Annotated in this window: 89 protein-coding genes, 1 pseudogene and 1 riboswitch (1 of these 91 running past the window's edge); of the genes and pseudogenes, 42 read left to right on the top strand and 48 right to left on the bottom strand. The window is 61.6% G+C overall.

Features of this window, described 5'->3' with window-relative positions:
• From purU to C9E81_RS19740, 7 genes and pseudogenes are all read right to left on the bottom strand, one after another.
• A pseudogene (purU, locus tag C9E81_RS19770) lies at positions 1–389 on the bottom strand (formyltetrahydrofolate deformylase); the annotation flags it as partial.
• Between the two features lie 78 nt (positions 390–467).
• Positions 468–1355: a bifunctional methylenetetrahydrofolate dehydrogenase/methenyltetrahydrofolate cyclohydrolase FolD gene (folD, locus tag C9E81_RS19765; protein WP_122114084.1), complete on the bottom strand. Its 888-nt coding sequence runs from the start codon at positions 1353–1355 to the stop codon at positions 468–470.
• The gene (locus C9E81_RS19760; protein ID WP_208021227.1) at positions 1352–1918 is read right to left on the bottom strand and encodes a sarcosine oxidase subunit gamma; all 567 of its coding nucleotides are present in this window, start codon (positions 1916–1918) and stop codon (positions 1352–1354) included. Before C9E81_RS19760 ends, folD begins: the two co-directional genes overlap by 4 nt.
• Positions 1911–4847, bottom strand: a complete 2937-nt coding sequence (locus tag C9E81_RS19755) for a sarcosine oxidase subunit alpha family protein (RefSeq protein ID WP_122114083.1) — start codon at positions 4845–4847, stop codon at positions 1911–1913. The genes C9E81_RS19760 and C9E81_RS19755 overlap by 8 nt, the downstream gene beginning before the upstream one ends.
• Positions 4844–5134, bottom strand: coding sequence for a sarcosine oxidase subunit delta (locus C9E81_RS19750; protein ID WP_122114082.1), 291 nt, complete (start codon positions 5132–5134; stop codon positions 4844–4846). Before C9E81_RS19750 ends, C9E81_RS19755 begins: the two co-directional genes overlap by 4 nt.
• A complete protein-coding gene (locus tag C9E81_RS19745; protein ID WP_243698732.1) occupies positions 5128–5613 on the bottom strand; it encodes a pyridoxamine 5'-phosphate oxidase family protein in 486 nt (161 codons plus the stop codon). The genes C9E81_RS19750 and C9E81_RS19745 overlap by 7 nt, the downstream gene beginning before the upstream one ends.
• A 9-nt stretch (positions 5614–5622) precedes the next feature.
• On the bottom strand, positions 5623–6873 hold the full coding sequence (locus C9E81_RS19740) for a sarcosine oxidase subunit beta family protein (RefSeq protein WP_122114080.1): 1251 nt from the start codon (positions 6871–6873) through the stop codon (positions 5623–5625).
• Between the two features lie 125 nt (positions 6874–6998).
• Here C9E81_RS19740 and C9E81_RS19735 point away from each other — a divergent pair, with 125 nt between their 5' ends.
• A complete protein-coding gene (locus tag C9E81_RS19735) occupies positions 6999–7979 on the top strand; it encodes a GlxA family transcriptional regulator (RefSeq protein ID WP_122114079.1) in 981 nt (326 codons plus the stop codon).
• Between the two features lie 169 nt (positions 7980–8148).
• Here the strand turns inward: C9E81_RS19735 and glnT are convergent, their stop codons facing one another.
• The 5 genes from glnT to C9E81_RS19710 all read right to left on the bottom strand — a co-directional run bounded on the left by glnT (position 8149) and on the right by C9E81_RS19710 (position 13232).
• Complete coding sequence (glnT, locus tag C9E81_RS19730; RefSeq protein ID WP_122114078.1) at positions 8149–9453, bottom strand: type III glutamate--ammonia ligase; 1305 nt, start codon at positions 9451–9453, stop codon at positions 8149–8151.
• 69 nt (positions 9454–9522) lie between these two features.
• Positions 9523–10848 (bottom strand): FMN-binding glutamate synthase family protein, encoded by a 1326-nt coding sequence (locus C9E81_RS19725; protein WP_122114077.1) that lies wholly within the window; start codon positions 10846–10848, stop codon positions 9523–9525.
• A 12-nt stretch (positions 10849–10860) separates the two neighbouring features.
• Positions 10861–11544: a GltB/FmdC/FwdC-like GXGXG domain-containing protein gene (locus C9E81_RS19720; protein WP_122114076.1), complete on the bottom strand. Its 684-nt coding sequence runs from the start codon at positions 11542–11544 to the stop codon at positions 10861–10863.
• Between the two features lies 1 nt (position 11545).
• Complete coding sequence (locus C9E81_RS19715) at positions 11546–12433, bottom strand: class II glutamine amidotransferase (protein ID WP_122114075.1); 888 nt, start codon at positions 12431–12433, stop codon at positions 11546–11548.
• Positions 12434–12587: 154 nt separating this feature from the next.
• Positions 12588–13232, bottom strand: coding sequence for a helix-turn-helix domain-containing protein (locus C9E81_RS19710; protein WP_122114074.1), 645 nt, complete (start codon positions 13230–13232; stop codon positions 12588–12590).
• Between the two features lie 312 nt (positions 13233–13544).
• Between C9E81_RS19710 and C9E81_RS19705 the strand changes: the two genes are divergently transcribed.
• Genes C9E81_RS19705 through C9E81_RS19680 form a run of 7 tightly spaced genes read left to right on the top strand, consistent with a single transcriptional unit; the run spans position 13545 to position 17898 of the window.
• Positions 13545–13838, top strand: coding sequence for a hypothetical protein (locus C9E81_RS19705; RefSeq protein ID WP_243698731.1), 294 nt, complete (start codon positions 13545–13547; stop codon positions 13836–13838).
• Position 13839: 1 nt separating this feature from the next.
• On the top strand, positions 13840–14220 hold the full coding sequence (locus C9E81_RS19700) for a hypothetical protein (protein ID WP_122114072.1): 381 nt from the start codon (positions 13840–13842) through the stop codon (positions 14218–14220).
• Between the two features lie 10 nt (positions 14221–14230).
• On the top strand, positions 14231–14398 hold the full coding sequence (locus C9E81_RS23010) for a hypothetical protein (protein ID WP_166461981.1): 168 nt from the start codon (positions 14231–14233) through the stop codon (positions 14396–14398).
• Between the two features lie 11 nt (positions 14399–14409).
• Entirely contained in the window at positions 14410–15831 is a 1422-nt protein-coding gene (locus C9E81_RS19695; RefSeq protein WP_122114071.1) for an APC family permease, read from the top strand.
• 58 nt (positions 15832–15889) lie between these two features.
• Positions 15890–16585: a hypothetical protein gene (locus C9E81_RS19690; RefSeq protein WP_147457637.1), complete on the top strand. Its 696-nt coding sequence runs from the start codon at positions 15890–15892 to the stop codon at positions 16583–16585.
• Positions 16582–16863 carry a hypothetical protein gene (locus C9E81_RS19685; RefSeq protein ID WP_122114069.1) on the top strand — a complete coding sequence of 94 codons (282 nt, stop codon included), beginning with the start codon at positions 16582–16584 and terminating at the stop codon, positions 16861–16863. Before C9E81_RS19690 ends, C9E81_RS19685 begins: the two co-directional genes overlap by 4 nt.
• 18 nt (positions 16864–16881) lie before the next feature.
• Positions 16882–17898 carry an NAD(P)H-dependent flavin oxidoreductase gene (locus C9E81_RS19680; RefSeq protein WP_122114068.1) on the top strand — a complete coding sequence of 339 codons (1017 nt, stop codon included), beginning with the start codon at positions 16882–16884 and terminating at the stop codon, positions 17896–17898.
• On the opposite strand, the gene glyA is transcribed toward C9E81_RS19680, so the two are convergent.
• From glyA to C9E81_RS19650, 6 genes are read right to left on the bottom strand one after another with little or no spacing between them, the layout of a single operon-like run.
• Entirely contained in the window at positions 17883–19178 is a 1296-nt protein-coding gene (gene glyA / locus C9E81_RS19675) for a serine hydroxymethyltransferase (protein WP_122114067.1), read from the bottom strand. The two genes, C9E81_RS19680 and glyA, sit on opposite strands and share 16 nt — an antisense overlap.
• A gap of 19 nt (positions 19179–19197) precedes the next feature.
• The gene (locus tag C9E81_RS19670) at positions 19198–21864 is read right to left on the bottom strand and encodes a phosphoenolpyruvate carboxylase (RefSeq protein WP_122114066.1); all 2667 of its coding nucleotides are present in this window, start codon (positions 21862–21864) and stop codon (positions 19198–19200) included.
• Entirely contained in the window at positions 21864–22835 is a 972-nt protein-coding gene (locus C9E81_RS19665; RefSeq protein WP_122114065.1) for a 2-hydroxyacid dehydrogenase, read from the bottom strand. Before C9E81_RS19665 ends, C9E81_RS19670 begins: the two co-directional genes overlap by 1 nt.
• Before the next feature lie 9 nt (positions 22836–22844).
• On the bottom strand, positions 22845–23726 hold the full coding sequence (gene sucD, locus C9E81_RS19660; RefSeq protein ID WP_122114064.1) for a succinate--CoA ligase subunit alpha: 882 nt from the start codon (positions 23724–23726) through the stop codon (positions 22845–22847).
• The gene (locus C9E81_RS19655) at positions 23723–24922 is read right to left on the bottom strand and encodes a malate--CoA ligase subunit beta (RefSeq protein ID WP_122114063.1); all 1200 of its coding nucleotides are present in this window, start codon (positions 24920–24922) and stop codon (positions 23723–23725) included. The genes sucD and C9E81_RS19655 overlap by 4 nt, the downstream gene beginning before the upstream one ends.
• 23 nt (positions 24923–24945) lie before the next feature.
• Positions 24946–26193, bottom strand: coding sequence for a pyridoxal-phosphate-dependent aminotransferase family protein (locus tag C9E81_RS19650; protein WP_122114062.1), 1248 nt, complete (start codon positions 26191–26193; stop codon positions 24946–24948).
• 229 nt (positions 26194–26422) lie between these two features.
• On the opposite strand from C9E81_RS19650, the gene C9E81_RS19645 reads away from it, so the two are divergent.
• The 3 genes from C9E81_RS19645 to C9E81_RS19635 all read left to right on the top strand — a co-directional run bounded on the left by C9E81_RS19645 (position 26423) and on the right by C9E81_RS19635 (position 29409).
• Positions 26423–27040, top strand: coding sequence for a response regulator transcription factor (locus C9E81_RS19645; protein ID WP_122114091.1), 618 nt, complete (start codon positions 26423–26425; stop codon positions 27038–27040).
• Between the two features lie 116 nt (positions 27041–27156).
• On the top strand, positions 27157–28131 hold the full coding sequence (locus C9E81_RS19640) for an HpcH/HpaI aldolase/citrate lyase family protein (protein ID WP_122114061.1): 975 nt from the start codon (positions 27157–27159) through the stop codon (positions 28129–28131).
• On the top strand, positions 28132–29409 hold the full coding sequence (locus C9E81_RS19635; RefSeq protein ID WP_208021226.1) for a glycerate kinase type-2 family protein: 1278 nt from the start codon (positions 28132–28134) through the stop codon (positions 29407–29409). It begins immediately after the preceding gene.
• Positions 29410–29554: 145 nt separating this feature from the next.
• Here the strand turns inward: C9E81_RS19635 and C9E81_RS19630 are convergent, their stop codons facing one another.
• The 5 genes from C9E81_RS19630 to C9E81_RS19610 all read right to left on the bottom strand — a co-directional run bounded on the left by C9E81_RS19630 (position 29555) and on the right by C9E81_RS19610 (position 35164).
• Positions 29555–31150, bottom strand: a complete 1596-nt coding sequence (locus C9E81_RS19630) for a trimethylamine N-oxide permease (RefSeq protein WP_122114060.1) — start codon at positions 31148–31150, stop codon at positions 29555–29557.
• Positions 31151–31230: 80 nt separating this feature from the next.
• Positions 31231–32274 (bottom strand): heme-dependent oxidative N-demethylase family protein, encoded by a 1044-nt coding sequence (locus C9E81_RS19625; protein WP_122114059.1) that lies wholly within the window; start codon positions 32272–32274, stop codon positions 31231–31233.
• 144 nt (positions 32275–32418) lie between these two features.
• Positions 32419–33366, bottom strand: a complete 948-nt coding sequence (locus C9E81_RS19620; protein ID WP_122114058.1) for a PDR/VanB family oxidoreductase — start codon at positions 33364–33366, stop codon at positions 32419–32421.
• On the bottom strand, positions 33363–33965 hold the full coding sequence (locus tag C9E81_RS19615; protein WP_122114057.1) for a dimethylamine monooxygenase subunit DmmA family protein: 603 nt from the start codon (positions 33963–33965) through the stop codon (positions 33363–33365). The genes C9E81_RS19620 and C9E81_RS19615 overlap by 4 nt, the downstream gene beginning before the upstream one ends.
• 65 nt (positions 33966–34030) lie before the next feature.
• Positions 34031–35164 (bottom strand): aminomethyl transferase family protein, encoded by a 1134-nt coding sequence (locus tag C9E81_RS19610; RefSeq protein ID WP_122114056.1) that lies wholly within the window; start codon positions 35162–35164, stop codon positions 34031–34033.
• 548 nt (positions 35165–35712) lie between these two features.
• Between C9E81_RS19610 and C9E81_RS19605 the strand changes: the two genes are divergently transcribed.
• A complete protein-coding gene (locus C9E81_RS19605; RefSeq protein ID WP_122114055.1) occupies positions 35713–36117 on the top strand; it encodes a group II truncated hemoglobin in 405 nt (134 codons plus the stop codon).
• Positions 36118–36216: 99 nt separating this feature from the next.
• Here C9E81_RS19605 and C9E81_RS19600 read toward each other — a convergent pair whose 3' ends face one another.
• Genes C9E81_RS19600 through C9E81_RS19590 form a run of 3 tightly spaced genes read right to left on the bottom strand, consistent with a single transcriptional unit; the run spans position 36217 to position 39676 of the window.
• A complete protein-coding gene (locus C9E81_RS19600) occupies positions 36217–36927 on the bottom strand; it encodes a sulfite exporter TauE/SafE family protein (RefSeq protein WP_122114054.1) in 711 nt (236 codons plus the stop codon).
• Positions 36924–38333 carry an amidohydrolase family protein gene (locus C9E81_RS19595; protein ID WP_122114053.1) on the bottom strand — a complete coding sequence of 470 codons (1410 nt, stop codon included), beginning with the start codon at positions 38331–38333 and terminating at the stop codon, positions 36924–36926. The genes C9E81_RS19600 and C9E81_RS19595 overlap by 4 nt, the downstream gene beginning before the upstream one ends.
• Positions 38333–39676 carry a uracil-xanthine permease family protein gene (locus tag C9E81_RS19590; protein ID WP_243698730.1) on the bottom strand — a complete coding sequence of 448 codons (1344 nt, stop codon included), beginning with the start codon at positions 39674–39676 and terminating at the stop codon, positions 38333–38335. Before C9E81_RS19590 ends, C9E81_RS19595 begins: the two co-directional genes overlap by 1 nt.
• A 197-nt stretch (positions 39677–39873) precedes the next feature.
• Between C9E81_RS19590 and C9E81_RS19585 the strand changes: the two genes are divergently transcribed.
• The 3 genes from C9E81_RS19585 (at position 39874) to C9E81_RS19575 (ending at position 44004) form a co-directional block, all read left to right on the top strand.
• Positions 39874–40869 (top strand): substrate-binding domain-containing protein, encoded by a 996-nt coding sequence (locus tag C9E81_RS19585; protein ID WP_122114052.1) that lies wholly within the window; start codon positions 39874–39876, stop codon positions 40867–40869.
• Between the two features lie 260 nt (positions 40870–41129).
• Positions 41130–41417, top strand: a complete 288-nt coding sequence (locus tag C9E81_RS19580) for a hypothetical protein (protein ID WP_122114051.1) — start codon at positions 41130–41132, stop codon at positions 41415–41417.
• 34 nt (positions 41418–41451) lie between these two features.
• Positions 41452–44004, top strand: coding sequence for a M10 family metallopeptidase C-terminal domain-containing protein (locus C9E81_RS19575; protein WP_122114050.1), 2553 nt, complete (start codon positions 41452–41454; stop codon positions 44002–44004).
• 350 nt (positions 44005–44354) lie between these two features.
• On the opposite strand, the gene mmsB is transcribed toward C9E81_RS19575, so the two are convergent.
• The 4 genes from mmsB to pdxR all read right to left on the bottom strand — a co-directional run bounded on the left by mmsB (position 44355) and on the right by pdxR (position 49007).
• Positions 44355–45224 carry a 3-hydroxyisobutyrate dehydrogenase gene (mmsB, locus tag C9E81_RS19570; RefSeq protein ID WP_122114049.1) on the bottom strand — a complete coding sequence of 290 codons (870 nt, stop codon included), beginning with the start codon at positions 45222–45224 and terminating at the stop codon, positions 44355–44357.
• The gene (locus C9E81_RS19565) at positions 45221–46228 is read right to left on the bottom strand and encodes an enoyl-CoA hydratase/isomerase family protein (RefSeq protein WP_122114048.1); all 1008 of its coding nucleotides are present in this window, start codon (positions 46226–46228) and stop codon (positions 45221–45223) included. Before C9E81_RS19565 ends, mmsB begins: the two co-directional genes overlap by 4 nt.
• Positions 46229–46231: 3 nt before the next feature.
• Positions 46232–47377, bottom strand: coding sequence for an acyl-CoA dehydrogenase family protein (locus C9E81_RS19560; RefSeq protein WP_122114047.1), 1146 nt, complete (start codon positions 47375–47377; stop codon positions 46232–46234).
• 154 nt (positions 47378–47531) lie between these two features.
• Complete coding sequence (gene pdxR / locus C9E81_RS19555) at positions 47532–49007, bottom strand: MocR-like pyridoxine biosynthesis transcription factor PdxR (RefSeq protein WP_122114046.1); 1476 nt, start codon at positions 49005–49007, stop codon at positions 47532–47534.
• 114 nt (positions 49008–49121) lie between these two features.
• Here pdxR and C9E81_RS19550 point away from each other — a divergent pair, with 114 nt between their 5' ends.
• The 8 genes from C9E81_RS19550 (at position 49122) to pta (ending at position 57778) form a co-directional block, all read left to right on the top strand.
• Positions 49122–50123, top strand: a complete 1002-nt coding sequence (locus tag C9E81_RS19550; protein ID WP_122114045.1) for a TRAP transporter substrate-binding protein — start codon at positions 49122–49124, stop codon at positions 50121–50123.
• A 78-nt stretch (positions 50124–50201) separates the two neighbouring features.
• A complete protein-coding gene (locus tag C9E81_RS19545; protein WP_122114044.1) occupies positions 50202–50759 on the top strand; it encodes a TRAP transporter small permease in 558 nt (185 codons plus the stop codon).
• Positions 50759–52099 (top strand): TRAP transporter large permease, encoded by a 1341-nt coding sequence (locus tag C9E81_RS19540; protein ID WP_122114043.1) that lies wholly within the window; start codon positions 50759–50761, stop codon positions 52097–52099. The genes C9E81_RS19545 and C9E81_RS19540 overlap by 1 nt, the downstream gene beginning before the upstream one ends.
• A 14-nt stretch (positions 52100–52113) precedes the next feature.
• A complete protein-coding gene (locus C9E81_RS19535; RefSeq protein WP_122114042.1) occupies positions 52114–52509 on the top strand; it encodes a nuclear transport factor 2 family protein in 396 nt (131 codons plus the stop codon).
• Positions 52510–52516: 7 nt separating this feature from the next.
• Positions 52517–53908, top strand: coding sequence for an NAD(P)/FAD-dependent oxidoreductase (locus C9E81_RS19530; protein ID WP_122114041.1), 1392 nt, complete (start codon positions 52517–52519; stop codon positions 53906–53908).
• A 12-nt stretch (positions 53909–53920) separates the two neighbouring features.
• On the top strand, positions 53921–55702 hold the full coding sequence (gene xsc / locus C9E81_RS19525) for a sulfoacetaldehyde acetyltransferase (protein WP_122114040.1): 1782 nt from the start codon (positions 53921–53923) through the stop codon (positions 55700–55702).
• 69 nt (positions 55703–55771) lie between these two features.
• Complete coding sequence (locus C9E81_RS19520) at positions 55772–56797, top strand: YeiH family protein (protein WP_122114039.1); 1026 nt, start codon at positions 55772–55774, stop codon at positions 56795–56797.
• Between the two features lie 3 nt (positions 56798–56800).
• Positions 56801–57778, top strand: a complete 978-nt coding sequence (gene pta / locus C9E81_RS19515) for a phosphate acetyltransferase (protein ID WP_122114038.1) — start codon at positions 56801–56803, stop codon at positions 57776–57778.
• Between the two features lie 71 nt (positions 57779–57849).
• Here the strand turns inward: pta and C9E81_RS19510 are convergent, their stop codons facing one another.
• The 6 genes from C9E81_RS19510 to C9E81_RS19485 form a co-directional block, all read right to left on the bottom strand.
• Entirely contained in the window at positions 57850–58683 is an 834-nt protein-coding gene (locus tag C9E81_RS19510; protein WP_122114037.1) for a shikimate dehydrogenase family protein, read from the bottom strand.
• A gap of 17 nt (positions 58684–58700) precedes the next feature.
• Positions 58701–60587, bottom strand: a complete 1887-nt coding sequence (locus C9E81_RS19505) for a bifunctional sugar phosphate isomerase/epimerase/4-hydroxyphenylpyruvate dioxygenase family protein (protein ID WP_122114036.1) — start codon at positions 60585–60587, stop codon at positions 58701–58703.
• Positions 60584–62092 carry a tripartite tricarboxylate transporter permease gene (locus C9E81_RS19500; RefSeq protein WP_122114035.1) on the bottom strand — a complete coding sequence of 503 codons (1509 nt, stop codon included), beginning with the start codon at positions 62090–62092 and terminating at the stop codon, positions 60584–60586. Before C9E81_RS19500 ends, C9E81_RS19505 begins: the two co-directional genes overlap by 4 nt.
• Positions 62092–62604, bottom strand: coding sequence for a tripartite tricarboxylate transporter TctB family protein (locus tag C9E81_RS19495; RefSeq protein ID WP_122114034.1), 513 nt, complete (start codon positions 62602–62604; stop codon positions 62092–62094). Before C9E81_RS19495 ends, C9E81_RS19500 begins: the two co-directional genes overlap by 1 nt.
• Before the next feature lie 63 nt (positions 62605–62667).
• Positions 62668–63672, bottom strand: a complete 1005-nt coding sequence (locus tag C9E81_RS19490; protein WP_122114033.1) for a Bug family tripartite tricarboxylate transporter substrate binding protein — start codon at positions 63670–63672, stop codon at positions 62668–62670.
• 120 nt (positions 63673–63792) lie between these two features.
• On the bottom strand, positions 63793–64722 hold the full coding sequence (locus C9E81_RS19485) for a LysR family transcriptional regulator (RefSeq protein ID WP_122114032.1): 930 nt from the start codon (positions 64720–64722) through the stop codon (positions 63793–63795).
• A gap of 241 nt (positions 64723–64963) precedes the next feature.
• Here C9E81_RS19485 and C9E81_RS19480 point away from each other — a divergent pair, with 241 nt between their 5' ends.
• The 13 genes from C9E81_RS19480 (at position 64964) to C9E81_RS19420 (ending at position 76008) form a co-directional block, all read left to right on the top strand.
• Entirely contained in the window at positions 64964–65341 is a 378-nt protein-coding gene (locus C9E81_RS19480) for a YciI family protein (RefSeq protein WP_122114031.1), read from the top strand.
• Complete coding sequence (locus C9E81_RS19475) at positions 65325–66563, top strand: RNA polymerase sigma factor (protein ID WP_122114030.1); 1239 nt, start codon at positions 65325–65327, stop codon at positions 66561–66563. Before C9E81_RS19480 ends, C9E81_RS19475 begins: the two co-directional genes overlap by 17 nt.
• Before the next feature lie 175 nt (positions 66564–66738).
• Positions 66739–67158 carry a VOC family protein gene (locus C9E81_RS19470; RefSeq protein ID WP_122114029.1) on the top strand — a complete coding sequence of 140 codons (420 nt, stop codon included), beginning with the start codon at positions 66739–66741 and terminating at the stop codon, positions 67156–67158.
• 30 nt (positions 67159–67188) lie between these two features.
• Positions 67189–68046, top strand: a complete 858-nt coding sequence (locus tag C9E81_RS19465) for an alpha/beta fold hydrolase (RefSeq protein WP_122114028.1) — start codon at positions 67189–67191, stop codon at positions 68044–68046.
• Between the two features lie 170 nt (positions 68047–68216).
• The gene (locus C9E81_RS19460) at positions 68217–68696 is read left to right on the top strand and encodes a VOC family protein (protein WP_122114027.1); all 480 of its coding nucleotides are present in this window, start codon (positions 68217–68219) and stop codon (positions 68694–68696) included.
• A 161-nt stretch (positions 68697–68857) separates the two neighbouring features.
• Positions 68858–69478: a YdeI/OmpD-associated family protein gene (locus C9E81_RS19455; protein ID WP_122114026.1), complete on the top strand. Its 621-nt coding sequence runs from the start codon at positions 68858–68860 to the stop codon at positions 69476–69478.
• A 136-nt stretch (positions 69479–69614) separates the two neighbouring features.
• Positions 69615–70055 (top strand): MerR family transcriptional regulator, encoded by a 441-nt coding sequence (locus C9E81_RS19450; protein WP_122114025.1) that lies wholly within the window; start codon positions 69615–69617, stop codon positions 70053–70055.
• A 250-nt stretch (positions 70056–70305) separates the two neighbouring features.
• Complete coding sequence (locus tag C9E81_RS19445) at positions 70306–71739, top strand: NAD-dependent succinate-semialdehyde dehydrogenase (RefSeq protein WP_122114024.1); 1434 nt, start codon at positions 70306–70308, stop codon at positions 71737–71739.
• A 256-nt stretch (positions 71740–71995) separates the two neighbouring features.
• A complete protein-coding gene (locus C9E81_RS19440) occupies positions 71996–73009 on the top strand; it encodes a LacI family DNA-binding transcriptional regulator (protein ID WP_122114023.1) in 1014 nt (337 codons plus the stop codon).
• A gap of 67 nt (positions 73010–73076) precedes the next feature.
• Positions 73077–73745, top strand: a complete 669-nt coding sequence (locus C9E81_RS19435) for an amino acid ABC transporter permease (protein ID WP_122114022.1) — start codon at positions 73077–73079, stop codon at positions 73743–73745.
• A gap of 1 nt (position 73746) precedes the next feature.
• Entirely contained in the window at positions 73747–74403 is a 657-nt protein-coding gene (locus C9E81_RS19430; RefSeq protein ID WP_122114021.1) for an amino acid ABC transporter permease, read from the top strand.
• Between the two features lie 21 nt (positions 74404–74424).
• On the top strand, positions 74425–75222 hold the full coding sequence (locus C9E81_RS19425; RefSeq protein ID WP_122114020.1) for a transporter substrate-binding domain-containing protein: 798 nt from the start codon (positions 74425–74427) through the stop codon (positions 75220–75222).
• A 51-nt stretch (positions 75223–75273) separates the two neighbouring features.
• Positions 75274–76008 (top strand): amino acid ABC transporter ATP-binding protein, encoded by a 735-nt coding sequence (locus tag C9E81_RS19420; protein ID WP_122114019.1) that lies wholly within the window; start codon positions 75274–75276, stop codon positions 76006–76008.
• A 272-nt stretch (positions 76009–76280) separates the two neighbouring features.
• Here C9E81_RS19420 and C9E81_RS19415 read toward each other — a convergent pair whose 3' ends face one another.
• Positions 76281–78437 (bottom strand): malate synthase G, encoded by a 2157-nt coding sequence (locus C9E81_RS19415; protein ID WP_122114018.1) that lies wholly within the window; start codon positions 78435–78437, stop codon positions 76281–76283.
• Between the two features lie 289 nt (positions 78438–78726).
• Here C9E81_RS19415 and yghU point away from each other — a divergent pair, with 289 nt between their 5' ends.
• From yghU to cobF, 4 genes are all read left to right on the top strand, one after another.
• Complete coding sequence (yghU, locus tag C9E81_RS19410) at positions 78727–79584, top strand: glutathione-dependent disulfide-bond oxidoreductase (RefSeq protein ID WP_122114017.1); 858 nt, start codon at positions 78727–78729, stop codon at positions 79582–79584.
• A gap of 157 nt (positions 79585–79741) precedes the next feature.
• Positions 79742–81088, top strand: a complete 1347-nt coding sequence (locus C9E81_RS19405) for a cobyrinic acid a,c-diamide synthase CobB (protein WP_122114016.1) — start codon at positions 79742–79744, stop codon at positions 81086–81088.
• Between the two features lie 19 nt (positions 81089–81107).
• Positions 81108–81336: riboswitch (cobalamin riboswitch) on the top strand.
• Positions 81337–81369: 33 nt separating this feature from the next.
• Positions 81370–82038: an energy-coupling factor ABC transporter permease gene (locus C9E81_RS19400; RefSeq protein ID WP_122114015.1), complete on the top strand. Its 669-nt coding sequence runs from the start codon at positions 81370–81372 to the stop codon at positions 82036–82038.
• Between the two features lie 49 nt (positions 82039–82087).
• Positions 82088–82846 carry a precorrin-6A synthase (deacetylating) gene (cobF, locus tag C9E81_RS19395; RefSeq protein ID WP_122114014.1) on the top strand — a complete coding sequence of 253 codons (759 nt, stop codon included), beginning with the start codon at positions 82088–82090 and terminating at the stop codon, positions 82844–82846.
• 81 nt (positions 82847–82927) lie between these two features.
• Here cobF and queE read toward each other — a convergent pair whose 3' ends face one another.
• From queE to C9E81_RS19345, 10 genes are all read right to left on the bottom strand, one after another.
• Positions 82928–83635, bottom strand: a complete 708-nt coding sequence (queE, locus tag C9E81_RS19390; RefSeq protein ID WP_122114013.1) for a 7-carboxy-7-deazaguanine synthase QueE — start codon at positions 83633–83635, stop codon at positions 82928–82930.
• Complete coding sequence (queD, locus tag C9E81_RS19385; protein ID WP_122114012.1) at positions 83632–83985, bottom strand: 6-carboxytetrahydropterin synthase QueD; 354 nt, start codon at positions 83983–83985, stop codon at positions 83632–83634. Before queD ends, queE begins: the two co-directional genes overlap by 4 nt.
• On the bottom strand, positions 83985–84686 hold the full coding sequence (gene queC, locus C9E81_RS19380) for a 7-cyano-7-deazaguanine synthase QueC (RefSeq protein WP_122114011.1): 702 nt from the start codon (positions 84684–84686) through the stop codon (positions 83985–83987). Before queC ends, queD begins: the two co-directional genes overlap by 1 nt.
• Positions 84687–84847: 161 nt before the next feature.
• On the bottom strand, positions 84848–85843 hold the full coding sequence (locus tag C9E81_RS19375) for an alcohol dehydrogenase catalytic domain-containing protein (protein ID WP_122114010.1): 996 nt from the start codon (positions 85841–85843) through the stop codon (positions 84848–84850).
• Positions 85840–86577 carry an SDR family NAD(P)-dependent oxidoreductase gene (locus C9E81_RS19370; RefSeq protein ID WP_122114009.1) on the bottom strand — a complete coding sequence of 246 codons (738 nt, stop codon included), beginning with the start codon at positions 86575–86577 and terminating at the stop codon, positions 85840–85842. The genes C9E81_RS19375 and C9E81_RS19370 overlap by 4 nt, the downstream gene beginning before the upstream one ends.
• Positions 86574–87887, bottom strand: a complete 1314-nt coding sequence (hisD, locus tag C9E81_RS19365) for a histidinol dehydrogenase (protein ID WP_122114008.1) — start codon at positions 87885–87887, stop codon at positions 86574–86576. Before hisD ends, C9E81_RS19370 begins: the two co-directional genes overlap by 4 nt.
• Before the next feature lie 22 nt (positions 87888–87909).
• On the bottom strand, positions 87910–89229 hold the full coding sequence (locus C9E81_RS19360; RefSeq protein WP_122114007.1) for a TRAP transporter large permease: 1320 nt from the start codon (positions 89227–89229) through the stop codon (positions 87910–87912).
• A 9-nt stretch (positions 89230–89238) separates the two neighbouring features.
• The gene (locus tag C9E81_RS19355; protein ID WP_122114006.1) at positions 89239–89745 is read right to left on the bottom strand and encodes a TRAP transporter small permease; all 507 of its coding nucleotides are present in this window, start codon (positions 89743–89745) and stop codon (positions 89239–89241) included.
• An 88-nt stretch (positions 89746–89833) separates the two neighbouring features.
• Positions 89834–90988, bottom strand: coding sequence for a TRAP transporter substrate-binding protein (locus C9E81_RS19350; RefSeq protein WP_122114005.1), 1155 nt, complete (start codon positions 90986–90988; stop codon positions 89834–89836).
• Positions 90989–91021: 33 nt separating this feature from the next.
• Entirely contained in the window at positions 91022–91210 is a 189-nt protein-coding gene (locus C9E81_RS19345; protein WP_122114004.1) for a hypothetical protein, read from the bottom strand.
• 113 nt (positions 91211–91323) lie between these two features.
• Between C9E81_RS19345 and C9E81_RS19340 the strand changes: the two genes are divergently transcribed.
• Positions 91324–92370, top strand: a complete 1047-nt coding sequence (locus tag C9E81_RS19340; protein WP_122114003.1) for a LacI family DNA-binding transcriptional regulator — start codon at positions 91324–91326, stop codon at positions 92368–92370.
• 30 nt (positions 92371–92400) lie between these two features.
• Here C9E81_RS19340 and C9E81_RS19335 read toward each other — a convergent pair whose 3' ends face one another.
• Positions 92401–93375 carry a glutathione S-transferase family protein gene (locus C9E81_RS19335; protein ID WP_122114002.1) on the bottom strand — a complete coding sequence of 325 codons (975 nt, stop codon included), beginning with the start codon at positions 93373–93375 and terminating at the stop codon, positions 92401–92403.
• Positions 93376–93807: 432 nt separating this feature from the next.
• Between C9E81_RS19335 and C9E81_RS19330 the strand changes: the two genes are divergently transcribed.
• Positions 93808–94279 carry the beginning of a 3-deoxy-D-manno-octulosonic acid transferase gene (locus C9E81_RS19330; RefSeq protein WP_122114001.1) on the top strand. 734 nt of this gene lie beyond the right edge of the window, so the window shows 472 of its 1206 coding nt (coding positions 1–472); it begins with the start codon at positions 93808–93810; the stop codon falls past the right edge of the window.

The raw sequence follows: 94279 nt of genomic DNA, 5'->3' as shown, positions 1-94279 counted from the left end.
ACCACCACCTTCTGGTAATCCATGTGGTTCGAGATCACCGCCACGATATCGATCGGCAGCGCCCCGATCCGCCAGCGATACAGCAGGTCGTTCAGGCAATGCCCGAAACGCGAGACCATCACGATCACCTTCATCTTCAGCCCCTCGTCGTGAAACTGATAGGTCATGCCCGATGTCTTGGCGGTCTCGGCGAAACCCTTGCTCAGCTTGTCCAGCGTGACGCCCTTTTCCGAGGCAAAGCTGACGCGCATGAAAAACTTGCCGGTCTCCGGGTCGTCATATTGCGAACTGGCGGTGATGTTGCAGCCCTGCTCGGCGAGATAACCGGAAATGGCGGCGACGATACCCCGAGTGGATTCGCAGGCAACGGTCAGGCAGAATTTGGTCATTTGCAACTCCTGTCGTAAACGGGGAGGCTGTCGGCAGCCCCGCGATTTGTTTTGGTGTCTTTGTCCGGGCTTGCCGCCTCAGGCGGTCAGTCCATCGGGTTCGGGCAGGCCCACCGCACGGCAGCAGGCGGTCAGCGTATTGGCCAGCAGGCAGGCAATGGTCATCGGGCCGACGCCGCCGGGCACCGGGGTGATCGCACCGGCGACTTCGCGCGCACTGTCGAAATCGACATCCCCGACTAGCCGGGTCTTGCCATCCTCTTCGATCCGGTTGATGCCGACATCGATCACCGTGGCGCCGGGCTTGATCCAGTCACCGGGGATTATCCGCGGCCGCCCCACGGCAGCGACAAGAATATCCGCGCGGCGGCAGACCTCGCCCAGATCACGAGTCCTGCTATGGGCGATGGTGACGGTGCAGCTGTCGCGCAGCAAGAGCTGCGCCATCGGTTTGCCGACGATATTGCTGCGCCCCACGATCACCGCGTTCAGCCCCGACAAGTCGCCCAAGCGGTCGCGCAGCATCATCAGGCAACCAAGCGGCGTGCAGGCGACCATGGATTTCTGCCCGGTCGCCAGCAACCCGACATTCAGGATATGAAAGCCATCGACATCCTTGGCGGGTTCGATGGCATTCAGCACCGCCTCGGAATCCAGATGATCCGGCAACGGCAGTTGCACGAGGATGCCATGCACGGCCGGATCGGCATTGAGCTGCGCGACCAGCGCCATAAGCGCGTCCTGCGTGGTGTCGGCAGGCAGCTTGTGCTCATAGGAGTTCATTCCCGCCTCGCGAGTCTGGATGCCCTTGTTGCGGACATAGACCTCGCTGGCCGGATCTTCGCCCACCAGCACAACGGCCAGCCCCGGAGTGATCCCCTGTTCTTTCAGCTTGACGACATGATCGGCGACGCGCGCCCGCACATCGGCCGAAAACGCCTTGCCGTCGATCAGCGCTCCGCTCATTGCAATTCTCCCTTCAAGCGTTCCGCAGTCTCGTCGAGCGCATGCCACAGCGCCACGGCCATGCTGCGCATTCCGATGATCGCCAACCGGTCATCGGCGCGGCGGATCACATAGGCGCTCATGTGGTGCAGCCCGGTTCGGGTGGCGCTGCCGGGGCCGAACGCGCCCGCATCCAGGTTGACCAGCTTTTCCATCAATGCCCGGATCGGGGCACCGCCATTGCCCGAAACAATTTCGAACACGGTCCAGGCATCGGTCTGCTCGGTGATCGAGCAGCCGGACGCCTCGACAGCCAATGCGGCGGCGAAATCCTCTGTGGCGCGGCCCTCTGCCTCGATCATCCATTGACCGGGGCCGGTCCAGAACGCGGCCACGCCGTTTCCGGCAACCCATTGTCCCGGACCCGGCAATTCCAGCCCCATTGGTGCAGGCTGAGTTGCTCCGCGACGCAGCGCCAATGAGACAAGCGCCACATCGGGATTCTCGGAAATCCGCAACGGACCAAATTGATGAGCTGCGGGGGCAGAGCCACCCAAGGCGGTGATCGGTGTCAGGTCAGTCACGCAGGCGTCCTCCATCAGGATCGACAAAATGGGCCGAGACGACGCGCAGCGCCACCTGCTGACCATCCAGCGGGTTGGCGCCGGTAATCACCTCGCCCATACGCTCGGAGCCGTTGGCCAGGAAACCCAGCCCGATATGGCAGCCGACATGCGGGGAGTAGCAGGCGGAACTGATCCAGCCCTGATCGGTCGCGGTGCTTTGCGCCGCCCCGTCGGTGAACAGATGCATCCCGGCCAGCACCGGCCGAGCGGCATCGACCGGCTGCAGCCCGACCAGTCGCCTCGTGTCGGCGGCCAGTCCTTCGCGCCGGGACATCACGGCACCGATGCTGTCCTTCTTGGTCGAGACCATCCGGCCCATACCCAGCATCTGCGGACTGGTCTGGCCGTTCAGCTCGTTGCCGGCGGCATGACCCTTTTCAATCCGCATGACGCCGAGCGCCTCGGTTCCGTAGGGGGTCGCGCCAAGATCCTCACCCGTCTCTACCAGCCGCTGCATCAGCGCATGGCCAAATCGCGCGGGCACCGCGACCTCATAGGCCAATTCGCCCGAAAACGAGATCCGGAACAATCGAGCCCTGAGCCCGCCGCAGATGGTCAGGCTGGTGCAGGCCATGAAAGGGAACGCCTCGTTCGAGATATCGAACCCCTCGTCCACGATCCGCTCCAGCAGCCGCCGTGCATTCGGACCGGCGACCGCGATCTGCGCCCAGGCATCGGTGGTCGAGATCAGCTGCACATCCATCTCGGGCCACAGACACTGCCGTGCGAACTCCATCTGACGATAGACGGGTCCGGCCTGTGCCGTTGTAGTGGTGACAACATAGTGATCCTCGGCCAGACGCGCGCAGGTGCCGTCATCCCAAGCGATACCATCCTCGCGCAGCATCAGGCCATAACGGACCATCCCGACCTTCAGCGTCTTCATGCCGTTGCAGTAAAGCCGGTTCAGGAACTCCCCGGCATCCGCGCCCTGCACATCGACCTTGCCAAGCGTGGTCACATCGCAGATGCCGACCCCTTTGCGGGTGGCCAGGACCTCGCGATCGACCGTTTCGCGCCAATGCGCCTCGCCGGGGCGGGGAAAATACTGCGCCCGCATCCATGGCCCGACCTCGACGAATACCGCGCCCTGCGCCTCGGCCCAGTGATGGGTCGGTGTCAGGCGGCGGGGGCGGAAATGCTCGGCCGTGTTGCCGCCGCCCAGAACCGACAGCGATACGCCGGTATAGGGCGGGCGGAAAATCGTGGTGCCGGTTTCGGGGATCGATTTACCGGTCAGTTCCGACATGATCGCGAGCGCGGTGACATTCGCCGTCTTGCCCTGATCGGTCGCCATGCCAAGCGTGGTCCAGCGTTTCAGATGCTCAACCGGGCGCATGTTTTCCTGATGGGCCAGCTTGATGTCCTTGACCGTGACATCGTTCTGGAAATCCACCCAGGCCCGCCCCTTGCCGGGCACATGCCAGAGCGCTTGCGGCTTCGATACCGCATCCTCGGCCTGCGGCAATTCGGGCATCGCGGCCTTGAGGTCCAGTTCGGCAAGCGCTCGGCCGGCGGCTTCCGCGCCCGAGCGCAAGGCGGCGGCTGTGCTGCCCTGACCATCAGCGGCCCCGGCAACGATCAGGCCCGGCGGTCCGTCCCCGGCCGGAACAAAGCTTTGCAAAGCCTCGTCCCAGACCGGACGGCCGCGATGATGCGAGGCCAGATGCAGGTTCGGGTTCCACCCCCCCGAAATCCCGAGCGCGCTGCATTCGATCCACCGGCTACGCCCGTTTTGCCTGACCTCTATCCTTGTCAGGCCGAGGCGGCCCTTGGCATTGCTGACCAGGCCGCCCGCAAAGATCGGGTAATCACCCATCGCCGTTGCATCCACGCGGCTATCGATGACCCCCGTGACCTCGACCCCCTTGGCGGCAAGGTCGAGGGCAGTACGATGACCGTCGTCGTTATTGGTGAAGATGGCCACGCGATCGGCGGGGCAGACCGCCCAACGATTGGCAAAGGCGCGCATGGCGCCCGCCAGCATGATGCCCGGGCGGTCGTTATTGGCGAAGGGGATATGCCGTTCGATGGCGCCTGCCGCCAGAACCGCACGTTTCGCCGTGATCCGCCACAATGTCTGACGCGGCTTGCCGCCCGGCTCGGGCAGGTGATCCGCGACCCGCTCGACCGCGCCATAGATGCCGTGATCGAAAGCCCCGAAGACGGTGGTGCGGCGCATGATGCGCAGGTTGGGCAGGCTGGCCAGTTCCTCTTCAACCCCGGCCACCCATTCGGTGGCGGGCGCATCGTCCAACAGATGCGTCTCCGCCAGCAACCGGCCTCCGAGGCGGAAATCCTCGTCGGCAAGGATTACCCGCGCACCGGAACGCGCCGCCGTCAGCGCCGCCGTCAGCCCCGCCGCACCACCGCCAATCACCAGCAGATCGCAATGCAGGAAGCCCTTGTCATAGGCATCCGGATCGGCCTGCATGGACAGGCTGCCCAGCCCCGCCGCCCGGCGGATGGCGGGCTCATACAGTTTTTCCCAGAAGGCCCGAGGCCACATGAAGGTCTTGTAATAGAACCCCGCCGCGAAGAAGGGCGACAGCAGATCGTTCATCGCCAGCAGATCAAAGTTCAGCGAGCCGATGCGGTTCTGGCTCCGGGCGGTCAGGCCGTCATACAGCTCGGCCACGGTGGCGCGGGTATTCGGCTCTTGCCGCGCGCCACTGCGCAATTCGACCAGTGCATTGGGTTCCTCGGACCCCGCCGCGATCAGTCCCCTCGGGCGGTGATACTTGAAGCTGCGCCCCATCAGCCGCACGTCATTGGCGAGCAGGGCCGAAGCTAGCGTATCGCCCGAATAGCCGGTGAACCTCCGCCCGTCGAAGGTAAAGGACAGGCTACGCGAACGATCGATCAATCCGCCTGAAAGCCGGGTCATGTCGCACCTCCCTTCCCGCGCATGGCGACATCGCGGGCAAGTTCCGCGCCGATGATCTCATGCGTGACGGTATCGCGCGTCACGACCAGCCAGGACCGGTCGCCCTGTTCGTGAAACCACAGCTCGCGATGCACGCCCGCCGGGTTGTCGCGCAGATAGACGTAATCGGCGAATGCCGCCTCGGCGCCCTCGGCCATGCCGTCGGGGCGCTCGATCAGCCTTGCATCGCCCAGATAGGTGAATTCCTGTGCGTCGCGAAGGCCAAGTAGAGGATGGGGAATCAGCATGGCGTGACCTCCGATTGCTCATGGCGGCTATTGATATCCTGTACCCGCTGCATCCAGTTTCGACGCAGATCGCTCGCTGTCGCCCCATTATCGTAGGCGGGAGAGCAGGTAGGACGGCAGGCGGTTACATCGACCAGAACAATGCTGCCAAAACTGCTGGCCAGATCGGGCCAAAGTTCTTCATATGTCGGGAATAGTCTGGCAAACTCATCGCTGTCCCGCGCCACGCTCCGGGCGGTTCCGCCTATCAGCACTGCGCGGCGGGTCAGAATATCGACAAAACTGATCTCGACCTGCGGGCACAGAGCGATATTCTTCAATGTATCAGGAGAACGGATCTCCGCAAAGCCGATTGTCTTGCTGTCATGCACGACGAAGGTACCTTTCGGGGAAAGGTTGGGCGCCCCATAGGCGTCAGCCGTAGCAACGAATCCAAGCCGCCAATCTTCAATCATCCGATGTGCAGAACTCGTGATCATTTCATCCACTCAATGCAGGTTCGGCGCAGCGCCCACGCCTTTTTCGTCGATAACGTGACCGCGCGCGAAACGGTCCAGGCGATAACCGCGGGCGGTCTCGTGCGGAGCATCCCTGGCCAGCAGATGGGCGAAGGCATAACCGCTGGCAGGCGTCGCCTTGAAGCCGCCATAGCACCAGCCCGCGTTCAGATAGAGCCCCTCGACATGGGTGCGGTCGATGATCGGAGAGCCGTCCATGGACATATCCATGATCCCGCCCCATGACCGCAGCAAACGCGCTCTGCCGATCATCGGCATCAGCGCCATGCCACCCTCGGCCACGTCCTCGATCACCGGCAGATTGCCGCGTTGGGCATAGGAATTGTAACCGTCGATATCACCACCAAAGACCAGCCCGCCCTTGTCCGACTGGCTGACATAGAAATGTCCCGCGCCGAATGTGATCACGCCTGGAATGACCGGCTTCAGCCCCTCGGTCACGAAAGCCTGCAGTACATGGCTTTCAATCGGCAGGCGCATCCCCGCCATCTGCATGACGCGCCCCGTGGATCCGGCCACGGCCACTCCGACCTTCCTGGCACCAATATAACCGCGAGTGGTCTCGACACCCAGAATGCGCCCTTCCTCGATCCGGAAACCGGTTACTTCGCAATTCTGGATCAGATCTACCCCACGCATATCGGCGCCCCGGGCATAACCCCAGGCCACCCCGTCATGCCGTGCCGTGCCGCCCCGGCGTTGCAGCAGGCCGCCCTTGATCGGGAAGCGGGCATTGTCGAAATTCAGGAAAGGCGCCATCGCCCGGACCCCGGCCGCATCCAGCAATTCCGCATCCGCACCTGCCAGCAGCATCGCATTGCCCCGGCGGCGGAAGGCATCCCGCTGCGCATCCGTATGGTACAGGTTCAACACGCCGCGCTGGCTGATCATGGCGTTGAAGTTGAACTCCTGCTCCAGCCCTTCCCACAGCTTCATCGAGAATTCATAAAAAGGCTCGTTCCCCGGCAGCAGGTAGTTCGAACGGATAATCGTCGTGTTCCGCCCGATATTCCCCTGCCCGAGCCAACCCTTTTCCAGCACCGCGATACGCGCCTGTCCAAAGGTCCGGGCCAGGTAATAGGCCGTCGCCAGCCCATGCCCGCCGCCGCCGACAATGACATAATCATAGGATGGTTGCGGATCGGGATTGCGCCAGAGCGGTTTCCATCCCTTGTGCCCGGTCAGGGCTTCCTTGATGACGCGAAAGCCGGAAAAATGCATCGCATGGACTCCTTGTTCCGGACCAATCTGGCACAGCACGCGGCAAGGAATGTGACTGAAATGGACATTATATTGCCCAAACGGGTCATTCGTGGCAGTCTTTCCGAATAGCCCCGAAGGATGTCATGCCAGTCCTCACCGATTCCCGCCCCCCGGCGCGCTATGGCTTCCTGCTGTTGCCGGATTACGCGCTGATGTCCACCGCTTCGGCCATCGAGCCGCTACGGGCCGCGAATCTGCTCAGCGGGCAAATGCTGTATGATCTGCGGTTTCTTTCGCTCCGTGGCGGCTGGATGCAAAGCTCGGGCGCGGGAGCGTTCCACACCGTCCCGATCACCGGTGCCGAAGAGGGCTTCGATATCCTTTTCGTCGTCGCCGGCGGCGACCCTCTGGCACAGCGGGACGAGCGGGTGCTTGCCTTTCTGCGGCGGCTGGCACGGCATGGAATTTCACTCGGCGGCATCTCGGGCGGAGCGGCGATCCTCGCGGCGGCGGGGGTGATGACTGCACGCCGCTTTACCATACACTGGCAGCATATCGATGCGATGCGCGAAACCTATCCCGACGCGCTGATCGAGCGGCGTCTCTTCGTCATCGACCGCGACCGTTTTACCTGCGCGGGGGGTATGGCGCCGCTGGACATGATGCATGCGCTGATCGCGGCGGATCACGGCTCTGCCCTGGCTCGGTCGGTCAGCGACTGGTTCATTCATACCGGCATCCGCGAGGCCGAGGCCCCGCAACAGCTCGATCCGGCACGCAAATACGACCTGCACCACCCCGCGCTCGTGGCGATGATCGAGCTGATGACCAGTCATCTGGCCGATCCCCTGCGACTGGAGGATCTGGGGCATCTATGCGGCATCGGCCCCCGGCAGTTGGAGCGGTTGACACAGACGCATATCGGCCAAAGCGTCATGCAGTTCTACCGCCGCCTGCGGCTGGACAAGGCTGATGAACTGCTGACCCAATCCAGCCTGCCATTGACCGAAATCGCGCTGGCCACGGGCTTTGCATCCCGCAGTCATTTTTCGCGCGCGTTCCGGGCCCGGTTCGGCGATACACCCTCGGCCCGGCGTGGCCGCTTCCGCCGGCGAACGAGTTGAACGCCCCTTCTTCTTCACGCAAATATCCCGGGGGTGAGGAGCGCAAGCGACAAGGGGGCAGAGTCCCCATTCACCAAGCAAGCGGAAAAAGCCAAACCCGCCGACCACAGGGGGGATCGGCGGGCAGGAGGGACGAGCCAGGCCAAGAGGAGAGCAGCCTGATCGCCGTTCAGATATCTAGGGTGTTGTCGCGCTCCCAATCCGACAGATGCGAGCAATAGCTGTTCCATTCCTTGGTTTTCAGCTTGATATAGGCGGCAGAGAAATCCTCGCCCATCGCGACCTTCAGCTCTTCATCCGCGTCGTAGTTGCGGATCGCGTCCAGCAGGTTCAGCGGCAGCTTCGGCGCATCTTTGACCTTGTAGCCCTCGGCATACATATCGATATCGTGGCGCGGGCCGGGATCGGCCTCGGATTTCAGCCCCGACAGTCCGGCGGCGATGATGACCGCCTGCAGCAGGTAGGGATTCGCCGCACCGTCCGGCAGGCGCAGCTCGAACCGGCCCGGGCCTGGAACACGAACCATGTGGGTGCGGTTGTTGCCGGTCCATGTCACGCTGTTGGGCGCCCATGTCGCCCCCGAGGTGGTGCGTGGCGCGTTGATCCGCTTGTAGCTGTTCACCGTCGGGTTGGTGATCAGCGCCAGCGCCTCGGCGTGTTTCATGATCCCGCCTAGGAAATACCGCCCGCGATCCGACAGGCCCAGTTCCTTGCTGTCATCGGCAAAGGCATTCTCGCCGGTCTTGCTGTCCCAGACCGAGATATGAGCATGGCAGCCATTGCCGGTCAGGCCCATGATCGGTTTGGGCATGAAGGTCGCGCGCAACCCGTGCTTTTCCGCGATCGCCCGGACCATGAACTTGAAGAAGCTGTGCTTGTCGGCGGTTGCCATCGCCTCGTCGTATTTCCAGTTCATCTCGAACTGGCCGTTCGCGTCCTCATGGTCATTCTGGTAAGGCTCCCAGCCCATCTCCAGCATGTAATCGCAGATCTCGGCGATCATGTCGTAGCGGCGCAGGATGGCGAGCTGGTCATAGCAGGGTTTCGTCGCCGTGTCGGCAGGATCGGCTACTTCGGTACCCTCGGGGTTCAGCAGGTGGAACTCCGCCTCGATCCCGGTCTTGACGGTCAGCCCCATCTCGGCGGCCTCCTCGACCAGCCGTCCCAGCACGTTACGCGGAGCCTGGGCCAGCCCCTTGTCCTCCATCACGCAGTTCGACGGAACCCAGGCCACCTCTTTCTTCCACGGCAACTGGATTACCGAAGAGGCGTCCGGCATGGCCAGCATGTCAGGATGCGCCGGCGTCAGATCCAGCCAGGTCGCGAAACCCGCGAACCCCGCGCCATCCTCCTGCATGTCCGAAATTGCGGCCGTCGGCACCAGCTTGGTTCGCTGGCTGCCGAAGAGGTCGGTATAGGAAATCATGAAATACTTGATCCCGTTTTCACGGGCGAAGGCGGCAAGACTTGTCATTAACGGTTCCCCTGTTGCGAATATGTGAGTCCCGGGGCGGGGTTCAGGCCCCGCCCTTCTAAGTGACGATCAGAACCCGGATTGGCCGGGAATCCAGCTGCTCCCCGCCAGCGGCACTCCGGCCATGGCCGCAGCCTCGATGGTCAGCGCGCAAAGATCCTCGGGCTCGAGGTTGTGGACATGGCTCTTGCCGCAGGCACGGGCGAGCGTCTGGCACTCCAATGTCATGACGCTCAGATAATTGCGGAGGCGGCGCCCGGCCATAACCGGATCCAGCCGCTGCATCAATTCCGGATCCTGGGTGGTGATCCCCGCCGGATCGCGTCCTTCGTGCCAGTCGTCATAGGCGCCGGTGGTGGAGCCCAGCTTCTGGTATTCTTCCTCCCAACGCGGATCGTTGTCGCCCAGCGCGATCAACGCCGCCGTGCCGATGGCCACCGCATCAGCGCCAAGCGCCAGCGCCTTGGCGACATCGGCACCGCTGCGGATCCCGCCCGAAACGACAAGCTGCACCTCGCGATGCATACCCAGATCCTGCAGTGCCTTCACAGCCGGACGAATGCAGGCAAGCGTTGGCTGGCCGACATGCTCGATGAACACGTCCTGTGTCGCCGCCGTGCCGCCCTGCATTCCGTCCAGCACGACCACATCGGCTCCGGCCTTCACCGCAAGAGCGGTATCGTAATACGGCCGTGCACCACCGATCTTGATATAGATCGGCTTTTCCCAGTTCGTGATCTCGCGGATCTCGAGGATCTTGATCTCCAGATCGTCAGGGCCGGTCCAGTCCGGATGACGACAGGCCGAACGCTGATCGATGCCCTTGGGCAGGTTGCGCATCCTGGCAACGCGATCGGTGATCTTCTGGCCCAGAAGCATTCCGCCGCCGCCGGGCTTGGCGCCCTGCCCGACCACGACCTCGATGGCATCAGCGCGGCGAAGATCGTCGGGATTCATGCCATAGCGCGAAGGCAGATACTGATAGACCAGCTTTTCGGAATGGCCGCGCTCTTCGTCGGTCATGCCGCCGTCGCCGGTCGTGGTCGAGGTTCCGGCAGCCGTTGCCCCGCGCCCCAATGCCTCCTTGGCATTCGCGGACAGCGCGCCAAAGGACATCCCGGCAATGGTGATCGGGATCTTGAGTTCGATGGGTTTCTTGGCAAAGCGGGTGCCAAGAGTTACCGAGGTATCGCATTTCTCGCGATAGCCCTCCAGGGGATAACGGCTGATCGACGCGCCCAGGAACAGCAGGTCGTCGAAATGCGGCACGCGGCGCTTCGCTCCGCCTCCGCGGATGTCGTAGATGCCGGTGGCGGCGGCGCGGCGGATTTCCGAATTGATCTCGTTCGAGAAGGTCCAGCTCTGCCGCGGCAGGGTTTGCGGTGTCTTGTCCATCGCCTTCTCTCCTCAGTATTCGTCTGCGTGATCGACGTTGAAATTGTAAAGCTTTCGGGCCGAGCCGTAACGGCGGAACTCCGCCGGCCTCGCGTCGGCTCCGGCACGCTTCAGAATATCGGCCAGGAATTCCATGTGCTCAGGGCGCATTTCCTTTTCGATGCAGTCGGCGCCAAGCGATTTGACCTCGCCGCGCACGAACAGGCGCGCCTCGTAGAGGCTGTCGCCCAAAGCGTCCCCGGCATTGCCCAGAACGACCAGATTGCCCGATTGCGCCATGAAAGCCGACATATGGCCGATATTGCCATGCACGACGATATCGATCCCTTTCATCGAGATACCGCAGCGCGAGCTGGCGTTGCCCTTGATGTTCAGCAAACCGCCATGCCCGGTCGCGCCGGCATATTGGCTGGCGTCGCCCTCGACGGTTACGGAACCCGAGATCATGTTCTCGGCCACACCCGGGCCGACCGAACCGGTCACATGCACATTGGCCTGCTTGTTCATTCCGGCGCAGTAATAGCCGGTCGAGCCCTTGATGGTCACGTTGATCGGTGCATCCAGCCCGACGGCCAGGGCATGTGCGCCGCGCGTGTTCTCGATGACCCAATCGGATTCCACGATTTCTTTCGACTGCGCTTGCAAGGTCGAGTTCAGTTGGCGCAATTCGGTCGAGGCCATGTCAATGGTCTGCATCTCAGCGCTCCCAGAAGTAAACGGTGGCGGGTTCGGGTTCCCAGACACGGGCGTTCTCGATCCCGGGCAGATTCGCAAAGGCGCGGTATTCGGAGCCGAAGGCGACGTAATCGTCAGTCTCGGCCATCACCGCAGGCTTGCAGGCAATCGGGTCGCGCACCACGCCAAAACCGTTCTTGGTGCCAACGACAAAGGTGAAGAAACCGTCCAAATCCTGTAGCGTGCCCTCCAGTGCCTCGCCGAGATTGGCGCCTTCCGCCAGTCGCGAAGAGATGTAGCAGGCAGCGACTTCTGTGTCGTTCTCGCTTTGCGGCGCAAAGCCCTTGCGGGCCAGGACCCGGCGCATCCGGTTGTGGTTCGACAAAGAGCCGTTATGCACGAGGCACTGGTCCGAATCGGTTGAGAAAGGATGTGCGCCGAGCGTGGTAACAGCGCTTTCCGTCGCCATCCGGGTATGACCGATACCGTGGCTGCCCGCCATCTGGCGAACACCGAACCGGGCGGCGACATCCCTGGGCAGGCCGACCTCCTTGAACACTTCCATCGAGTTGCCGACGCCCATGACCCGGATGCCCTTCTCGGCCATGAAGGCCCGCACCTCGGCCTCGCTGCCCTCGGGCAGGGTCAGGACCGCATGGGTGTCGATCACCCGCATCCGGACCGGAGCACGCAAAAGCTCCGTCAGGGTTTCTTCCAACCCGTTGAAATCCTCGTCCGGCGTTGCCGATTGAATGGTCATCTTCTGACCACCGGCATCGTCACCATAAATCGCGATTCCGGCACTGTCCGGACCACGGTCGGTCATGGTGATCAGCATATCGGTCAGAAGGTCCCCAAGACGTGGGCGCAAATCGTCCTTCTTCAGGAACAGGCCAACAATGCCACACATAGTCACCTCCGTTCAGCTTGGCTTGAAGCTCTCGAAGATTAACTAATAGGAAAATTTATTGCCTGACAAGATATTTTTTGCAATTAGGTCTTTTCGCCCATTTTTCCTGCACCTGACAGCCTGCAACGATCGGGCCGACGACCCTTCCCATTGCTCACCTGGCCTGCGGATAGCTGATGATCGAGAGATAGCGAATCGGCAATTGCCGCATATCTTCGGGGCCGTGCGGCGCATCGGCATCGAACAGCAGGCTGTCGCCGGGTTCCAGATCATAGATCCGGTCGCCATGCCTGTATCCCAGATGCCCTTCCAGCATGTAGATCAACTCGATCCCTTCATGCTGAAACGTGGGGAAGCGATCACTTTCCGTGCTTAGAACGATCAGATAGGGCTCCACCACCACGCCGGAATTGTTTGATCCGATATGTCCCAGCAGATGATATTGATGTCCTGACCGGGTTCCCGCCCTCTCCACCTCGACGGCTGTGCCAGACTTCACATGCATAGCGCCGCGCGGTTCCTCATAGCCCGAGAAAAGCTGCACCAGCGGCACCCGCAAGGCATTGGCAAGTGTCTGCAAGGTCGTCAGCGACGGCGAAATCACCCCGTTCTCTATCTTCGACAGCATCCCGACGGACAAACCGGCCTGATTGGCCAGTTCAGAGCCAGTCATGCGCTGACGCTTGCGCAATTCACGGACCTGACGGCCGATGGCCACCTCGAGATTTTTCTCACGGCTTTCACGCAGGGCATGGGGATCCTGAGTGAGCTTGATCTCGGGAGGCGCAATCTTGGTCATGATATTTTCCTGCAGGTTATCGGTTCTCTAAATGCCAGATCGGCATAAAATAGCCAAATGCCACCTCCATATAGAAATGTTCCCCGGCATTTAGAAAGCGATGATCGGGTTTAAGCCAATATCCGCCGCCCGCTAAAGTTGCCGTTCAGGAAGTATTTTTTCTCCTTTGTAAATTTTTTTCTTGATCCGAAGCGTCGCACCGGTGTTTTATGTGCAGAATCGAAACCCTGCTCCGGGACAAGAATTCCGCGGAACGACAGGGGTCGCCCATTCGGCGGTCTTCCGTGGAGAAACAACATAGGGAGGAACGCTATGTCTGATCTCACCAGACGGATAACGGCCATGCATCGCCGCGACATCATCGTGGCATGGGCCTTCGTCGTCGGATTATGGTTCGCAATCATTTTCGTCGCCATCGCCACCTGGTCACTGGCCCCCAGCAGCACCGCGCGCATCGTGCTATTGATCGGAGGCTCCGTCGTGCTGCTGTTCAACACCGCGGCGATCCTGGCGATGCTGCGCCATTATCGCGAGGACCGGGATTTCATGTACGGGCTGGATATCAAGTTTCTCGATGCTGCCCGCGCCAAGCAGAGGGGGGTGTGAGATGGAGCGATATACACCTCCGCCACAAAGCAAGCTGGGACAGATCTTCGATGTTCTGGTGCTTCTGGTGCTTACCGTGGGTGCGCTTTACGTCCCTCTCTGGCTGGGGCTGGCAGGCAGCGCGCAGGTGCATCAGACTGTCGACGCCCCCACATGGGAAAGCCTTAACCAGAACGCCGCGATGGTCGAGCAATGGGGCAAGCTGGGCTTTGCCGACGCCGAAGCCGCGGCGCCGCTGATCACCGCCAGATTCGACTATTCCTTCAGCATCTTCGCGCTGGTCGCCGTGATCATCACGGTGGTCGGTTACTACGCCATGATGCTGAAACTGTCGGAAAAGGAATATCGCGACGTCATCGCCGAAAAATTCGGCAAGGAATAGGGAGACGACAATGCTTATCTGGAATCTCGCCGAATATGTCGCATGGGCACTCGCCGCCGTGCTTGGCGCCTATATCATAATCGACTGGCTTCGGACCGACAGCCGCTACAGCGAGGAAGAGCTGACCTCCTCGCGTGAGGGGCAACTCGAAGCGATGACCGAACAGCACGAGCTATAAGGAACACGCATATGTCGGATACAGCCACCAATACTCCCGGTATTGCCGGCGAGGCCGAAAGAGCGGCTGCGCAAAACGGGGGACTGCTCAGGGTTCTGGGACCGGCGCATATCTGGGCGCTCGGCGTCGGAATCGTGCTTGTCGGCGAATACATGGGATGGAACTTCGCGGTCGGCAAGGGCGGAGCTTATGCGGCCCTGATCGCTTGCTGGTTCGCGGGCATCCTGTATAGCTGCGTCGCGATGATCGATAGTGAGGTCACCTCGACCGTCGCCGCCGCGGGCGGGCAATACACGCAGGCGAAACATATCGTCGGGCCGCTGATGGCCTTCAATGTCGGCCTTTACCTGGTTTTCGCCTATACCATGCTGGAGGCCGCCAACGCGATCACCGTCGGCTTTCTGGTCGAAACGGTGGCGGGCATGACCGGCCATGAAGGGCTTGATCCGCAGCCATTCATCGTTCTGGCGATCATGTTCCTGGCGTGGCTGAATTATCGCGGCGTGCTTGCCACGCTGACATTCAGCCTGGTGATCACCGCCTTCGCCTTCTCGTCGATCCTGATCCTGTTCCTGGCCACATCGCCCGTCTTTGGCGACAGCCCACTGAGGCATGCCGAACTGATGACCGACCTGCCCTATGGCTGGCTGGGTGTCCTGGCGGCAATGCATTTCGGGCTGTGGTATTATCTCGGAATCGAGGGCACATGCCAGGCCGCCGAAGAGGTCCGTTCCCCCGCACGGTCACTGCCCTTCGGGACACTTGCGGGAATCATGACGCTACTGATCGCGGCGACACTGACATGGTATGTCAGTGTCGGGCTGATGCCATGGGAGTATCTTGGCCAGTCCGGAGTGCCGTTGTTCGACGCGGCAAGGATGTCGGGTTCGACCGCCCTGACGGTGCTGCTGGGTATCGGGACGTTGTTCGCCACGCTGGCCTCGGCCAATGGCTGCATCAACGATGCCTCGCGCGCATGGTTCGCGATGGGCCGCGACCACTACCTGCCCTCGTGGTTCGGAGCGGTGCACCCGGTCTACCGGACACCCTATCGCGCGATCATCTTCCTTGTGCCCATCGCACTGATTTTCGCGCTTGGCGCACCGCTGGACCAGGTGATCACCTTCTCGATCCTGTCGGGGCTGCTGGAATATACCTTCATGCCGCTGAACGTGATCCTGTTCCGCCGCAAATGGCCGCTGGAGACCATCAAGCGTGGATATGAGCATCCGTTCCACCCGCTTCCGGCAATCACCCTGCTGTGCCTGTGCGGGATCACCTTCTTCGCGGTGTTCCTGGGCTACGGAACCCAACTGGTCGCGATGATCGCCTTCTATATCGTCGTGTCCCTGTGGTTCCATTTCTGGCGTTACCGCTTCGTAAGACGAGCGGCGCAATTCACCATGCCCTGGCCAAAGCCGCAGGGTTACTGAAACCCGTCCGGCCGCCTGTCTTTCGACCGGCGGCCGGTTCCGATCAAGGGTCACGGCCATGCAAGACTACGGATTAACAATTTTGCTGATCGCTGCGGGTGCGGGCGTCGCCATGCTGGCTTATCGGCTCATCCGCGCGGCAGATACGCGACGCCCGTCGCGACTTGCCTATTTCGATCGTTGCCGGTCCTTGCTGACCGGAGTCCGGCTAGGCAAAAGCACAACAGGCTTTCCGCGCCTCTCCGGTCTCTACAAGGGCCACATATGCGATCTGCAGGCGGTCCCCGACACGCTGACCTTCCGCAAGCTGCCAGCATTATGGGCGCTGGTATCGCTGCCCTGCCCCTTGCCGCTGCGGGCAAGTTTCAACCTGATGATCCGGCCGACCGGGATCGAACCCTTCTCGGGGTTTCATCGCCTGCCTGAACAGGTCGCCATTCCCGACGGCTTCCCCGAGGATTGCGCCATCCGGACGGACGAGCTTCGGCATCTGCTTCCCGAGCATCTCCTCCATGCGCATCTGCCATTATTCGATGATCCCCGGATCAAGGAATTGCTGATCTCGCCAAAGGGCCTGCGGATCGTCTTCCTTGCCGAAGAGGCTGACCGGACACGCTACCTGCTTTTCCGTGATGCCGAAATGGGCCGGATACCGCTTTCACCGGAACGGATCGAGCCATTGCTGGATCGTCTGCTGATGATCAAATCCGAAATCGAGCGCCATTACCCGGACAACGCACGGGATGCCGCATGAAACCCGTTTCCGCCCGCCCCCTGAATCCCTACCTGGTCCTTGCGGCGGCCATCATCCTGCCCGGCGTCGGGCAGGTGCTGAACAGGCAGCCTTTCCGCGGATTGCTGTTTCTGTTCTTCATGTTCCTGTTGGGAGGTTATACGCTCAAGACCGCCGCGCCGGATGTTTCGCTTTTGGGAAAATTCGCCGGGGGAATCTTTGTCTATGCGATGGCGATATTCGATGCCTATCGCCATGCCCGTATCCGCCACGTGGTCTGGCAGCACAGAAACGGTTGAGCCTCCGGAGTTCATGACATGACGGACGATCCACTCCATACACCGCTTTGCGATCTGCTCGGCTGCGACGTTCCGATCCTGCTAGCGGGGATGGGTGGGGTCGCGCGATGGGAGCTCGCCGCAGCGGTTGCCGAAGCCGGGGGCTATCCTACGCTCGGCATGGTCCGCGAAGACCCGGCGCTGATCGCTTCGGAGGTCACGGCTCTTCGCGCAGCCACCGACCGCCCCTTTGCGGTCAATCTGATCCCGGCCGCGACCGATCCCGATTTGCTGGACACACAGATCGAGTGCTGCCTCGATCTGGGGACAGGCGCCTTTGCCTTTTTCTGGGATGTCATGCCCGATGTCATCGCTCGTGTGAAACAGGCCGGATGCCTCGTGCTGCATCAGGTCGGCACGATCGAGGCCGCGTCACAGGCAGAGAATGCCGGTGTAGATGTGCTTATCGCACAGGGTATCGAAGCCGGGGGCCATGTCCATGGCCGGAGTGCCGGATTTGAACTGGCCCAATCCATCCGCCGCACCAGCAAACTACCCGTCGCGGTCGCAGGCGGCATATCGACAGGCACGGACCTTGCGGCCGCGCTCCGTGCCGGGCTGGACGGGGTGCAATGCGGCACCGCCTTTCTGGCCACCGATGAATCCTTTGCCCATGACTATCACAAAACCCGGGTGACGGCGGCAGACGGCACCGATACGGTTCTGACCGATGCTTTCGTGCTGAACTGGCCCAAGGGGGCCGCCGTGCGGGTGATCGGCAACAGCGTAACCAAGGCGCTGCAAGGCCGTTACTTCGGCCATGACCCCGCCACCCTGCCCCGCGAAACCATCGCATGGGACGACACCCAGCCCCGCTTGCGCTTCAGCACAGACTCACCCTTGCGCACGACGACCGGTGATCTCGAAGCCATGGCACTCTTTGCCGGCCAGGGAACGGGCGCGATAAACGATATCATGCCCGCCGGATCACGCCTTCGCGACATGGCCGAGACGGCGCGGCAAATCCTGGCACAAGAAGGTCAGAGCCCCGGATAGACGGGAAAGCGCTCGCAAAGGGCCGCCACCCTGGCCTTGACCTTGGCCTCAACCTCGCCATTGCCCTCTTCGCCATTGGCCATCAGACCGTCCACCACCTCGATGATCCAGTCGGCGATCTGGCGGAACTCGGTCTCTCCGAAGCCCCGGGTCGTGCCGGCCGGGCTACCAAGGCGGATACCACTTGTTACGGTGGGCTTTTCCGGATCGAAGGGCACGCCGTTCTTGTTGCAGGTGATATGGGCCCGCCCCAACGCCGCCTCGGTCGCCTTGCCGGTCACGCGCTTGGGACGCAGATCCACAAGCACTACATGCGTGTCGGTGCCATGCGTCACCGTGTCCAGCCCACCCTTGATCAACTGATCGCTCAGGGCCTGGGCATTGGTGATGACCTGGCGGATATAGGTCTTGAAGCCGGGCTGCAGCGCCTCGCCGAATGCCACCGCCTTGGCGGCGATCACATGCATCAGCGGTCCACCCTGAAGGCCGGGGAAGATCGCCGAGTTCACCTTTTTCGCGATCCCTTCGTCATTGGTCAGGATCATGCCGCCACGCGGGCCGCGCAAGGTCTTGTGCGTGGTGGTGGTGGCGACATGGGCATGTGGGAAGGGGCTGGGATGCTCGCCTGCTGCCACAAGACCGGCGAAATGCGCCATGTCCACATGTAGATAAGCTCCGACCATGTCGGCGATCTGCCGCATGCGGGCGAAATCGATCTGCCGCGGGATGGCGCTGCCACCCGCGATGATCAGCTTTGGCCCATGCTCTTTCGCCAGCGCCTCGACCTGATCGTAATCGATCATGTTGTCCTGCTTGCGCACACCATATTGCACCGCGTTGAACCATTTCCCCGACTGGTTCGGAGCGGCTCCGTGGGTCAGGTGCCCCCCCGCATCAAGGCTCATCCCCATGATCGTGTCACCGGGTTTGCAGAGTGCCAGAAAGACCCCCTGATTGGCCTGACTGCCCGAATTCGGCTGAACATTGGCAAAATCGCAGCCGAACAATTCCTTTGCACGGTCGATGGCGAGGTTCTCGGCAATGTCCACGAACTGGCAGCCACCATAATAGCGCCGGCCCGGGTAGCCTTCGGCATATTTGTTGGTCAGCACAGTGCCTTGCGCCTGCATCACCGCGCGGCTGACGATATTCTCGGATGCGATCAGTTCGATCTCGTCGCGCTGGCGGCCCAGCTCTTTCTCGACCGCATCGAAAATCTGCGGATCTCTTGTGGCGAGATCATCGGTGAAAAAGCCGGAAATCATTTGCTGGTCGTTCATGTCATTCCTCCTGTTATATTTATCCGGTCCAGCCAAGCGCCGCCGAAATGCTGTTCATCGACTGCATCAGCGGCACTGACATGCCGCTTTCCGAACCGCCGCGAATACCGCGCAACAACTTGATCTGAAGATCGTGAACCCGGTCCAGGTCATCCCGGACCCGACCGAAACGGGCGGACATGTTGCGAAAGCGCGCACCGATTTCCGCACCGTCGTTCAGGAATGAGATCTCAGCGCAGCTTTGCTCGTATTCCCGCTGGATCCGTCCGAAGATCTCGCTACGGGTCACCTGGTTCGAAACCAGCGCCGCATATTTCTCGGCAATTCGCATATCCGCCTGGAACAAAGATTTCTCGACCTCGTCGACGATCAGGCGAAACAGCCGGGATTTGCGGAACATCCGGCGCAACAACTCATCGCCCTCGTCCTTTCGAAATCGGCGGAACGAGTTCACGGCCGAGCCGAAACCATACCAGCCGGTAATCAGATGGCGGTTCTGCGACCAGGCAAAAACCCATGGGATCGCCCGCAAATCATCCAGGCTTTGCGCCCCGAATCGCCGGGCCGGGCGCGATCCCATCTTGAGCATTGCCAGCTCTTCGACCGGGCTGGCCTGCTGGAAATAATCGATGAAACCGGGTGCGTGCAGCAAAGTGCTATAGGCAGTCTGCGACATGCCTGACAGCGCCTCAAGCGTATCGTTAAATTCGGGACGCGCGGGTTCCGGCTGCGAGTTCAGCGAATGCGCAAGCACAGACGAAGCCAGCAATTCCAGTTGGTGCTGCGCCGTGCCGCGATTGGCGAATTTCGAGGATACGACCTCGCCCTGCTCAGTCGTGCGAAGTTGGCCGTTTATCGTGCCTCGGGGTTGCGCGGCAATGGCACGCTCCGTCGGGGCACCGCCACGGCTGACTGAACCACCGCGGCCATGAAAGAAGACGGGGACAAGATCATGCACCGCCAAGATGCGGGTAATGCTGCGTTGCGCCTTTTCCAGCTCCCAGGTCGAGCAGAGGAAGCCGCCATCCTTGTTGCTGTCGGAATAGCCCAGCATAATCTCGATCCGGCTGCTTCCGGCGGCCAGGCTGCGCCGGGCCAGAGGCACGCGCAACAATTCGTCAAGTATCTGCGGGGCGGCCCGCAGGTCATCTATGGTCTCGAACAGGGGCACCACCTGCAGGTCCAGCCGCTCGGCGCCGAAACCGGCATAACGGGCCAGCAGGAACACCCCCAGCAGATCGTCGCAAGATCGGGTCATCGACAGGATAAACGGTCCCATTGCCTGCGGATCCGCGCTAAAGCGCGTCTTGTGCATCAGTTCGAGCAGGCCGAGCAATTCCCGGGCCTGATCGCTCAGCCGGTCGCGGTCGATCCACGACAACCCGGCCTGCACCAGCTCGGCACGCAGATGCCTGGACCATTCAGCCGAGCCATAGTTGGGAGCGGCTCCGCCCAATCCCCAGATTTCAGCCAGCACCTGCGTCGTGACCGATGAGTTCTGCCTGATATCCAGCGTGACAGTCCGAAACCCAAAGACGTCGGCCAGCCAGCGGATCGGTCGAACCAGACGGGCGGCCAGGCCATCGGCATCAATTGCTGCCAGAGCCGCCTCGACCAAACGAAGCTCTGCGATGAACTCGCCCACATGATGATAGACGGGACCATCATCCTCGGACATGGCCCTGATGCGCCGCTGCATGGCGCTCATGGCCTGACGGAACAGCTCGCCCGGATTGCGATACCGGTCCTGCTCTCCCGGTGGTGCATTGCCGATCACCTTGGCCAGTTGCGCCTCGGCATCATTCGGCAGGCGTGAGATCGAACTGCTGATGCTCAGATGCTGTGCCGCCACGCCAAGCGCAGCCAGGTATTTGTCGAGAATCGCCGCCCTGTTGCGCGCCAACGCCGCCCGGGTGGTCTCTATGGTGACATTGGGATTGCCATCGCGATCGCCGCCAATCCAGGAATGGAATTGCAGACAGGGCCTGAAATTTCCGGCATGACCAAAGCGATCCTCTACCGCATCGTTGAACTGACGGTTCAGGTTTGGCACCGCATCGAACAGACCATCCCGAAAGAACTGCAGCCCCCAGTCGATCTCGTCGATCGGCGAAGGCCGCTTCAAGCGAAGCTCGCCGGTCAGCCACAGCAGGTCGATCTCGTTTTCGATAGCGGACAGAAGCTCTGCCCGTTCCCGAGGAGTCCAACGCTGCGTCTCGAGTGCCACCAATCTCCGGTAGATGCGCCGATGGATCTCCAGAACCGTCACCCGCTTGGCCTCGGTCGGATGCGCGGTCAGCGTGGGGCCGACGGAAAGCCCGTCGGCAACCTTCTTGAAAGCCTCCGGCGACATGCCAGAGCAGCCCTGTAGAACCTTGGCAAAGCTGCCCTCGACCGCTGCCGGACCCTCGCGCGTTTCGATCATGCGCCGCGCGCGCATGGCTGCATTCTCTTCGACGATCTTCAGAAGCTGGAACCAGATGTTCAGCCCCTGAAGATATGCCGTGAGATCCGCGTCCTCGGGCAAATCCCCGCAATCGCCGGATAACAGGGGCAGGATGGCCGGCGCGCGCCGGCCAATGACATTCCGCCAAAGCCGGCGCAACTCCTTGCGCAGCCCTCCCGCGTAGGATTGATCCGCCTCGTCCGGTCGTCCCGTATCGATATAAGAGGCGTCCCCTTGCATCAGTTTACCCTGTCACGCGGTTCGCGGCCTTCGAAGAAGTCGCGCAGATTGTCGAGCACCCGAAAACCCATAGCCTCGCGCGCCTCGCGGGTGGCACTGCCCAGATGCGGCAACATCACCAGGTTGTCGCAGTTCTGCAGCGCCGGGCTGATGTTCGGCTCTCCGTCGAACACGTCCAGCGCAGCGCCGCCGATGGTCTCGAACCATAGCGCTTGCGACAGGGCCATCTCGTCGATGACTTCCCCGCGGGCGGTGTTGATCAGGAATGCGTCGGATCGCATCAGGTTCAGGCGGTCGGCATTGATCAGGTGCCGGTTCTCCGCCCCGCCCGGACAATGCAGCGAGACGAAATCGCAAAGCGGCATCAGCTCGTCAATGCTGTCCACCTGCGTGGCATCGCATTGCGCAAGGATTTCGGGGGCAATCTTGCTGCGGTTATAGGCGATGATTTTCATGCCAAAGCCGTGATGTGCCCGCTTTGCCATCTGTTGCCCGATCCGACCATAGCCGATGATACCCAGGGTCTTGCCCGACACCTTGGTGCCGACCAGATGCGTTGGCCGCCAGCCCGTCCAGTTGCCCGCGCGCAGTTCACGCTCGCCCTCCCCGGCGCGGCGGGCCGCCATCAGCAAAAGGGTCATCGCCAGATCCGCGGTGCATTCGCTCAATACATCCGGCGTGTTGGTCACGACCATACCATGCCGCCCGACCTCAGCCAGATCGATATGGCTGTATCCAACCCCGTAATTGGCGAGGATCCGGGTTTGCGGCCTGGTCAGTTCCAGCGCCGGAGCACCGATCTTGTCCGTCACCGTGGGCAGGACGGCATCATAGTTCTGCAATGCCTCCCTGAAATCTTCCGGTGTCAGGGGCCTGTCCGCCATGTTGAGATCCGTGTCGAACAGGTCCGATAGCTGCGCTTCTACGGCCGCGGGCCAGCGCCGGGTGACTAGAACCTTGGGTTTTGCCATCCGCCCCTCCTATTGCATGACTCTGGCGATGGTCTCGCCGATCACGGCCGGGTTCTCGGCGACGGTGACGCCCGCGGCACTCAGGATCTCGACCTTCTCGCTGGCGCTTTCGCCAAAGGCCGAGATGATCGCACCCGCGTGGCCCATGGTCCGGCCCTTGGGCGCGGTCAGGCCCGCGACATAGGCGACCACCGGCTTGCTGACGTGATCGCGGATATATTCGGCTGCCTCGGCCTCTTGCGGGCCGCCGATTTCCCCGATCATGCAGATCAGATGCGTCTCGTCGTCATCCTCGAAATGTTGCAGGATATCCTTGAAGGAAGACCCGTTGATCGGATCGCCGCCGATGCCGACGCTGGTGGACACGCCGATGCCGCGTTCCTTCAACTGCGCCGCGGCCTCGTAGCCCAGAGTCCCCGACCGGCCGATGATGCCAACATTGCCCTGCAGATAGATATGGCCGGGCATGATTCCCAACAGCGCCTTTCCGGGGCTGATCGTTCCAGCGCAGTTCGGACCGGTCAGAACCATGCGCCGCTCCTTGGGATAGCGGTACATGTAGCGCTTGACGCGGATCATGTCCTGCGCGGGAATGCCGTCGGTGATGCAGACGCAGTAGCGGATACCGGCGTCGGCAGCTTCCATGATCCCGTCGGCGGCAGCAGGAGGCGGCACGAAGACCAGCGTGGCCTCGGCCCCGGTCTCGGCGACAGCCTCCTTGACCGTGTTGAACACCGGCACGCCCTCGACGGTCTCGCCGCCCTTGCCCGGCACGACGCCGCCCACCAAGTTCGAGCCGTATTCAATCATCTCGCGCGCATGGAACCGGGCCATCTTGCCGGTGATGCCCTGAACGATGATCTTGGTATCGCGATCCAGAAAAATGCTCATTGGACAGCCCTCAGGTTGGGATTGTTCTTCATGTCGCTCTGCCAGGCGGCAACGGCCCGCTCGGCGGCTTCGTTGAGTGTGGTTGCGCGGATCAGGGGCAGCCCGCTTTGCGCGAGGATCTTCTGCCCCTCCTCGACATTGGTGCCTGCCAGACGGACGATCACGGGCACATCCACCGGGTTCTCGCGCAGCGCCTGCACGACACCCTCGGCGACCCAGTCACAGCGGTTGATCCCGGCGAAGATATTGACAAGGATCGCCTGCACATTCTTGTCCGACATGACCAGCCGGAACGCCTTGGCGACCCGCTCGGGCGTCGCACCGCCTCCGATATCCAGGAAATTCGCCGGCTCGCCGCCAGCCAGCTTGATCGTGTCCATCGTCGCCATCGCCAAGCCGGCGCCATTGACGATGCAGCCGATATTGCCGTCCAGCCCGACATAGGACAGGCCACGGTCGGCGGCGCGGGATTCGCGCGGGTCCTCTTGCGACTTGTCGCGCAGTTCCGAGATCTGCGGATGCCGGAACAGGGCATTGTCGTCAAAGGTCATCTTGGCGTCGAGGGCAAGAATACGGTCATCGCCGGTGATCACCAGCGGATTGACCTCGACCATGGTGGCGTCAAGTTCGCGGAACGCGCGATAGCAACCGCGCAGCGTGCGCACCATCTGCTGAACCATGCCCGCCTCGATCCCCAGGGCAAAGGCGATCTCGCGGCATTGGAACTCCTGCAAGCCGACGGCGGGTTCCACCGTGGCGCGGACGATACTGTCGGGACGTTCGGCCGAGATATCCTCGATCTCCATCCCGCCCTCGCCGCTGGCGACGATCATCACCCGCTGGCTGGCGCGGTCCAGGACGAAACCCAGATAGATTTCGCGCGCGATCGGCACCGCCGCCTCGACATAGACCCGGTAGATGCCCTTGCCCTCCGGACCGGTCTGATGTGTAATCAGCTTCTGCCCGAACATGCCTTCGGTTGCGGCCTGGATCTCGGCATCGCTGTCACAGACCTTGACGCCCCCGGCCTTGCCCCGGCCTCCCGCATGGACCTGCGCCTTGACCACCCAACGGTTTCCGCCCATCTCGCGGGCACGGTAAGCGGCCTGCTCGGGACTGTAGGCCAGTGCGCCCTGCGGGACAGCTACGCCGAAATTGCTGAGAATTTCCTTGGCCTGGTATTCATGAATATCCATCTTTGCTCCTCCCTGGGGCGCTGTTACTGGGCGGCCATCGCGGTTTCGAAATGGCGGTCCAGCCGGGCGATGATCCCGTCCATGTCGATATCTGCGCCCATTTCGTTCATCGCCGCTCCGAACCGCCTGACGATGTCGGTGATCGCAGCCTGAGTCAGCAGGTTCAGAATACCGATGCGGACCTGAACCGGCTCGGACAGCGTGGGCCAGATGCCGAAACCGGTGGCACGGCAGGACTGCACCAATTCCATCTCGCGACCGGCCAGCTTGTCTGGCAGGTTGAGAACCACCAGCGAGGTCATGTTCGACGTCACCTTGCAACCCATTGCCGTGACAGCATCGCGCAGCGCCGCCTCGTGGAAGGCGTAGTCCCTGGCTCTCTGTGCAACGCCATCCTGCAACAGGATGCGCAGCGCCTCGTGGAAGGCGGCAACCGCATAGGCGCTGTGAGTCCGGTGATAGGTCCCTTTCTCGACATCCTTGCCGTCGATGATGCCCCAATGCCGTGCCTCCATGATCGGGTGATGCACGAAGGTGCGGGTTCCGCTGGCGCGCAGTGTCTGGATATAGCGGTCGGTGAATGACACCGGAGCATATGTCAGCGGCAGGCAGCAGATGCCCTTTTGCGGGCATGAGGCCCAGCCATGAACGCCGGGGAAATCGTCGATCCGGAAATCCTCCACCCCGAGCGACGACACCGCGTCGATGAGTCCCATCACACCGTGCTTTTCACAGGCGTCAGAGAAACCGCGCAGATCGTTGATCCGGCCCGACCCGGTTTCCCAATGCGCCATCGCCGCCCATTTCGGCTTGTGCTTTGCCAGGGCGGCCTCGACGATCTCGCCGGTGACGGATTCGCCATGCGGCACGTCGACGATCGTCACCGATGCCGGTTTCGGGTCCAGCGAATTGGCGGCCAGTTCCTCGGCGGTGGCGGCCTTCATGCGAACGGTCAGGCCATCAATTCCCGAAAATGTGCCATTGGTGAACACCACCACCTTGTCACCGGGCATCACCGCGCTGAACATGACATCAAGGCCGCTCCATCCTGTTCCAGCCACGCCGAAGGTATGAATATTGCTGGTTCCCATGATCTCGCGTAACATGAGCTTGGCTTCGATCATGCCGCGCAGGACATCCGCCTGCATATGATCCGCGACACCGGCGCTGGCAAAGCGCTGCAGAACCCGTGGATCGGTGTTGCCCGGACCCGGGCCCGCTGCGATCGTCTCGGGAATCTCCAGCTGCGGGAAGATCGTGATGTCGGCCATCGGCTTATTCCTCCAGATAAAATTTATTTAAATCAGGGGATGCCATATCGACAATTTCCGCAACGTAACTTAATGCTGCTTTCAGGTATCTATATGGATGGGGTTTTACCTACCCATATTGGCAAGAATACGAATGTACACCGCGAACAACCCTGTTCAAATGGGTGGTTTTTGGCGAAAAACCGAGGAAATGCAAGTGACTGCCGGCTCTAATACCAAGGTTTCAGTGATGCTGGCGGACAGCAATCCGCTGGTTCTGTCGGCCATGTCCGAGGTTTTCGAGCGGGACCCCCGATTCTCTCTCGTGGCCACCTCCGCAACCGCCGAAGGCTTCCTGGGGACGGTGATGCGCGTTCCCTGCCAGATCGGAATCATCGACTGGAGCCTGCCGGTCCTTGGCGGAGCAAGACTGCTCGAAGTCCTGCGCGAACAGGAAAGTGCGCCCCGTATCGTGGTCTATGCCGATCAGGGGAGCGATGCCCATCGCGCAGCGATGAGCGCGGGCGCCGCCGGTTTCGTGGCGCGCAACGGGCCGGTCGAAACGTTGCTGGATACTTGTGTTGCCGTCGCTGCGGGGAAAATGGTTTTCCCCTATCTCGACGTCCGCGAGTTGCAGCAGGATCCCATCCATTCGCTGTCCCGCCGCGAGGCCGCCATGCTGGAAGCACTGTCCAAGGGGTTGACCAATCGGGAACTTTCCCGCGAACTGGGTATCTCTACCAATACCGTGAAGTTCCACCTGTCGAACCTTTACGACAAGCTTTCGGTCAAGAATCGGGCCCAGGCCATCGCCTTCTACTACTCAAGTAGAATACCCGGCGGACGCAAATTCGAGGACAACAAGTGACCGTGAGACATCATCAGGTGCGAAATTTTCGGGAAATATTATTTCTTGACAGGAAATATTATTTCTCCTTTGTATAGGCCGCACCTACCCAAACTTCACCGCAGGAGCATTCCGCCATGAGTTTCTTTCCCATCGAACAAGCCCCCGCGCGTCTTAATCGGAGCGAACTCGCCGTTCCCGGAAGTCAGCCGCAAATGTTTCAAAAAGCAGCAGATTCCGACGTCGATGTGATCTTCCTCGACCTGGAGGACGCGGTCGCGCCGGACGAGAAGGCACAGGCCCGCAAGAATATCATCAAGGCCCTGAACGAGATCGATTGGGGCAAGAAATCCATGTCGATTCGAATCAATGGACTGGACACACATTACATGTATCGCGATGTTGTCGACGTGGTTGAACAGGCCGGCGAGCGGCTGGACCTGATCATGATTCCCAAGGTCGGCACCGCCGCCGATGTCTATGCCGTGGACATGATGGTGACCCAGATAGAGGACGCCAAGGGATACAAGAAACGCATCGGTTTCGAGCACATCATCGAGACCGCTCTCGGCATGCAGAATGTCAGCGAGATCGCCGCTGCGTCCAAGCGCAACGAAAGCCTGCATTTCGGTGTGGCCGATTACGCTGCCAGCACCCGCGCCCGCACCACGGTGATCGGGGGCGTGAACGAGAACTATGCCGTGCTGACCGACCCGGACCAGGACGGCAACCGGCAGATCCACTGGGGCGACATGTGGCATTACGCAATCTCGCGCATGGTGGTTGCCGCCCGCGCCAATGGGCTGCGTCCGATTGACGGCCCCTTCGGCGACTTTTCGGACCCCGATGGCTACAAGGCTGCCGCCTATCGCGCCGCCGTCCTTGGCTGCGAAGGCAAATGGGCCATACATCCCAGCCAGATCGCGCTTGCCAACGAGGTGATGAGCCCCTCGGCAGAGGAAATCGCCCGTGCGGAAAAGATCCTCGCCGCCATGGCCGAGGCCGAAGCAGCAGGCAAGGGCGCCGTGTCGCTGGATGGCCGGCTGATTGACTACGCGTCAATCCGGCAGGCCGAAGTGCTTGTCGAGAAAGCCCGGCAGATTGCCGCGTAAATGATGGAGTTGGCTGATATGCGCGCCTTGGCAAGGCAACTTTACGACCATGCCGTCGCTGCGGCGGACCCCGCCCGAGCCGTGCATCAGCATTTTTCCAAACACCCGCCTGCCGGCCTTCCGGCTGGCGGGCACAGCTATGTCATCGCCATCGGCAAGGCCGCTCCGGCCATGCTGGGCGAAGCGTTGCGTCATATCCCCGGCCCGGTGACAGCCTTGGGCGTTACCCATCACGAGAACGCCCAGACCATTCCCGGTGCCCGTATCCTCACAGCAGGCCACCCCGAACCCGACGAAGCCGGGCTGCGGGCCGGTCGCGAGATCATCGCCCTGCTGCAAAAGGCAGGTCCACAGGATCAGGTCTATGCCCTGATCTCGGGCGGAGGTTCGGCGCTTGTGCCCGCCCCGAAACCGCCATTGACGCTGGCGGACAAGCAGGCGGTTAACCGGCTTTTGCTGGAAAACGGTCTCGGCATCACCGAGATGAACCTCGTGCGTCAGCAGTTGTCCGAGTTGAAAGGTGGCGGCTTTTCTCGTTACGCCTCACCCGCCCCGGTCACCGCGCTTATCCTGTCCGACGTGATCGGCAACGAATTGAGCGCCATCGCCAGCGGCCCGACCACCGAACCGCTCGGCAACCGAGCCGAGGCGCTTGCCCTGCTGAGGGGTCGCGGCTTGCTGGAAAGCCTGCCGATCACTGCCCGCAATCTTCTGGAGGCGCCGGAACCGCCGACCGCCCGAGTCGCCGCGGAAAATCACCTGATCGGCAGTAACGAAAAATCGCTGGAGGCGATGCGGGAGGCGTTAAGCGGCGACTGGAGCGCCCGGATCGTAACCGATCGTCTGACCGGCGACGTGGGAGACGCCGCCGAACAGATCCTTCATGCGGCAGAGATGGCGGAATACAGCGGCCCGACCGCGCTGATATTCGGCGGCGAAACCACCGTGCATCTGCGCGGAACCGGGCGCGGAGGCCGTAACCAGGAGCTTGCCCTTCGGGTTGCGATGCAGGGCGACAGGTTGCCTCAGGGCTGGATATTCCTCAGCGGCGGCACCGATGGCCGCGACGGTCCCACCGACGCGGCGGGCGGGGTGGTCGATGGCGGCACCATCGCCCGCATCCGTGCCAGCGGCAACGACGTCGAGGCGCTGCTTGCCAATAACGACAGCCATGCCGCCCTGAAGGCAGCCGGCGACCTGCTCATCACCGGCGCCACGGGCACCAATGTCGCGGATGTTCAGCTAATGCTGATACCCGGCCCGAGCCTCAGTCCTTGACCTTCCCACGCATCCGATTGGATCGATGTTGACGAATGCAGAGGATGGGCCAAACCTGTCCGAATGCCCTGCAGTTCCGCTTTTCAATGCAAACGCGGCCGCGCGGCCGGATCGCTCCGCCCGCGCTCACGCTTATCCGGCAGCCTCAAAGCTGGAACACCTGATTGGCGATGATCACCACCGCTATGCCCGCTGCAAGGGTCAGGTAGGGACGCATTCCTGCCTTGCGCACGCTCAGATCGCGCGAGCCGCCCACGGCGAGGTCCTCCAGCATGGCTTCGGGAAACTGGCCCTTGTCGGTCACATAATGGCGATAGGCGAACACCGGCAGGATAAGTGCGATCGCGATGGCGGCAGAGCGAAGGGTTCCCTCCCCCCAGACATTCGCACCCGCGCCCAACAGGACCGCATTGACAAATGCCAGGCATCCACCGACCCAAAGCAGGGCCGTCGGCGCCTTCCACGGGCGATGCGCGCCACCATTGTCGATGCGGTGCAGCCAGCCGGAATGCAGGTTCAGGAAGTTGAACACCAGGTAGCAGCAATTCGACACTGCAAGGACGAAGAGGTAATCGGACATCATCAGCAGGATCAGGTTGAAGCCCAGATCCGTCCACATTGCGCTGGTCGGCGCGCCGTGCTGGTTGGCGTGTGACAGGTATTTGGGCAACCAGCCATCGACCGAACCCTGATACAGCGTGCGCGAGGAGCCGGCCATCGAGGTCATGATAGCCAGAACCAATGCCAGAAACAGCATGACAACCATGATCTTGGCGATGATCGAACCGCCTCCGACCATACCGGCCATCGCACCCGCAACCGCCGAACCGTCGACAATGCCCGGCTGCAACATGCCCTCGACACCCAGAACCCCCTGAAAACTCAGCGGAACCAGCGTGTAGATCACCACACAGACGACGCCGGCGGCAATGATGCTGCGAACCGTATCGCGCTTGGGGTCCTTGAATTCGCTGGTATAGCAAATCGCGGTTTCGAAAGCATAGGCAGACCATGCCGCGATGAACAGCCCGCCCAGGAACAGGGTCGTCCCCTCCATGTCCCAGGAACCGGAGATCGGTGAGACCGGCGTCAGGTTTTCGCTCAGCACATCGCCGCTCAGAAGCGGAACGATCCCCACGATCAGCAGCGGAATCAGGACCGCCAGCCCGACCACTGTCTGGATCTTCGCGGCGCGCGAGATGCCGTGATGCTGCATGGCAAAAACCGCCAGCAGAATCGCGGTCCCGACAATCGAGGTCGTGTTGATGCGCAGCGTCAGTCCCTCGTTGAGAAAATCGAGGTTCAGCAGAGTGATCTCCCACGCGTTGACCGAGGAATCGGCTCCGAACAGCGCGGTCAGGACATAACCCGCCGCCAGTCCGCCGCCGATCGCCAGAACCGGTGTCCATGCCAGCCAGTTGCACCAGACCGAAAGCGGCGCGATGATCTTGGAATATCGAACCCATGCCGCCGCGCCATAGACCGATGCGCCGCCGGATTTGCTGGGAAACAGCCCGGCGATCTCGGCATAGACAAATGCCTGCAGAAAACCGAAGGAAACCGACAGCATCCAGATGATCCAGGACGGATTACCGATCGTGGCGGCGATCCCCCCGATCGAAAAGAGCACGAGCGCCGGCACGCCCGAAGCCATCCAGAAGGCGTCCTTCCAGCCGATTGCCCGGTGCAAGGTGCCGCCACCCGCCCCTGCCTCGATTGCCGTTTCGCTTGCTGAGGTCATTTCATTCTCCCTGTTGTCTGTTCCGGCGGATTATTCGGGTCGTGCCGATCTTGTTCTGGCCGGAGTTTTCTTGTTGCTGCCTATTCGTCGGGGAAGATCCCCGGCGAGGTAGGTTTTCCGTCGTCGAACCGGGCGAGGTAGTCGACGATAAGCTGACGGTTGACGGCGAAGCCCTTGTATTCGGCCAGTTCGTCGGGCAGGTCGCGGATGACGCGGTGCAGACGTCGGCCCCATTTCGGCACCGTCACCAGATCTTGCAGCGAGATCAGGTAACAGCGGATCGGAAAGGCCAGCCCGTTGGAGCGCGGCAGCCGGAAGAAGGTCTGCAACTCGACCCGCAGATATTGCTTTTCGCCGACATTTTCGGGCGTCAGCGTGCGCTTTTCGGGGCCCCATTTGTGGTAGTTCTCGGGGCTGGTATCCAGCCGCGGATTGACCGTCATCGTCCAGTTCAGCCGCCGCGACGGTGTGTCCTGCTGAATCGCCAGCAGGAATTTCAGCGCCCGCTGAAATATCCCCATCTCATGGGCCAGCGGCACCGGGGCGTGCCATTCGAAGAAATTCATGCCGATATCGAAATCCAGGCTCCAGTCGGCTTGGCTGGTGACCATTCCGGCCTCCATCCACAGATTGCCCTCGCGCTGATCGAGCAGCGCGAAATCGCCCTGTGCCTGCCGGGTGATGTATTCCATCGGGCCATATGGCAGCGTGGTCGGATCGAGGAAGGTGAACTTATGGTCGATCCCGAGCGGCCGGTTAATCCAGTGCCAGCGGTCGCCATCGCGGTGCAGGCTGAACAGCTCGGGATAGTCCTCTGCCTTGCACTCCATGATCAGTTCCAGCAGGTCCCAGCCTGCCAGTTCCATATGCGGCAGTGACTGGCAGCGCAGCGGATCCTCCTTCAGGGTAATCTCACGGTCCCGCATCTCGGCGACGTAATGCTCATCGACATCGAAGCGGTTCTCGAAGGGGCTGCCCTCGCGGCCCCCGGCATGCGGCTCCATGTTGACCGCATACATGTAGTCGTCCTTATCGAAGGGAAAGGGAAAGCGCCGGATCGCCGCAGGCGAATTGTGATAACTGTAATCGTCGCGGAAGGTCTCGTCGTTGAACTGGATGGTCATGGCAGCCTCCTGAATCGGGATGGGTGAGATGCGGCCCGGGGCTCCACCGCGTCGCCGGGTGGTTCTCGAACCAGTGGCGCACCACCCGACAACCCCGGGATATTTGCATGAAGCAGAACGGGCAGGTGATCGCGGAGCATGAGATTACCTGTTAATTATCAGTTCCTTGCCCCGGAACCGGGATACGCAGGGCATGATCTTCGCCTGTGAAGAATGCTCGTCTTCGGACAACCAGTGATCGTGATGCTCGATCCGGCCATGACACGAGACGACCTCGGTCTCGCAGCGCCCGCAGGCCCCGCCCCGGCAGCTCCAGTCGATCTCGACCTGCGCTTCCTCCAGCGCCTCCAGCAGGCTCTGATGCGGGCCGACCGTTATGGTGCGGCCCGAGCGTGCCAGTGTCACCTCGAAGCTGCGGCCCGGCGGCGGCGCCAGGAACACCTCTGAATGCAGCGAGCCGCGTGGCCAGCCCAGGCGCTCGGCGCATTGCGCCACTGCGGTGATCAGCCCCTCCGGGCCGCAGGTATAGACATGCGTGCCAATCGGCTGGCGGTCGAGGATCGCGCCCAGATCGATCCGGTTGCCCTCGTCCGAGATATGGGCGTGAATATGCGGCAAGCGTGGCAGCAACCGCAGACCGGCCGCCTCGCTGCGGGCTCTCGCTGCGTAATGGACCTCGAACCGGCCCTGCATTCGCAGAAGCTGCCGCATCTGGGCGAGGATCGGGGTGATCCCGATGCCTCCGGCGATCAGCACATGCTTGCGTGCCCGCATGTCCAGCGAGAACAGGTTCAGGGGCGCCGAGATGCGCAGCATGTCACCCTGCCTGACGCAAGCATGCATGAAGCGTGAACCACCCCGCCCGCCATCCTCGCGCCGCACCGCGATCTCGTAACCTGAACCATCCTGCGGATCGGAAATCAGCGAATAGGCATTGCGGCGCAGCACATCGCCGTCCGGCATCTCGACCACGACATGGGCCCCGCCCGAGAACAGCGGCAGTTTCGCGCCGCGCGGATGCTCGAAGCGAAAGCGCTTGACCAGCGGCGACAGCGCCTCGATCTCGGTGACGCGCAGCATCTCGGTGCTCATGCCTTGATCTCCTGTCTTGGGGGAATTTCGCCGGGAGTCTCGGCATCGACGCAGACGCCCTGGAAGGCCGCATGGCGGCGCGAATAGTGATCGCGCACGAATAAAGTCAGCCCGCAATGCGAACAGGTGAACGGATCGGTGGTGACATTCTCGGTGATGCCCTTGCAGTGGACGCATTGCATGCGCCGCGCAACGCTGCCGCGATGCTCGGCATCGATCGCCTCCAGCAGCATCCCCGCCGCCAACGCCTCCGAGGTCGCCTGACCGATCAGCCCCTCGGTGCCGGCAAGGTAAAGCCGGGTGTTCATCCCGGCATCGGCCAGCAGCTTGCGAAAGCGAGGCAGGATCGAGGCGTAGCTGGCAGCCTCGAAAAAACTCGCCGGGCCGCATGCCTCAAGTGACCGGCCCAGATCGCAGCCCTCCGGAATATAAATCATATAGGTATGGGGCAGCACCGATGGATCGGCCTTGATCAGCTCCAGCAACGCCTCGCCACCGGGACCGTTGGCGAGCATCAACGCGGGTACGGCACCATGCGATTTCAGCCCTCCATAGACCGGACGGCTGGCGATAGAAGGGGTGAATTTCGTGGCTGGCATCGGCTACATCCTTCCTGTCGGTCGGGCGGGGCGGTCTGATGCCGCCCTGTCGCCCGGAATATGGTTCATCCCTTCGCGGTGCGGCGCTTCTTGTCCGGGTCATAGAAGGGCATCGGATGGGCGACGGCGCGGATTTCGCCGCCCGAGTTCCGGATTGTCAGCTTCGTGCCCTCGACGGCGCAATCGACAGGCATCCGGGCGATGCCAACATTGTGCTCGTTCAGCGGGCTGTAGAAACCGATGGTAACGACGCCGACTTCCTTGCCGTCACGCAGGATCGCGGCGCCTTCCTCGGCCGCTTCGGTGCCCTCGAGCTTGACACCGTAAATCTTGAAGCGCTCCTTGCCCTGCAGGCGGTAATGCTCCTCGGCGCCGCGGAATCCCGTCTTGCCCTTCGAGACAGTGAAATCCAGGCCCAGTTCCCACAGCGTGTCGCCGCAGGACTCGTTCTCGAACGGGTATTTCTCGGAATTGTCGTATGGGAAGAACAGCAGATAGCTTTCCGCCCGCAGCAGGTCCAGCGTGGTGAAGCGGGTGGGGATGATGCCCATCTCGCGACCCTCGGTTGCGATGGTGTCCCAGATCTCGGGCGCATCCTGACGGCGGCAGAAGATCTCGTAGCCGCGCTCACCGGTATAGCCTGTGCGCGAAATGGTCACCGGCTTGCCGAACAGCGTAGTGTGGATATGGCTGAAATAGACCACATCGCGGATGCCCGGCACATGCTTTTCCAGGTAATCCACCGCCAGCGGCCCCTGCAGCGAGATGTCGTGCAGATCGTCATCAAACAGCACCGAGACATTGCGCCCGGTCGCCGCCATGGTCAGTTGTTCATGTCCCTGCCCCGCGCCATGCACGACCATGAAGCTGTGCGGCCCCATCCGGTAGACGACGCAGTCATCCACGAACTTGCCCGCATCGTTCAGCATGCAGCAATAGGTCGAACGGCCCGGTTTCAGCTTTTCGATATCCCGTGTTACCGCCCGATCAATCACATGGCTCGCATGCGGCCCGATCACGTGAACCTTCTTGAGCCCCGACACATCCATGACTCCCGCCTTGGTGCGGATCGCCATGTATTCCTCGAGCTGGTCCTTGTCATAGTTCCAGGCGGTTCCCATCCCGCTCCAGTCCTCGAGCTCCGAACCCAGGGCACGGTGCCGGTCGGCCAGGGCCGAAAATCTCCATGATGCTGTCATGATGTATGTTCCTCTCTCGCAATGCGCCTGATTTGGACCCGGCCTGGAGGTGCATCGCTCCGCCGGACCATGGATATCCATCCGGGATGGCAGCCCCGGTATTCCGTGTGAAACACGTCGAATGTCGCTTGGCGGAACCATTCAACGTGATCCGCTTGCCGGGCACGAAGGCCCGGATAGCCGTAACGGCCCATAACCATGTGATCGGCCACGATCTCGACCCCTCCCGATCGGTCCAACCAGTATGGAAAACTGGTTCAGTTGACTGAACCTATTACAACACGCAAAATTCCTCTTGAGCAATATTTTTTCTCAATAGGAACTTTATCGGTTGTTTTCTTGCGAATTTTTTGATCAGACGAAGACCAGATTCCCATTATGTGAAGAGGCGCGCCTTCGATATCCATCGCCAATGGGTCCATGTGGACGCCCGGAGAATGCGAATCAGCCGATACAGGATTAAAAATTGTTCTCAAAGAGAATATAATTTTCTTTGAAAGAATATTCAGGCCATGATAGCTTGCCCGAACGTTACAGGAGAGCAGGTCATGTATTACGCCGCTCAGCGCAAGCGATCACTCTATGAAGAGCTTGGCGGAGACGACGGGATTCGCAAACTGGTCGAAGAGTTTTACGACATCGTCGAACAGGATGAAGAGGCCCGGGATCTGCATTTCCTGCACCTGCAAGGGGCAGGAGTGGCCCATTCCAGACTGGAGCAATTCAACTATCTTTGCGGCTTCTTTGGAGGCCCGCAATATTACGTGATGAAGCACCGGCACGCGAGGCTCAGGGAAATTCACGAGCATGTCCCTATCGATGGCCGGATGCGCAATCTTTGGCTGAAATGCATGGAGAAGGCGATCCGGAATGTCGGCCTCGGCGAGGATCTTGCCCGCGTGTTGATGCACCATTTTACCACGGCGGCTGAAACCGCCAGGAACATGGACTAACCACGTTCGGCAACGATGCATCCGGGATCACGGATCCGCAGGCCGAGGTAACGCATCGGCCTTGGGCCTTGCCATCGCACCATCCACGCGTGGCGGGCCTCACGACTTCAAAATCAGGAAAGCGCCGCTGAGGATGGCGAAAGCCAATACGCCGAGACGCAGGGCGGGACCGCTGATATGGGCGTGAGTCATGCGCGAAAGGCCACTGCCGATCAGCACGGCGGGCATCAGCATCAGCGCGGCCGTCGCCTGCCCGATCTGGAACATTCCCATTGCGGCAAGAATGACCAGCGAGATAACCTCACCCACGAAAAAGCAGGTGGCAACGGTCGAGCGCAGTACCGGTCCCGGCGCATGCTGATACAGCAGCGCCAGAGGCGGCCCGCCGATGCCGGTCGCAGTTTCGGTAACGCCGGTAAACAGGCCGACGCCAAGCGCCGCCGGGCGGTTCGGATTGAATGGCGGTGACAACAGCGCCACGGCCGCGGCAATGATCGTGAACCAGCCGACCGCGAGCCCCAATTGGTGGGAGCTCAGCGCGGCCAGCATCCACAGTCCTGCAAAGGTTCCGAAAAAGCGCCCCAACGTAATCCAGCCGGTGCCCGGGCGATCTATCGCCACCCGTTCCCGCCAGGCCACATGGAAATTCAACGGCAACATCAGGATCAGCAGCGTGACAGGCAGGAATTCCGGTTGCAGGATGCCAAAGACCGGCGCCACGATCAGGGCAAAGCCGATACCGATAGCACCTTGGATGAAGGCCGCCGCCAATACGACGGACGAGAAAAGCAGGAACAGGCTGAATGTCACTTGGCGGCCCTTGGGCTGGTCAGGGCGCGGTGGCGCTCTGCGGTGGGGTGAATGCGGGTGATCGGTGCGCGGGCGATGGCCTCGGCGGTGGTTTCGCGGATCTCGGCCAGCAGGGCACGGGCGTCCCAGTCAATGGGCCAGCCCTGCCATAGCCGCAACCGGCCCTCGGTGAATACCGCGTCGATCTGGTCACGGTTGCCGTAGCGGACCAGTTCCCATGTCAGATCGTGAGAGGGGGTAAATTCCGGCCGGTCCAGATCGACCAGCAGAAAATCGGCGGCCAAACCCGCCGCGATACGCCCCGTAACCTTGCTCAAACCACTGGCATCGGCAGCCATGCCGGTCGCAGCCGCCAGCCATAGCCAACCGCCGCCGCAGGAACTGTCGCCGGACGCAAGCCCAAAGCCCGCACGCTGCAGGGTCTCGGCGGCATCCATCAATCGAAAACCATCAGCACGGGTGCCGTCGGTGCCCAGCCCAAAGCGCACCCCAAGGGCCGCCATCTGCAAGGCCGGCGCTATGGCATTACCTTTCCAGACCGAAGCGACCGGATTATAGGCCACCGCCGTGCCGGTGTCGCGCAGGATATTCAGCTCGGACGGAGTGATCAGCGTTGCATGCGCGATCAGCGCGTGCGGCCCGAGCGCACCGATATCGGCCAGATGTTCCAGCGGACGCCGACCATGGGCCAGCAATGATCGCTCGACCGCCACCAGATGCTCGTTCACATGGGTCTGAAAGATCGCCCCGGCTTCGCCAGCCAGCCGCGAAATTCCCGCCAGCATGCCATCGCTTCCGGCTTCTGGAATCGAGATCGCCAAGGACGGGTGAACCAGTGGCTCATTGTCGAAACGCGCCAGATGGTCCTTTGCGGCGGCAATGATCCGGTCAGGCGTAGGAATCTCCGCCGCACCGCCCAGATCATTGCAGATCAGCCCGACGACGGAACGCATGCCGGTTTCACGCGCCGCCTGCACCAACGCATCCAGATGTCCGGCCGAGCGCGTGCCCGCATCGACCGCAGACGTGAATCCACCCCGCAGACACTCCAATGCCGCCAGCTTGGAGGACAGGTAGACCATGCGCTGATCCAGGCTGCCTTCCAGAGGCACCCAGATACGCCGGAAGATCTCGGACGGCTCCCCGAAAACCAGTGATTTTCCAAGCGATTGTGTCAGATGCGTATGAGTGTCAATAAAACCGGGCATCATCAGGTGAGCGGGCAGATCGACACGGCGGATATCCTGATGGCGGATCGCGAGTTCCCTTACCGTGCCGATCTCGGCAAAGCTCCCGTCCCGGACCAATGCACCCATGCCGGATGCCGGCCCATCGTCAAGCAGCATTCGCCCGGGACAAAGCAGCAGATCGCCGGGTCGGGACAGAAGGTCGCGCAGTTCGTTCATCAGTGATTCTCCTGCGGGGTGGGTTCCGCGACGGGGCGGACATGCTGGAACAATGCGTTGACGAGCACCGCGGTGATGGTTCCGGCGGCCAGGCCGTTGCCGATGATCATCTGCGACCATTGCGGAAACTGGCTGTAGATGCCGGGCACGAGGATCGGCAACATGCCCATCGACAAACCGGCGGCCAGGGTGAACATCGCACCATGTTCGCGCAGATCCGTCCTGCGCAGCAGGTCAATGCCGATCACACCGATGATGGCAAAGACGATCACAGCCGTGCCGCCGATCACCGGTCCGGGCAGCGCCGTGGCCAGCCTTGAAATCGGCGCAAGCAGTGCGATCACGATCAGGATCACACCGGCTGCAGCGGTGACGTAGCGCGACTTGACATTCGTCGCGCGGACGATGCCGACATTCTCGCCCGAGGTGATGATCAGCGAGGTGCCGAGCATTCCGCCCAGAAGCGAGGCAACCGCATCGCCCCGGATCGTCCGCGGCACGATGCCATGGGCGTTTTCACGCCGGCCCACGATCTCGGCTGTCGCGATGGTTTGCCCCGTCGCTTCGGCCATCGAGATGATCGAAAAGACGATCAGCGGCAACGCAGCGATCACGTCAAATTTCGGCATGCCGAAAGGAAACAGCTGCGGCATAGCGATCAGCGGCCCGTCGGCAACGTTCGACATATCGATCTGTCCGAACATCGCCGCCAGGGCAGTCCCCGCGACCAGCCCCAGCATGACCGAGATGCGGCGCATGGTCCCGGTGAAGCCCCAGGCGAACAATACCGTCAGCGCGATCGTCGCCAGCGCAAGCCCGACATTCACCGGTGCGGCAAAACTCTCGGAACCGGGCTTGCCGGTGATCGTGCCGCCATAGATTCGTACCAGGTTGACCGCGACCAGAAGCAGCATGGTGCCCACGACGATCGGCGGAAAATAACGCAGCAGCCGCCGGAAAACCGGCAGCGCGACAAAATAGAAAACCGAGGTCATCAGCACCGCCCCTACCGCAGTCTGGATATCCGTCTGCGTGGCGATGGCAAGGAAGATGGCGATCGGCGCGCCTCCCGGCACCATGATGAAGGGCAGCCGTGCACCGAACCCGCCAGGGCCGAAACTCTGCAGGATCGAGCCCAGCCCGCAGATCAGAAAAGTGGCGCTGATGACACTGGCCGTCAGGGCGGGGTCGAAACCCAGGGTCTGCGCGACCAGAAAGACGGCGGTGATGGGCGAGGCGGCCATGACCAGTACATGCTGCAGCCCGAAAAGGATCAGGCTGCGGATGGGCAGAGCCTGATCGACGGGATCACCTTCCCGAAGCGAGGTTTCCATTGAAGACATCAGATATATTCCCTGTTGCGTCGTTTGTGGCGCGACCGTTTCAAACAATTGCACCATTACAAAACGTTTTGCGCAATCCAGCTTCTACCACGCGAATCGATTCGCGCAAAACGTTTTGGTAAATTCTTGCGGCCACTGTTGATTTTTCGGGAAGAGCAGTAAAGCTTGGAAGAATACCAGGCAGAACAGGGGCAGGTGTGCGCAAACCGACAATTATCGATCTGGCCAAAGCGGCCGGTGTCTCGCCGACGACGGTTTCCCATGCCTTCAGCGGCCGGCGGAAAGTCGATCCTGCAACTCGCGAACGGATCATCGCGCTGGCCGAAGAAATGGGCTACCGCCCCAACCAGGCCGCCCAGAGGTTGCGCAGCGGTCGGACCGGCACCATCGCGCTGGCCTCCTCCATGCCCTTTGCGGTGGCAGCCGGCGCGTCTCGTTTGGGTTTCCTGATGGAAATCGCGGCCTCGGCGGCAATGACCGCATTGACCCGCAACATGGCGCTGTGCCTGATTCCGCCGCTGGCACCCGGCAGCAATCTCGACAGCCTCGCCCTTGACGGTGCGATCGTGGTCGAGCCGGCCCGTGACGATCCCCTGATATCTCGGTTCGAAGCGCGGCACACACCTATTGTCTCGATCGGCAAGGTGCCCGGACGCGACGATATTCCCGCTGTCGATCTGCGTTCCGCCCAGACCGCGCGGTTGCTTCTGGATCACCTGTACCAGGCGGGCAGCCGACGCATCGGGCTCATCACAGGCGAGCGCCGCCGCACCTCTTACGAAGAGACCGAAGCCGCCTATGCGGAGTTTGCCGCGGCTCACGACATGCCGCAGGTCGCAGCAAGGCTGGACGAAACCGGCGGCGAGTCGCTGGCCGAGACCGAGACGATGCAGTTGCTGCGCCGCAATCCCGATCTTGACGGGCTGCTGGTTACCGTGGACGCCTTTGCCACCGGTGCATTAACCGCGCTGGCAGGTCTGGGGCGGCGCGTGCCACAGGATATCCGGCTTGCCACGCGCTATGATGGCCTTCGCGCGCGCCTGGCTCAGCCGCCTCTAACGGCGGTGGACCTGCATCTGGATCAGATCGCGAACATTGCTGTGGAGATGATTTTCGCACGGATCGAAGGCCGTGATCACACGATCGAGGCACCGATTGTGACGCTTCTTCCACGGCCTTCCAGCTTGCCTTGATCGTCCAGGCGGAGCCGTGCTCGAGGTGACGAAGAGCAACGATTTATTCATATTAACTTTATGTTCACCCATAGGTTGCCACCCCCGGATCTTGCAGATATCATTTTGAGCATTCTGACCTCTTCGCGACTTTTCATGGTCAATTTTGTTTCTGGGAGGCGGTAGTGCCGCACGACACGCGTTCACCGAAAATATGCCTTGCAGCCGTTGCGGCCTCTGTGCTGGCAATTGCAGTCGAAGTGGCAGGGGCGGAAGATGCAATGATCTACGACGGTCTCTCATGCGAAGCTGCAGCCGACCCGCTGCCGGGGCCTCTCGACTTGCTTTGCCAGGCCGTCGCCGATGAATTGGGGGACGATACGCACCTGTTCCGGCTTGTGCTGCTGTCCGCAAATAGTAACGGAATGCGCGCAAGATTGGATCGGCTCGAAGATGGGGCATCCCGGCCAGGGCCGGAGATCGAATTCTCGGTTATGGATCGCGAACTCGCGCCCCGGGACTACAGGAAATTCGCAGCTTCGCTTGTGCGGATTTCCCTGAACGAATGATTGATAACGCTAATGGTTTGGTGGAGCTTTCCTGATGTGTAATATCTGTGCCAATGTTCGCCCTTTTGATAGCCAGTGCTCCTACAAGGACCTGAGTGGCACATCGACAGGTGACGTATTGCAAGCCACGATCACCGAAACCGGAGATGCGCCTGCCAACACTTCGACCACTTATCGAATCGCGCCCGGTGATACGTTCCAGGGCAGCGTCGCGGACGGAGGAGATGATTGGATAGCCGTGTCCCTCGAGGCAGGAAAGACATTCGACATTTCCCTGACCGGCAGGACATTGCAAGATCCCTACCTGGAGCTTCGTGATGCGTCTGGCAGATTGATTGCAAGTAACGATGATAGCGGTGGTGAGTTGAACAGCCAGATCGTCTTTACGCCCAACTCCACCGGAACCTATTATATCAACGCCACTTCCTTTGGTTCAGGTTCCGGCAGTTATCAGCTTGCCGTCGATGAGGTGCGGCCGGCTTCCATGGGTGAACTGGCCGATTACCTGATTAATGGTTTTTGGGAAGATAACGGCAGTGCGGCGCGTTCCTTCGATGTTTCGGGCGACAATATCATTACCGTGAACCTGAACGGCCTGACGACCCAGGGAAGGCAACTTGCACGTGCTGCGATGGAGGCATGGTCGGCGGTTGGAGATCTCGAATTCCGGGAAAGCAGTGGCGCGGCGGATATCACCTTCGACGATGAGTATTCCGGAGCTTACGCGACCGCAACCACGACAGGCCGCTATACGAGCTCGGCAGAGATCAACATCTCCACCGAGTGGCTGGATACCTATGGCACGCGTATCGGCACATATTCCTTCCAGACATATGTGCACGAGCTGGGTCATGCGCTTGGCCTGGGTCACCAGGGGAATTACAATGGCAACGCAACATATGGCGTTGACGAGACCTTCGTGAACGATAGTTGGCAAGCCTCGATCATGTCCTATTTCTCGCAGACCGATAATACAACGATCAACGCGAGCTATGCCTTGCTCGGAACGATCATGCCTGCCGACATAATCGCCATTCAACGGCTATACGGCGCAGCAGACCAGAGCAGCCTGACCGCAGGCAGGACCGTTTACGGCATCAACCACACCCTGGGCAATAGTTGGCTGGGGCAGATCTTCACTGCACAGTCAGGCGGCAATGCCGCCATGGTCCAGAACGCAAGGAATATCGCCCTGACGATCCATGATGCGGGCGGATATGACGTCTTGGATTTCAGCAATGACACGGAGTCTCAGTATATTGACCTGATGGGTCGCGCAGCATCGAGCATCTATGGGCTGGATGGCAATCTGCAGTTTGCTCGTGCTACGGTCATAGAGGAATATCGCGCCGGTTCCGGAGCGGATGCCATTCTGGGTAATGACGCAAATAACCGTTTGTTTGGCAATGATGGCGCTGACCTGATCAATGGCGGTATAGGAAATGATAGTATTCGCGGTGGCGACCAATATGACACCATCTATGGCGGCAGTGGGAACGACACGGTTTGGGGCGGATATGGGCGCGATGTCATTCGGCTTCAGGATGGTAACGACATCTTCCACGACGATGGTCAGAACGATTGGAACGGGTATGACAATGCTGCGGGCGGCAACGGAAATGACACCCTGAACGGCGGTGGTGGCAATGACACGCTGCACGGTGACAATGACGCTGACCTGATCAATGGCGGTATCGGAAATGACAGTATTCGCGGCGGCAGCCAATACGACACCATCTATGGCGGCAGCGGGAACGACACCGTTTGGGGCGGATATGGGCGCGATGTCATTCGGCTTCAGGATGGTAACGACATCTTCCACGACGATGGTCAGAACGATTGGAACGGGTATGACAATGTCGCGGGCGGCAATGGAAATGACACCCTGAACGGCGGTGGCGGCAATGACATGCTGCACGGTGACAATGACGCTGACCTGATCAATGGCGGTATCGGAAATGACAGCATTCGCGGTGGCAGTCAATATGACACCATCTATGGCGGCAGTGGGAACGACACGGTCTGGGGCGGATATGGGCGCGATGTCATTCGGCTTCAGGATGGTAACGACATCTTCCACGACGATGGTCAGAACGATTGGAACGGGTATGACAATGCTGCGGGCGGCAACGGAAATGACACCCTGAACGGCGGTGGCGGCAATGACACGCTGCACGGTGACAATGGCGCTGACCTGATCACTGGTGGTATCGGAAATGACCGCCTGACTGGCGGACTCGGCGCTGATCTTCTTAATGGGGGCAGCGGCGCCGACATTTTCGTATTCAATAATATCGCGCATACCTCGCCAGGAGCCGATACGCGCGACATCATCAGGGATTTTTCCACAGACACTGACCGGATCGATCTAAGCGATATCGACGCGAACACCACCGTCAATGGCAATCAAGCTTTCAGATTCCTTGCCGACAACCCGCATAGCGGCGGCGGAGCAACCTTGCGTTTCGCTCATTCCAGCACAGGCAATACGCATATCTATGGGGATGTAGATGCCGACGGTCGAAGCGATTTCGAAATCATGCTGACCGGCAGACATAGCCTGACTGCGGATGACTTCATCCTTTAACAGGTTGTTTCCGTAATGGGCAGAGATCAGTCAAGTCTCGCTTTGTCGCGCGTCGCCAAACTCATGCTTTCGTTCATGGTCGACGCGCGGCCGCCACATCACTCCATCCAGTGAACTCCGAGCGCTTATCTGAAAAGCGTGCCGCATATCCGGGAATGCTTCACGAACAACCTGCCAAGGCACCGTCGCGGGTTCGCCCAAATGCAAGGCTGTCTTGAGCAATTTGCAGTTCATCAGGTTCAGTTGCGAGCTGCATCCTGCGATAACCGGGGACGCTGCCTTCGGACCTACTGGAATATTTGCATGAAGAAGAAGTGGACTGAGGTGAACTCGATCAAGCGCAAACTGCTCTAGCCATTCATTTTCACGAATCTCGGCAGCATTGCCGAGAAATCACGGCCGCGCCCGTCCTCCTGCTCCACGAATTGCTCGTAAAGTTGTTGAGCCAAGGCACCTATCGGTGTCTGCGCCCCCACGGATTGCGCCGCGGCCTGCGCAAGATTGAGATCCTTGAGCATCAACTCCGCCGCGAAGCCGGGCCTGTAGTCGTTGTCGGCGGGGGATTGCGGGCCGATCCCCGGGGCGGGGCAATAGGCATTCATCGACCAGCTGTAACCCGAACTGGTCGAGACCACGTCGAACATCTTTTGCCGGTCCAGCCCCAGTTTGTCAGCCAGCGCGAAGGCCTCGCAGGTGACGATCATGGTGGCGCCGAGGATCATGTTGTTGCAGATCTTGGCCGCCTGGCCGGCTCCGGCCTCGCCGCAATGGACAGCCTTCTGGCCCATGATTTCGAACAATGGCTGGACAGTGGCGAAAGCCGCACCGCTGCCGCCGACCATGAAGGTCAATGTGCCGTTCTGCGCGCCGCCGATTCCGCCCGAAACCGGCGCGTCAAGCGAACCCAGCCCCGCCGCCCGAGCTTGCGAGGCGACCACGCGGGCACTATCCACATCGACGGTCGAGCAGTCGCAGAACACCGCGCCCCGCTTCATCGCCGGGATGACCTGCTGTGCGACCGTTTTCAGGATTGCACCATTGGGCAGCATGGTAATGACCACATCCGCATCCCGGGCAGCTTCCGACGCACTGCCGGCGGCGTGGATTCCGGCAGGTACCGGCGCGGCTGTGTCGAATCCCGCAACATCATGCCCAGCCCCGGCCAGGTTGGCGGCCATCGGCGCACCCATGTTTCCCAAACCAATGAAGCCGATCCTCATGCCCGTTCCTCCCAAACCAATTCATTCTCGCCCAGAGGCGACAGCAACTCTTGCACATGCGCATCCGACGGATCCGCCGTCCATCGTGGCGCGCGGTCCTTGTCGATGATCTGGGCGCGGATGCCCTCAAGGAAATCGCTGTGCTCGGTTGCGCGCCAGGTAAAGCGATACTCGCGGCTCAGCGATTCCTGTATTCGCCGATCGCCTCGCGCTGCCCGAACCATAGCCAGTCCTGCTGCCATCGACAGTGGAGAATTACGACGAAGCGGCTCCAGCGCCCCCTCATCGCCAGTCTTTTCCAGTGCAGCCATGATATCAGATACGCTCCTTTCGCCAAAGGCAGAAAGGTCGCGACCGGCCAGGGGGGCCGAGACAGGAATCGGCCCGTTGATCCGTGCCACTTCGCCCGTTTCCTCCAGTAAAGAAATCAGGGCAGGCCATTCCTTTTCCGGGATATGGAGATCTGCAAGGCCTGCATGGATGGCGTCTTCCGGTCCGATCCGTGCCCCGGTCAGCGCCAGATATTCGCCGATCCGGCCCGGAGCGCGTCCCAGCAGCCATGTCCCGCCCACATCCGGGATCAGGCCGATACCCGCTTCGGGCATGGCGATACGCGTGCTGTCACCGACGATCCGGTGGCTGGCATGACCTCCCACACCGACGCCCCCGCCCATGACGAAACCCTGCATGAAGGCAATGATCGGCTTGGGATAATCCGCGATGGCAGCGTTCATCAGATACTCGTCGCGGAAAAACTCGCGCCCGATCCCGTGATCGCCTGCCAGCCCGGCGCGATAGACGGCGGCGATGTCACCGCCCGCGCAGAACGCCTTTTCTCCCTCGGCATCGATGACGATCAGGGCCACTTGCGGATCGTTCCGCCACTCGTCAAGCACGGCATGCAGATCCAGCGCCATCCGATGGCTCAGCGCGTTCAGCGCCTTCGGCCGGTTGAAGGTAATGCGACCCGCCCGGCCGGATTTGCGGATATTCAACTCGGTCAAGATTTACCCCCGTTCGGTCAGCATGGCACGGCCGATGATCAGCCGCATGATCTCGTTGGTGCCTTCCAGGATCTGGTGCACACGCAGATCACGGACGATCTTTTCAATGCCGTAATCGGCCAGATAGCCATAGCCGCCATGCAGCTGCAGGCATTGATTGGCAACCTCGAAGGCGCGGTCGGTGACATGAAGCTTGGCCATCGCGCAGAACTTGGTTGCGTCCGGGGCGCCGTTATCAAGTTTCCACGCCGCCTGACGCAGGAAGATGCGCGAGGATTGCAGGGCGGTCTCCATCTCGGCCAATCGGAACTGCAATGCCTGGAACTGGTCGAGTGATTTACCAAAGGCCTTTCGTTCGCCCATATAGGCCAGGGTCGCATCCAGCGCGGCCTGCGCGCCACCCAATGCCCCTGCCGAGATGTTCAGCCGCCCGCCATCCAGCCCGGCCATCGCATAGGTAAACCCCTTGCCCTCTTCGCCCAGCAGATTGTCATGCGACACCACGCAATCGTCGAACTGAACCTGTGCAGTGGGCTGTGCGCGCCAGCCCATCTTGTCCTCCAGCGCACCAAAGGACAGGCCCTTTGTGCCGCTCTCGACGATCACCGTGCTGATCCCTTTCGGCCCGTTATCGCCGGTGCGGACCATCGTGACATAGGCATCCGAATAAGTGCCGCCCGAGATAAACGCCTTGGTTCCGTTCAGGCGATAACCCTCATTGGTTCGTTCGGCTTTTGTCCGCAGGGCGGCGGCGTCCGAACCGCTGCCGGGCTCGGTAAGACAATAGCTGAACACCTTCTCCATGCTGCACAGGTCGGGGAGCCAGCGCGCCTTGGTGTCATCACTGCCGAACTTGTCGATCATGCCACCGCACATATTGTGGATCGACAGGAAGGACCCGACTGCCGGGCAGGCCATCGCAAGGGCCTCGAAAACCAGCGTGGCATCAAGGCGTGAAAGCCCCGAGCCGCCATATTCCTCGCTGACATAAAGCCCGCCAAAGCCAAGCTGGGCGATCTCGGCCCATAACTCACGGGGTATCGTGCCCGCTGCCTCCCATTCGCGTGCGTGGGGCGCGATGCGGGTCTGGCCGAAATCGCGTGCCATCTCGAATATGGCTAGCTGTTCTTCGCTCAGCGCGAAATCCATGTGCTGTTCCCCCCCTCAGCCCCGGAAATTGACGGTTCGTTTAATATCCGAATCTTGCAGGAGTGTTGCAAGACCGCTTTCCGTGCGCCCCAGTTCCCCCTTGCAGTATCCGCACACCGATCCCTGTTATCGTCCCCACGCCTATCACCGAAGCTCAGACAGCAAGCTGATTCGCCCGCCTTGCGATCAATTCAATACCCGCGGGGATATCCCGTTCGATTATCGAGGAATAACCCAACCGAAAATATGGGCAGACCGGCGGCGGTGTTTCGAAGAACACCTCTCCGGGTTCGATAAGAACACCGTCAGGCCGCAACTGCTCGGCCAGATCGGCGCTATCCACATGTTCCGGCCCCTTGATCCACACGCTGGAGCCGCCCGATGCAGGTGCCCCGGCAATCGTCAGCGATGTGCGGCGCAACGCCTGCTCCAGCGCCGTCCGGCGGTTTTTCAGCGCCTCGCGTAAACGGACGATATGTGCGTCGTAATGGCCCAATGCGAGGAAATAGGCCGTAATGCGCTGCAAATGACTGGGAGGATGGCGCAGCATCATCGAGCGTAGGGCACGTGCCTGGGTAATCAACGCCGCCGGGCCGACCATGTAACCGATGCGCAATCCCGGAAACAGAGATTTCGAGAAACTGCCCAGATAGATGACCCGCCCGGTATCGTCGAGCGATTTGAGCGCGGGCGCGGGAGGGGCGAGATAGGACATCTCGAAATCGTAATCGTCCTCGATGATGAGAAAGTTCTGCCCGCCCGCCCGCGCTATCAGGTCCTTGCGGCGGGCCAGCGGCATGGTGGCGCCGGTCGGGATGTGATGGCTGGGTGTGACGATGACCAGACGGGTATTTTCCGGCAACTCCGCCGGGTTCAGCCCCATCCCGTCGACCGGCAGGAAGATCGTCGGGCTTTGCGCCCTCCGCAAGGTTTCCGCGAAATCGGGATAGCCCGGTTCCTCGGTCACGGCCAGCCGATCCGCGCGGCCTAGCAATTCGACCGCCAGAAACAGCGCGTTCTGTGCCCCCATCGTGACCAGCACCTCTTCGGGCTGGGCGTGGATGCCACGCCGAGGCAAGGTGTTCGAGCAGATGTAATCCACCAGCAGCGGATCGTCTGCCCCGTATTGATCGGCGGCCAATGCGGCGAAATCGCGAGTGCCCAGGGCACGCCGGGCGCAGTCCCGCCAGGCACTATGATCGAACAGGTCCGGATCTGCCTGACCATAAATAAAGCGGTAACGAAAATCGCGCCAGTTCGCGGGCTTTCGGATAACCCGGCGCGGCAGACGATGGTCGGAAAGCCAGTCCCGCCAATCGGGCGGCTGTCCTGTCTGACGAGTCCCGGATACGCGCAGCCGGCGATGCGGAACCGTAGCCGCGACCGCGATACCGGACCGCGGGAGGGTCTCCAGATATCCCTGGCTGACCAGTTCCTGATAGACCAGCGTGACGGTCATTCGCGATATGCCAAGCGATCTGGCCAACAGTCTGCTGGATGGCAGCCGCGTACCCGGACGGGCACGGCTTTCCAGGATGGCCCGGACGATGGCGGCCATGAGACGCCCCTGCAATGTCGGCGCCTCATCTTCACGCAGAAAGATGGTTTCGACGGGAATCCGGCTGCTCATCTGGACCTATGTTCTATTCTATCTGGACATATCCCTGAATCGCATCTGCTGCAACATTCCGCCGGGTCAAGCGACCACAGCCAATGTGGCCATCCATGCACAGGGAGAATTCCGATGACCTACCTGACCCGCTTTCTGACAGGAACTGCAATAAGCCTTGCGCTGGCCCTGCCCGCCGCCGCAGCCGAGTATCGTATCGCCGTGGGCGATGGTGCGGGCGGCACGCAAGAAGCGCTCGGCAAGGCCTTCATTGCAGCCTTGGAAAAGGAATCCGGCGGCGAGATGACCGGCAAGCTGTTCCTGAATGGCCAGCTTGGCGACGAGCAGGATACAGTAACCGCTGCCGCCACGGGCACGCTGGATTTCTCGATCCTCGCCATCAACAATATTACCCCGTTCTCGCCTTCGGTTGGCGCACTGACATTGCCCTATGTGATCCTCAGCCAGGATGACGCCGAAAAGATCACGCAGGGCAAAATCGGCCAGCAGATGATTGACCGGACCATCGAGGATGCCGGCGTGCGCATCATCGGTTGGGCCTATTCCGGTTTCCGGGTGCTGAGCAATTCCAAGAAGCCGGTCTCGAGCGTGGAAGATCTGCAGGGTCTGGTGATTCGTGTTCCCAAGAACGAGATCATGATCGAAACCTATAAAAGCTGGGGCATCAACCCGACGCCGATGGCTTGGGGAGAGACCTTCGCCGCGCTTCAGCAGAAGGTGGTGGATGGTCAGGACAATCCCTACATGACCATTTATTCGATGAAGTTCGACGAAGTGCAGAAATATATCACCAATCTGCGCTATATCTTTTCCATCGAACCCCTGATCGTCAGCGAGGCCCTGTTCGAAGGCCTGAGCGAAGAGGAACAGCAGCACATCCTGGCCGCCGGAGAGGCCGCGACGCAGGCCTCGGCAGAGTTCCTGCGCAGTGAGGAGACCAAGATCCGCGACGAACTCGTTTCGCGGGGGATGGAGATCACCGATCCGGCAGATGACGAGAAGGAGTTCATGGAACTGGCCACCACCAATGTCTGGCCGAAATTCTATGAGCAGATCGGCGGCAAGGAGGCCCTGAACCAAGTGCTGACCGCGCTCGATCGTCCGGCCATCGAATAAGGCACAGTGGCGGCGCATAGCCGCCAGCACCTTGCTCCAGATTCACCCTTAACCGCAGCCCCCTTCAGGAGGCCCGTTATGCCTGCGCTCTGGTCGTTTCTCGACAAGTTCGAAAGCCATGTCTGCCGTATCCTGCTGGCCGTTTTCGTGAGCCTGCTTTTCGTGCAGATCGTCGCCCGCCAGTTGTTCGGCTTTTCGATCACCTGGATCGAAGAGCTCTCGGTCATACTGTTCGTCTGGTTCGCGTATTTCGGAGCGTCCTATGCCGCCCGCATTGCCGCCCATAACCGGGTTTCCTTCCACCTGAACGCGATGTCGCGACATAAGGCAAGGATCATCGAGGCTGCCGGAGACCTGTTCTGGATCGCCTTCAACATCGTTTTCATCTGGCACTCGATCGAGTTCATCAGCCGTCTCAAGCCTTTCGTTAAGGCCCAGACCCTGGGGTGGGAGATGCGCCATGTCTATCTGGCGCTGCCCATCGCCTTCGCGCTGATGACGCTTCGCATCTTGCAGGTGAACTATCTCAAGCTGATCCGCGGTGTCGATCCGCGCGACCCCGACCGCGTCGAGGTCGATGACATGATCGAACTGGCACAGAACGAACAACGCGCCTTCGACCGGGAGAAGCGCTGATGGACAACCTGCTGATCGAAATCCTGTTCGGCGCGTTCTTCGGGCTGCTGGTCCTTGGCGCCCCCATCACCGTGGCCCTTGGTGTGTCATCACTCATCGCGATGATCTATCTGGGCGACAACCCGATCAAGATGGTGCAGATGGCATGGTCCTCGGTGGGATCGTTCCCGCTGATGGCCTTGCCCGCCTTCATCCTCGCTGGCGCATTGATGGAGGCCGCCGGCCTGTCCCGCCGCCTGATCGCCGTGGCCGAAAGCCTTGCCGGGCCATTCACCGGCGGGTTGTCGGCAGCCACCATCATCGCCTGCCTGTTCTTCGGCGCCATCTCGGGATCCGGCCCCGCCACCACTGCCGCCGTGGGCATGCTGATGATCCCCGCCATGGCGCGTCAGGGTTACGGGCCAGGCTATGCGGCGTCCGTCACCGCTGCGGCGGGTGGCCTGGGCATCATCATCCCTCCCTCGATCCCGATGGTCATCTACGGCATCTCGGCGATGGGGATGCAGCCCGATCCGGCAGCCATCGAGGCGCATGGCACCTTCCAGTCCGTCTCGATCTCGAAGCTCTTCATCGCCGGCTTCCTGCCCGGCGTAGTGATGGCGGGCGGGTTGCTGGTGATGAACTATATCCGCTGTCGGGTTCGTGGTTTTCACGGCTCGGACGAACCGCTATCGCTGCGCAAGGTCGTTTGCGCCTGTTATCACGGCTTCTGGGCGCTGCTGGCGCCGATTGTGATCCTCGGCGGGATTTACAGCGGCTATTTCACCCCGACCGAAGCCGCCATCGTGGCGATCTTCTACACGCTTTTCGTCGGTATCGCCATTTATCGCGAGCTGGATCTGCGCGAGATGATCAAGGCGCTCGACACGACGACATGGCTGTCGGGACGCGTGCTGCTGGTGCTGTTTACCGCCACGATCTTTGGCCGCATCCTGGTCGAGAACAACATTCCAGGCGTCATTGCCGGTGGAGTGCTCAGCCTGACCACCAACATTTACGCGATCTGGGCGATGGTCATCGCAATGCTGCTGATCGTCGGCATGTTCATGGAGACGCTGGCCGCGATCATGATCCTCGTGCCGGTGATGCTGCCGGTCGCCTATATGGTCGGCATCGATCCTATCCATTTCGGGATCGTCATGATCTGCACCCTCTCGGTCGGCTTCCAGACCCCGCCATTGGGCGAGAACCTGTTCATCGCCTCGGGCATATCGGGCGTCTCGATAGAGCGGATCAGCCTGCGCGCGATCCCCTTCGCCATCGCCTCGGTCACCGCAATCTTCATCATCGCCTGTTTCCCGGCCCTTGCCCTGTGGCTGCCGCGGATGCTGGGCTATTAAGCAAGGAGTATCCCATGTCCCGCAAACTGACCGCCGAGGATCTGAAGGCCACTTTCGACGCCTTCAACCGCCACGATATCGATGGGGTGATGACCCATTTCGCCGAGGATTGCGTGTTCTATACCGTCGCGGGTGACCACGAATACGGCAACAAGATCGAGGGGCGCGAGGCCATCGCCAAGGCCTTCGAGGGCGTCTGGACCGCGATGCCGGACGTGCAATGGGCCGAACACAGCCACTTTATGTCCGAAGACGGCACGCGGGGCGTTTCGCAATGGACCTTCCGCGCCACCAATCCCGACGGCACGCGGACCGAGGTGCAGGGCGCGGACCTGTTCCGCATCCGCGACGGCCGGATCGTCGAGAAACAGGCGATCCGCAAGCAACGCCCAGCAGTCCCGGCGAAGTGAGACGATCATGCAGATGATCGATAACCGTCCGGGATCGAAGCCCTTCGATCCATTCTACGACCCGATGACCGCGCGCGCGCTTGGTCCGGGCAGCGATTACGCGCCGACCTACTGGATCGGGACCGCCGGTGCCGCGCCCGAGGATGATGGCCCGGTCAAGGCCGATATGGATGTGGATGTCGCGGTGATCGGTTCGGGCTATACTGGGCTTTCGACCGCCATCCATCTGGCCAAGAATCACGGCATCAAGGCCACGGTGCTGGAGGCCAACGGCGTGGCCTATGGCTGCTCGACCCGCAATGGCGGGCAGGCGCAGATCAGTTCGGGACGACTCAAGCGCAGCCAGTGGATCAAGCGTTGGGGGCTGGATGTCGCCAGGGGCCTGCATGCCGAGATTGTCGAGGCATTCGAGCTATTCCGCGGCCTGATCCGCGATCACGGCATCGCCTGCGAGCCGCAGGATGGCGGGCATTACTACATCGCCCACAAGGCGTCGGTGATGCCCGTGCTGGAGGCGGAGGCCACGCTCTTGCGCGACAGCTTCGGCTATGGCGCCCGGATGCTCACCCGCGACGAGTTGCACGAGACTGTCGTGCGCGACATGGAGGCGCATGGCGCGATGTGGGAGCCCGATGGCGTCGGCATCCACGCGGCCAAGCTGGCTTTCGGCTATCTGCGGGTGGCGCGGGAACTGGGTGCGAGGGTGCATACCGACAGCCCGGTGCAAGGCTGGGAGTTCAGGGATGGCGTGCATCATCTGCGCACGCCCGGCGGCACGGTCCGTGCCCGGCGCGTGGCGGTGGCGACGGCAGCCTATGCCCCCCGCAACCTGCATCCGAGACTGAAGGACCGGCTGATGCCGATCATGTCGAACAGCGTCGTGACCCGCGAACTGACCGGGGACGAACTGGAATCGGTGGGTATCCGCCGCCTGTCGCCGCTGACCGATACCCGCACGCTGCGGCATTACTATCGGCTACTGCCCGACAACCGGTTGCAGATCGGCTCGCGCGCGGCGATCACCGGGAAGGACGCGGCCAACCCTGCGCATCTCAACGCGTTGTGCGAGGGGATGGCGCGGAAATTTCCGGCCCTGCGCGGAATCGAACTGGATTACAGCTGGTGGGGTTGGGTCGATGTCAGCCATGACATGATGCCCCGGATCACCGGCATTCCCGACCTGCCGGGCGCGTTCTATGCGCTTGGCTATGGCGGCAACGGGGTCATGTATTCCGCCATGGCCGGTCGCCGGATGGCGCAACTGGTCGCGGGGGAACGGGTCCCGAACCTGCCGATTTTCAACAACGAATTGCCTCACGAGGGCTGGAAGACGCCGTTCCGGCGGCTTGGCCAATGGGGTCTCTATCACCTCTATCACTTCCGCGACGAGCGTAATTAAGGAGCGACGCCGATGAAAATGACCACCGAAGAAGCTTTCGTCAAAGTCTTGCAACTGCATGGGATCGAGCACGCGTTCGGGATCATCGGTTCGGCGATGATGCCGGTCAGCGACCTGTTTCCCAAGGCGGGAATCAAATTCTGGGATTGCGCGCATGAGACCAATGCCGGGTTGATGGCTGACGGGTTCACCCGTTCGACCGGCAAGATGTCGATGGCGATTGCCCAGAACGGCCCCGGCGTGACCGGCTTCGTCACCCCGGTCAAGACCGCCTATTGGAACCACACTCCGCTATTGCTGGTCACGCCGCAGGCGGCGAACAAGACCATCGGCCAGGGCGGTTTCCAGGAGATGGAGCAGATGCGGCTTTTCGCCGATTGCGTCTGTTATCAGGAAGAGGTCCGCGACCCGAGCCGCATCCCCGAGGTTCTGAACCGGGTGATCATGCAGGCATGGCGCAACTCTGCCCCCGCGCAGATGAACATCCCACGCGACATGTGGACCCAGGTGATCGATGTCGATCTGCCGCAGGTCGTCGCCTTCGAGCGCCCGGCGGGCGGCGAAAACGCGGTGGCCGAGGCAGCAAAGCTGCTGTCCGAAGCCAGCTTCCCGGTGATCCTGTCTGGCGCGGGCGTGGTGCTGTCCGGCGCGATCCCCGATCTGGTCAAACTGGCCGAGCGGCTGGATGCCCCGGTTTGCAGCAACTACCAGCATAATGACAGTTTCCCCGGTTCGCACCCGCTGGCCATGGGTCCTCTGGGCTATAATGGATCGAAAGCGGGGATGGAGATCATCGCGCGTGCCGATGTGGTGCTGGCACTCGGCACGCGGCTCAACCCGTTTTCGACCCTGCCAGGCTATGGCATCGATTACTGGCCGAAGGATGCCAAGATCATCCAGGTCGATATCAATGCCGACCGGATCGGGCTGACCAAGAAGGTCACGGTGGGCATTCAGGGCGATGCGGCCAAGGTCGCGCGCGGCATCATGGCGCAACTGACCGCCAACGCCGGAGATGCGGGCCGGGCCGAACGCCGCGATCTGGTGGCGCAGACGAAATCGCGTTGGGCGCAGGAGCTCTCCAGCCTCGACCATGAGGATGACGATCCCGGCACCGAATGGAACGCCGGCGCGCGCGAGCGCGATGCCGATCTGATGAGCCCCCGTCAGGCATGGCGGGCGATCATGCAGGCTGTGCCGAAGGAAGCCATCGTCAGTTCGGATATCGGCAATAACTGCGCCATCGGCAACGCCTATCCCAGCTTTGAGGCGGGCCGCAAATACCTGGCGCCTGGCCTGTTCGGCCCCTGCGGCTACGGCTTTCCGGCGATTCTCGGCGCCAAGATCGGCAATCCGGACACCCCGGTGATCGGCTTTGCCGGCGACGGCGCCTTCGGCATCTCGATGAACGAGATGACCGCCTGTGGGCGCGAGGACTGGCCGGCGATTACCATGGTGATCTTCCGCAACTACCAGTGGGGCGCGGAAAAGCGGAATACGACGCTGTGGTATGACAACAATTTCGTCGGCACCGAACTCGATCGCGGCACTTCCTATGCGAAGATCGCCGAGGCCTGCGACGCACGCGGGGTGCAGGTCAGGTCGCGGGAGGAACTGACCCATGCGTTGCACGATGCGGTCGAACGCCAGATGAAGCAGGGCGAGACCACTTTCATAGAAGTGCTGCTGAACCAGGAACTGGGTGAGCCGTTCCGCCGCGATGCGATGAAGAAGCCCGTGGTGGTGGCCGGAATCGACCCCGCTGATATGCGCCCACAGCGTGGTGCCGCGTAGAACGACCCATGCAATTCAGCCCGGCGGCAACTGCTCCGCCGGGTCTTTCCGTCCCGCAGGAGTTTCCGAATGACCCCCAGCCTTGTCATGCGCCTGTCCAGTGCCTCGGCACTGAAGCCGATGTTTCCGGGCTTCGCCGTCGCCGTTCTCGTGGCGATCACCGCGCAATTCCTGTCCGAGCATTATGGCGCACCTGCCATGCTGCTGGCACTGCTTCTGGGGCTGGCGCTGAACTTCCTCGCCGAAGAGGGAGCCCGCACCGCGCCAGGGATCGAGTTCACCGCCCGCACCGTCCTGCGCTTGGGGGTGGCACTGCTGGGCGCGCGGATCAGTGTGGACATGCTGGCCGGGCTTGGCGCGCCTGCCATCGCGCTTGTCGTCGCAGGGGTGATCCTGACAATACTCTTTGCGCTGCTGGTGGCTCGGTTTGTCGGGCGCCGCTGGCGCTTTGCGCTGCTGACCGGCGGTTCGGTCGCGATCTGCGGCGCCTCGGCGGCGATGGCCATTGCCGCCGTCCTGCCACGGCACGAAAAATCCGAACGCGACCTGGTCTTTACCGTTCTGTCGGTCACGGTTCTGTCGACCGTTGCGATGGTGCTTTACCCTATGCTTGCGCAACTGTTCCAATTCGACGCACGCGATTCCGGCGTCTTTCTGGGCGGCACCATCCATGACGTGGCCCAGGTAGTCGGTGCGGGGTTCTCCATCGGCCCCGAGACCGGAGAGACTGCCACGCTGGTCAAGCTGATCCGGGTCTCGATGCTGGCGCCGGTGGTGTTGTGCTTTTCGCTGGTCATCCGGCAGAAAGGGCTTGCCGATGCTGATTCCGGAAACAGACCGCCCCTGTTGCCGGGATTCGTTCTTGGCTTCCTTGCCCTGGCGGTGCTGAACTCGATTGGACTCATCCCGGCGATGCTTGCCGAATGGGCCGGGACCCTCAGCCGGTGGGCCCTGCTGATCGCCATTGCCGCGGTGGGCATCAAGACCTCGCTTGGCCGGATGGTCGAAGTCGGAGCGGGAGCGATTGGCCTGATGGTGGCCGAAACCGTCTTTCTCGGTGCCTTCATCGTCACTGGCCTGCATTTCCTGGGATAGATCATGAAACCGCTGGAACGTATCTTCGAGGCCGCCCGCACCACGCCGCGCCATATCATCCTGCCTGAAGGCGGCGATCCGCGCGTGGCCGAGGCCGCAGCCCGGCTGACCGGCGAAGGGCTGGCGCGGATCACGCTGATGGATGGCCCCGAACTGCCCGGTGTCACCGGCATGACTGCGGCGGATGCGCCCGACCTTGGGGAACTCGCCGATCACTGGCACCAGATGCGTGCGCAGCGGGGCATGACCGCCGAACGTGCGCTTGAGGAAATGCGCGACCCGATCCGGCAGGCGGCCATGCGGGTGCGTCTCGGGCAGGCCGACGGGACGGTTGGCGGTGCCGTCGCCACGACCGCCGATACGGTGCGTGCGGCGCTGCAAATCATCGGGCGCGCGCCCGGTGCGGGCCTGGTATCCAGCTTTTTCCTGATGCTGTCCTGCAATCCCGGCGCCGCCGTGAAGGGCGGCATGATCTTCGCGGATTGCGGCCTTGTCATCGAACCCGACGCCGAGGAACTTGCCGCAATAGCCCGCGCCGCCGCCATCTCTTGCCGCCGACTGCTGGCCGAGCCCCCGCGCGTGGCGCTGCTAAGCTTTTCGACTGCCGGTTCGGCGGACCATCCCAAGCTGTCGCGCATTCGCGAGGCGCTAGCCTTGATCCGCGCCGCCGAACCCGATCTGGAGGTCGATGGCGAGTTGCAGTTCGATGCCGCGCTGGACGATGCGATCCGGGCAAGGAAAGCGCCCGGCAGCAGCCTGTCCGGCAGGCCGAACATCTTCATCTTTCCCGATCTCGCCTCGGGCAATATCGGCTACAAGATCGCGCAGCGGCTTGGCGGGTTGACGGCTATCGGACCAATCCTGCAAGGCCTTGCGAAACCGGCAAACGATCTGTCGCGCGGATGCACCGTCGATGACATCATCGCCGCAACCGCCGTCACCGCCGTCATGGCCGACAAAGAGCGCCAATCGGTGCAATAACAGCTGATCGGTTTCAGATGACCGGATACGCGCTTGGCAAGGTAAGGCGGCGTCTGTTTGCACAATTCCGTTCAGTAACGGATGGTCGCCAATCGGCGCAACTCCTCTGCCGTCGTGGTCGGATAGCCGAAGAATTCCAGATATGCGGGGATCTGCTCGAACAACATGTCGGTCCCGATCTGGACCCGGCAGCCCCTGGCCCTCGCGGCGGTCAGAAAGGCGGTTTCCTCGCGTTTCATGACCACCTCGCCAACGAAACTCCCGGGATCGAGGCGCGTCACGTCCAGGGGCATCGGATCACCTTCCTGCATCCCCATCGGGGTCGCGTTCACGACGATCTCCAGCCCCGCAGGGTCGTTGGAGCCGGTCGTGACCTCGAGTTCCGGATAGGCTTTGCGCAACCTTGAGGCCAGCCGCTCAGCAGAGGCGGTGTTGATATCGTATAAACTCAATCGCGCCGCCCCTGCCCCGGCCAGCGATGCCGCAATAGCCGAACCGACACCACCAGTGCCAACCACGAGCACCGACGCCCCAGCCACCTCGCACCCCTTGCGCATGGCACCGCGAACAAAGCCCTCACCATCGAACATGTCACCGGTCAACCGCCCGTCGGGATCACGGCGCACGGCATTACAGGCGCCGCATATGCGAACGGCGGTGCTGGCCTCGTCAAGCAGATCGACGGTCGCAACCTTGTGCGGCATGGTGACAAGCGCGCCCGCAAAGTTGCGCAGTCTCGCGACCAGGGGCAGGAAACCCGCGAAATCCGCCGTCTCGCACCCCATCGGCACAACCACCGCATCGATGCCCCGCGCCTCGAACCAAGGATTGTAGATCATCGGTGCCTTGAAGCTTTCGGTCGGCACGCCGATATGGGCGATCACCCGAGTATAACCGGAAATCATCGGTTCATCCTTGCATATCAGTTACGTGGCATATCCTTGCCGCGCATCAGGCGTTTCAGCGCAGCAATGCGAAACGGTGCGTTCAGCGCGCCATAACCGTCATATCCGCCACGGCGCTCCACGATTTCAAAGAACAGCCCGCCTTGCAGCGGCCTGCCGTAGAACTGGAAGAACTCGGCCCCATCCTCGACCTCGTAAAGGATGTTCCAGCGTCGCAGGCGGGCGATTTCATCATTGTTCAGCCTGTAACGGGCCTGCAGGTCGGCATAGTAGTTCTCGGGGATCGGCAACGGCTGGAACTCCGCCTGCGCCATGGCCTCGGCCGAAGCGAAGATGTCTTTTGATGCCAGCGCAATATGCTGAACCGCAGAGCCCATCGAATCAACCAGGAATCCTCCTGCCAGCGTCCTATGCGACTGCGCCCCGTTCAGGGTGATCCGGGTGCCGCCATCGGGCGAAGCAATAGCCTGCGATCGAACCAGCCCGTCGGGATCGGCGACATCCAGCATCGGGCGGCGTTCCATCTCGAAGATCGAGGTATAGAACAGGGTCCAGCTAAGCATCTCGTCATAATTCATCGTCTCGCCCAGATGGTCTACCCGCGTGAGTCCGAAATCCGGCGCCGGATCCCCGGTGGGCGTAAACTCCACCTGCCACACATCGTCGAGGCCGCTTTTCGCATCGATGAAATGCAGGATCGAGCCACCAACGCCGCGAATCGCCGGAATTTCCAATTCGTCCGGCCCCGGGGGCTGGCTGAACAACGTGGCATCCAATGCCTGCGCGCGTTTGACGGTTGCCCGCGCATCCGCGACCCGCAGCCCGATATCGCAAACCCCGGTGCCATGGGACAGGAAAAAGCTATGCGCGAAACCGGCCTCTTCGACATTCACCACGATGCGGATCCCGCCCTGCCGCCAGACCGTAACATTCTTGTTGCGGTGCCGGCCCTCACGGTGAAATCCCATCTGCATCAGTGCCGCCTCGAGATCGGGAGCCTCGGACGGGCTGGAGGCGAATTCGATGAACTCGACGCCATCAACCCGGATATTGGCAGGCAGATCCGGCAGATCGGCCTGCAATGCGGGCTCGGCCCGGCGGGTCTGGTCCATCAGCCAGATCAGTGAACGATGACCGTCGCGGGCAATGGAGGTGGGGCTGCCGCCCCGAAACTGATCGTTGAAAACCTCCAGCGACAGCGGCCCGTCATATCCGGTTGCCGCAACGGCTCGGGTAAATTCGACCACTGGCAGATCGCCCTCGCCCGGCATATTGCGGAAGTGACGCGACCAATACAACAGGTCCATGTCGATCTGTGGCGCATCGGCAAGCTGCACGAAGAATATCCGATCGCCGGGAATGCGCCGGATCGTATCGGGATCGATGCGGCGGCCAAGACTGTGGAAGCTGTCGAGAACCAGCCCGAGCGCCGGGTGATCGGCGCGGCGGACGATCTCCCATGCGTCGCGATGATCGCTGACATGTCGCCCCCATGCCAGTGCCTCGTAACCGATCCGCAGCCCCCTGTCGGCGGCAATCCCGGCCAGTTCCGCCAGATCATCGGCGGCACGGTCAATACCGCCCATGGCCTGGGGATGAACCGACGAACAAATCAGCATCAAGTCCGCCCCCAGTTCGGCCATCAGGTCGAACTTGTGCCGGGCGCGGTCGAAGGCACGGGCACGCAAGGGCCCGGGCAGGCCCTCGAAATCGCGAAATGGCTGATACAGCGTAATCTCCAGTCCGTGATCGCGGACCATCGCCCCGACTTCGCGCGGACTGGCGGCGTCCTGCAGGAAATCCTGCTCGAAGATCTCCAGCCCATCGAAACCGGCGGCAGCGATGGCCGCCAGTTTCTCGGTCAGGTTCCCCGCGATCGAAACCGTCGCGATCGAGGTTTTCATGGCCTGCTCTCCAGCCCCAGCTTCCCGCGAACGCACCGCCACAGAGGCGTCTGGCTGACAAAGATCAGCACCACCGTCGCCAAAAGCACCAACGACAGGGGACTGGTCAGCATGCCCTTGAACAACCCGGCGATACTGCCTTGCTCGGAGATGATCGCCCGGCGCCAGTTCTCGTCCAGAAGCCGCGACAGGATCACACCGAGGATCACGGGGCCTAGCTGATAACCGTAGGATTTCATGAAATAGCCCAGCACACCAAAGCCCAGCATCCAGTAGACATCGCTGATCGAATTGTTGACCGCATAGGCGCCGACGATGGACAGCAGCAGGATCAGGGGGATCAGCACCGTGCGGGGCATTTCGACGATCTTGGTAAAGATACGGATGCCGGTCAGGCCGAAGATCAGCATGAAGATATTGGCCAGCACCAGCGCTCCGGTGATGAACCAGAACATCTGCGGCTGCTCGATCATCAGCATCGGACCGGGATTCAGCCCGTGGATATAAAGCGCCCCGATCATGATCGCCGTGACCGCATCGCCCGGAATTCCTAGTGTCAGCATCGGGATGAAGGCACCGCCGACCGCGGCGTTATTCGCGGTTTCCGGCGCGACCAGCCCCTCTTTCGCACCCTGACCGAAGGGCACCTCGGGATTGCGGGTAACGCGCTTGGCGTGATCGTAGGCCATGAGTGCGGCAATGTCCCCGCCCGTGCCGGGCAGCGCCCCGATGAGGACACCGATGCTGGAGGTCTGCAGCGACAGCGGCAGATACCGGCGGATCGAGGCCCAGTTCGGAACGATACGGCTGATCTTCTGCTTAACGGCCGTCTTGTCGACGTGATGCAATTGCATCAGCGCCTCCGAGACGCCGAACATGCCTATCATCACGGCAATGAAGCTGATACCGCCCCACAAGCCCGTGAGCCCGAAGGTAAAGCGTTCCTCGGCCGTCAGCGGGTCCAGACCAACCGTACCGATCAGCAGGCCCATGGCGCCCGCGAAGATACCTTTGACAAGGCTTTCGCCCGACAGTGAGCCAACCAGAAGAATACCCAGAACCGCCAGCAGCATATAGTCACGCGGCTGGAACACCAGGGCAAATTCGCTGACGGTCGGGGCCGCGATGGCCAGCACGATGATGCCGATCAGCCCCCCGACAAAGGACATCACCGTGGCTATTCCGATAGCTTCTCCCGCCTGCCCCTTTTGCGCCAGCGGATATCCATCCATGGCCGTGGCGATAGCCGAGGGGGCGCCGGGGATATTCAGCAGGATTGCCGTGCGCGAACCGCCATAGACGCCGCCCATGAAGATGCCGACCATCAGGCAGAGTGCGGGATAGACGTCCCAGGTGAACGTAAAGCCGATCAGGATCGACACCGCCATGGTAACGGAAAGGCCGGGAATGGCGCCGACATAAACGCCCGCGAAAGTGCCTGCGGCGACCAGGAACAGCAGTTTCAGGTCCAGCCATGGGATCAGGAAATATTCGAGCGCCTGCATCACTTACCTCCTCCGAAGATTTGACCGATGGCAGCGAGCAACTCTGCCTCGGGCACGATCCCGGCTGGCATCAGCACGGTAAAGACGAGCCGGAAGACGATATAGACGAGGATCAGTGCCAGCAGTGACACGGAAACCGCAAAGACCAGCCCGCCGCGACGCAGATAGAGGATCGACAGCACCAGGAACATCAGTGAGACAGGCAGGAAGCCCAACGGCACCAGCAATAATGCGTAACCGGTGATGAACAGCATCATCACGATGACGGCGGGCGGCAGGATGTCACGCAAGAAACGGGTCCGGTCACGCTCGGCCTTGCGCCAGCAATCCAGCAGGATGAGGCCCGAGCTTACGGCCATGACAAAGGCTACGGCCATGGGCAAGGCTCCGGGTGAACTGAGCGATGCAAATCCCGAAATTCCGTATGACGACCACAGCAGCACGAGGCTGACGGCGAATAATGCAGCGTGGAAAACGAGTTCACCGGCGCTGCGGATACGGTTGCTATGCATGACCGATCCTCCCTTTTGATTGGAATGGGACCGCTCCGGCAGCAGGGCCGGAGCGATCGACCATCACGGTTTGGGGATGCCGAATTCCTCGGGCGATGCCTTGGTCTGGCCCGCATCATGCAGCAGCCAGGTCGTGAGCGATTGCCATTTCGTCAGGAAATCCTGTGCCTCCTGTCCCGACAGGCTTTCGATGATGTAACCGCGATCCGCCATCAGCTTGACGAAATCTTCGCTTTTCGCACCCTCGGCATAGGCCTCGGTCAGCTTGGCCACGACATCTTCGGGCGTGCCGTTCTTGACGAATACGCCGAAGAACGGGCCCCAGGGGAAGTAATCGGCATATTCCGGATGTGTCTCGCCCAGGGCGGGCAAATCGGGCAGAACCTCGGTCGGCTTGTTGTCGATCAGCGTGATCGCCTTGATCCTGCCGCCCCGGATTGCCTCGATCGATGCGCCCAGCACCGCAGGCATTACATCGACCGCACCGCCCTGCAGCGCCGTCAGCGCCGGGCCGTCGCCGTCATAGGGCACCTGAGTGACCGGCAATTCGATCTTCGAGGCAATCATCGAGGTCACCACAGAGGGCAACCCCCCCGGTCCGGTCGAGCCGAACTTCACCTCGTTCGGATGGGCCTGAATATACTCGACCATTTCGTCGAACGTATCGAAAGGCGCATCGTTATTGGCGACAAGGATCGGAACGCCCCGCGCCAGAATATTGATCGGGGTGAATTCCGAGTAATCAATGTCGCCCAACCCCATCACCTTGTAAAGCAACGGATTCTCGGCTCCCATCAGCAAGGCGTAGCCATCGGGATTCTGCGCATAGACGAATTTCGTGGCAATTGCGCCGACACCGCCGGTCATGTTCTTCATGACGACCTTGCCGCCCAGAACCTTTTCGGCATGCGGCGTGACGGTCCGCATCACCGTATCGGTCGAGCCGCCCGCGCCCCATTGGATGATGCCCTGTATCTCCTTGGCAGGATAGTCCTGCGCGAATGCCGCAGTGCCCATGACCGCGCCCAGTGCCGCCATGGCAGCGAATTTGACAAGAGTTTTCTTCATGATGCTCCTCCCTTGCTCCGGGCGAATCCCGGAACTCCTGAACCGCATCATCCGGCCATATCACCTTTACGGCAAATACAAATCCGTTGCCTTCATTAACATGATGTTAACATGTGTGCCTCACCTTGCCTTGCGCTGCTCCCACGGGCGCGACTCCGTGGCGCGAGCCAGTTCCCGCCGCAATTGCTGAATCGCATATTCGGCAAAGCCCGAAAGGACGCGCCCGGACTTGGTCACCACGTAAATGGTAATCGGCGCATTCTCTATCAGCGGCAACCTTACGACGCCGGGCATATATAGTTCCGCCACGGAGAATTCGTCGATCACTGCCACTCCGAGCCCGTGGCGTACGAGGCTGACGACGGTTTGCGCAAAACGGCCCCGCATCGAATAGCGCACCGGCAACCCGGCCTCGCGCAGCGGAGCGGCGCAAACGGCGCCGTAGGGATCATCCGGATCCACGCCTATCATGGGGTATTTTATCAGGTCATGGATCGATACCCGCCCGTAACCTGCCAGTGGGTGATCTTCGGGGACAATGGCCGCCAGCCGACCCTCGGCCGCGATCTCATTGCTGACCCCGGCATTCTCTATCGAGGTGCTCATCATCACGAACTCGCCGCGTTCCAGCATCAGGTAGTCTATGGTCTCCTCGATCTTGAGGATGTTCAGGTCAATGAACAAATCCGGATAGCGCTGCCGGACCGTCCGCACTGCACGCGCGGCAATGAACTGTGCAACAGACGGTGCCGAGGCGAAAGACAAATCCACCGCTTCACCTCGCTGCATGGAAGCGACGGCCCGGTTCAGGTTCTCGACATTGCCGAATACCCTGCCGATCTGATCGAAGATCGCACTTGCTTCGACCGCCGGCAGGTAAACACCGCCGCGTCGCTCGAAAAGCCGCAGGCCCAAGGCTTCCTCGGTGTGCTTGACCAGCCGGCTGATCCCGGGCGCGGATACGTTCAACATCCGCGCGGCCCCGCTGATCGTTCCGGTCAGCATCACGGCGCGGACGACTTCGATCTGGCGCAGGGTCAGTTGATGCATGGGGTAAGCGGGCTTGCCTGGAACGGAACGGGTGGAGCGTAGCATGGCCGCCCGACCCGTCACAGGCATTTTACCCCGGAAGCTCGATATCCCCTATATCAGCACATGCGAAGTCGCCCCCACATCAGATGCAATTGTCGTCGAGCAGGATGATGCTGACGGCATCCCTGCTCGAAATTTTTCCACAACCTGTCGGAAACTCCGCTGTAACTTCGTCCTTGTCGAATGGAGAACCTGAAAAATGCTTTATACCCTGCTGTGCTATAATGACGAAGCCATCACCTCGGCATGGACGGATGAGGAGGATGCCGCGGTAATGGCGCGGCTGGACGTGGTGCACCGCAAATGGGCCGACAAGTTCCAGCCCATGGCGCGACTGATGCCGACAAGCGCGGCGACCACCCTCCGCAAGCGCGACGGAGAGATCCTCGACGGCCCCTATGCCGAAACCAAGGAACAGCTTCTGGGCTTCTATGTCGTGGATGTGGAGGATCTCGAGATGGCGCTCCATATCGCGCGCGATCTGACAGAGGCCAATCCAGGCGGCGCTTATGAATTGAGACCTATCATGATCTATTACCCGAACGGGAAGGCTGTCGAGAATGACCCGGGCACCTGATCCAAGCTGGATCGAGGCGCGGCTGGTCGGCGCGCGTCCGCAGGCGGTCGCCGCCCTGCTGCGTTACTTCCGCGATCTCGACCTTGCCGAGGAAGCCTTCCAGGAAGCATGTCTCAGGGCATTGAGGTCATGGCCGCAGAACGGCCCGCCACGGGATTGCGCAGGCTGGCTGATCATGGTGGGGCGCAACGCCGCGCTGGATCACATCCGCAGGCGGGCAAAGCTGACCGACCTGCCACCCGAGGATGCGCTTTCCGATCACGGAGAACCCGAGCCGGACATGGCGGAACGGCTCGACGCGGCAGATTATCGCGACGATATCCTGCGGCTGCTATTCATCTGCTGTCATCCCGACCTCCCGGCAACACAGCAGATCGCGCTGGCCCTGCGTGTCGTCTCGGGCCTGCCCGTCGCCCGGATCGCGGCGGCATTCGTGGTCGGCGAGCGGGCAATGGAACAGCGGATAACGCGCGCAAAACGCCGGATCGCGCAAGCCGATGTGCCATTCGAAACCCCGGGCCCGTTGGAACGTGCCGAACGCTTCGCTTCGGTGGCGGCCATGATCTACCTTGTCTTCAACGAGGGTTATACCGACGCCAATCCCGCCAGCGAGCGGGCCGCCCTTTGCGGCGAGGCGATCCGCCTTGCGCGATTGATGCTGCGGATGTTTCCCTCCGAGCCCGAGATGATGGGCCTTCTGGCGTTGATGCTGCTGCAGCACTCCCGGCAAAAGGCGCGTTTCGACGGGGCCGGTTTACCCATTCTGCTGGAGGATCAGGATCGCAAGCTATGGAACCGCCACATGATCGCAGAGTCTTTGGCGATGATCGACAAGGCCATGCTTCATCATCGACCGGGGCCCTACCAGATACAGGCGGCCATCGCCGCGTTGCATGCGCGGGCCCAAACCCCCGAGGAGACGGACTGGGCAGGCATAGACCAGCTTTACGAGGCTCTGGAACAGCGGGCGCCGTCACCCGTGGTATCGCTCAACCGGGCGGTTGCGGTATCGAAGCTGCATGGACCGCAGGCGGCACTGGATATGATCGAGCCACTGTCGGAACGGCTGGACGGCTATTTCTATTTCCACGGTATGCGCGGCGCGCTGCTTGAAAAGCTGGGCCGCAATGCCGAGGCGCGAGATGCTTTTGGCCATGCCATCGCGCTTGCCAACACTCCCGCCGAGGCGGCTCATATCCGCCAGCATCTCGACCGGATGTAATGCCGGGCTATACGGCCCGGCCATAAGAGCTTTTGCTGCTTGTTGCCCGAATGACCCGAGCAGGATCCCGGTGCTCATGATTTTTTTTCTCGGCGAATGTCGGATGATCCCGGGGGCGTTCGTCCTTGAAGCGGGAACAGACAGATCCCCGACCCCGATTTTCAGGAGAACCACAATGCCCAGAATGATTTTCGTAAACCTGCCGGTGAAAGACCTTGCCGCCGCGATCCGTTTCTACGAGGCGATCGGATGCGAGAAGAACGATCAGTTCAGCGATGACAACTCGGCTTCGATGGTCTGGTCGGACAGCATCACCTTTCAGCTGCTGACACATGATTATTTCGCGACATTCACACCAAAGCCGATCGCCGATGCGCAGACGACGACCGAAGTGCTTGTCGCCCTGTCATGCGACAGCCGCGAAGAGGTCGATACCATGACCGAAGCCGCGGCCTCCGCCGGGGGCAAGGCTGATATCCGCGAATGCCAGGACCTGGGCTTCATGTATGGCCGCGCATTTGCCGATCCCGACGGCCATGTTTTCGAACCCATCTGGATGGATCCCGAGGCCGTAGCCACCGCACCGGGCGAATAGCCCGGCAGTCATATCGGAGGAAATACAGACATGTTCCGCACCATTCTCGTCACCGCCGCCCTGCTTGCCACGAGCACGGCCCTTGCCCATTCCGAACCCTCGGGCGAACGCGTCGAAGTCAACGGGATGCAGATGTATTACGAGATATCCGGAGAGGGCGAGCCACTGGTCGTGCTGCACGGCGCGCATATGAACATCATGACCATGGGCAAGATCATCCCCAGACTCGCCGAAACCCACAAGGTCTACGCGCTCGAATTCCAGGGTCACGGGCGCACTGACGATATCGACCGGCCGATCACCTATCAGAACCTTGCCGATGATGTGGCGGCTTTCATGGATGCGGTCGAACTCGAACAGGCCGATGTGTTCGGTTATTCCATGGGTGCGGTGGCCGGATTGCAACTTGCCATCCGGCACCCGGAAAAGGTGGACCAACTGATCGCTGCCTCGGCATCCTATGACGAAGAGGGCTGGCATCCGACCTTCAAGGCGTTCATCCCGCAGATGTCGGAGGAAACATTTGCTCCGTTCGAGGAAGAGTGGCGCAAGCTCAGCCCCAATCCTGACGGCTATTCCGCTTTCATCGACAAGATGATCGCGCTCGAACATGAGCCAATGCATTGGGAGGAGGATGTGAAGGCGCTTGATGTGCCCGTGCTGATCATCACCGGCGATACCGATGTCACCACGCTGGAGCACAGCGTGGCGATGTTCCGGCTGCTCGGTGGTGGCGTGATGGGTGACATGGGACAGCCCCTGCCCGAATCCCGGCTCGCAATCCTGCCTGCCACCTCGCACACGGCCATCATCGGCCAGGTAGAACTGCTGCACGCCTTTATCGAACCATTCCTGAAAGGCGAAACACCCAAGGGAATGTTCGAATAGCTTTCCAGCGAGCCGGCGCCGATACGCTTGGGTTTGGCGTGTATCGCTGGAAAAATTCCGTCAGCAGGCCTACGCTTTCAGGGTGTCTTGCCGCACGAGACTGACGGTCATCCGCAACCACATGTCAGGCGGCCGGAGGAAACCGGCCGCAAAGGCGAAGGGAGAAAGAAATGAGTATTCCCAAGAACACGATATGCATCTGGTATGACAAGGACGCCGAAGCCGCGGCGCATTTCTATGCGGCAACCTTTCCCGACAGCTCGGTCGGGGCGATCCATCGGGCCCCCAGCGATTTCCCCTCCGGCAAGGCAGGGGATGTGCTGACGGTCAATTTCACGGTGGTTGGAATCCCCTGTCTCGGCCTTAATGGCGGACCGGCCTTCACGCATAGCGAAGCCTTTTCGTTCCAGATCGCGACAGACGACCAGGAGGAAACCGACCGCTACTGGAACGCCATTGTCGGTAACGGCGGCCAGGAAAGCGCCTGCGGCTGGTGCAAGGACAAATGGGGTATCAACTGGCAGATCACGCCACGGGTGCTGACCGAGGCGATGGCCGCGGGCGGCGACGAAGCGAAACGTGCCTTCGAGGCGATGATGGAGATGCGAAAGATCGACGTCGCCGCGATCGAGGCCGCCCGCAGAGGCTGACAGCCGCAGGCAGCTCCCGCCATCCGGGAACGAACGGCGAATAGGCAAGGGCGGTCGAAGCCGGGGAAACGGCGCGACCGCCCTTGGTTGTCTTGCGGTATTTTGATGCCTGGGACAATTGGGGCTACAAGGGAACCTTATTGCGAAGCCGAGGCGATTTGATGATCACGGATATCGAGGAATATTTCACGAAAGGATGCGGGCGCTGCGCCCGCTTCGCAACGCCGGATTGCTCGACGCGGCAATGGGCGGAGGGCCTGAACACCCTGCGCCGGATCTGCCTGGACGCCGGTCTTGCCGAAGCCGTGAAATGGGGGCATCCATGCTACATGCATGCAGGCCGCAATATCGCGATCATCGGTGCATTCCGCGGCGACTTCCGGATCAGCTTTTTCAATGCGGCACTTATGAGGGATCCGGATGGCATTCTTGAAAAGCAGGGCCCGAATGCCCGCCACCGGGATATGATACGCTTCACAACTAACGCGCAGGTTCCAGAGATGGAACAGGTCATCCTGTCCTATCTGAAGGAAGCGATGGGCTATGCGGATGCGGGCATCAAACCGCCAAAGGAAGAAGGTGACATGGAGTTGCCGGATGAGTTGGTAGAGGCGCTGGACGCCGATCCCGAACTTGCCGAAGCGTTCCATGGCCTGACACCGGGGCGGCAAAAGAGCTATGTGATCAATATCGGCTCGGCCAAGGCGGCCGCAACGCGCAGGGCGCGCATCGTCAAGTTTCGTGAGAAAATTCTGGCGGGAAAGGGTGCGATGGAACGATGAACAGCGGCCCCCGTGATCCTGACTGGGCCACCAGCCGGCTCCATGTCGACTACAGGTGAACGGGAACGTTTGTGATCCCGCCATGTTGCTGAACGGCTCCGGAAAAGCTACATGAATGGTAGCATCAGGAGGCGCCATGCTGACGATCGGAACACTGGCGAAACGCACCGGCACCAAGGTGCAGACCATCCGCTATTACGAGCAGATTGGTCTGATGCCGGAACCGGGCCGCACGGCAGGAGGGCAGCGCCGCTATGGTGATGTGGAACTCGACCGGCTATCTTTCATCCGCCATTCGCGGGAACTGGGGTTCTCGCTTGATGCCATCCGGGAACTGCTTGATCTGTCCGATACGCCGGACCATTCCTGTGGCCATATCGATGCCATTGCCCAGAAGCAGTTGAAGGCCGTCGAAGCCCGCATCGTGCGGCTGGAAGCATTGCGCGCCGAGTTGAAGCGCATGATCGGTGAATGCTCAGGCGGTGCCGTAGCCGACTGCCGGGTGCTCGAAGTTCTGCGCGACCATAGCGAATGCCTGTCGGACCATGGGCAGGCAGGAGCCGGACAAGACCGCTAAACGGAGATTTCCGGATGCTGCCCCATGAGTTGACCGGAGTACAAAAACGCGGCGATCATCCGCCTTGCGGTTCCCGGGCAAATGTGATCCGTCTGTTGCCGGTATCGACCAAGCAAGAGGCAGTTCCGGAAGCAGGCATCGAGCTGTTGTCCGAGGCGAACATTGCCGCAACGGCACGATGCCCAGGATCACCTGAACGAAATGATCAGGCGGCAACGGCTTCCTGCCTCCCGACCCGAAAGGATATTACATGACCTACCCCGACACCCAGCTATTCATCGGAGGCGTATGGCGCGCGGCGCAGGACGGCCGGACCATTCCGGTCATCAACCCCGCCACGGAAGAAGAGATCGGCCGCGTCGCCCATGCCGGCATTCCCGACCTCGATGCCGCCCTTGATGCGGCCGCGCAGGCTTTTCCGGGCTGGGCAGCCACCGGCGCTTTCAATCGCTACAAGCTGATGCGCCGTGCCGCGGAACTGCTGCGCGAGCGCAGCGACGCAATCGCCGCGATGATGACAGCCGAGCAGGGCAAGCCGCTTGGGCAATCGAAACTCGAGGTTCTTGGCGGTGCGGATACCATCGACTGGTTCGCGGAAGAGGCGCGCCGCACCTATGGGCAGGTGATCCCTGCCCGTCAGAACCGCGTCACCCAGATCACCATCAAGCAGCCGGTCGGCCCGGTCGCCGCCTTCACCCCCTGGAATTTCCCGATCAACCAGGTCGTGCGCAAGCTGTCCGCCGCGCTGGCTGCCGGCTGCTCGATCATCGTCAAGGCGCCCGAGGAAACCCCTGCGTCTCCGGCGGAACTCATCCGCTGTTTCGCCGATGCGGGGGTTCCGGATGGCGTGGTGAACCTCGTCTATGGCGATCCCGCCGAGATCTCGGGCTATCTCATTCCGCATCCGGTGATCCGCAAGATCTCGTTCACCGGATCGACTCCGGTGGGCAAACAGCTCGCGTCGCTGGCCGGCGCTCACATGAAGAAGTCGACGATGGAGCTGGGCGGCCACGCCCCAGTGCTGATCTTCGAAGATGCCGATATCGACAAGGCGATCTCGACCATGGCCGCAACCAAGTTCCGCAATGCGGGTCAGGTCTGCGTCTCACCCACCCGCTTCCTTGTTCAGGAGAGCGTCGCCGACCGTTTCGTCGACGGCTTCACCGAAGCCGCGAAGGCTATCAAGGTCGGTCCCGGCTCGGATCCCGAAACGGAGATGGGGCCGCTGGCCAACGAGCGCCGCATCCCTGCGCTGCAACGGATGATCGAGGATGCGATATCCAAGGGCGCCCGCATGACCACCGGCGGCAAGCGCATCGGCAACCAGGGCTGGTTCTTCGAGCCGACGGTTCTGGCCGATGTGCCGACAAGTGCCGAGATCATGAACGAGGAACCGTTCGGTCCGGTCGCCGTCATCAACCGCTTCGACACGACCGACGCGGCGCTGGCCGAAGCGAACCGCCTGCCCTACGGCCTTGCCTCCTATGCCTTCACCTCTTCTGCCGCGACGGCGCACCGTCTGGAACAGGAGATCCGGGCGGGCATGCTGACCATGAACCATGTCGGCCTTGCCCTGCCGGAAACGCCTTTCGGCGGGATCGGTGACTCGGGGATCGGGACCGAAGGCGGCTCGGACGCAATCGAGGCCTATCTGGATACGCGTTTCGTCACCCGGCTGGATTGAAGCCGGGTTTTCCGGAGGGGCGCGGAACTGCCGCGCCCTTTTCTACCACGGAAACCTCTACGGTTTGCGATGCCGGTTCATGGATCGGCGCAAGCCGTGGACATGTCAGCGGACCTCGAACAAAAGCGATGCAATAACTGGCATCCAGCATATCGATGGGTCATCGCCACCCGCAGGCACCAAATCCTTTGACGAAGCGCTGCGAGGCATTTAGAACGATTTAATAACATGCCGGTGAGAGCATACGCTAACCGCAATGAAGAAAAGCAGGGTGACATTGGGAGAGGTCGCGCGTGTCGCGGGAGTATCGCGGGCCACCGTTTCACTGGTGGTGCGCAAGTCGCCGCTGGTTGCCGACCATACGCGTGAAAAGGTCCAGCAGGTGATGGCGGATCTGGACTATGTCCGCGATATCGGCGCGGCACGGCTGCGCAATAACAGCAGCCGCACGATAGGAGTGATCGTGCCCAATCTCGTCAATTCCTTCTTCACCGAGTTCCTGTCGGGAATAGAACGGGTAATGGGCGAGGACGATCGCGTTGTCCTGTTGGCCAACAGTCATGACGATCCTGCCCGCCAGACCCTGATACTCCAGCGATTCCGTGGCCACGGTGTCGACGGCGTGATTCTCTGCCCCGCAGAGGGTACCGATCCGGAACTCCCCTTGCGGATGCGGCAATGGGGTTTACCGCTGGTGCAATCCCTGCGCGAGGTCGGCGGCAATGTGACGGACTACGCGGGTGCCGATTATATCGGGGGCGTTCGGCTTGCCATGCGTCACCTGGTGGAACGCGGACATCGGCGGATCGCCTTTCTATCGGTATCCGCCAGAACCTCCGCCCGTGCGGAGCGGCTGGAAGGCTTCAGCCGTGCCATTGCCGAAACCGGGGCAGAAGATGCCGGCATCGTCGAGGCTGAATTGAGCTGGGAAGGGGCGGCCCGATCGGCGCGCCAATTGCTGGAACTGGACAGTTCGCCTTCGGCGGTGCTTTGCTTCAACGATGTTCTGGCCGCAGGGCTGATGCTGGGCCTGCGCCGCGCGGGGCATGAACCCGGGCGCGATATCGCGGTCGTCGGCCTTGATGACCTGCCATTGGCCGAACTCACCTATCCCCCCCTTACCAGTATCGCGATGATCCCCGAAAATATCGGTGCCGCCGCCGCCCGGCTGCTGGCTCGCCGCCTCCTCCAGCCTGATGTGGAGATCGAACGCTCCATTATCGCGCCCAGCCTGATGATCCGCGACAGCAGCGGGTATCACGCAGGTTGACTTTTCATTTTGCGCAATTTAGATCGTTCTAAATTAATGGAATCGCGACATCCGCAGGGGAGGGCAGATGTATCAATTCAACTTCCAGCCCGTATTAGACAATCTTGACCTGCTGCTTTACGGCGCATGGCTGACGGTGCGCCTGTCACTGATGGCAATGGTTCTGGGGCTGGTCGTATCGGTGCTGGGGGCGGTGGCCAAGACATCGGGCATCCGACCTCTCCGCTGGCTGATCGATATCTATGTCGAGGTAATCCGCAACACGCCATTTCTCGTGCAGATCTTCTTCATCTTCTTTGGCCTTCCGGCGGCGGGAATCAGCATGTCCCCGAATGTCGCCGCGCTGGTAGCATTGGTGATCAATGTCGGCGCCTACGGCACCGAGATCATCCGCGCAGGCATCGAATCCATTCCGCAGGGGCAGATCGAGGCCGGCCGGGCGCTTGGCCTGAGCCCGGCGCAAATCTTCCGTTACGTGATTCTAAAACCCGCGCTGCGCAACATCTATCCGTCCCTGACCAGCCAGTTCATCTACCTGATGCTGACCTCCAGCGTAGTCTCGGTCATATCGGCCAATGACCTTGCCTCGGCCGGGGCCGATCTGAACGCGCAGACCTTTGCCAGTTTCGAGATCTACCTAGTGCTGACAATCCTGTATTTCCTGCTGGCATTCGGCTTTTCGACACTGTTCTCGGCCATCCGGCGGGCCTTCTTCACCTATCCGGCGGGGCGCTGATATGATCCGCGAGTTTTCCTCTGCCGATATTCTGTTCATCGTCTCCGCAGTTCGCTGGACGCTGATCCTGTCTGCCATCGCGTTCCTGGGCGGCGCCATGGGAGGGTTGCTGATCGCGCTGTCGCGAACCTCGCACAGCAAGGCGCTGCGCCGCATGGCGGCAGGGTTCATCCAGATCTTCCAGGGAACGCCGTTACTGATGCAGCTTTTCCTGGTCTATTTCGGCCTTGCGGTCGTCGGCCTGCCGATCAATCCGCTGCTCGCCGCCGCGGTCGCGTTGACCCTGCATGCCAGCGCCTATCTGGGAGAGATCTGGCGCGGCGCCATCGAGGCCGTGCCCTCGGGCCAGACCGAGGCCGCCACCGCCCTGTCACTGTCCTATCCGGACCGGATGCGCCACGTGATCCTGCCGCAGGCGATGCGCGTCGCCACCGCGCCGACCGTCGGCTTTCTGGTGCAGCTGATCAAGGGCACTTCGCTTGCCTCGATCATCGGCTTTACCGAGCTGACCCGCGCGGGCCAGATCATCAACAATGCGACCTTCAAACCGTTCCTGGTCTTTGGCACGGTCGCAATACTCTATTTCATCCTGTGCTGGCCGTTATCCCTGCTGGCCCGGCATATGGAAGCGCGCATGCGTCGCGCAATCACCCGTTAGAACCCCAAGGAGGAGAGAAACATGAAACTGAACCGCCGCATCTTCACAGCCATTACGGCCAGCGCTCTGGCCGCAGGCTTCGCCGGAGCCTCGCTGGCTGCCGAGTTGGAGGCCATCGAGTCCGCCGGCACCGTCAAGATCGGAATGCTGGTGGATTTCCCGCCATTCGGCATTCTTGACACTGCCGGCAAGCCGGACGGATATGACGCCGATGTCGGCAAGGCGTTGGCCGAATATCTGGGCGTAACCCCCGAGATCGTGCCGGTGACCGGACCGAACCGGATTCCCTACCTGTTGTCGGGACAGGTCGATGTGCTGGTCGCCTCACTCGGTATCACCGAGGAGCGGGCGCAGAAAGTCGACTTCTCGACTCCCTATGCAGGCATCAGCATCGCGGTCTATGGCGACTCGTCACTGGAGGTGACGGAGGCAGGTGGCCTTGATGGCCAGTCGATCGCAGTCGCGCGCGCCTCGACACAGGACACGGGCGTCACCGAAGTTGCCCCGGAAGGCGCCGATATCCGCCGTTTCGACGACGATGCGAGCGCCGTGCAGGCATTGATGTCGGGACAGGTCAAGCTCATCGGCGCCTCGAACGTGGTCATGTCGCAGATCGCCAGCGCGACGGGCGATCGCTTCGACAAGAAATTCGATCTGTCCAGCCAGGTGCAGGGCATCGCGGTTGCTCCGGGTTCGGATGCGCTGCTCGAAAAGATCAACGGCTTCGTCGGTGAAGCCCGCACCGACGGCACGCTCGACGAAATCCACGAGAAATGGCTGGGCGAACCCCTGCCCGATTTCGTGAAGAATGCCGAGTGATCAAATGCACCCGGCCCATTGCAGCCGGGTGCCCTTTCAGGGAAACGGATCATGACCGAACACGCCATCATCATGCGCGCCGTGAACAAGTTCTACGGCGATTTTCACGCGCTGGTCGATATCGATCTGACAGTCGAACGGGGCGAGCGTATTGTCATCTGCGGCCCCTCCGGCTCGGGAAAATCGACGCTGATCCGCACCATCAACCAGCTTGAACCGATCCAATCCGGCACCATCACCGTGGACGGCGTCGAACTGACTGCCGGAGGTGACAATGTCGCCAAGGTGCGGCAGGACGTTGGCATGGTCTTTCAGAGTTTCAACCTGTTCCCGCATATGACCGTGTTGGAAAACTGCATGCTTGCCCCGATGAAGACCCGCAAGACCCCGCGCGCCGAGGCGGAGGAAACCGCGCGGCGCTATCTGGAGCGGGTGAAGATCCCCGAACAGGCCGGCAAATACCCCGCCCAACTGTCCGGCGGACAGCAGCAACGCGTGGCCATTGCCCGCGCGCTGTGCATGAAGCCCCGTATCATGCTGTTCGACGAGCCGACCTCGGCGCTCGATCCCGAGATGGTCAAGGAAGTGCTGGACACGATGATCGATCTTGCCCGCGAGGGGATGACCATGCTCTGCGTCACGCATGAGATGGAATTCGCCCGCGCCGTGGCCGATCGGGTGATCTTCATGGACAAGGGCCTGATCGTCGAGGAAAACGCACCGGAAGCGTTCTTTGGTTCCCCGAAAAACGAACGCCTGCAGAATTTTCTCGGGCAGATCGCGTAACCCGCCCACGTATCCCGGGCCTTGTCGCCCGTCGTCTATCGACTGCCCCGGCAGGATCCTGCCTCATGCGGTCATGTCCGGGATGCCGGTTCCCGGTTATCACCCTCCCCTTACCTGAACATCAGGGAGGCTGAGATCGCGGAAAACGACATCGAAGGCGAGAACCACCGAACCGGAAGGCCGGCAATCACCTCGCCCATACCCCCCCTTCCCCGCAAGCTCCGCTTTCATACGGCGCATTCGGAGCGTTCCATCGCTGGAAGTTCAAAGCCTCAGCCGCGCAGAGCCTTTGCCTCCTTGCGCCGGGCATGAAGCGCCGGTTCGGTATATCCCGAGGGCTGACGCCCCCCGTCAAAGATCAGGTCGCGGGCTGCCGCGAATGCCAGGCCATCGAATGACGGAGCCATCGGGATATAAGTAGGATCGCCCGCATTCTGTCCATCGACCTTGGCGGCCATGCGGCGCAGCGCGTCCTCGACCTGATCGTGGCTGACCAGCCCCTGCTCCAGCCAGTTCGCCATGTATTGCGCACTGATCCGGCAGGTGGCGCGGTCCTCCATCAAGGCCACGTCATCGATATCCGGCACTTTGGAGCAGCCGATCCCCTGATCGACCCACCGCACGACATAGCCCAGGATACCCTGACAGCTGTTATCGACCTCGCGCAAGATCTCGTCGCGCGACACTGGCTTGTCGCCGATCAGCGCGGGGGTCAGCAGCAGATCGGGATCGGGCATCGTTTCACCCGCCAGTTCCTCCTGCCGCGCGGCCACATCGACCTTGTGGTAATGCAGCGCATGCAGGGTCGCGGCGGTCGGACTGGGGACCCAGGCAGTATTCGCCCCCGCCATCGGATGGTTGATCTTGGCCGCCAGCATTTCGGCCATGGCGTCGGGCTTGGCCCACATGCCCTTACCGATCTGCCCCTTGCCACGCATCCCGCAGGCCAGCCCGATCAGCACATTGCCATCCTCATAGGCTTTCAGCCAGCCGGAATTCCGCATTCCCTCGCGTCCGACGAAGGCGCCTGCCTGCATCGAGGTGTGAATCTCGTCCCCGGTGCGGTCAAGAAAGCCCGTATTGATGAAAACCACCCGGTTACGGATCGCATGGATGCAGGCGGCCAGATTGGCCGAGGTCCGCCGCTCTTCATCCATCAGGCCCAGCTTGACGGTATTGGCGGGCAGACCCATGACCTTCTCGACATGGGCAAAGACCCGGTCGGTGAACGCCGCCTCATCCGGGCCATGCATCTTCGGCTTGACGACATAGATCGAGCCCGCACGGCTGTTGCGCGGGCCTTCCCCTCGCTTCAGGTCATGCAGGGCACAGGCGACGGTCACCATCGCATCCAACAGTCCCTCGGGTGTGTCCTCGCCATTCCGTCGCACCACATCCGTGCTCATCAGCAGGCCGACATTGCGCACCAGCAGCAAGGCGCGTCCCGGCAGGATGATCCTGCCGCCATCCGGCCGCATCACTTCGCGGTCACCGGCCAGACGGCGGGTCATGCTCTTGCCGCCCTTCTCGAATGTCTCGGCCAGATCGCCCTTCATCAGCCCCAGCCAGTTACCGTAAACCCCGATCTTGTCCTCGGCATCGACGGCGGCAACGCTGTCCTCGCAATCCTGGATCGCGGTCAGCGCAGCCTCGATCACGACATCGCGCAGGCCCGAAGCCGAGGCCGCCCCGATCGGATGATCGGGATTGATAACCAGTTCGACATGCAGCCCGTGATGCCGCAGCACATATGCGGTATCCCCGCCCTCCTGCCGCGTACCGATGAATGCCGACGGATCGGCCAGTCTGACCTCTGCCCCGCCCATAATCGCAACCAGCCCATCCGCATCGGCGCGATACTCCGAAACCCCGGAATGGCTGCCCGATGCCAGCGGGAATATCTCGCCCAGAAATTGCGCCGCCCGCGCCACGACGGCGTCGCGGCGAGCCGGGTCGATCCCGCCGCCTGCCAGGGGCGGCCCCATCACATCGGTCCCGTAAAGCGCATCGTAAAGCGAGCCCCAACGCGCATTGGCTGCGTTCAGGGCAAAGCGGGCATTACTGACCGGCACGACCAGTTGCGGCCCGGCAACACTGGCGATCTCCGGGTCGACAGCACCGTTCTCGACGCTGAATGGTGCGGGCTGGGGCACCAGATAGCCTATCTCGGTCAGAAAGGCCCGATAGGCTGCCGCATCCCAAGGCTGGTTACCACGAGCCTTGTGCCATTCGTCGATGGCCGTCTGCAATTCGTCACGCCGGGCAAGCAGGGTCCGGTTTTCCGCGGCAAAGCCATCCAGCAGTTCGGCGTAACCCGACCAGAAGCGATCCGCAGCGATATCCGTTCCCGGCAGGACCTGTTCGTCGATGAAACGGGCGAAACCCCGGTCGATTTCCAAACCGTGGCGCTGGATATATGTGGCTTCCATCTTCTCGGACCTTTTGTCTGGTTACCGGCACGGCCCCAAAGGTCATGCCGATGCGGCGCTTCCGCATTTTCTCGGATGTCCCGGTATACCGTTGCAGACCGAAACTCAAACCCGAGCTAAGCCAAGCCGCGATCACTTCCAAGAGATTCGAGAAAAATTTTCCGGGGCATCGAAAAAAGGAGCGCGGAATACACCGCCTTCGCCTCCCCGTCACGATATCCTCAGTTCCGAATTGCGCAGCCCCGACGGGTTCCGCTATGTCTCGGGCGTCCCCTCAGGAGATCACATCATGAACGATACGCAATATCAGCCCCCCAGAGTCTGGACCTGGGATGCGGAAAATGGCGGCGAATGGGCGGGGATCAACCGGCCCACCTCTGGCGCGCAATTCGACCGGGACCTGCCGGTAGGCAAGCATCCGTTCCAGCTGTATTCGCTGGCCACGCCCAATGGGCAGAAGGTCACGATCATGCTGGAAGAACTTCTTGCCGCCGGAGAGAGCGGCGCGGAATATGACGCCTGGCTGATCAGCATCGGCGACAGCGATCAGTTCTCTTCGGGTTTCGTCGCCGTCAATCCGAACTCCAAGATCCCTGCAATGGTGGACCGTTCCGGAGATCAACCGGTCCGCGTTTTCGAATCCGGCCATATCCTGCTGTATCTGGCCGAGAAATTCGGGCGCTTCCTGCCACGCGAGCATGCCGCCCGGACCGAAGCGATGAACTGGCTGTTCTGGCTGCAGGGGGCCGCCCCCTATCTGGGCGGTGGCTTCGGGCATTTCTACGCCTATGCGCCCTATCCGATGCAATATCCCATCGACCGTTTCACCATGGAGACCAAGCGGCAGATGCATCTTCTGGACAGCGCCTTGTCCGAGCGCCGCTTCATCGGTGGCGAAGAATACACTATCGCCGACATGGCGATCTGGCCGTGGTATGGAAATCTCGTCTTCGGCAATCAGTATGATGCGGGAGAGTTTCTGAACGTCTCGGAATACAAGCATTTGCGGCGTTGGGCAGATGAGATCGCCGAAAGGCCCGCCGTGCAGCGCGGCCGGATTGTCAACCGCAGGAACGGTGAACCGTGGGAGCAGATGGACGAGCGCCACGATGCCTCGGATTTCGACAAGCTGCCAAAGAAGAGCTGACGGGTGTTACGTTGGCCGGGGGCGCTGCCCCGTCGCGCGTGCCGCGCGACTCCCCGAGGTATTTGGACAAAGAAGAAGAACGAGCGATCTTCTTCTTTGCATAAATGCCTGGAATACAACGGCATGATCCTACAAAGCGTTACAGGTGATGTGCAGGATGTCCAATAGCACGGCACCCCCAGGCCTGCTCATCTCCGCCCCTTCCTCCGGGACCGGCAAGACGGTGCTTATGCTGGGGTTGCTGACGGCGTTACGCGCGCGCGGCCTGTCAGTCCAGCCTTTCAAAAGCGGCCCCGATTATATCGATCCCGCCTTTCATCTCGCTGCTTCGAACAGGGCGTCGTTCAACCTGGACACATGGGCCATGAGTCCGGGCCAGCTTGCCGCTCATGCCGCCGCCGGACGGGACGCAGACCTGATACTGGCCGAGGGCTCGATGGGCCTGTTCGACGGGGTGGCGAAACCCGGCGAAACCGGTATCGGCTCCAGCGCCGAGATCGCTGCGCTGATGGGCTGGCCTGTTCTGTTGATCCTCGATGTCTCGGGGCAGGCGCAATCGGCGGCGGCCATGGCCAAGGGTTTCGCCACGCTCCGTCCGGATATGCCTTTCGCCGGGGTGGTGCTGAACCGCGTCGCCTCTCCCCGTCACGAAGCGCTGATCCGGAAGGGAATGGCCGAGGCCGGAATCGCGGTTCTGGGCGCCCTGCCCCGGCAAGGGAATATCGAACTGCCAGAGCGGCACCTTGGGCTGGTGCAGGCCGAGGAAACCGCCGGGCTGGACAGCATCCTGCACAATGCGGGCGCCTTCATCGTTGCCCATTGCGACCTGGACGCCATCATTGCCGCAGCCGCCTCGCACAGCCAGTCCGAAACCATGCCGCACCGTCCAGCGCCACCCCCGGGCGGGCGGATCGCGCTGGCCCGCGATGCGGGTTTTTCTTTCATTTATCCACATCTGCTCGCGGAATGGCGGAGGCAGGGGGCAACGATCCTACCTTTCTCGCCCCTGGCCGACGAGGCCCCGGATGAAAGCGCCGATGCGTGCTGGCTGCCTGGGGGATATCCGGAACTTCATGCAGGCCGCCTCGCCGCGGCAGGGTTCTTTCGCGAAAAACTGACCCGTTTTGCCCGGACGCGCCCCGTGCATGGCGAATGCGGCGGTTACATGGCCCTGGGTGCCGGGCTGGTAGACGTGCAAGGACAGCGCCACCGGATGGCCGGCCTTCTGGGGCTGGAGACCAGCTTTCATAAACGGCGCATGCATCTGGGTTATCGGCTCGCGCGGCTGATCGCCCCGCTGGCCGGCCTCGCTCCGGGCGAAGCGATGCGTGGGCACGAATTCCACTATGCCACCATCCTGTCACAGCCCGATGCGCCGCTGGCCCGCGTCAGCGATGCGAATGGAGACACGATTCCCGAAACCGGGTCCTTCCGGGCCATGGAAAGCGGTGGACAGGTCAGTGGAAGCTTTTTCCACCTTATCGCACGGGCACAGAATGCTTGACCCGGCTGCCACGATCATCTTTAGCTGAACCCCTGATCGGTGCCCGCAAAGACGCAATGATGCGTCGGGCTTCATCGGGAATGGGGAAGGGCAAGGCATCCCGCCGCGCCCCAAGCCTCAGCCGCCCCCGCGACTGTATGCGGAGAGCGCGCTTCATCCGTGCCACTGGCCCCCAAACGCGGGCTGGGAAGGCCGAAGCCGCGCGACGATCCGCGAGCCAGGAGACCGGCCATCAGGCATAACGCCAACGCCGTCGGGTGTGACGGCACAAGGAGACTGACATGCATATCGAACCCGGAATCGTCACCGGCGCGAAAATCGCGCTGAGCTATGCCACTGCCGCCGCCGCGGGCGGCTATACGCTGAAGCTGGTTTGGGAAGCGCTACGCGAACGCGGCCTGCCCTCGCTGGCCGGGCGCGCCGCGCTGACGACCGCCGCTGTATTTACCTTCTTCGAGATCCTGCCGCATTTCCCCGTCGGAGTCTCTGAAGTGCATTTCATCCTCGGCTCGACATTGTTCCTGCTGTTCGGGGCGGCCCCCGCCGCGATCGGGCTGGCCTTGGGGCTGCTGCTGCAGGGAATGTTCTTCGCGCCCTTCGACCTGCCGCAATACGGGATGAATATCACCACCCTGCTGGTGCCGCTTTTCGCGCTGCAGGCGCTGGCGACGCGGATCGTCGCGCCGGGAACGGGTTATGTCGATCTGCGCTACGGACAGGCCCTGGCGCTCTCCATGGCGTATCAGGGTGGAATCGTGGCATGGGTCGCGTTCTGGGCGATCTACGGCCAGGGTCTTGCGGGCGGCATCCGTGGCATCGCCACATTCGGCGCGGCCTATATGCTGGTCGTGCTGATAGAGCCGCTGGTCGACCTGGCGGTGCTGGCAGGTGCGAAATCGCTGCGGGGCCTGCGCGGCTCCGCCCTTGTGACGCCCCGGCTGTTTGCCTGACTTATCAGGTGCGGGCGGCTGACCGCCCGCATCTGCTCAGGGAGCCCTGATGATCGAATTGACCCTGATCGGGATCGGAACCGGCAATCCCGACCACCTGACATTGCAGGCCATCGCCGCAATACAAGAGGCCGATCTGGTCCTGATTCCGCTGAAAGGTGCAGAAAAGGACGATCTGGCCGGGCTGCGTCGTGCGATTTGCGGCCGGTATCTGGGGCCATCGGCCCGGATCGCCGAGTTCGCCCTGCCCCGCCGGAACAGTGCCGATCCCGACTATCTCGATAGTGTCGAGCACTGGCATGACGCCATCGCCCATGCCTGGCAGACCGAGATCCGCTGCCATCTGCCCGCCCTCTCCGGCAAGGTCGCATTGCTGGTCTGGGGGGATCCTTCGCTTTACGACAGCACCTTGCGCATCGCCGACCGGCTGGCCCGGGAACTGCCGGTCAGTCGCCATGTCATCCCCGGCATCACCGCGATCCAGGCTCTTTGTGCTGCCCACACCATCCCCCTGAACCGGATCGGTGCACCGGTACAGATCACCACCGGGCGGCGCCTGCGCGATCATGGCTGGCCGGAGGGGGTCGATACGGTGACAGTAATGCTGGACGGAGAATGCTCGTTTCAGGCGCTGCCGCCCGAAGGGCTGAGCATCTGGTGGGGTGCCTATATCGGCATGGCCGAGCAGATTCTCGACCATGGCCCGCTGACCGAGGCCGGCCCTCGCATCATCGCAGCCCGCGCCAAGGCACGCGCAGCTCATGGATGGATCATGGATATCTACCTGCTGCGCCGCGATCCTGCCTGAACCGGCCTGTTCGTCCCCAAAACCCGCGGGTTTCAAGGCGCAAGGCGAGGCCGGACAAGGGCGAATCCTGCTGCCCAGATCTCATACGCCACGCTTGTTTCCCCAGACCAGCACATGAAGCTGCGGCAGGACCCGCGGCCTGAACCAGCCCGCCCCCGTCACCTTGTCTATGAGCCACTCCAAACGAGAGGCAGCAGCCCGCAAATCCACTGGCACTTCCGGATCAACCTCCGGATTGCCGGGCTGCAAGAAAAGCGGCAACCGTGGATAATGTTCACTGACCGACCGCGCCCATGCGAAATCGGTATCGTCGAAGATCACGATCTTCATGACGGTTTGCGGCCCTCCTTCGGTAGAAGCAAGACAGGCGTCGAAACTTCTCCAATCCACGTCCTGCCCGCTGGAGGGCGGCTTGGGGCTCAATACCAGCGTATCGAGATCGGCAAACCACGGCCTGGCGACAGAACCCTGGGTCTCGCAGGCGAAACGATAGCCTTCGGCCTTGCCAAGAGCGATGACCGGCGCGAAATCCTGGATCGCCGGGTTGCCTCCGGAAATCGATACGGTCAGGGGACGCCCGCCCGACAGGCGCCGCACCTCGGCCCAGATGGCTGCGGGCGTCATTACCCTCCATTCGTGGCGAAATGCGCTATCGACGGCATGCGGACTGTCGCACCAGAGACAGCGGTAGTCGCAACCTCCGGCGCGGATGAATACCGTTGGTTCTCCGATCAGGACACCTTCGCCCTGGATGGTCGGCCCGAAGATTTCCGCGATGCGCAATGTCATGGACGATACTCGGCCCAGGTTTTCGAAGTCTCGGATACTTTCACCGCAGAGGTTTCCGGCCAGCGCGCCTTGCACCAGTCATAGAAATGCCGTGCAATGTTCTCGGCGGTGGATGGCCCGGACAGGACCTCGTTCAGATGACGGTGATCGAAGCTGTCATCGATATAGGTCTTGAGCGGCTTCAACTCGTGGTAATCGCGCACGAAACCATTCTTATCCAGCCTGTCGGCAGCAAGTTCGACGACCACCCGGTAATTATGGCCATGCAGTCTTGCGCATTGATGATCTGCGGGAAGATGGTCGAGCTGATGAGAGGCCGAGAAATGAAACTCTTTGGTGATGCGGAACATCAGGCTGTCTCCCTGGCTGCAACCGCTTCGCGCCAGAAATCGGGATCCGAATAATCCGTCGGATCGGTGATCCCGGCCAGATGAAAAGCCTCACGGCGCTCGACGCAGGTTCCGCAACGGCCGCAATGCATCTTGCCTCCCTTGTAGCAGGACCATGTCTCGGCAAACGGGGTGGCGACGCGCGCGCCCTGCGTCACGATCTCGGCCTTCGAAGAATGCACGAAAGGTGTGTCGAGTACGATATCGGCATAACCATCCAGAGCCGCACGCTGCATGGCGTCAAAGGCCTTGGCAAATGCGGGGCGGCAATCCGGATAGATAAAGTGATCGCCGGAATGTATGGCCGCGGCGACGGCATCGTCCCCTTGCGCGGCGGCAAGACCGAAGGCGATCGTCAGCATGATCGCGTTGCGGTTGGGCACGATCGTCGTCTTCATGGTTTCTTCGGCATAATGTCCGTCCGGAACATCCACGTCATCGGTCAGCGCCGATCCCGTGAGCGCAGCACCGACAGAGCGCAGATCGACGACATGATGCGGGACCTGCAACCTGACGGCGCATGCGGCTGCGCAGTCCAGCTCCTTCCGGTGCCTTTGGCCATAGTCGAAGGATACGAGGCGGGTAAGACGATTTTCGTCTGCCATCACATGGGCAAGCGAAACGGAATCGAGCCCGCCGGAGCAGACAACGGAGGTTCTCATTTTCTCAGTCCTTGTTTTGTTGACCGGGTAGGCTGCGACCGGTAGAGCACGGGATAGGGCCTAAGCGACGAAAAGGCAAGAGAAGGTCCGACATCCGGATAGGACGCCGGAACAGACAAGCGCGTGCCATCGCCGGTCAGTCCGACGATATCTGGCCGACCCTACCCGGCGGGCATAAGCGTGACCTTGGGTGTGGCGATCTCACCCGCTGCGATCCGCTGGAATACCTGTGACGCCTTTGACATGGGGACTGCCTCGGCCCAGTCCAGCGCTCCAAGCCTGCCCTCGAAAATCGCATCGGCCGTGTCACGAAAATCCTGTGCCGTATAGGTATAGGTGCCGATGAAGGTCAGTTCCTGGAGTGTTGCGCGCCGGATATCCAGACCCGGTTCCGCATCGCCAAGGCCGATATGCATGAACACGCCCCCGGGACGCAGGGCCGCACTTCCGGCAGCCCGTGTCGCACCCAGACCCACCCCGTCCACGACGAGATCCACATCGTCAGGTCCGCCCCCTGCCCGGGGATCGAAGCACCGGACCCGATCCCGCATTGCCACGATGGCACGGCGGGCCGCGGAAGGCTCGGCCAGCCAGATCTCGGATACGCCAAGCGACCGCAAGACCAGCGCCGCCCCCAGCCCTATCGCCCCGCCCCCAAACACCAGGCAGCGGGCGGTTTCGATTGGTTGATCCAGAGCTTGCCGTGCCAGACGCACCGCATGCCAGCCACAAGCCAGCGGCTCGGCCAGCGAAGAGATATTGATGCTGACATGATCAGGTATCGGAACCAGATTGCGTGCGGGAATGGCAAGCAATTCGGCAAAGGCCCCTTCGCGCGGCGGCATCGAGATGATCTGGCGCGTCGCACAGAGATTATCCCTGCCCGAGAGACAAAAGCGACAGATCCCGCAGGTGACAAGCGGATTCACCGTGACCCGTTGCCCCGCCATCGGCCCCTGCAATACCGTTCCGGCGGCTTCGTGCCCAAGGATCAGCGGCGGAGGGCGGCGCTCGTCATGCCCGGCCCAGGCATGCATGTCAGAGCCGCAGATCCCTACCGCCTCGACACGCAGCAAGGCGTCGCCCTGACCGGGCCGGGGCTCCGGAACATCGCGAAGCTCGATCTGACGATCACCGGTATAAACAAGCGCCTTCATTTCGCCGTGAACCCCCCGTCCACATAAAGCGTCTGCCCGGTCACATAGTCCGATGCGGCGGAGCAAAGAAACAATGCGGGGCCGATGATATCCTGCATCCGGCCGTTGCGGCCGATGCAGGTTTGTGCCGCATTCCGGGCCGAGAGTTCCGGGTCGCTGAAGACAGGTCCGGTCAGTTCGGTCGGAAAGAAGCCGGGAGCGAGCGCGTTCACCATGATACCGTCGTGCGACCAGGCCTCGGCCATCGCTCGTGTCAGCTGGACGATGCCCCCTTTCGACGCACCATAGGCGATGCCGCCCGGGAAAGCCCGCTGGCTTTGCAGCGACGCGAAATTCACGATCCGTCCCCAACCCTTTTCGCGCATGGCAGGGACCAGGGCCTGCGCCAGAAAGAACGGCACGGACAGATTCAGATCCAGCGTCGTCAGCCATCCGTCCAGCGTCACCTGGTCGGCGGGCTGACGCGTATTGATACCCGCAGCGTTTACGAGGATATCGGGCGGGCCGAACGGTTCCGCGACCATGGCGGCGATGTCTGGGATGGCTTGCAGATCCGACAGATCCGCGTTGACGGCAACCGCCGAAGCTCCATCGCACCAATCGGGTTGACGGCGGGACACCGAAACGATCTTTGCCCCTCCCTCCGACAATGCCTGTGCTACAGCCTTGCCAAGACCCGAACTGGCCCCGGTCACACAGGCGACACGCCCTTCGGCACCAAGGCTGGGGATCATGCCGGAACCTCGGCATCCAGTTGGAAGGTTTCGGTGGGGAAATACTTGGCAAGCCTGATATCGGCGGTCCGCGCATGCCCCTCCATACCCTCGAGCCGCGAGATACGGGCAGTCGCCTCCGCGATCGGCTTCGCGCCTTCACGCGTTGCACGCTGCCACGTCACCAGCTTCATGTATTTATGCACCGACAGGCCGCCGGTATAGCGCGCGGCGCCGGAGGTCGGCAAAACATGGTTGGTGCCCGACGCCTTGTCACCGAAGGCAACCGTCGTTTCCTCGCCCAGGAAAAGACTGCCATAGCAGGCAAGCCGGTCCAGCCACCAGTCCAGTTCCCCGGCCTGGACCGTCAGATGCTCGGGCGCGTAGCGGTCGGCAGTGGCGGCGATCTCTTCCCGGCTGTCGCACAGGATGATCTCGGCATAGTCGCGCCAGGCGTCGGCGGCATTGCTGGCATTCACCTCGGGCAGGGTCGCGATCAGTTCCGGAACGCGGGACATGACCTTTTCGGCCAGCGGCCTGTGATCGGTGACCAGCCAGACGGGCGAGTTGTAGCCATGCTCGGCCTGTCCAACCAGATCCCAGGCAACGATCTCGGGATCGGCCGTGGCGTCAGCCAGAATCATGCTGTCGGTCGGACCCGCGAACATGTCGATACCCACCCGTCCGAAAAGCAGACGCTTGGCTTCGGCGACGAACTGGTTGCCGGGCCCCACCAGGATATCCGCCTTTGGCAGGCCGAACAGTCCGAAGGCCATCGCCGCGATGCCCTGCACTCCCCCGAGTGCAAGGATCTGATCGGCCCCGCAAAGATCCGCAGTATAGACGATTGCCGGATTCAACCCGGCACCGGGGCGCGGCGGCGAGCAGACCGCGATATGGCCGCAGCCGGCAACTTTCGCCGTCGTGACCGTCATCAGCGCGGACGCGACATGGCTGTAACGGCCGCCCGGGGCATAGCATCCGGCAGCCTGACAGGGGATCGCCTTCTGGCCAAGGACGAGCCCCGGCTGGATCTCGGTCTGGAAATCCCGGATGGTTTCCTTCTGAGCCTCGGCAAAGCGGCGCACATTGTCATGGGCAAAGCGTATGTCGTCCTTCAATCGCTGGCTGAGCCGGGAGGCAGCCGCATCGATCTCGTCGCGCGTCAGGACGATATTGCCCTCGTAGCGATCGAATTTCGCCGCATAGGCAAGCGCGGCATCCTCGCCACCCGTTTCGATCTCCGACAATATGTTCTGGACGATCTTTTGGGTTTCCCCCGCATCCGCCGTTGAAACGCGGGCAGCCTTTTTCAAATAGGTTACGGACATGATTGCCTTCTCACTTCGGGTTTCAGGATTGCAGCATCGTGGATACCGCCGGCACATAGGCGATCAGCAGAACGACGATCAGCATGAACAGGACAAAAGGGATCGCGCGGACAGATATCTTCAGGACGGACTCGCCGGTCAGCCCGCTGACGACGAACAGGTTCAGGCCAAGCGGCGGCGTTATGAAGCCGACACCCAGGGCGGTGATCATCATCACGCAGAACTGGATATCGTTCATGCCGATATTGTCGGCCAGGGGCTTCAGCAACGGCGCGAGGATCACGATATTCGGCGTCGTCTCCATCACGCAGCCGGCGGCGATCAGGATCAGGATCATCGAGAGGATCAGAATCCAGGGCTCATTGCTGAAACTGGTCATGGTATAGACGAAACCCTGCGGCACCCCCATTGCAGACAGCGCCTGCGCCAGCGGCAGGGACATGGCAATGATCGGCACGATGACGCCATTCACCTTTGCCGAACTGACCATCATCGAAGGGAAGTCGGACAGGCGCAGCGTCCCCATGACGAAGCCCAGGATGACGGTGATCGTCACGGCGGTCGCGCCCGCCTCGGTCGGGGTCAGTTGCCCGCTGAAGATACCCCAGAAGATCGCACCCGGCACGATGAAGGCATACCAGCCATTCGCCAGTGCGCGGCCCAGATTGGCAAGCCACTCGTCAAAACTCAGTGCGGCTCCCTGTTCATAGGCGTAGCGCCGGTTGATAATGGTGTTGGTCAACAGGATCGAGAGCAGAATGATCAGTCCGGGGATCAGTGCCGCCTGGAACAATGTTGAAGCCGAAATGCCCAGGACGAGCCCGATGACGATATAGGCGATCGAGGGCGGGATCAGGATCCCTGTGCAGGCCCCCGCCGCCACCAGCGCACAGGCATAGGGCCGGGGATAACCGCTTTCCACGAGACGGGCGATCGTCATGCGCCCCACTGCCGCGGCACCCGCGGCGTCAGAGCCCGAAATCGCCGAAAACATTCCGCAGACCAGAACCGTGGCAGAGCCGAAACCGCCCCGCGTCCAGTTGGTCAATGCCTCGGCCACGTCCAGGAACTTGCGGCTGAGGCCCGTCCTGACCAGCACGTCACCGGTAAGGATGAACAGCGGGATTGCAGTCAACGCAAAGTGATCGATGCCCGAGAAAAGCCCCTCACCCACCAGCGATAGTGGCAGAACCCCTGAGGCCAGCAAGAGCAGCACTGATGCTGCGCCGATCGCCACCCAGACCGGAACCGCCAGCGCCACCAGGATGACGAAAACCGCCATCGGGAGATAAAAGGTCCAGTCCAGTGCGACCGCACCCTGTTCCATATGTTGCCAAAGCATCCCGGGACCTCACTCGAACAGGCGTTCGCCCTCATAGACCGGACGGCCCGCACGCAGATCGTGAAGGTCCCGGCAGAGGGATTGCAGAAGACGAAAAATCATCAGCGAGAAACCGATCGGCACCGCCATCAGGAACCACACCATCGACACGCGAAGCCCATGGCTTACCGAGCCGAATTTCGATGATACCTGAACCGTCTCGATCGACAGCCAGAGCGCCAGCAGGGCAAGGGCAAGGGTCACGAGATCGCCAAAGATGTAGATCAGCGCCTTGCCGCGCGGTGGCAGGTAATTCAAAAGCACATCGATACGGATATGCGCCCGCTCCCGGACTGCGGCGGCGGCACCGATCCAGCACAGGTAGATGAAGCAATATCTGACCACCTCTTCGCCCCAGATCGATGAGTAGGCGAACAGTTCGCGGCGGATCACCTCTATGGTCATCGTTGCGACCAGCATGAGATAGAAGATCAGCAGCGCCCAACGTTCGGCATTATCATTCAGTGCTTTGAACATGGCTTTCCGTTGCCGGTCCGTGACCGGCTTTCCTGAATTGCGGTTCGAGCGTGTTTCCGGCCTCGGCAGCGTCGCGAACAATCAGCCGTCAGGCATCATGGACATAGGCCCGGGCCTCGGTGCCAGCCGCCTCGGCAAGCTTGTCGAACTCGGCCTTGGAGCCCGCCAGCTCGGTCTTGAAATCATCCCATTCACTTCGCTGATAACCTCCGGCCTCCTTCCACTCGGCAAGCTGGTCATCACCAAGCGTATGAAACTGGACGCCGGACTTGGCGAGTTCCGCCATGGCAAAGCTGCGTGCGGCAGGAACCTTTGCCAGGTTCTGCGCCGCCGTGATCCTGGAGGCGAACTCGATGGCTTCCTGGATCTCCGCCGGCATGGACTGGAACCATTCGAGATTGCAGGAATAGACCTGCGCATCGGGAACGGCCTGCGTAAAGGTCACATGGCTCAGCATCTCCTTGAAGCCAAACACATAAAGCGCACCGACTGCCGGATCCAGTGCATCTGCCACACCCTGCTGGATCGCCGAGGGTGTTTCGCCCCAGGCAATTGGCGTCGGATTGGCGCCGACCAGCCGGTAATAGGTCTGCAACAACGCAGAGCCGGGAACACGGAACTTCACCCCTTGAAGATCCCCCGGCGTCATGACCGGCCCGGGACCCCCCTTGCGGATGGCGACAACACGCGGATCGATCACCACGTAAAACAGCGGCTTGAACCCGCGCGCTTCGACCCGCGGATGGACGCTGTCTTTCCAGACATCGGAATAGGTAAGATTGACGAACCGTTGGTTCGACCCGCAAAGATAGGGAAGATTGATCAGGTCGACGACAGGTGCGAAGGGCGCGAAATTGGCGATGGAGTGTTGTGCGGCCTGAATGGTCCCGGACTGGACTTTCTGCACAAGCTCGTTCGCCGCACCCAACTGACCGGCAGGCGCCAGCTTGACATAGACCTTGCCGTTCGTGGTGTTCTGGATGTTCTCCTTAAGGTCGAGTTGCATGATCGGATAACTGCGGTCAGCCGTCATGACATAGGCGGTCGCAAGCGTCATGACATGTTCAGCCGCCTGTTCGCGTTCGCGCTCCTCGTTGGCCATCTGTGCGGCAGCCTTGCCGGACCACAGTGTCCCCGCAGCCGAAGCCAGCACTGCCGCGGTGAAACTTCCGGCACCCGCGAGTTTCATGAAATTGCGGCGCGATGCCGCAGCTTTCCAGGTCGTCTCCGTTTCCTTTGGCATTGTTCCGCATCCTCCCTTTGGAACTTGCTGTGATCAGCTTCTCGATCGTGCTTCCCGTATCAGGGTGCCCAGACCGAACAACGCCGACGCGGCGAACAGCGTCAGCACTTCCACGGAAGTTCCGAACAGCGCACCGCCATTCGCGGCCAGCATCAGATTGAGCACAAAGAGCAGCAAAAGCAGGCCAGAGGCCGTGAAAGCGATCACTCCGAACAACCTCATCGTTACACCTCCTCATGCAAACGAATCGTCTCGGCAAGACAAATGTAAGCGCTTACATCTTGTCATGCAAGCGCTTACATCACACAATTCGTAAACAGCAGGATATCCAGGCCATGACCGAGGACTCGAACCCGATCACTTACAGCCGTCGCTTTCCGACGATCGAGGACGTTGCCCGACTGGCGGGCGTGTCGACGGCCACGGTTTCCCGGAGCCTCAACTCTCCGGCCCGCGTGCGCGAGGCAACGCGTCAGGCCGTCGAAGCGGCTGTGAAGGAACTGGGATACACCCCGAATTTCGGTGGCCAGGCGCTGGCGTCGAACCGGACCAACACCGTCGGTGCGATCATCCCTACAATGGAGAACGCGATTTTCGCACGCGCAATTCAGGCGCTTCAGGAAACACTGGCCGCCCGGAACGTCACCCTGCTGGTGGCGACATCCCAGTATTCGCCTGCCCGTGAAGAGGATCAGATCAGAACCCTTCTTGCGCGCGGCGTTGACGGAGTCGTGCTGATCGGTAGCGAGCGTCCGGCAAGTGCCTATGAACTTCTCGACGCGCGCGGCGTTCCCTTCGTGATCCTCTGGTCAGCCCCTGCCAATACACCGCATGTGACAATCGGCTTCGACAATGCCAGTGCTGCGGCAGGGGTCGCACTCCGCGTCGTGGAAATGGGGCATCGCCGGATCGCGGTGATCTCGGGAATCACGCGGGACAATGATCGCGCACAAGCTCGCGTCGCGGGTATCGTTGCGGTGCTGGAAAATGCGGGCATCCCGATACACCCCGCGTACCTGACCGAGTGCCCCTATTCGTTGAATGACGGAGAGGCCGCCGCGATACGTCTGCTGACCGGCACGGATCGGCCGACTGCAATCATCTGCGGTAACGACGTGCTTGCCGCCGGAGCCCTGAGAGGCGCCCGCATTCTGGGGATCGACGTGCCCGGAGAACTGTCGATCACGGGTTTTGACGATATCGAACTTGCGACAGCCGTCTATCCTCCGCTGGCGACAGTGCGCGTGCCTCATCGCCGGATGGGCGCCGCGGCTGGCGACTGTCTCATGCGCTGGATCGTCGAAGGGAAACGGCCGGAGTCGATCACCCTGCCGACCGAGTTCATGGATCGCGAATCCCTGGGAAAGCTGAGGAATACGTAAAGCCCGTCAATCTTCGGCCGAAAACCGGTATCAGCCCCGGCCATGCGGTTCGGTCCAGTCGATACGCGGATTGATCGGGATGATGCGATTGGGATTAATCGTCGTGTGACTGTAATGATAATGCCGCACGATATGATCGAAATTCACCGTCCCGGCGATTCCCGGCATCTGATACAGTTCACGCGTCCAGCCCCAGAGATTCGGATATTCCCGCAGCCATGCCCGGTTGCACTTGAAATGAGTGTGATAGACCGGATCAAAGCGGACCAGCGTGGTGAACAGCCGCCAATCGGCCTCGGTCAGCCGGTCGCCGGTCAGGTAGCGCTGCCTGCCCAGCATATCCTCCAGCCAGTCGAAGCTGTCGAATAGCGGGGCAACGGCCTCGTCGTAAGCCTGCTGGCTGGTGGCAAATCCGGCCTTGTAGACGCCGTTATTCACCGTGTCATAGATGCGCTCGTTCAGCGCGTCGATCTGCGGGCGCAGATCGGCCGGATAGTAATCATCCCCGTTCCCGGTCAGTTCGTCAAAGGCCGAGTTGAACATGCGAACGATCTCGGCGCTTTCATTGCTGACGATCGTATCGCGATGTTTGTCCCACAGCACCGGAACGGTCACCCGACCCGAAGCCTTCGGGTGGGCGCGCAGATAAATCTCGCGCAGAAAGCGTGTGCCGAACAGGCCGTCACCGGTTGCGGCGGGGAAGTCAGCGCGGAATTCCCAGCCCTCCGACAACATGTCCGGATGGACGACCGAAACTCCGATATGCGATGCTAAACCTTTGAGTTCGCGAAAGATCAGCGTTCTGTGTGCCCAAGGGCAGGCAAGGCTGACATAAAGGTGGTAACGCCCGCTTTCCGCGGCAAAACCACCCTCGCCGGAGGGTCCCGCCGCGCCATGCGGGGTAATCCAGTTGCGCCACGAGGTCGTGGTCCGCTGGAACCGTCCGCCAGTGCTTTCGGTATCATACCAAACATCATGCCATGTGCCGTCGACGAGTTGTCCCATGCGAAGTCTCCATCAGGGTTGTGACCGGGCCGGCATCGCCTCACTATGTCGTGCCGCGTTTCCGCTGGTGCTTGCCACCGCAACGCGTGCGATTTCCGGTTTGTTCATATCCATGCTCACCCAGGATAGTCCGATGCCGGAAGGAAACGGCCTCATGTCTGCTTTCACGGAAACAATGACCGCCCGAGGCGTTCTGGTCCAGATGACAACGCCAGAACATGGCGTTCGCCTTGGCAGAACGGCAAGAAAATGTCGGTTTCCGTCCGGGGCTCGCCTGGCACGCGGCGGCAAATGGATATTCCCGCGATTGCGGCCAGATGGCCCAACTGCTATCCAGTCCGGCAAACCTCAGGGAGCGGCTGCAGTGGATGACTTCGCGAAGCTCGGCCTGCCTCCGGCGCCCAACTTCCGCCATCAAGCCAAGGGTTCCCGATGATCTACGCCGCGACAACCCGATTGGCCGAAGCATTTCTTCGGCTGCGCGCACAGATTGGCGGATCGGAGGCTCTGCGCGAAAGGCTCGTTCTGGGGCAGTTTCCGGCCGCCGCCGATATCTGGGTGCACGGCGCCTCGGTGGGCGAGTTGACCTCTGCCCGCCCGGTCATCGAGGCATTGGCAACCGAATTCCGCCTGCAGGTCACGGCCAATAGCGTGACGGGCCGCGATATGGTTACCGGATGGGGCCTGCCTGCCCGGTTGGCACCGCTGGACATGCCGGGAGCCCTGGGCAGGTTTCTGGATACTGTCAGGCCACGGCTGGCATTGACGGTCGAGGGTGAGTTCTGGCCGCTGCGGTCACGCATGCTGGCCGACCGGGGGATCGCTCAGGCGATGATAGGGGCACGGATGTCCGAGCGTTCGGCGGCGAAATGGACACGGCTGCGCGGCGTGATCGCCCCGATGC

The sequence above is a fragment of the Paracoccus alkanivorans genome (genome assembly GCF_003697785.1).
Classification (GTDB): Bacteria; Pseudomonadota; Alphaproteobacteria; order Rhodobacterales; family Rhodobacteraceae; genus Paracoccus; species Paracoccus alkanivorans.
The sequence above is the reverse complement of the archived record's forward strand: the minus strand, read 5'-3'. Positions and strand labels throughout refer to the sequence as shown.

Excerpts from the sequence above, each read along its gene's own strand:
- xsc (WP_122114040.1), top strand. The coding sequence starts at position 53,921 with ATGAAAATGACCACCGAAGAAGCTTTCGTCAAAGTCTTGCAACTGCAT.
- C9E81_RS19715 (WP_122114075.1), bottom strand. The coding sequence starts at position 12,433 with ATGTGTGGCATTGTTGGCCTGTTCCTGAAGAAGGACGATTTGCGCCCA.
- glyA (WP_122114067.1), bottom strand. The coding sequence starts at position 19,178 with ATGAACGACCAGCAAATGATTTCCGGCTTTTTCACCGATGATCTCGCC.
- C9E81_RS19435 (WP_122114022.1), top strand. The coding sequence starts at position 73,077 with ATGTATCAATTCAACTTCCAGCCCGTATTAGACAATCTTGACCTGCTG.
- pdxR (WP_122114046.1), bottom strand. The coding sequence starts at position 49,007 with ATGAGCAGCCGGATTCCCGTCGAAACCATCTTTCTGCGTGAAGATGAG.
- C9E81_RS19465 (WP_122114028.1), top strand. The coding sequence starts at position 67,189 with ATGTTCCGCACCATTCTCGTCACCGCCGCCCTGCTTGCCACGAGCACG.
- C9E81_RS19670 (WP_122114066.1), bottom strand. The coding sequence starts at position 21,864 with ATGCAAGGGGACGCCTCTTATATCGATACGGGACGACCGGACGAGGCG.
- C9E81_RS19560 (WP_122114047.1), bottom strand. The coding sequence starts at position 47,377 with ATGGATTTCGCGCTGAGCGAAGAACAGCTAGCCATATTCGAGATGGCA.
- C9E81_RS19335 (WP_122114002.1), bottom strand. The coding sequence starts at position 93,375 with ATGGGACAACTCGTCGACGGCACATGGCATGATGTTTGGTATGATACC.
- C9E81_RS19625 (WP_122114059.1), bottom strand. The coding sequence starts at position 32,274 with ATGACCATCCAGTTCAACGACGAGACCTTCCGCGACGATTACAGTTAT.
- C9E81_RS19720 (WP_122114076.1), bottom strand. The coding sequence starts at position 11,544 with ATGCAGACCATTGACATGGCCTCGACCGAATTGCGCCAACTGAACTCG.
- sucD (WP_122114064.1), bottom strand. The coding sequence starts at position 23,726 with ATGAGCATTTTTCTGGATCGCGATACCAAGATCATCGTTCAGGGCATC.
- C9E81_RS19605 (WP_122114055.1), top strand. The coding sequence starts at position 35,713 with ATGTATTACGCCGCTCAGCGCAAGCGATCACTCTATGAAGAGCTTGGC.
- C9E81_RS19510 (WP_122114037.1), bottom strand. The coding sequence starts at position 58,683 with ATGATTTCCGGTTATACTCGGGTGATCGCCCATATCGGCGTGCCGACC.
- C9E81_RS19620 (WP_122114058.1), bottom strand. The coding sequence starts at position 33,366 with ATGAGCACCGAGATGCTGCGCGTCACCGAGATCGAGGCGCTGTCGCCG.
- C9E81_RS19705 (WP_243698731.1), top strand. The coding sequence starts at position 13,545 with ATGTCTGATCTCACCAGACGGATAACGGCCATGCATCGCCGCGACATC.
- C9E81_RS19375 (WP_122114010.1), bottom strand. The coding sequence starts at position 85,843 with ATGAAGGCGCTTGTTTATACCGGTGATCGTCAGATCGAGCTTCGCGAT.
- C9E81_RS19690 (WP_147457637.1), top strand. The coding sequence starts at position 15,890 with ATGCAAGACTACGGATTAACAATTTTGCTGATCGCTGCGGGTGCGGGC.
- C9E81_RS19360 (WP_122114007.1), bottom strand. The coding sequence starts at position 89,229 with ATGCTTTGGCAACATATGGAACAGGGTGCGGTCGCACTGGACTGGACC.
- glnT (WP_122114078.1), bottom strand. The coding sequence starts at position 9,453 with ATGACAAGTCTTGCCGCCTTCGCCCGTGAAAACGGGATCAAGTATTTC.
- C9E81_RS19755 (WP_122114083.1), bottom strand. The coding sequence starts at position 4,847 with ATGACCCGGCTTTCAGGCGGATTGATCGATCGTTCGCGTAGCCTGTCC.
- C9E81_RS19445 (WP_122114024.1), top strand. The coding sequence starts at position 70,306 with ATGACCTACCCCGACACCCAGCTATTCATCGGAGGCGTATGGCGCGCG.
- C9E81_RS19420 (WP_122114019.1), top strand. The coding sequence starts at position 75,274 with ATGACCGAACACGCCATCATCATGCGCGCCGTGAACAAGTTCTACGGC.
- C9E81_RS19615 (WP_122114057.1), bottom strand. The coding sequence starts at position 33,965 with ATGCCAGCCACGAAATTCACCCCTTCTATCGCCAGCCGTCCGGTCTAT.
- C9E81_RS19455 (WP_122114026.1), top strand. The coding sequence starts at position 68,858 with ATGATCACGGATATCGAGGAATATTTCACGAAAGGATGCGGGCGCTGC.
- folD (WP_122114084.1), bottom strand. The coding sequence starts at position 1,355 with ATGAGCGGAGCGCTGATCGACGGCAAGGCGTTTTCGGCCGATGTGCGG.
- C9E81_RS19405 (WP_122114016.1), top strand. The coding sequence starts at position 79,742 with ATGTCCAATAGCACGGCACCCCCAGGCCTGCTCATCTCCGCCCCTTCC.
- C9E81_RS19695 (WP_122114071.1), top strand. The coding sequence starts at position 14,410 with ATGTCGGATACAGCCACCAATACTCCCGGTATTGCCGGCGAGGCCGAA.
- C9E81_RS19700 (WP_122114072.1), top strand. The coding sequence starts at position 13,840 with ATGGAGCGATATACACCTCCGCCACAAAGCAAGCTGGGACAGATCTTC.
- queD (WP_122114012.1), bottom strand. The coding sequence starts at position 83,985 with ATGTTCCGCATCACCAAAGAGTTTCATTTCTCGGCCTCTCATCAGCTC.
- C9E81_RS19500 (WP_122114035.1), bottom strand. The coding sequence starts at position 62,092 with ATGCAGGCGCTCGAATATTTCCTGATCCCATGGCTGGACCTGAAACTG.
- C9E81_RS19425 (WP_122114020.1), top strand. The coding sequence starts at position 74,425 with ATGAAACTGAACCGCCGCATCTTCACAGCCATTACGGCCAGCGCTCTG.
- C9E81_RS19350 (WP_122114005.1), bottom strand. The coding sequence starts at position 90,988 with ATGCCAAAGGAAACGGAGACGACCTGGAAAGCTGCGGCATCGCGCCGC.
- C9E81_RS19370 (WP_122114009.1), bottom strand. The coding sequence starts at position 86,577 with ATGATCCCCAGCCTTGGTGCCGAAGGGCGTGTCGCCTGTGTGACCGGG.
- C9E81_RS19740 (WP_122114080.1), bottom strand. The coding sequence starts at position 6,873 with ATGCATTTTTCCGGCTTTCGCGTCATCAAGGAAGCCCTGACCGGGCAC.
- C9E81_RS19530 (WP_122114041.1), top strand. The coding sequence starts at position 52,517 with ATGCAGATGATCGATAACCGTCCGGGATCGAAGCCCTTCGATCCATTC.
- C9E81_RS19575 (WP_122114050.1), top strand. The coding sequence starts at position 41,452 with ATGTGTAATATCTGTGCCAATGTTCGCCCTTTTGATAGCCAGTGCTCC.
- C9E81_RS19355 (WP_122114006.1), bottom strand. The coding sequence starts at position 89,745 with ATGTTCAAAGCACTGAATGATAATGCCGAACGTTGGGCGCTGCTGATC.
- C9E81_RS19655 (WP_122114063.1), bottom strand. The coding sequence starts at position 24,922 with ATGGATATTCATGAATACCAGGCCAAGGAAATTCTCAGCAATTTCGGC.
- C9E81_RS19680 (WP_122114068.1), top strand. The coding sequence starts at position 16,882 with ATGACGGACGATCCACTCCATACACCGCTTTGCGATCTGCTCGGCTGC.
- C9E81_RS19470 (WP_122114029.1), top strand. The coding sequence starts at position 66,739 with ATGCCCAGAATGATTTTCGTAAACCTGCCGGTGAAAGACCTTGCCGCC.
- hisD (WP_122114008.1), bottom strand. The coding sequence starts at position 87,887 with ATGTCCGTAACCTATTTGAAAAAGGCTGCCCGCGTTTCAACGGCGGAT.
- C9E81_RS19400 (WP_122114015.1), top strand. The coding sequence starts at position 81,370 with ATGCATATCGAACCCGGAATCGTCACCGGCGCGAAAATCGCGCTGAGC.
- C9E81_RS19450 (WP_122114025.1), top strand. The coding sequence starts at position 69,615 with ATGCTGACGATCGGAACACTGGCGAAACGCACCGGCACCAAGGTGCAG.
- C9E81_RS19735 (WP_122114079.1), top strand. The coding sequence starts at position 6,999 with ATGCCAGTCCTCACCGATTCCCGCCCCCCGGCGCGCTATGGCTTCCTG.
- C9E81_RS19540 (WP_122114043.1), top strand. The coding sequence starts at position 50,759 with ATGGACAACCTGCTGATCGAAATCCTGTTCGGCGCGTTCTTCGGGCTG.
- C9E81_RS19630 (WP_122114060.1), bottom strand. The coding sequence starts at position 31,150 with ATGACCTCAGCAAGCGAAACGGCAATCGAGGCAGGGGCGGGTGGCGGC.
- C9E81_RS19580 (WP_122114051.1), top strand. The coding sequence starts at position 41,130 with ATGATCTACGACGGTCTCTCATGCGAAGCTGCAGCCGACCCGCTGCCG.
- C9E81_RS19415 (WP_122114018.1), bottom strand. The coding sequence starts at position 78,437 with ATGGAAGCCACATATATCCAGCGCCACGGTTTGGAAATCGACCGGGGT.
- C9E81_RS19480 (WP_122114031.1), top strand. The coding sequence starts at position 64,964 with ATGCTTTATACCCTGCTGTGCTATAATGACGAAGCCATCACCTCGGCA.
- cobF (WP_122114014.1), top strand. The coding sequence starts at position 82,088 with ATGATCGAATTGACCCTGATCGGGATCGGAACCGGCAATCCCGACCAC.
- C9E81_RS19635 (WP_208021226.1), top strand. The coding sequence starts at position 28,132 with ATGATGGAGTTGGCTGATATGCGCGCCTTGGCAAGGCAACTTTACGAC.
- C9E81_RS19460 (WP_122114027.1), top strand. The coding sequence starts at position 68,217 with ATGAGTATTCCCAAGAACACGATATGCATCTGGTATGACAAGGACGCC.
- C9E81_RS19725 (WP_122114077.1), bottom strand. The coding sequence starts at position 10,848 with ATGGACAAGACACCGCAAACCCTGCCGCGGCAGAGCTGGACCTTCTCG.
- C9E81_RS19490 (WP_122114033.1), bottom strand. The coding sequence starts at position 63,672 with ATGAAGAAAACTCTTGTCAAATTCGCTGCCATGGCGGCACTGGGCGCG.
- pta (WP_122114038.1), top strand. The coding sequence starts at position 56,801 with ATGAAACCGCTGGAACGTATCTTCGAGGCCGCCCGCACCACGCCGCGC.
- C9E81_RS19340 (WP_122114003.1), top strand. The coding sequence starts at position 91,324 with ATGACCGAGGACTCGAACCCGATCACTTACAGCCGTCGCTTTCCGACG.
- queC (WP_122114011.1), bottom strand. The coding sequence starts at position 84,686 with ATGAGAACCTCCGTTGTCTGCTCCGGCGGGCTCGATTCCGTTTCGCTT.
- C9E81_RS19485 (WP_122114032.1), bottom strand. The coding sequence starts at position 64,722 with ATGCATCAACTGACCCTGCGCCAGATCGAAGTCGTCCGCGCCGTGATG.
- C9E81_RS19545 (WP_122114044.1), top strand. The coding sequence starts at position 50,202 with ATGCCTGCGCTCTGGTCGTTTCTCGACAAGTTCGAAAGCCATGTCTGC.
- C9E81_RS19665 (WP_122114065.1), bottom strand. The coding sequence starts at position 22,835 with ATGGCAAAACCCAAGGTTCTAGTCACCCGGCGCTGGCCCGCGGCCGTA.
- C9E81_RS19430 (WP_122114021.1), top strand. The coding sequence starts at position 73,747 with ATGATCCGCGAGTTTTCCTCTGCCGATATTCTGTTCATCGTCTCCGCA.
- yghU (WP_122114017.1), top strand. The coding sequence starts at position 78,727 with ATGAACGATACGCAATATCAGCCCCCCAGAGTCTGGACCTGGGATGCG.
- C9E81_RS19590 (WP_243698730.1), bottom strand. The coding sequence starts at position 39,676 with ATGTCTTCAATGGAAACCTCGCTTCGGGAAGGTGATCCCGTCGATCAG.
- C9E81_RS19645 (WP_122114091.1), top strand. The coding sequence starts at position 26,423 with ATGCTGGCGGACAGCAATCCGCTGGTTCTGTCGGCCATGTCCGAGGTT.
- C9E81_RS23010 (WP_166461981.1), top strand. The coding sequence starts at position 14,231 with ATGCTTATCTGGAATCTCGCCGAATATGTCGCATGGGCACTCGCCGCC.
- C9E81_RS19710 (WP_122114074.1), bottom strand. The coding sequence starts at position 13,232 with ATGACCAAGATTGCGCCTCCCGAGATCAAGCTCACTCAGGATCCCCAT.
- C9E81_RS19745 (WP_243698732.1), bottom strand. The coding sequence starts at position 5,613 with ATGATCACGAGTTCTGCACATCGGATGATTGAAGATTGGCGGCTTGGA.
- C9E81_RS19685 (WP_122114069.1), top strand. The coding sequence starts at position 16,582 with ATGAAACCCGTTTCCGCCCGCCCCCTGAATCCCTACCTGGTCCTTGCG.
- C9E81_RS19550 (WP_122114045.1), top strand. The coding sequence starts at position 49,122 with ATGACCTACCTGACCCGCTTTCTGACAGGAACTGCAATAAGCCTTGCG.
- C9E81_RS19750 (WP_122114082.1), bottom strand. The coding sequence starts at position 5,134 with ATGCTGATTCCCCATCCTCTACTTGGCCTTCGCGACGCACAGGAATTC.
- C9E81_RS19650 (WP_122114062.1), bottom strand. The coding sequence starts at position 26,193 with ATGGCCGACATCACGATCTTCCCGCAGCTGGAGATTCCCGAGACGATC.
- C9E81_RS19640 (WP_122114061.1), top strand. The coding sequence starts at position 27,157 with ATGAGTTTCTTTCCCATCGAACAAGCCCCCGCGCGTCTTAATCGGAGC.
- queE (WP_122114013.1), bottom strand. The coding sequence starts at position 83,635 with ATGACATTGCGCATCGCGGAAATCTTCGGGCCGACCATCCAGGGCGAA.
- C9E81_RS19495 (WP_122114034.1), bottom strand. The coding sequence starts at position 62,604 with ATGCATAGCAACCGTATCCGCAGCGCCGGTGAACTCGTTTTCCACGCT.
- C9E81_RS19475 (WP_122114030.1), top strand. The coding sequence starts at position 65,325 with ATGACCCGGGCACCTGATCCAAGCTGGATCGAGGCGCGGCTGGTCGGC.
- C9E81_RS19440 (WP_122114023.1), top strand. The coding sequence starts at position 71,996 with ATGAAGAAAAGCAGGGTGACATTGGGAGAGGTCGCGCGTGTCGCGGGA.
- C9E81_RS19535 (WP_122114042.1), top strand. The coding sequence starts at position 52,114 with ATGTCCCGCAAACTGACCGCCGAGGATCTGAAGGCCACTTTCGACGCC.
- C9E81_RS19595 (WP_122114053.1), bottom strand. The coding sequence starts at position 38,333 with ATGAACGAACTGCGCGACCTTCTGTCCCGACCCGGCGATCTGCTGCTT.
- C9E81_RS19505 (WP_122114036.1), bottom strand. The coding sequence starts at position 60,587 with ATGAAAACCTCGATCGCGACGGTTTCGATCGCGGGGAACCTGACCGAG.
- C9E81_RS19520 (WP_122114039.1), top strand. The coding sequence starts at position 55,772 with ATGACCCCCAGCCTTGTCATGCGCCTGTCCAGTGCCTCGGCACTGAAG.
- C9E81_RS19345 (WP_122114004.1), bottom strand. The coding sequence starts at position 91,210 with ATGAGGTTGTTCGGAGTGATCGCTTTCACGGCCTCTGGCCTGCTTTTG.
- C9E81_RS19610 (WP_122114056.1), bottom strand. The coding sequence starts at position 35,164 with ATGACAGCATCATGGAGATTTTCGGCCCTGGCCGACCGGCACCGTGCC.
- mmsB (WP_122114049.1), bottom strand. The coding sequence starts at position 45,224 with ATGAGGATCGGCTTCATTGGTTTGGGAAACATGGGTGCGCCGATGGCC.